A 95750-nucleotide genomic window follows, 5' to 3' on the forward strand; every position below is an offset into this window, starting at 1 on the left:
TTACTCGTTCGTTTAATCAAAATCAATTCGATGCGATGGTAAGTCTTGCCTATAATTGTGGTACTGGAATTTTTACAGTAGATAATTGGGATAGAAATGCTTCCGATAGTTACATTACGGAATCCTTCCCTAATTATATCAACGCAGGATCAGAATTTGAAGAAGGTTTACGGCGCCGTCGTCAAGAAGAAATTAGTCTATTTAACACACCCGTAAGTGGTAGTGAAATTACAAGAAAAGGAGAAACGACTATGCAATGTATTTATTGGAAACCACGTGCAGGAGTACCTGGACAAGAGGATGCTTATTATTTTGATGGAAGTGTATCGAAGCACTTGGGACATTTGGATCAAATTAAAATTTTAAAATCCATTTATATGGATAATAATGGAAAAGCGATGCCAGAGTATCACTTTAGTTCATCTGTACCTTGGCATATACGACTTGAACAAATTTCAGGAATCAAGCCTGTTTCATGAATGATGGGCTAAAATAACAATTGAAAAACTATTATAAAAATTGTGATAGCAGGACTGCAGATATTCTTCTGTTTTAGAAATAGCCTATAGTCTTAATATAAGGAAGTGGGACAATAGTCAGAAGAAAATCTGATTATTGTCTCACTTTTTTAATTTTAGGGTACACAAAAAGCACACAGCCTTGTATGATTAAAGTGACCAAACCCAATCAAAAGGAGCGTGCTTTTATGTTTAAAAATTATACCATCAATCAAACGATTTTACCATTAGAGTTGGAACAGTTTATTCCCGAAACAGATGTCGCTTTTGCGGTTAATGCCTTAGTCGAAGCCATGCCGCAAACACTCTTTAATAAATTAGAAGAACAATTAGGCCGACCGGCCTACCACCCGAAGATGCTATTAAAAATTATTCTGTATGCGTATACTCAGCGTGTCTTTTCTGGTCGGAAAATGGAATTTCTGTTGGATGACAGCTATCGTATGCGCTGGTTAGCGAACCACGAACAAGTCAGCTATCGCACCATTAATCGATTCAGAAGTCAGGAGACATTGGACATCTAAAGGCTCATTTGGCGTTCCATCGTTTCCATTTACGTGGAAAACAAGGAGCGAAGATTGATGTTGGTTTAGCTCTCATGGCACTAAATCTAAGAAAATTAGGAAAATATATGGAGAGAAAGAGAAGGGAAGAAGAAAAAACAAGCCCGATTTTGACATTCATCATCAAAATCGAGCTTGTTTTCTTTTTGAGAGTGGATTATGTCCCACTCCCTTTATCTTTAGTCGGTGATTTCTACCGTATCAATTACAACATCAAATGTCGGACGGTCCTGCGCATCACGTTGGACACCAGCAATCTCATCCACTATATCCAAGCCTTCAGTTACATGACCAAATACAGTATGGCGGAAATCAAGCCATGGTGTTCCACCGTTTTTATAGGCTTCGATGATTTCTTTTGGAAAACCAGCGCCTTCCAGCTGCTCCAACATATTTGCCGGCATTTCAACCTTGTTTACAATAAAGAACTGACTACCGTTAGTATTTGGTCCAGCATTAGCCATGGATAAAGCACCACGTAAATTAAAGACTTCTTTTGAAAATTCATCTTCAAATTTTTCGCCGTAAATACTTTCACCGCCCATTCCTGTTCCAGTTGGGTCGCCGCCTTGGATCATGAAGTCTGGAATTACTCGATGAAAAATCACACCATCATAATAGCCTTTTTTTGCTAACTCGACAAAGTTTTTTACTGTTTTAGGTGCTTGTTCCGGGAAAAGCTGAATAGTAATATCTCCTCTATTCGTCTTTACTACCGCTTTTGGTCCTGATACATTTTCTAAATTCAACTGTGGAAATTCACTCACAAGTAGTTCCTCCTTAAAAATGATTATTGTTTTATCATACCTAATCTCAGCAAAAATTACCATTTTCTTTTCTTAGAATCTTTAAAACTTTTTCTTATTCACAAACTATTACTTGCTTTTTTCCTGTACAAATGCTATTTTGTGAAAAATGATTGAAACGTAACTTGTTTATTTTATCCGATAATTTGTTCGATGAATTTGGAGGAAATGTAATGACCCATACAACTGAGATTTATGACTTAACAATTATAGGCGGCGGTCCTGTCGGACTTTTTGCTGCTTTTTATGCCGGTATGAGACAAGCTAAAACAAAACTGATTGACAGTTTACCTCAATTAGGAGGACAATTAACAACTTTGTATCCTGAAAAATACATTTATGATGTACCCGGATACCCAGCAGTAAAAGCAGCCGATTTGGTCGCTAACCTGGAAAAACAGTTGGAAACATTTGACCATGATATTTTTTTAGAGGAAGAGGTCACAAACCTCACTCAAAAAGAAGGACACCTTGAAATTGAAACCAATAAAGGCACCCACTACTCCAAAGCGGTTATCTTAGCTATCGGAAATGGTTCCTTCCAGCCCCGGCGTCTGACTATTGATGGGGCAGATACTTTTGAAGATCAAAGCATCCATTATTTCGTAAAGGATTTAAGTACTTTTTCCGGTAAAAAAGTTGCAATTGCCGGCGGTGGTGATTCTGCAATTGACTGGGCTTTAATGCTGGAGCCTGTTGCTGAAGAAGTTTCAATTATTCATCGCAGGCCAGAATTCCGCGGGCATGAACATAGTGTGGAGAAACTAAAAAGCTCTAGCGTTCAAATTCTCACCCCTTATATCATTGACGAGCTGCTGCTTGAGGCTGGTTCATTTTACGGTATTCAGCTAAAACATGCGAAGGAGAAGCAGGTGCGTAGGCTTTCAGTGGATTCTTTAATTGTCAATTATGGATTTACTTCTTCTTTAGATCACTTAAAAGACTGGGGATTGGATATATCCCGTCATTCAATTAATGTTGAGTCTGATATGTCCACAAACATTCCCGGAGTTTACGCGGTTGGGGATATTTCTACTTATAAGGGAAAAGTAAAATTGATTGCCACTGGTTTTGGCGAAGCACCGACTGCGGTTAACAACGCACTGCATTTCATCCAGCCGGACGCACGGACTCAACCGATGCATAGTACCAGTCTATTTGAGAAAATTAATCCTGAAGTTTTTTCAGGCTAATCCTACAAAAATAAACAGATGAAGATCCTTTTAGCAGGTATCTTTATCTGTTTATTTTTATTTAGCTTTATTACATCATCTCATTCTGCCATTGATAAATAGCCTCTTTCACTTTCTCTAACAGCTCTTCCGGTGTTTGTCCGCTAATTCTTTCTCCCTCAAATAATACATAAAAGCTTTGCGCGCATAGTACACACTCATTTATGCAGGAATAAGTGATGAGGTCGCTATTTTCATTTATAAAAGGATTCTCCAGCAGCAGTGATCCGCCTTTTGCCAAGTTTTGTTCACAGCACTCAATTAATGGATTCATTGTTCTTCCCTTGCTTTTTAGGATATATTTAGTATACCATTGTTGTATTATAGTAAAAAAATCACGTTGGAGGAAATAATATGGTTATTCAGGGGAAAACATTAGAAGAAACAGCTCGTGCATTATTAAAGCAGAGAGGTGTGGAAATAGAAGATATTGCTGATTTAGTTATGTTTTTGCAAAAAGACTATGTAGACAAGCTGGATATAGAAACCTGTATTGAACATGTCGAAGCAGTTTTATCGAAACGAGAAGTGCACAACACCATTATCACCGGGATTCAGTTGGATATACTTGCAGAAGAGAAAAAACTACTCCAGCCCCTTCAGCAGATTTTGTCTGATGATGAAGGACTTTATGGAATTGACGAAATTTTGGCTTTATCTATTGTAAATGTTTATGGTTCAATCGGCTTTACCAACTACGGTTATATCGATAAAGTGAAGCCTGGTATTCTGGCTAAGTTGAATTCTCATGACGGCGTTTCTGTTCATACATTTCTTGATGATATTGTAGGCGCTATAGCCGCTTCAGCTGCCAGTCGTCTAGCTCATTCTCAGCCAGATAAAAGCAGAATTACGCAATAGTAAGTAAAAGAAGTATAGCGAAGCCCCCCTATTTGACTGGCAAGCTGGATAGGGGGGCTTTTAAGACCCTGTTTATTTGCTTTTCAAGAACTGGAAAATAGCCAGTTTGACTAGTCTTCCATTCCTTTTTTCATCAACGAGCTGAAACCGCCATTTGTATAGCGCGTAATGCGTTAAAGTGATATATTTTATAGACAACGTTTTGCTTTTGCCAAATGACACTGTTGGTCTGATAGTCGCCGTTTTCACCAACCTCTAAACTGATTTTCCCATCAGTATCTGGTGCTGGCAAAGCATTCTTTTCCAAATAGTTAACAACTTCTTTCGCTAAAGAAACAGGATCTTCCCCTTCAATATTTGAAGCTTTTACAGTAAGATTCCAATTCCCCTCTGCCCATGTCAAGTAGCTGGATCCAGCTGCTCCCTGCATATATCCCGTCAAACCAAAGCCAAGATCGACTGGATTTCCACCTGAATCACTAAGCTTATCAACCGCGGCTTTTGCTTCTTCGTTCGTACCAAACGTTATTTTTTCAAAAGAAGCAATCGGCTTAAGCTCGTTTAATTCCTTGCTGTTCAGTCCAATCGGATGATTTTCAGCATAGTATAAAATTCGGTAGTTTGCTTGGTCTTCCGATGGCGTTGTGGCTGCACTGACATAGTTTGGTGTACTCGCTGTTAAAATCTCTGAAGGCAGTGCATCAGCTGGAAACAGCTTAGTCAGACTATTTAATATACTGTTCGCCTGGTCCTCCGGAGTAGCTTCATTTGCCTGTGCGGATGTTTCACTCGTTTGAGAACTCCCCTCTATAGTACTCCCTGATTTTGCTGTTGATTGCTTTGTTTCTGATTCAGACGACTCTTTACTACTTGTTAAACTAGTCTCACTACTGCTTTTGTCGGTTGAATCCTTTGATTTATCATTGGAATTGCTGCATCCAACAATTAGCGCAGTCAAAAACACTAAACTGCCTATTAGTAAATAATTCTTTTTCATGACTTTTCCTCCTAAACTAAAACGTATTAACTCAAGAATGCCGCTGTAAAGATGAGCATATCATATAAATAATGAACAAAATAAGAAATCCAAATATTCTTCGTTTGGATATAAGGCAATGTCAACACCATACGGCTGCCGCCTATGAGAAACACACATTGAATAATATTCCAATCATACGTGGGCAGATGAAGCAATCCAAAGACTACGGATGAAACAATCCAAGCGATAATTACTGCTGTTTTCCTCCTTAACTGCCAACGAGCAACCATTAAATGAAGGACTGCTAAAAAAGGGATGATTGCTAGAAATTCTTCACCGAACAACTGAAAAATTTCCTGGAATCTTAGAAGTAAATATTCCATTAGAGCTGCTTTACCTTCTGAATTTGTGGCTGCTGGATTATCGGCCAAAGTGCCACTCAGCAGTTCAATAATACCTCCAAGTAAAGAAGCAAAAAGAATCGCCCCCAGCACATAACCTATGACCAGCAGGATTTCTTTTGGATAAATTCTCCTAAATAGCTTTTTCCAGTCTTTACCAACTGCTAAAAATAACCCCAAGAAACCAGATAGAACTAAAACGATTCCACTAAAAAGCTCATTTTCATAGATAGAAAGGCTTGGTATATAAACCACTGTTAAAGACAAAAATCCTAAAAAAGGAAATAGCAGCATAACTAACCATTGCCAACCTGCAACGCTATACGGAAGATTCCTGTAAAAAGGGAAGTCATCATCTTTTTTTTCAAACCAAAAATACTCTTTCATGGTGTTCCCTCCATTGTTTTTTCTATAATAAATTCTATAAAAATTTTTTTATCCTGCAAAATGACATTTTATAGAAAAAATAGTCCTTTCGCTCACTTTTTAATAGAGTTTATCTTTAATTGAAGGATAGCACACATCTTTTTTTTAGAAAAAAGAAAGGCATTTGTTTGGACACAGCTACAAAAAGTTCTGACATGCAATAGCTGCTCCCGCATATCAGAACTTCATCAGTAATTTTTAAATAATTGATTAATCAAAATCTGTCGTTAAATTATCAATCCCTAAAGCCTCCATCTGTGGAAATTTATCCCGCGGTACGCCCCAAAGGTTAACAGATAGACCTTTTTGCTGTGCTTTTGCGATTAAATCTGCTGTTGAAACTGCAGGATTATATTTGATATCTAGTCCAGCATTCACACCTAGAGCAGCTGCTTCTTCAATCATTTTTACATTCAGATTTTCACTTAACAGTTGAACCTGTAGTTGTGGAAGTCTGCTCTTCATTTCTTTTAGATTTTCATAATTGAAAGAAATGACAACACCTCTTTCAGAGAAGCCGTATTGATCAATTAATTGCGTAAGGTGATCATAGTCTGCTGCTGCTACTTTCTCTGTCTTAATTTCTATAAATGGAATGCCTTGCTTGCTGCCCATGATGCTGAGAAACTCTTCCAAAGTGGGAACCACTAGCTGTTCCTGACTATAAGTAGAAACATTCGAGCCGGATATTATTCTGTAGCTTCGGATTTGTTCCAAGGTTAAATCACTGATATTTCCTTTACCATTAGTCATTCGATCAATTGTACCATCGTGCATTACAACCCACTTCTTATCCTTGGTCAAACGTATGTCTGTTTCCACGCCCCACGTATCTGCTTGCTCAAAAGATGGAATTGAATTTTCCGGGGCTGCTTGATGATTTCCCCGATGAGCTACATAACGAATATCTTCCATCATCTCATTTACCTGAAGTCCATCAGCTGGGATATAGCCGGAATCCGTTCTATAAATTTTCTGTTCAGAATTGTAAACAATTCCTTTGATATACGCCATACTATTCGAAGAAACTTTTTTTATTTCATTTGTCAACTGTCTGTCCTTGAACAATGCAGTATCCCCCTGAACACGGATTCTGACAGGATAATTCATATTAATCTCGGCAGTTCCAGCTGCTGCATGAGCCTGTAAACCATTTGCGCTTGTCAGATAGGCTTCTGCTGTATACACGCCATTGCTAAAGTCAAAATCTTCGTAGTCCATCCGAACCTGATAGGTTTCATCATCCTGCCGTTTTCCCTCATACCATCTCAGGTCACTTTGGTCTTCCTTTGACCAGACAGAAACCTTGATTTCTGCCACAGGAGCTTTACTATCAACTGTGACTCTTACATCGAATTGACCTTTGTCTGTACGTGTTGGATCAAGTTCCGCCGTGATGCTGGGTTTATCCACCTTAAACTTCCCTAACTCTGTTTGCTCAATGCGTCCGCTCTTTTTGTTCACAATAATATCTGCATAGTAGCTTCCAGCTTCTTGATGATTCTCAACTAAAATATCACTTTGCCATTTTTTTGTCTCAGCATCATAAACTGCATCATAGAGCTGCAAATCATTCTGACCATTCTGTTCACCCCAGACAGGGAATTGCACCGAATCAATTTGACGCAAACTGGAAAGCTCTGCCGTTATCCGATAGACCGTTTGACCATTACCTATATCTACTAACTGGAAAACAGGCTTTGAGTTAGGATAGCTTATTCCTATTCCATTTGTTTTCTCTTTCAATAAAGTTTCCAGATACTCCTCTTGATAATTAGGATTTACACTAATTCCTTCATCATCGCCCGCAGATTCAGAGATAAGCATCGGAATCTGGATAATCTCTTCTTTCGAAAGCCGATATCCTTCATGACTAGGCCAAGCTGCCTCCTCTTGATAATCCAAATTATTAAACAACAAATACCCAAAAAGTATTCCACCCAACAAGAACAATCCGCAGCTAATTAAAAGCTCGTACCATTCACTATGTCTTTTTTCTTTCTTGTGCTTCATAAAAAACCTCTCATAAGTATGTCAAATTCTATCATTAAAACCTATTTGATTTATATTCTTCACCAGATACTTTCTACCAGCTAATCTCAATTAATTTAGTTTCTCTTACTCATATCTTTTCTATTATACATGAGAACTTTATAGAACCCAACTTACTAAGGATAACTTTTACACTTTCATTTTCCTTACAATTATTCAAGCGAACATACATTGTTACAGACCTAAAGCTTTAAATCGTTTATATTCCTCAATACACTGAGGCAACTCTTCCGATAAAAAAACAGACTTAAAAACTCAAGCCTGCTTTCTTTCTATTTTGATAACATACGTATTACTTCTTCTATTGCGGCAGCAATATGATCCAGGTGCTTTTCTTCTCTTATCTTTTTAATCTCTTCAATGTGGTCTATTCGTTTTATCCTTTCAAACAAAAGCAAACGGGGGTTGAGACAGAAACGATTAGCTTCAAGCACCAATTAGATACTTTTCAGCATCTGTTCTACTTACGCAGTGAGCAGTCACAGTGATTTAAAGCAATAAGTCGGAAATTATGAAAATGACAGGAAACACGAAGGTAAACCATTCGATGTTGACCGATTCCTATCTGGTGCGCCAAAAACGTTTACTAAATTTCGGCTTATTGTCGAAAAAGCTGCTTCTGCGGTTACTCGTTGCAATTCAGTGCCCATATGTGTTACTGTCTCACCATTTATGCGGATTTAAGCGTACGAAAAGTCTGGGAATTTAGTTATGTTCCATCCGTCTGTCATTTTCTACGTAATGCCTTCCTAGCCAAACATTATTTTAATTATCAATGTTAGGTTGACTGTTGCATAATCTTATTTCCACAAGTTGCAGCTAGGAAAAAGCTTATTAGACGATTAATAACTATTTCAGCGAGTTCCTTAAGCTGCTCATCTGAAAACTCAACTACTTTTTTACTGTCAAATTTATACCCCCTTTCGATGACTCTTCATCTTACTTTCCTTCTATGTTTTTTAATTCCAGATTGGAAACCTCTTTTTTTACAAAATCCAAATATTCTCTAATAACCTCTATTGTCTCCAGTGGGCTAAGATATGACGAATAGTAAATGCTGCTAATACTATCTAGCACTTCTTTATAATCATGTTCTTCAATTGCGAAGCATAAAGCCATTTGTTGTTTCTTAGAAAGTTCCATTCTCCAATCCCCCTACATACCATTGTCAAATATCTTGATGAATTTTTATCGTTCACCTTATTCTGGCTAGACCTAGATATTTTCTTTCGCTTTCCTCGTCTGTCTCTAACAGTCTTCTCTGTTATACCTGTGTGGAGAATAATATCTCCTTCAGCATATCCACCACACCTTATTATTTTTTCTCTAATGAATAACAGCTTTCCCTATCTCCCTCACCAATTACTTCTGTTACATCAGAATGTTAATGCAGTATACGAGGGTGATAAATGTTGATACTACAGCGTTTCATTCGTTGTGACCAGCCTCTGGGAGTGTTATAATCTAAGTACGAATTCAGATTAGCAACTCTCGCTGGGTTGCTACGAAAACCTTGTTTTCGGACAAGTTTTTTTGTTTGATTGCATTTCTCATTCCTTTCAAACAACCTTCTCTAGATTCTGCTACTTCCTTCTCTAGATACTCGATTCTTTTCCAAATCCAATGATGTCCTTTCCTGTGTTCAAACCACAAAGGTGATTCTCATCGATTTTGAATGTAGGATTTCCATAATCAAATTTCACAAGAAAACGAAGAGTAACTAACGGCTTTAAAATTGTGCCCTGTTTTTCTTCAAAATATTTACGTGAGGTTGCAACAAAAATGTTTAGCTCTGAAAACCAAGTAGGTATTGTTTAACATCAGCTCGTCCCTCACTTGTTTCACAACAATAAGAAGGATCAGCGGATTGTTAATAATGCAACATCACTTTTTCCTCCTATGCTGCTTATTTATTGAACATTTCTTTTATCAAAGCATCTTTTCCTTTATATTTTTGCTTCTAGCCCGTCCAACTATATAGCCCATAATGAACTGCTAAACTTCCACATCCATAGAAGTAAACTTTTTGTGCTGTTTGTTTCATTTGCTCAATTGTTGCTTTTGTCATGTTCTTCACCTCCAGACTCATATCGCCTTTGACAACATATTAATCGACTTAGAAAACTTTGTCAATACAAAAGTTGACTAAGTTTACTTTTTCTGTTTAAATATTTACTAAGGAGATGATGAAATGCTAAATAGACTAATTGAGTTACGTAAATCTTTGCGATTGAACCAAGAAGATTTTGGTACAAGGCTAGGAGTAACTAAGTCAACTGTTTCAAACTGGGAGAAAGGGAAGCGGATTATCCCAGAATCCACACGTCGTTTGATGATAAAGGAGTTCAATGTAGACCCCCTATGGCTGGATACTGGAAAAGGAAATATGTTTTCTGAATCAGAAGATGCAATAATGAGGCTGTTTGATGAGGTTAACTTTGGGGATAATGAATTCCATAGAAATCTATTCCGAGCTTTTTCAAAATTTGATAAATCCGAATGGGATGCGCTTGAAAGTATGATTGACAAGATAAATGCAGAAACAAAAAAACAGACTGATTAATCAGCCTGTTTATAGTAATAACTAGTAATAGTATAGATTTTTTTTATTAAATGTATATCTTTTATCTGATAAAGCATTTTTATAATATATTCAACATATTCTTTCTCAGACATTGAGTTACTTTCATTACTCAGTTTCATGATAACAACCCCTTATAATTTATGATTAAGGGCTTAGTTAAATAACAGGATTTTTTATTTAAATTAATATTCAGTGTTTTGCTCCATAGATATCTGACATACTTTAAACGTAGGTTTCTACAAAGCGGGAGCAGCACTAGCTATGTGCTTTTACATGATGGTCAATCTGTGAATGTGCTCCTGTTTTTTCGTGTCTACGGACTTACTCCGATGATGCATGGTACCCTGCTGATTAAAACCATAATTGCATCCATCTAAAAACCTCCTTTTTATATTGCTATATTCGGATTGTAGCAAATCATTAAAGGAAAATAAATAGAGGATGAGTGTTTATAACAAATTAGAATAAAATAACATACATATTATTAACAATACTCCCATTTTTATGATTATTCGCCATTTTCCTGATAAATTTATTCTTGTAAGTTATATTTTTATAAAAAAGGGGGATTTTTTTGAAAGTTGGAGAAGCCTTAAGTTTCTTTAGAAAGAACATGAACTTGACACAAAAAAGTGTCCGACCTGATTATATGAAACAACCCACTCTTTCAAAAATAGAAAACGGCAAGCAAACAGTGCCTTTTGAAGAGATAAGAGATATTTTAAAGAAGGCAGGAATTGGCCAAGAAGAATTTTTTTCTGTTGTTGAGCTTGACGAAGAACAGAATAAATTTCGGTTGCTATTTTATAATTGTTCAGTTAATTCAAGTGATTTGCAGTCAAAAGAAAAGTTACTTTCCATATATTATGATTTAAATAATCGGAGCAATCTTAACATACAGGAATACTCAAATCTTGTATCAATAAAGATTCATTTGGGCCATCGCTTTAAAGAAGTTACTCCTCTATCAAAAAAAGATATGCACAAAATATACCATTACCTATCAAATAAAAGTTTTTTTACTCATTTTGACTATGTTTTACTAAGCGATACCATTTTCATTTTTGACGATACACAGATTGACCTCCTTTCAAAAGCGGCATATCCAATTAAATATTGTCATTTAAGAAATCAGAAAACTAGATTGTTTGTTCTTAATGGAGTAACTAATATAATCACAAAGTATTTATTTGAGAGAAATTATTTGTTGGCTGAGAGGTATATTGACCTAGCGAAATCTATGGATTCTGGTGTAAAGGATTACCACTATCATCTAAACATTGGATATTTACATAATATGTATTTGTACTTAACCACAAAAGAGTATCACTACCAAAAAGTCGCTAGAACATTTGTTGAAACTCTGCAAAATATGGGAGAAACATTATGGGCTGAACAGATGGAAAGTGAAATAAATCGTTTACTAAATCCCGAAATCAATGAATATCAGACTAACATGATAGATACAACAGATTTTTAAACAAAAAATACGCATTCCCGACCAGCCAAAACTATTGAAGAGCAAAAAGAACAGTCTCTAGAAGATCTTTATTTTACAAAAAACGAGTTATTGAAATTTCTAAAGCATGTTGAATTTCATACAGGTATACTACTTGACTACTCCAAAAACAAAAAAGTCTAACAGAGTTATTTTAGTGGATAAGGTTGTTTTAGAACAATTAAGTGTTATGCAATTTGAGCAAGAAGAGATTAAAAAAATCTTTCCTGCTTATCATGATAAAAATTTTGTTTTTACCAAGCTAGAAGGGAACTTCTGCGGTTATCCGGAATCAAGAAGAGCAATAGGTTTCTGTCTAAAAAGATACCTGTAAAAATTAGTTAATAGTAACCCCCTTACGCTTCACAAGTTTAGCCACACCGCGTAAGCTTACTCCTAGATGCTGGTATTGATTTACAAGCGATACAAGAACGAATCGGACACGAAGATTCTAAAACAATGAGAAAGGTGTATCTTCATATTACAAAAGAAGTAAATAAACAAGCGGTACAACGATTTGCACAATTAATGAACACGGAATCAAAATAGCATAAAAAGAACAATGATACCCAGCATGATATCATTGTTCTTTTTTCATGCCTTTTTCCGATTCTTCAACTCTTCAATCTGTCCTTCAGTCCTTTGTATCGAATTGCCAAACTCAAAATGGAACGCATGAAATAATTGAGAGCACGCATGATATTCTTTTACTATCTTCTTTTTATTGACTGGATTACTTTTCTCACTAAAAAATCATCTAAAATTTTAAGAGGTTAATCCCAAGAACTCAATCGCTCTAACAAATCACTAATTTCATGAATACCTTGATAACTAATTTCTTTTATCGGTTGTTTATTTCTAGTGATACCCGTTTTTATACTATCCATCAGCATTCTACTTATTTTTACTAATGGTGACCACCTGTATTCTCATTTCACTATCCGATGTCTCTATAGACAACAATAAAAAAGAAAGATGGGATACTTATGGATAGAAAAGTAAAAATATGTTTGAAAGAACTTTTTAAGGAAAGAGGAATATCTCTTAGAGAATTAGCTCGTTTATCAGATATTGAACCATCAATCATTAACAAGTTAGCAAATGGAAAAAGAGAGAAAATCTATCTACCTCATATCGAAAGAATTGCAGATGCTTTGGATATTGATGACATTTCTAAAATTATCAAACTCGTTAAAGACGAATAAATAGATTGAGGTCAAAATGTGGTCAAAACAAAAAAAGAGAATGCGTACTCCATCTTCTAAACGTCCGAAGACGCCGACAGAATACCATTCTCGTGGGTTTGGCACCCAATGGGCCGTGAGGGGCTCGAACCCGCGACCCGCTGATTAAGAGTCAGCTGCTCTACCAACTGAGCTAACGGCCCAAACAATACTTAACTATTGTAGCACCACAGTCTCACTTATTCAAGTGAAATCTCTATTAAAATTTGAAAGATTCTACTCACTATTTTTCTCTGTTTAAAATTGCGTGAAACAATCAACCCCTTCTCTGTCAGCAGCCAGTTTTACACTGACAGAGAATCCTTCTATCTCATTCCTGTTCTTTCTTCACTGGACAAGTTGTATGACAGTCTGTACAGTCCTGTCCCTTTTTCATTCGACTATAGACGATATAGCCGGCGCTGCCGAAAATGATAACAGCTAAAACAATCGTTGCCATATTCCTACCCCTTTTCCGTGATTGGAAGAACGCCTACTGGTGTCTTTCCTAAATTCTTTGGCTTTCTAATTAATAAATAAATACCTGTGAAAATCAAGATAATAGCGAGCAATGTGCCAAATCCCAAAGTACCGTTTTCAAAAATCACATGACCAATTTGGTAAATGATAAAGCTAACGACGTAAGCCAATCCGCATTGATAGCCGATTGCCCCTGCCAGCCATTTCAAATCTGGCAATTCCCGGCGAATAGCTCCAATCGCAGCAAAGCAGGGCGCACATAACAAATTGAATGTAAGGAAAGAATACGCAGCTACTGGTGTAAAAGCACTTTGCAGCGCCTGCCAATACTCCTGACCGTTCTCAGATACTTCTTCTACATGTCCAAATAAAATCCCAAAAGTTCCAATCACATTTTCCTTCGCTACTAATCCAGTGATTGTCGCAACCGCCCCTTGCCAGTTACCCCAGCCTAATGGCGCAAAAATTGGTGCAATTAGACGACCGGCTGCTGCTAGAATACTTTGGTCGCCTTCGGCTTCCTGAAGAGTGAAGGTATAGGTGGAGGTAAACCAAATAATGATACTAGAGACAAAAATAATGGTTCCCGCTTTCTTAGCAAATGCTTTACTTCTATCATATGAATAGCGGATAACATTTTTCAGCTGGGGTAAATGGTAGGCCGGCAGCTCCATAATAAAGGGAGCTGGATCACCAGCAAAGATTTTGGTTTTCTTTAAGCCAATCCCCGAAAGAATAATTGCTCCAATACCTAAAAAGTAAGCTGACGGAGATACCCAGCTGCTGTTTGGAAAAAATGCGCCGGCAATCAGTGCAATGATTGGCAGCTTAGCTGAGCAGGGCATAAAGGTTGTGACCATGATGGTCATATGACGGTCTTTTTCATTTTCAATGGTCCGGCTAGCCATCACACCCGGGACGCCGCAGCCAGTAGCAATCAGCATGGGAATAAACGATTTTCCTGATAAGCCAAATTTTCTGAACATTCGATCCATCACAAAAGCAATTCTTGCCATATAACCACAATCCTCAAGAAAGCCCAGGCATAAGAACAGCACAGCTAATTGAGGTAAAAACCCTAAGACTGCTCCCACACCAGCAAGGATTCCATCCAATATCAGACTCTGCATCCAGCCAGCAACCTGCCAGTTATCCAGCCACGACTGAACAGTATTAGGAATAATCGAACCGAAAAGCTCTTCATTGACCCAGTCAGTACCTAGAGTACCTATGGTCTGAATTGCCAGATAGTAGACAAGCCACATAACTAGTGCAAATATTGGCAGGGCTAACCAGCGGTTAGTCACAATTTGATCAATTTTATCGCTTAATTTTAGTTTCAGTTCATCTTCCTCAATTGCACACAAAGCAGTAAGACGAGCAATGAAATCATACCGTTCATTAATCACAATCGTCTCACTATCATCATTAAAGATTTTTTCTGTTATTTTAATAATTTCTTCAATTTCTTTCTGCTGCTCACTATTTAGCCGCAGTGTTTTTTGTATCTGAGGATCTCTTTCAAAAAGTTTCACACTATAAAAGCGCGCCTGTTTTTTCGAAACCGTCGTACCTAAAACACCAGTGATTTCATTTAATGCAGCCTCTAGGCGTTTATCATATTGAGGATAATTTATTTCCTCAGCTGATTCAACTTGCTGCAGTGTTTTTTCCACAGCCTCATCCAAATTTCTTTTTTTGACCGCACTGATTCCAACGACTTTGGTTCCTAAACTGTACGCCAGCTTCTGAAAATTGATTTGTTTTCCACTTTTTTCAACAATATCCATCATATTTAGACAGACAACCACAGGAATACCTGTTTCGATTAGTTGTGTCGTCAGATATAGATTTCGTTCGAGATTCGTTGCATCTACTATATTAAGGATGGCTTCCGGTTGTTGTTCCAGCAGAAAATCTCTGGCAATTACTTCCTCCGGTGTATAAGGTGAGAGCGAGTAAATACCCGGCAAATCCTGAATCAGCACATTCTTCTTCTGTTTCCATTTTCCTTCTTTGCGCTCTACAGTCACTCCCGGCCAGTTTCCAACATATTGATTGGCACCCGTTAGTCCGTTGAAGGCTGTCGTTTTTCCACTATTCGGATTCCCTGTTAATGCAATTTGGCACTCGTTCATTTCTTACCCCACTCTCTTTATTAAAACCAGCTCTGCTTCATTTTTTCTAAGCGTCAGTTCATACCCTCTAAGATTGATTTCAATCGGATCTCCTAAAGGAGCTCTCTTTCTAACCAGTAATTCGACATTTCTAGTTATCCCCATGTCCATCAACCGCCTGCGAACTGCCCCCTGACCATGAACACTAATAACGGTTGCCGTCTCTCCAACCTCTAGCTGATCCAAAGACAACCAGCTCTCTTCTTCCAGAATTTCTTCATCTATTATAATTTGTTCTAATACTGATTTACTCAAGGCAATCCGACTGTTATGAAGGAGGATAATGCCATTTCCATTAGAATAGCTAACCAGTGCAATCTTACCGCCTACAATCAATCCCAGGTTATTTAAGTGTTTTTTTGTTTCGTCAGAGACAGTGAGTTCTTTTACTATATATACCGTATTGATTTCAGCATCTACTAAAGTCAGCATCTAAGTTCCTCCTTTTTTTGTGAAAAAGTTTCAATTCCAGCTTCATTGGGATTGATAATCATTATCAATAAGAATACTCCTTCTATATATAGTTGTCAATATTACACCACTTAAAACCCTCAGAATATTAACGATAACCTGCCAATTTTATATCTTTAAAAAATGAATTTTAGTAGATTAACGTGCGTTTCCTTTTGCCTGCCTATTTACTATAGGAGCTCATTTAACGAAGCTGAAATAACAGACTTATAAGATTAGAGGTTCGTGCATTGAATATTTTTATAAAGTTTATACACAAAAAGTAACTTTTTAGCTAATCCTATTTTTCGTCTAAAAAATAGTGTCTCTAAAAAAACTGACCACTATATCTTGTATTTTAGACAGCAAATTTTTTTCAAAAATTTTTTATTTTCGTCAATTTATAAAGATAAAAAACCTCTTTTTCTCGGGAAAACTCTCATAGCGACTGGTTTTCATAAATCTTAAAAAAACACAAAACATAGTATCTAACAAAAAAACGACCACAATATGTAGTGCCTAAGTGTTGACTTTTTCCTAAAGAGATTTATACTAGTGAATGTAGATTAATCAAGGGGGCAAAAAAAATGAACGTAAAAATCTTTTCTAAAAATAATTGTATCCAATGCAACATGGCAAAACGCTTTTTAAATGAAAATAACATTACTTTTGAGGAAGTAAATATCGATAATCAGCCTGAGATGATTGACTGGTTAAAGGAACAAGGATATCAAAGCGTTCCAGTGATTACTTCTGATGCCACTACAGTTGTCGGGTTCCGTCCTGATCAATTGAAGCAATTGGCAAATTAATTATGAAAATAGTCTATTTTAGTGTGACCGGACAGACCAGACGCTTTATAAAAAAATTGGATTTGCCAGCTTATGAAATTGAGCCTGCGAATCCTTTTTTTGAGATAAACGAGCCGTTTGTTTTGATTGTCCCTACTTATGATATAGAAATTACTGAAGTTGTTAATGATTTTCTGGATTACAAATCCAATAAAGACTTTTTACAAGGCGTAGCCGGAGGCGGCAACCGTAACTTCGCTGAGCTTTTTATTTATACGGCAAAAGACATTGCCAGAGATTATCATGTACCGCTAGTTTTCTCCTTTGAATTCAGCGGAACAACCGAAGATGTCGAATCCTTTAAGAAAGTAGTGAGTGAGATTGAGTTTAAAAGAAATTAAAGATGTTAGCTATTTCAAGTTAAATAACGAAATCAATCGTCCTGTCAACGGACAAATTCCTTTAAATAAGGATGGCGAAGCCCTGAAGGCTTTTTTTAATGAAAATGTTTTACCTAATACTAAAAAATTTGCTAATGTATCAGAAAAAATCAGCTATTTAACTGAGAATGATTATATTGAAAAAGGATTCATCAAGAAATATTCTTTAGCATTTATTGAATGTTTGTATCAGTTTCTAGCAGAACAAAACTTCCAGTTTAAATCTTTTATGGCTGCTTACAAATTCTATTCTCAATATGCATTGAAGAATAATGCCGGGACAGAGTATCTGGAATCGTATGAAGACCGTGTTGCTTTTAATGCGTTGTATTTTGCTGATGGAAATGAAGAGCTGGCCATAAGTCTTGCAGATGAAATGATTCATCAGCGCTACCAGCCTGCCACACCGTCATTCCTAAATGCCGGCAGACAACGTCGTGGCGAGCTGGTCTCTTGTTTCTTAATTCAAGTCACAGATGATATGAACAGCATCGGCCGTTCAATCAACTCTGCACTACAGTTATCAAGAATTGGCGGCGGTGTTGGAATCACTCTTTCTAATTTAAGAGAGGGCGGTGCTCCAATCAAGGGCTACGAAGGCGCAGCGAGCGGTGTAGTACCTGTTATGAAGCTTTTCGAAGATAGCTTCAGTTATTCTAATCAGCTTGGTCAGCGGCAAGGTGCCGGCGTGGTTTACCTGAATGTTTTCCATCCTGACATTGAAATGTTCTTATCAACAAAAAAAGAAAATGCAGATGAAAAAGTTCGTGTAAAAACTCTTTCTCTAGGTGTATTAGTACCTGACAAATTCTATGAGCTAGCTCGTAAGAATGAAGAAATGTATCTTTTCAGCCCTTACAGTGTGGAGCGGGAATATGGTGTTCCTTTCTCTTATGTAGATATTACTGAGGAATATGATAATTTGGTAGCCAATCCGAATATCCGTAAAACAAAAATCAAAGCACGAGATTTGGAAAATGAAATTTCCAAGCTGCAGCAGGAATCAGGCTATCCTTATATTGTTAATATTGACACAGCAAATAAACAGAACCCGATTGATGGAAAAATCATTATGAGCAATCTTTGTTCTGAAATCCTACAGGTACAAACACCTTCTGTTATTAACGGCAAGCAGGAGTACGAGGTTATGGGAACTGATATCAGCTGTAACCTAGGCTCTACAAACATTGTTAATTTAATGGAAAGTCCCGATTTTGGAAAATCAGTACGTGCGATGACTCGTGCATTGACCTTTGTAACAGATTCATCTGATATTGATGTTGTTCCGACTATTCAAAACGGCAACAAGCTCAGCCACACAATCGGTTTAGGTGCAATGGGGCTCCATACCTTCTTTGCCAAAAACCACATGGAGTATGGTTCGGAAGAATCATTGGACTTTACAAATATCTATTTTATGCTCCTAAATTATTGGACGTTGGCTGAAAGCAATACAATCGCTAAAGAATATAATCAGTCCTTCCATAACTTTGAAAAATCAGCTTATGCTGACGGCACATATTTTGATAAATATATCAATGGTGATTTTACCCCTCAATTTGATAAAGTAAAAGAAATTTTTAAAGGAATTTTTATTCCATCAGCGGAAGATTGGGAACAACTGAAAAATGCTGTTATGCAGGATGGTTTGTATCACCAAAACCGATTGGCAGTCGCTCCAAACGGATCAATTTCTTATATCAATGATACAAGTGCCAGTATTCACCCGATTACTCGTATGATTGAGGAACGTCAGGAAAAGAAAATCGGAAAAATTTACTATCCTGCACCTCATCTTGCTAATGATACGATTCCTTATTACACCTCAGCGTATGACATGGATATGCGTAAAGTAATTGATGTTTATGCTACTGCTCAGCAGCATGTGGATCAAGGAATGAGTTTAACGCTCTTTATGCGTTCAGAAATTCCAGAAGGTCTGTATGAATGGAAAGAAACAACGAAACAGACAACCAGAGATTTAAATATTTTACGCCATTATGCTTTCCATAAAGGCATCAAATCAATTTATTACGTACGGACTTTCACTGAAGATTCTGAAGAAATTGGTAGTAATCAATGTGAAAGCTGTGTCATCTAGGACAACCTAATGATCTACAACCGGCTGCAAACTGGACAACCTTGGACTGCGAATCATCGGCATGCTTCCAGTAAGCACCATGGTCTAATAGAAAGTTATTAGAGAGAACGTGCTGATTAACGCTCCTCTTATCTTGCTTCAGCCGGTTTACTTTGATTATTTAGGCAGAAAGGAAGAAAACTATGGCAACTTATTATGAAGCGATTAATTGGAACGCAATTGAAGATATCATTGACAAATCAACCTGGGAGAAGCTGACTGAGCAATTTTGGCTGGATACCCGTATTCCTTTATCTAACGATTTAGATGACTGGCGTACACTTTCTGAGCTAGAAAAACAAACAGTAGGCTATGTCTTTGGCGGACTGACATTACTGGATACCGTTCAATCTGAAAGCGGTATGGACCAGCTTCGCAAAGATGTTCGGACTCCTCATGAGGAAGCTGTACTAAATAATATTCAGTTTATGGAATCTGTCCATGCAAAAAGTTATTCCTCTATCTTTAGTACTTTAAATACAAAAAAAGAAATTGACGATATCTTTGAATGGACAAATACTAATGTCTATTTGCAGAAAAAAGCAGAGCGCATCAATGAAATCTACAAAAATGGAACACCTTTAGAGAAAAAAATTGCCAGTGTTTTTCTAGAAACATTTTTATTCTACTCTGGTTTTTATACACCGCTATATTATCTTGGCAACAACAAACTGGCCAATGTTGCAGAAATTATCAAGTTGATTATCCGCGACGAGTCCGTTCATGGAACCTACATCGGTTATAAATTTCAGCTTGGCTTCAATGAATTAGCCGAAGATGAACAAGAAGCGATGAAAGCTTGGATGTACGACTTACTTTATGAATTATATGAAAATGAAGAACGTTATACAGAAGAATTGTATGATGATCTCGGCTGGACTGAAGAAGTAAAAACCTTCCTGCGTTATAATGCCAATAAGGCCTTAATGAACTTGGGGATGGACCCAATGTTTGGCGATACTGCCAACGATGTGAATCCAATTGTTATGAATGGTTTATCTACTGGAACTAGTAATCATGACTTCTTCTCCCAAGTAGGAAACGGCTACCTGCTGGGGCAAGTAGAAGCAATGAAAGACGATGACTATCTGATTGGCTTAGACTAATTAAAAAGCGTTTGGACATTTAATTATGTCTCAAACGCTTTTTTTGGTGATGCGTTGATTATTGTTCAGAAAACCACCTCTTTAAGTCCGACATTCTGAGGTTTGAAAAACTGGAAATAACCTGATCCGCCTGACTAAGGTCCTGTGCCGGGTACTCAGGATTCTTAAACCCTACGCAAAACATACCCGCCCGTTTTACTGCCAGACTGCCGTTTTTTGTATCTTCAAAGGCGAGGCAGTTTTCCGGCAAAACATCTATCTGTTTAGCCGCTTCCAAAAATACATCTGGCGCTGGTTTAGAGTTTTCCACCTCTTCTCCGCTGACTAAGGCATCAAAGCAAGGAAGTAAACCAAGCTCTTTCATATTATAGAGGATCTCCTTTTTAGGCGAGGAAGAGGCCACGGCTATTTTTATATCCTGCTTTGCTAAATGACGAACCAATGGTACTGCATCTCTAATTCCACGAATTCCATCTCTTTTTATCATCGTCGCTCGGCGACTATTCATTTCTTTGATGTAGGATTCAACTGAATCCGGCAGTCCAAGCTCCTCTTTCATTTTCTGCCACATAAATTCAAAAGTAGTTCCCATAAATTGATACTGATAGCTGATATCTTTCAAAAAGCCAGCATCTTTCAGCATTTCAGTTTTGGACTCTAAAAAAGTGTACTCAGAATCAACCAATACACCATCCATATCAAATATTATCCCTTTAATCATCCTGGTTCTCCCGTCATTCGTATTCTTTTTTATTTTCTATCGTATTATCTCATGACTTTTGATTGAATTAAACACTCGTTTACTTTGAAGAATCCGGAATGAAAGCAAAAATATCTCTATATCAATTTATGTTAGCATAATAAAAACTAAATGAAAACTTGGAATTTGGAATAAAAAGCAGAAATCACTGTTTCTATTTCTTCTTTTATTTCGAAGAAGAGCTGTCTATTTGTATGTCTATGAATACTCTAGCATTTTTACCAACAGACAAGCCTTTTTTTAATGGACTATGGTTTGAGATGATTTCCTTCACTTGGTATTCCTTCTTTACGTTTGGTTAATTAAAAAGTGCTGGTTGGATTTTCCTTAAGAGGTTTCCACCAGCACAGCGTATTACAAAGCTATAGAGCTTCGATGTATCGGTTAGAACAAGCTGATACATTCGAAAGATTGAAGAGCTTTATTTTTTATTATTAATAAAGGATCGATTTAAATCTTTTAGTTCGACCTCTGAAAAACTTGAAATTAGTTGATCAGCCTGGCTTAAATCTTGTGGAGGATAATTATCATTTTCTACTCCAACACAGAACATTCCGGCTTTTTTTACAGCGATACTTCCATTATGAGAATCTTCAAATGCCAAAGATTCTGCGGGAGCAATCTCGATTTGCTTAGCTGCTTCTAGAAAAACATCTGGGGCCGGTTTAGAACGATTAACCTCTTCACCGCTGACTAATGCATCAAAACAATCCCGAATACCTAATTCCTTCAGATTATGAATAATATCCTTCTTTGGAGAAGAAGAGGCAACTGCCAACCGTACATTTTCTTCTGCTAGACGATGAATAAATTCTACTACGCCTTCAATGGGCTTCAATCCATCTCTTTTAATAATTTCTTTTCTACGTGCAGTCATCTCTTTGATGTAATCTTCTACAGACCCGGGAAGCGATAAGTCTTCTTTAATCTTTTTCCACATAAATTCAGACGTAGTTCCCATAAATTGATAATGATAGCTGATACCAAGAGGGAAGCCTACATCCTTCAGCAACTCTGCTTTTGATTCTAAAAAGGTGTATTCTGAATCAACAATCACGCCATCCATATCAAATATTATTCCTTTAATCATAACAGTCTTCCTTCTTTCCATTTTTTGATGTCAGATAAATCCTACTTAATTGTTTATCCAATAAGCTTGCTTTAATAGAGATACTTAGCTTTCAGAGTAGCTATTATCGCCTTTCCCAGCGTTTCAGTATAGCTTCTCATTTATTTAGTAGGATTTATTTAACTGGAAAGTATTATCTCATCCTATTTTAATAATTCAAACAATATTGCTCATTTCCTGAAATTTTCTTAAATTATTTCAGAAAATGAGCAAATGTTTTGATTTTTAGTGAGTATAATAAAAAATACTTCCCGCATCACTTAAAACGGATGCAGAAAGTATCTCACTTAATTATTCAAATCAGTCTCTATTTTAGTTTCTTTTTTTAGAAGATAAATTTTGCGGATATTCAGCACTAATGTTTTAATTACTGCATAAACAGGTATACAAATCAGCATCCCGATAATTCCGCCAATACTTCCTGCAGCAATCAAAATTAAAATAATAGTCAATGGATGAATACTCAGCGATTTCCCCATAAGAAGAGGCTTAATCAAATTACCATCAAGCTGCTGAATAATTAAAATAGCTAAAGCAACATATAAAGCCTGCCATGGTGAAACGAATACACCGACTAAAACTGCCGGAACAGCTCCGATAAAGGGTCCGACATAGGGAATGATATTCGTCACGCCGCAAAATACAGCTAGCAGCAATGTGTAAGGCTGATTCAATATCGTCATAGCTACAAAGCTCAGCACACCAATAATCAGCGCATCTAGAATCGTGCTGCTGATATATGCAGACAACGTTTGATTCATTTCCTGAACAGTTTCTCTTAGTTCTTTACGAATACTTTTAGGAAAGAAATGAGAGGCAGCATCCAAAAATTTATGGCCATCTTTAAACATAAAGAACAGGATAAATGGAACTGTGAATAAAAGAATGAAAAACTGCATCAGCACACTGACAATTTTCGATAAACTATTTGTCACGCCAACAATAGCAATATTAAGGATATTACTGACAGTAATGTTTGCTTGAGACAATTCTTCCTGAAGATTAAATCCCTTCAAAGCCTCCTGTTGACTTAATTCCACCAGCCATTTATTGATTTCCTCTGCATAAGCCGGAATAGACTGACTTAATTCTAAAAATTGATTAACAAGCTGTGGTACTACATTCATCACAATGAGAGCAATCAATATCATCAATACGATCAATGTTATAAAGAAACCTACCAGCCTTGGAATCTTCTTTTTCTCCATAAAAACAACAATCGGCTCAAACATATAATAGAAAAATCCCGCAATCAGCAGTGGTAAAAATAAAGCTGAAATCATCCCCAAAACTGGTGTAAAAATGTTTGGCATCCTCATTAAAAAGAAAATACCGATAATCGTTAAAACTATTTCTACTGTCCAAAATAATAATTTGGACTGCTTAAACAAAGAACCCATTCAACCAAAACCCTTTCCCAAAAAACAATAATTACCCATATTTTAACATTATCAACTTCTACAAAATATTCTTTTTCAGTATTTTCTACATACTTTATAAAAAATTATGCTTTCATTCGCAAAAAATACTTTATAAAAAAGAGATTGAAGCATAACTAAATCCCCAACCTCCTCTTTCTCTAAAATTCAAATTAACGGTGGCTCAGAATCAACTTACTACACTTCGTTCCGATAGCACCAACTTCTAAGTGCTAAAAGCACTAAGAGTTGAAGTTTTCGGAAATAAGCCAAATTTTCTTTAAACTTTGTATAGTTACCCTAAGAAAGTCCTTCTTATTACTGAGAAAACAAAGTGAGGTATGAGCGAATCTTTCTCAGTATCTGCTTAGTTCGCAAAGCTTAACGCTTCTGCCTCAACCGATTTCCCTATTCAGCATACATCTGCTTCAACAGCTGAACATCACTACTGCTTAGCTTTAAGATATCCTTTGCATACTCAGAAACATTTCCAAAATTCTGATCAATCAGCTGATAGGCATAATCCAAATATTCTTTTTTGACTTCCATTGCCACTTTGATTCCTGCCAGCTGCTCTTTTGTCAGCCCTCGTGAAGCTGCCTCTGCTAAAAATAAAGCGTTAGGCTTTTGACGTTGAATGTTTGTATCTAAATAATCTTTATAGATTGTCTCTTTTGATACCTCCAACAACTCCAATGTCAGGGCAGCTGCAACACCAGTCCGATCTTTCCCTGCAAAACAGTGGAACAGTACACTTCCCTGCTCCGTCGAAAGCAGCTGCTGAAAATATTCCCGGTATCCCTGCTGAGCACCTGTATTTAAAATGAGATTCTCGTAAATATCCATCATATGCTGATCCACAGCGCCAATATCGGAAACATCAAACAAGTCCTCCATGCTAGCATTATGGTGAACTTCCTTCATGATATCAATCCACTGATAGGAAACATTCGCCAGCTGATCATCCGGACGTTCATTAATTTCCTTTTCTCCTCGTAAATCAATAATTTTAGTCAGTTCATGAGCCTCCAGCACCTTTAAGCTCTTTTCATCCAGCTGATACACTTCCCCAGAGCGAAGTAGCCGCTTGTGTTTGACTTGTTTTCCATCTTTTGTTTTGATGCCGCCTAATTCTCTAAAATTTGCAAGTTTCATTGTTACCTCCCTAAAGACTTACTAAACGTAGTTTAGTGATATTTTCATAGATAGAAAGATCTTCTATTACTTCCGCGTAGGTCATTCCCTTCGCCAGCTCAATGGTATAAATATTCGTATAGATTCTTGCTGGACCACTTAAGTCTACATCGAAATTGACATCACTGACTTCAATACCATGCTCTGTAAAATATTGAGTAATAAATTCCTTTGTCTCCTGTTTATGGATATATCGAACCTCAAGTTTTTTTATGCTGGGCACATGAATTACTTTTTTGACTAATGTCAACGCCATAAAGATTCCAACAAAACTAGTCAAAGCAATTGAGTAATAGCCCATGCCAATTGCTATTCCCAAACCAGCGACTGCCCAAAGCGATGCTGCTGTTGTTAGTCCTGTAACTGAACGCTTTGTTACAATGATTGTTCCAGCTCCTAGAAAGCCAATACCGCTGACAACCTGTGCAATCAGTCTGGCCTGATCCGATCGTATCACACCACTCAACTCAGGATATGTCATTGCATCCTTCAATGCAGAGATTGCAATCTGATCCTGTATCAATGCGATAATCGTTGCGCCCATACAAACTAATATATGGGTGCGCATTCCAGCCGGTCGATTCTTGTACTGCCGTTCAAATCCGATGATACCGCCGATTGCCAAAGAAATAGACAGACGCAGAATTATCTCCGGCACTGTTAATTCCAATGTACTCAATTCTCTCACCTTTTTCTATAAACCTTGTATTTCTTAATTATAGCACTAATATCAAAAAAATATGAACGCCTGTGGATAATATTTTTTTGCAGATGTTTCTTTGGAATGGAAAAAAGAGCCGAGTAAAAACTCAGCTCTTCTAATTATTCCTATCTTTTACAGCTTGCTTGCTGCTGCTTCATCGATGATTACAACAACATCTTCGTGGTCTTGTAAAGCACTTGCCGGCATATCAATTGTTACAGGTCCATCTACCATTCCTTTAATCGCATCAGCCTTTGCTTCGCCGTATGCCATTAAAATCATTTTCTTACCTTTCATAATTGAGCCAATCCCCATTGAAACAGCTGTTGTCGGTACATCTTCAACTTTATCAAAGTAACGTTTGTTTGCATTGATTGTAGATTCTGTTAGTTGTACAACGTGTGTCAGGCTATCTAAAGGAGTGCCAGGTTCATTGAAACCGATATGACCATTTTGACCAATTCCTAGAATTTGAATATCAACTGTATGGCTATCAATAATCTCTTCGTAGCGCGCACATTCTGCATCTAAATCTTCTGCTTTACCGTTTGGTACATAGGTGTCTTTAAACGGTTTCTTACTAAATAGCTTTTGATTCATAAAATAGCGGTAGCTCTGTTCATCTTCTCCGCCTAAGCCAACGTATTCATCTAAATTGATAGAAACCATATTAGAAAAATCAAGGTCGCTCCCTACCATTTCATGGTAAAGTGTTTCCGGTGTACTTCCAGTTGCCAAGCCTAAAACCTTTGCTCCCTTTTCCATGCCTTCTTTAATCAATTCAAACGCTTTTTTTCCGCCTTCTTCTGCATTTGCTACACGAATGATTTTCATTTATGACAATCTCCTTTACTTCTTTCGTATTTGGTATAGTCCAATTATACCACTTTTATTTTCAAATTTCTACCTAAAAGATTAGATAAAAGAAAAAAACAGAAACACTCTGACAGTGCTTCTGCTTTCAATCTCTTACTTTTTTTTTCAGATTATTCAGGTATCCTCTGCATTTTGTACATCTGCAGGAGCCTCTGGCTGAACTCCAGCACCAGTGTCTGTACTGCCGGTTCCATCAACGCCCGTATTGGGATCTACAGGAGCTTCATATTGAGGCGTTGTTTCAGCAGGAGTCACTGGTTCATTATAAACAGGTGCCTGATAACCCTGATTATAACTAGCACCAGTTTGATCATTTCCATAATATGTTTGGTTAGCAGCATTAGGGTCCACATACGTATTTTGATCATAATAATCCTGATCTTCATAATAGGTGCTATCCGCTGTCCCAGCATTTGATGAGTAAATAGATAACTTATTTGTCAGTTCCGCCAGCATTTCTTCATTTTTAGGCAAACCCAGCTGCTCCCGAAGTTTTGTCTGTACTTCAAACAGGTTATCAGGATTCATGATTTGATAAGATACACCATTAATCATTTCGCCAGTTGTTTCTATCTGCAATGAATCAATCGTCTGGAATGCCGACATATATTTCTTCTGAATATCAATCATATCATCCCAGGTTAAATCAGTTTTAACATTATCCTTCACAGCATTTAAAATACTTTTATACTGAGTTACACCATTTAAACTCATTACTTTTCGGACAATCTTTTCAACAACTTCCCGCTGCCGTTTCTGACGGCCAGTATCTCCTTCTGGATCATCATAACGGTATCTAGCATAAGCTAAACCTGTCTCTCCATTCAATGTCATTGGTCCTTTAGGCAGTTCAATACCATCCAACTCTGTTGCATATGGATTATCCACATCGATGCCCCCGACTGCTTCAATTAAGTCTTTTAGACCTCTCATATTGATGGAAACATAGCTGTCAATTGGGATATCCAGCAGATTTTCCACTGTTTCAATCGCCATCTTAGCTCCGCCATAAGCATAGGCATGATTCAATTTATCATTTGTATCATTTCCTACAATTTCAGTTAACGTATCTCGACTTAAACTAATCATTGTTGATTTATTTTCTTTCGGATTTACGGTTACAACCATTAAGGTATCAGAACGACCGCCATCTTCTTCAGCTCGCCCAAGGTCTCCGTTATCGATTCCCATCAATAAAACTGAAAAAGGCTCTTGAGCATCAATATTCACTGCTGTTTCCCGCTTTGTAGATACTCTTTCGATCGATTCATAAACATCTGTTACTGTATCAGTGGCATCTGAATACATTTTTAGACCGTAGGCACAAACACCAGCAATCAGTATCAATACCAGTCCTAAAAATGACAGTACCAGTTTTTTCCATAGATTCATAAGACACTTCCTCATTTACACAAGAATCGTTACACCCAATCATTTTCTCATAAATTCCCCGGGCTAGCAATATTTTTGAAAAATTGGCATGATATCTTAACACAATTGTAAAATACTGAACATAAGAAATCCAAATTTTCTCGACTCAGTGGTTCTCTACATAGTTTAAGAAACAATAACATCGAAAAAACGGGATAACGCTTAATCCCGTTTAAATAAATCTCTTGTATAAATTTTTTCTTCAACATCAGCCAAGTCGTCTTCAAATCGATTTGAGACAATCACATCAGATAGTTCTTTAAACTCCTGAAGATCTTTGATTACTTTGGAGTGATAAAATTCCTCTTCATCCAATGCGGGTTCATAAACAACTACTTCAATGCCCTTGGCCTTTAGACGTTTCATTACACCCTGAATAGACGAATAACGGAAATTATCCGAATTTGCCTTCATCGTCAAACGATATATCCCTACAGTATTTGGCTTTCTGCTAAGAATTTGCTCTGCTATAAAATCTTTTCTTGTCCGATTAGCATCCACGATAGCACCAATGATATTATTGGGAACATCTTCATAATTGGCACGCAGCTGCTTGGTGTCTTTCGGCAAGCAATAACCGCCATACCCAAAGGATGGATTATTATAATGGGAACCGATTCTTGGATCAAGCCCCACACCTTCAATAATCTGTTTTGCATCCAATCCTCTTGATTCAGCATACGTATCCAGTTCATTGAAGTAGGCAACTCTTAAAGCCAGATAGGTATTCGAAAACAATTTAATTGCTTCGGCTTCTGTAGAATGCGTCAATAAAACCTGACTATTCTTTTCCACTGTATTTCGCAAAAACATATCTGCAAGCTCCTGAGCTCGTTCAGAGCATTCGCCTACGATAATTCTTGAAGGATAAAGATTATCATACAGTGCTCTGCCTTCTCGTAAAAACTCTGGTGAAAATATGATATTTTCGGTATCATATTTTTCTTTCAATGCTTGTGTATAGCCAACAGGCACGGTTGACTTAATAATAAATACAGCATCTGGTCTTATTGCTCGTGCTTGTTCAATCACATTTTCAACTGTTGATGTATTGAAATAATTTTTCTGTTCATCATAGTCCGTTGGTGTCGCAATAATTAGATAATCGCCAAAACGGACAGCAGCTTCAAAGTCTTTCGTAAATTCCACGTTCAAGTCATCTCTATCTAAAAACTCATGGATTTCTTTATCTTCCAATGGCGATTCTCTTTTATTCAGTATATCAATTTTCTCACCAACAATATCATATGCCTGAACCTGCTCATTCTGTGATAATAGTAATGCATTTGCCAGACCAACGTAGCCTAGACCGAAAACTGAAATATTCATGATTGGCTTTCTCCTCTAATATAAAACTTTTCATTCTAAGGTTCAAAACTTTCAAATTATCCACAAAATTCATAACAAATACTATTTCTATTATAAGTATCAGCGTCTCCTATTGTATATCTAATTAAGACATTCGTCTACTGATAATCATCTCATCACTTCGCTCACATCATGCATACTTTAAGATGACAATAACTATAAGTTTTTCTTATTTAAATCCTCTTTGATTTGAGAAGTTGAGATTTCTGGTGTTCTCTCTAAATAAATTACCTCAGCATCCGTCTCATCTGCTATAAAATCAAACTCACCTTTCCAGTCATCCCCCATAACAAATCGATTAACTCTAAACTCTTTAATATCACTAACCTTTTGATCCCAGCTTTCTTCAGGTATAACTAAATCAACATATCTTATAGCCTCTAAGAGCTGCTTCCTCTTTTCAAAAGAAAAATAGCATTTTTTTTGTTTTTCGTTCCAATTAAATTCATCAGTTGATAAAGCTACAATTAAGTAGTCCCCTTGTTCTTTTGCTCTTCTTAAAAGATTTATATGTCCGTAGTGCAATAAGTCAAACGTGCCATACGTAATTATTTTTTTCACTAACTTCCCTCTTTCTTTTGTGATTTATTCTTTTTTTTCAACGAAAAAATTTTTGCTAAATCCGTTTTTACTCTATTTGTTATTATTAATAACAGGAACACGAAAAATAATGATTGTAAAATAGCATTTATAATTAACGTTGGCAAAGCATTGGATAGATTAATTCTAAAATGGGAGAATAGACCACACGTTAGTAGAAAACAAATAACTATTTGAAGTTGTCCCTTGAAAAAAATTTTGAACTCCATTTGTTTTCGTATCAAAAAGATACGTAAGAAACAAACCATACATTCAGTAATAATGAGTGCCATTGTAGCACCAAACGAACCCATTAAAGATGTCAATAAAAGATTTAATGTTATATTTGTTAAGGCTCCTATTATAAAAGGAATAGAGTAGCTTTTATATAAACCTTTTGCCAAAGTGAACTGATTAGCAAAAACACCGCCATAAGCAACTGGAATAATAATAAAGCTTACCCATTTCATATGTTGAATCATTGGTATAAATTCTTTTCCTAAAAACCAAGGTACAAATATATCTGCATTTAAAGTAATTAAAGCTGTAAACAATAATGCGCCTATAAGAGTGTAATCTAGAGAATATTTAAGTAAATTTTGAACTTTTTCTGTATTACCTTTCTCTTTATCCAATTTTGCAACCATGGGCATTAAAACCACGCTAATGGATGTAATAATTGCTAAAACAATTCTCGCAATTTTTTGCGATTGATCATAATAGGAAAGCTCTGCTGAAGTAACCATAAACCCAACTAGAACTTTATCGAAACTCGTATATATTTGTACTGCCAACTGTGGAAGTAACAAAATTAATGCACTCCCAATATAAATCTTCGATGCTTTTATTGCAATTTTATTTTTCTGTGTATGTTTTGGAAAATTATGATTTACATCTATCCAGAACAACAAATTTGCAAAGGCAACACTAAGACTGTTTATTAAAAGATACAGCCATAGATCATTTTCTTGCCTGACTAGAATAAATATCAGCACGAGTGAAAGCAATTTAACACTCGTATTTCTAATAACAACTTTTTTCACTTGCTCAAGACCGATAAACAGCCAGGAAATATCTAAGATTACAGATGCCAAATACGGAATTTGAGTCCACCAAAGAATTCTATCTTCTGAGAAAAAAGTGATACATGTAAACAAACTCGTAACAAGGATACCCATCATTAACTGGATATGCCATAATTTCTTAAACACCTCGTATCTCTTCTCTTCTTCAGCTTGAGAAATTTCTTTGGGTCCCAACTGAGCTAACCCCATTAATACTATATATCCTAAAAAAAGCGACATTGATGTAATTGACGTATTTTTTCCTAATGTACTAGCGCCAAGAACTCTTGCTACATAAGGAATAGTTATTATTGGTATAAGTATAATCAATGCTTGATACAATGCATTCATTACAATATTAGTAAGCATTTTTTTCATCTGTCAATTTCTCCATTTATTTGGTTCATCCATTGTTAGCATAAAAGAATATTTTTACTCAAAAATGTTTAATTATTTTTTCTATCTTCTAATTCCAAATCATGGATAATTTGATTATAAGCTGCTTTCTTAGAATCAAAAACAAGCTCTTTTACACTTTGTAATTTCATTTCTTCATCATCACTATTTTTTCTATTGAAATAATCATATAGGATACTTTCAGATAATTTCTCAATAGACTTAGCCATAAAACCAGCTGTATTCTCATCGAAACCAGAAGAAAGTCCCCGTTCATTAGAAATATAATTATCAAAATCTGGAATATAGTAAATGACTTTCTTATTATAATAAATAGCATCAAAAGACACTGATGAATAATCTGTAATAATCAAATCTACTTTGGGAACAATTGTATTAATATCAAATTCACTTTCCAAAAGTAATGTGCACTTTGATAAATTATTCGATCTTTTTCCAAAATTGTTATCTGCACTATGAGGTTTTTCTATCCATAAAATAGAATGTTTGTCTATCAATTTATTAATTTCTTCTGTATCTAAAGGATATGCAAACTTTATATTTCCTTCTCTAAAAGTTGGCAGATATAAAACGGTAAATTCTGCTGAACTTATTCTATCAAGAACTTCCTGTTCCTTTTGCAAATACTCTAGACATTCACAGTTTCTAGGATAAGATGAATCAATGATTTTATTGGGACTGATATCAAAAATTCTTTCAAATCTTTTACTGACATCTTTACTAGTCGATAACAAACGAAAATCATCCCAGCCCCCTGATACATGAATTAAGTGCTTGAATAAATAAAATTTCTTTAAAGATTTTGAAAGTTTTCTTATTGGATTGCTGGTTGCTTGAATCGCTGAGTTTGTTGAAATAGTATTACCCACACCTTTTAATGGGATACCATGCCAAAGCTGAATTCTTTTAGCCCCCAATGAGAGTTCTCCTAAAATATCTCCTTTGTATTTCTTTGTACTATGTGGAACATTACAAACTATATGCACTCCTGATTTCAAGTGAAAATAGAGGCTTTTCAAGCTATTCATTTTATAACATTCATAATTTTTACTTTGCAGTTCCGCTAATAATGCTTTGTTTCTAGTTACCCAAATAACACGGTTTAATTTTAATGACTGCTTATTGTAGTGTAAGTACTGATAGAGGTATCTCGAATTATCTGTAAACTTTTCTCCCATCCAAGCGCCAATTAAAACAATATCTTTATCTCTTCTTATAAAAATATTCAAAAAAGCTACTACACTATTTATTAATAGGTTGCTAATATATTTTATTGGATAATAAATCATTTTCCTGTCCTCTTCTCATCTCATAATAAACTAAAACATACAAAAGAAATCCCGTTGATGTGAATAAGAACGGATCAAATACACATTTTATCAAATAAAAACTGTAGCCTATCAGCAGCCAAGAATTTTTCTTAACCACAAAAGTAGCAAGTGGTCTAAGTAAAAATAGCCCAAATGGTATGATTCCCAGTAACCCAGTCTGTCTAAATAGTTCCAGATATGAAAGCTCTGATGTCATCAAGTATTCTCCACGACCCAATCCATAATAAGCAGACATAGCCCCATTACCTATAAAATAAGATAAAGGATTTGATTTCATACTTAGCAAGATAGATTGAGCATTCAATTCTCTAATACTATCTCCGGTTGATTTTGCCCAATTTATTGTTTCAACTTTATCTATAAAATTCCCACCAAAAAGAATTACTATCAAAATTAAAACAATTAGAAATATTGGTTTTAACCATCTACTTCTATTATTTATAAAAGCTAAAACAACGATAGCCATCAATGCCATATATATATTAGCTCTAGTTCCAGACAAGATTAATCCAAGAAATGACACCGTTGCCCATCCAAGTCTATAATGCCATGTATAATAACATAAAGATATAATCAAGAGCGGTGATCCCTTTAAAAAAAGAACATATTTAAAAATAGCATACATAGATAGGCTTATCTGCGCCTCCCCATTTGTACTCAAAAATTGTAACAATGGATTCACATAAATACTCAATATTCCTAACAGGTCTAACAAGGAGCTAAGTACTATAGTAAGAGAAATAATATTCAAGCAGTTCATAAATATTTTAATATAATCAATTTTGTACCTCTCTACTATAGGAATAAGCAATAGATAGGTAAAAACATAAAAGTATTTCAATGTGTCAGAAAAATTACCCGTCAATATCAAAGATACTATAAATAGAATAGCTGGGAAAATCAATGTATAAAACAACAGGTATAAATTCTCTTTTTTTCTATAAAAATCAAGAAACAACGATATATTAATTAACAATATTATGGAAAAAAAGAATAATTTTAAGTTTAAGGAATCTGCTGGCGTAAAGACAGCAAAAAATAGAAATAAGCTAATTAACAACTTCTGAATACTTCGTTTACCAAAGCGAATGTTTTCTAACTTTTCTTCCATAATATCTCCTTTATAAGTTTTCAATTAAACTAATATTTTCCTAAAAGAATAAGCATACTAAGATTTAATTTTTCTAGAATAGACCGAGTGTCGAACTTTTTGCTTATACAAAGTTTTATTTTATTAGTCAGCTTTTTATCATAAGAAAGTATTTCCTCTAAAAACTCTCTATTTTCGCTAGTAAGAACTTCCCCATAGTTAACATATAGTTCTTCACACCAATGGTATCTAATCTTTCTAGAATCAAAAAAACCATTATCAGTAATTTTTTCCAACAAGGTACTTCGATCACCAACAACATTTTTTTCATGTTGTCTGTAAAAAATGTGAGGAGTCGAGTCATATATCACTGTCCCTCCAACCCCCAAACAAATCATATAGATCAGATGGTCATGGAGAAAATTCGAATTGTTACTCTTGATACTTATACTATTTACAGTATCCCTTAGAGCTTTATTCATAACCATCGTACAGCCCACACCATTATTTTTGATAACTATGCGACCAAATGAAAAGGCTCCCTCTTCAAAATTATCTAAACCAGTTTTTTTTAAATTTAAATCTGTTAGTTGAGTCTTGGATATATATAATGCTGGTTCTTCATATTTTTTAAGTTTCTCAACAGCTACTGCCAGCTTATCAGATTCCCAATAATCATCTTGATCTGAAAAAGCAAAATAACTACAGCTACTATCTGATTTTTTTAATAATTCCAAAAAGCTCAGCTTCGGACCAATATTCGTTCCTGCTATAACTTCTTGATTTCCCTCTTTCAAAAACTTTGGAAATGGTTCTGGCGAGCCATCATCACGAATAAGCAGTTTAACTTTGAATGGTCCCTCTTGACGATGAATACTTTCAACTTGCTCCTTAATATACTTTTCGCCATTATAATAAGAAAGCAGCACTTGTACTTCAATTTTCAAATTATTAATTATCTCCTTCTCAGTTAAAAAATCCCTAAAATTACAGAAAATTTAAATAACCATGTATTTAAGTGGGTATCTGTTACAAAATTTTTACTTTTAACCAAACGAAACCTATTTTTTAAACTGTCCCGATAAAAGACCACTTTTTTTAGTTCCGCCAGCTTTTCAGACTCAATTCGTTCTTTATAACACTCATATACTGAAATTGCTTGCTGCTGTCGTTCATTTTTTTGCTTAACTGCACTTTTCACTAATCGACGTATTCGTTTAAAGACATTTTTATTTGTATATCCTACATTATTGTATTCATGTTGTCGATAAAGCATCGTGGAATTCTCATCAAAATAAATGTTTCCGTTCAATGCTTCTGTAGTCAGCAATGTCCAATAATCATGCATTCGGATACTTTTAGGATTAGAAGTACAAAGAATATCTCTTAGAGTTTTATTGAAAAGCATTGTACAGCCTGAAGGAGAGCGGTCGATAATCGTTGCTTCTAATGTCAATGGTATATGTGCATGCATTTCTCTTTTAAAAAGAACATTAAGATTATTATCCACAACATCATAAGTTGAACAATATAAATTTGGCTGATCTACAGGATACGTTGAAAGCTTCTCACAAGCATTTTTCATTTTTTCAGGAAACCAAATATCATCTTGATCAGCATATGCATAAAAATCATAGTCATTTCCTGAATCTTTCAACGCTTTCAGAAAACTTCGAGCAGGACCTAAATTACTCCCATCTTTATAAAATCGTAGGGAATTTTTTTTACTACTTTCTTCGAGTATCTCCATAGTTCTATCTTGTGAACCATCGTCTCTAACCCAAACAGAAACATCCACCCCAGATTGGTTAAAAATACTATTAAGCTGCTCAGACAAATAATTTTCACCATTATAAGTAGACATTATAACTAAAACCTTGTAACCCATCATATTTCCTTTCCCATAGCCCCGTAGATATCTCTCATGAGTATATTTACTTTACTTTTGTCATATTCTTTAGCAATATTTTTATTATTTTCTGCTATTTTTTTTAGCTCCTCACTATTCTTATCAAATAGTTTGTGAATAGCGCCTGCAATTTCCTCACAATTTGTTGGATCAACAATAGTATATCCTGTCTTACCATCTTCTGTATAATCTTTAATGCCACCTAAAGCTGAACTTACCAAAGGAAGTCCAGCAGCCATAGCTTCTAATCCCGCTAAGCCAAGACCTTCTCGTCTAGATAAAAATAAGGAAATATCAGAAATAGCGTAGTAATTTTCAATAGCTGATTGATATCCTAAGAAAATCACTTGAGATGCAACATCTAGTCTTTCGGCTTCAGCTTTTAAATTTTCAAGCTCAGCACCGCTGCCACAAATCAAATAGATTATGTTTTCGTTATTTAATATCGATAAAGCATGAATACCTGCGATATGGTTTTTTCTTATAGTAAGTTCTCCAACAGAAATCATCACTTTTGACTTCTCTGATATGCGCAGTTCTTCTTTAATACTTTGAATTACTTCACTAGAAACTGGGTTGTAGTATTTTTCATAATCAATTCCTACTCCTGAAACTTTAAATAATTTCCCACATTTAAATTTCTTAGCCAAATTATAATCCTCATTATTAATAGTAATGAGAATATCCGTATATTTAGAAAGATATTTTTCTACTGGATAGAATAGCAGCCAGTCTTTTCGAGAGCCACCTTGAAAAAATTGAAATCCATGAGCCGTATAAATCACGGGAATTTTTACTTTTTTTGCCGCTAACCTTCCCAATACTCCACCAATTGGAGAATGACAATGCATAAAATCAATTTTATTTTCTTGTAAGATAGTCACTAGTTGTTTATAGCAGGAAATATTAGTTTTAATATCTCCAATACCACGTTTAAAATCAACCTGATGTGCAATAACTTCTAAATTTTCCAGTTTTCTTCTTAACTGGTTTAAGCTTTCTTCATCCATTATTCCTTTAATATTAAAATTACAGGCTACATGAACCGTATATCCCATACTTTGAAGAATTAAGATGTTTTCTATATTAAATTGACCAATCATTGATGGCGCCGAAGCAACTATCAGTACATTTTTCAAAACTTTCACCTCAACTAACTCAATTAATCATACCCACTGTTTTACTTGAAATAATATGTAATAATAATCAAAAAATTGGCCATCTATATAACCGATTAACAACCCTTTTTTGTTCCTTTAAATTTCTCAATGGTTACATGATCTGATGCATTAATATCTTCTTTTTTTATAACCTTTTTTATCGTTAAAAGGATAATCTTTATATCCTCAGAAAATGTTACATGACGGACATAATGAACATCTAACTTAAACTTTTCTTCCCAGCTAATTGCATTTCTACCATTTACTTGAGCCAATCCTGTTAGTCCAGGCCGAACATCATGCCGTTTGCACTGTTCCTCGTTGTACAGTGGTAAATACTCAACTAATAAAGGTCGTGGTCCGACAATTGCCATATCTCCTTTGAAAATATTCCAAAGCTCAGGCAATTCATCTAAACTGGTTGAGCGCAGAAATTTGCCAAACTTAGTTAGTCGAATATCATCCGGCAACAGCTCACCCTTTTCATCTCGCTCATCTGTCATCGTTCTAAACTTATACATAGAAAAAACTTTCTCATTTAGTCCTGGTCTTTGCTGTTTAAAAATTATAGGACCACCCAATTTTACTTTTACCAATAAAGCAACAATTAAATATATAGGACTCAACACTACTAGTGCTATAGCAGATAATAAACAATCTAACAAACGCTTAACCCATTTTCCATATGCTCCCTGTTTAGTCACCAGCCAACACCTTCTTGATAATCTTCACTACCCGTTCAAGATCTTCATCTGTCATTTTAGTATCTGAAGGGAGACAAACGCCGGTTTCAAACAGCGTCTGCGAAACCTTGTCACCAAAATAATCATACTCTTCAAAATAAGGCTGCATATGCATTGGCTTCCAAATTGGTCGTGATTCAATATCATCTTCAGCAAGTGCATCCATTATTTCTTCCGGAGCAACTCCTTTAAGCGTGATACAGCTCAGCCAAAAGTTTGGCTGATTCCATTCATTTTCTGGCATGAATGACACTTGTTCAAACGCTTCAAGTTCTTTTTTATAAAACTGGTAAATCTCATTTTTCTTTTTTACTCGATCAGCTAAAATTTTTAACTGTCCCCGGCCAATGCCAGCAACAATATTACTCATGCGATAATTGTATCCCAATTCACTATGCTGATAATGTCTTGCCTGATCCCTTGATTGAGTGGCCCAGAATCGTGCTTTATCAATCGCTTCCTTGTCATTTGAAACTAACATACCACCACCAGATGTGGTAATAATTTTGTTCCCATTAAATGAATAAATACCATATTTTCCAAATGTTCCAGTTGCCTTATCTTTATATGTAGTTCCCAGTGACTCTGCAGCATCTTCAATCAATGTCACACCATATTCATCACAAATTGCTTGAATTTCATCAATGGCAGCCGACAAACCATATAAGTGTACCACAATCACTGCTTTGGTCTGAGGATATTTTTCTAATGCCTTTCTCAGATAAACAGGATCCATATTCCATGTCGCAAAGTCACTATCAATAAAAACGGGTATCGCGCCCTGATAAATAATAGGATTAGCAGTAGCTGAGAAAGTTAACGACTGACATAAAACAATATCTCCTTTATCTACTCCAGTGTCCTTTAGCGCCAAGTGAATAGCAGCTGTCCCTGAAGATAACGCTGCAGCATGATCGATATTTACCAAATCAGCCAGCTCTTCTTCAAACTTATTTACATTCTCTCCTAATGGAGCAATCCAATTTGTGTCAAAAGCTTCTTGTACAAAAGCTTGCTCATAACCTTCATCACTCATATGAGGTGAAGCTAAAAGAATTTTTTTAGTCACTTTTTCTTCATCTCCCTTATTGCTTTAGCTGGAACTCCTACAACTTTATTTCCATCAGCAATTTCATTTATTACTACACTTCCTGCACCAATAATAACTGATTCGCCAATGTTTATATTTTGTATTATTTGACTTCCTACTCCTAATTGTATTTTGTTATCAAGATTAACATTTCCAGATATATTTACAGAAGGGTAAATGGAATTAAAATCACCGACACTTACATCATGCCCAATTGTACAACCAATATTTACTGCATTGAAGTCTCCGATAACGATGTCTTCTGTTAATGTTGTATACGCCATGATTACATTACCCTTTCCTAATTTCACAGACTTACCCATCAAGACACTTGGATCAATAAGATTTGGAAATACTAATTCTCCATTTTTCTCTCGAAAATATCGGTTATATATATCTTCTTTAAATTGTGGACTTGATATTCCAAAGACTACATGGGTTCCTACAGGCAATTGGCCAGCTTCAGCAATGCCCCCAAGTACGGGTTTACCGCACACTACTTCCCCAACTTTATTATCGTCTAAAAACCCCAACAGTTCATATTCAGAAAGTCGCTCAACAAGAAAACATACTTCTTTCCCATGCCCACCAGCACCTATTATTATAAGCTTTTTCATTATAGTCCTCACTTACTCGATTCATTGGCAAATTTTACCAACTCTTTACTCAATTTCTCAGAATTTTTTGGTAAATGTTCAACAAACTCCATTACTTCTTCAATTGAAAAGCCATTTACATTCCCTATAAAGATTTTCTCATAGACTTGTTTTGAATTTTTCTCTTTACTTACTAACAATTCTTCATACAATTTCTCTCCTGGACGAATACCAGTTTCTATAATTTCAATTTCGCCTTCCTGATAACCACTCAGCTGAATGATATTCTTGGCTAAATCATAAATCCTAACTGGCTCTCCCATATCCAGAATAAAAATTTCTCCGCCGTTTGCCAAAGCCCCAGCTTGAATAACCAAACGGCTAGCTTCCGGAATCGTCATAAAATATCTAGTCATCCGAAAATCGGTAACTGTTACTGGTCCCCCACGACTTATTTGTTCTTCAAAAACAGGAATCACACTACCGCGGCTGCCCAATACATTTCCAAAGCGAACAGCACAAAACTTGGTACAGCCTTCTTCATTCATACCTGTAACAATCATCTCAGCAATTCGTTTCGTTGCACCCATAACATTCGGCGGATTTACTGCTTTATCTGTTGAAATCATAACAAAGTTTTCAACTCCACACTCTTTGGCGGCCTCAGCAACATTCTTTGTACCGTACACATTGTTTTTCACTGCTTCAATCGGGTTGTATTCCATTAACGGAACATGTTTATGAGCGGCTGCGTGATAGACAGTGTCCGGTTTGTATATACTCATCACGTCTACTAACCGTTGTTTGTCCTGAATATCAGCAATAATTGGAATAATCTCTGTCAGTTTATTAGGATATTTATTGGTAAGCTCCTTATGAATCAAATAAATTGAATTCTCTCCATGCCCCAATAAAATAAGCTTCTTAGGGTTAAAACGCATCAGCTGCCGACAAATCTCCGAACCAATTGATCCCCCAGCACCTGTCACCAAAATTATCTTGTTTGTAATTTTCCCCTTTAGCTGATTCATATCCAGCTTAACTTCTTCTCTCCCCAACAAATCTACTACATTTATTTGTTTTAATCGAGAGATGGTGATATTGCCCGAAGCTACCTCTTCTAATGCCGGCATAGCATTAACAGGCAAACCAAGAGGCGTTACAATATCCAAAATCCTTTGTAACTCCTCTTTCTTTAAAGAAGGAATCGCTATTGTCAGCATCTCAACATTGTACTCCTCAACAATTTGAGGAATATCGGTTGTTTTTCCTAAGACCTTTACGCCAGATAAGTACATTCTATATTTATCAGATGCGTCATCAATAAACCCAACGACTTGTATGTCTCTGCTAGTTGTTGAAGTGCTCAGACTTGAAAGCAATATTCGACCGCCTTCTCCAGCACCAATGATTAACGTTTTCTTAGCTTTAGGATTGACACCACGCTTCCCGTTACGCCACTCGATAAATAAACGCCATACTAACCGACTTGATATAATAATAAAAGTGGTGATTAGATAAGTTAGCAACAAAAAACGACGGCTTTCTCTAAAAAGAATGATTCCTTCCAAAAGAAGACTGATACTTGTAGCAAAAAAAATCGCAATCATTTCTCTTAAATTAGTGAAACGATTGATTCGAGTAAAAATTTTAAAAACAAAACCAAATATTATGTAAAAAAACAATTGTAACAATGTACTAACAAATACAAAATCTGTTGAAATATGAATGTAAGGCATCATATAAAAATACGTAAATATATTTGCCCCAATAATGATGATAGAATCTATTGATACTAGCATCAATAATTTCTGGATTCTCGACATACCACTAGCCACTCTTTCTAAAACAATCGGAATTTCTTCCGTTTAATCTCCTTAAATGCAGGTCTTGCTATTTCGTCTCCATTCAATACATCCCGTGCGCAAAACTCCATTGCAGTTACTTTTCTCTTGCCAAAATCTTGTTCAATTGCTTTAAATGCCCGTTGCATAAAAAAACTGCGTCTTTTTGTATTATGAGCATCAGAGGCCATCATCTGCACCAGATTATGTTCCACCATCAGCTTAGCAGCTTGTTCAATCTCTCTACCAAAGACACCTAGATAACTTGGTGCTGTTAATTGAGCCAATGCCCCCATTTGAATAAATGGGATAAGTCGGTTAGGATCTTCAATAAAAGTACTGTTACGTTCTGGATGAACAATGATTGGACGATGTCCTCTTTGGGTTAACTCAAAAAAAATTGGTTCAGTGTACTCTGGGATTCCCTCAAAAGGAAACTCTATTAGTATATATTTATCATTCAAATCCGCAAAAAGTATATCCCCATCTTGAATCTGTTGAAGTAACTTTTCAGTAATATGTACTTCCTGTCCTTCATATAAAGTTAAAGGAATTCCACGTAAATCTAAAACCCCCTGAAGCTCCCTAACTTTTAAAATAACTTGGGCAGCTGGATTATTGTAGCTGCCGTTGTTATGATGTGGAGTACAAAGGATATGCTCAATTCCTTGTGCTACGGCTGTTTCAGCCATAGCAATAGAATCTTCCAACGTTTGAGCGCCATCATCTATCCCTGGCAAAATATGGCAATGCAAATCAATCATTCTACTCGCCTACCTTTGTTCTTGTTTCTCTTACCCGTAATAATAGCCTTGTTCAGTCATATTTCTGGCACCATTATATACAACACCCAAAATATTGGCATCAACATAATTCAGTAAACTTTTCGCTTTTCTCAACGCCTCACGATTGGACACATCTTCTCTAGCTACTACAATCGTTCCATCTGCTTTAGATGACAAAATCTGAGCATCTGTAACTGTTACAACTGGAGGCATATCAAAAATAATTAAATCGTAGCTATGCTTTAGTTCCTCAATCAAGCGGCTCATTCGAGCAGATCCAAGCAATTCTGAAGGATTTGGCGGTTTAGGTCCACTAGGTAAAATATGAAGATTATCTACTCCTGACCTCTGAATAATTTCTTGAATATTCACCTGCCGCTTTCCTAAGATACTGCTTAAACCATTTACATTAGATAAATTAAATGTTTTGGCTACTGTTGGTTTTCGCAAATCTGCATCCACCAGCAGAACTTTCTTTCCGGAATCAGCAAAGACAACAGCCAGATTAGCTGAAGTAGTCGATTTCCCTTCACCCGGACCAGATGAAGTGATTACTAAGGTGTGTAAATCATGATCTATCATGGAATACTGAATATTTGTACGAATTGTCCGATACTGTTCTGAAACGGGAGACGCTTTGTCTGCTAGAGTAATCAGACTAACGCCTTTTTCTGTATCTTGTTTTTTCATATTATTTTTCATTCGCTTTTCTCCTATAATCTTGTTCGAGTTCTACGTAATGGCTGCTGCCCATTTTCTTTTGGTGCATTTTCCTGAAGCTCATCATTCTGTTCAGAAGTAATTCTCGATATTTTTACATTCAACTCTTTGGCCGACATATTTGGCACAACTCCTAGTATTGGTAACTCCAAATCCTCAGAAATAAAGTGTTCATCTTTTAGCGAACGATCAAATAATTCAATTAGAAACGCACATAGAATCCCCGCTAATAAGCCGCCTAGCAATCCAATCGCCAAATTCAACTTATTATTGGGTGAAACAGGAATGACATTAGCTGAGGCGTTAGAAATAATCGTAATTTTGTCAACATTTAATGTGTTCAACGCAGTGTCTTTAAAAACCGTAGACGTCTGATTGGCTATTTGCTCCGATAGAATTGGATCATCCGTGGTTGAACTAATCGAAAACATTTGAGAGTTTTGAGACTGCTTTACTTGTAAACTTGCTTTCAAACTTTCAATAGTTATTTCCTGATTGTATTCTTCTTTCATTTTCTGTTGAACAGCACTTAAGACTGTGTCACTAGTGATTAAATCCATATATGTATTAATCATCTGTAGATTAGCATTAATATCATTTACATTATTTATTTCTCCCTGAGGCAACCGAACAATTAACTGCGCCTGAGAACTGTATTTGGGTGCAATTACTAAAAAAGTAAGCACTCCCGCAGCAGTAACTCCTACGATGATTCCAAAGATTATCAAAAACAGCCGCTTTCTTAAAATTCTAAATATATCTTTCAAACTTATTGTCTCTTCCATTTTTTCCTCCTGGTTACTGCTAATATTTCTAATTAGCGGAAAATAATTTATTCTAACCTCAAATTATACACTTATTCATACTTTTTACCATACTATATTATACTTTTTATAAATTCAAGATACGCCGTTTGCTCATCCGTTTCTTCAATTATAAGCTTATTAAAGGTTTCATCAAGCAATGCTGGTAAGGTTCCGTTAATCCGATGGGTAATTGTTGCATTTCCTATTAGCTCCATCCAGTAACCTCCGTCTCCGGTTTCATGGACAACGGTCTGAACCATTCCTCCCGTATTTTTCACGGTAATCTTTTCACAAAAGCGTCTGGAATACAGCAGCGCATACATTAAGCTGCTTGCACACATAGCTGTTCCACAGGCGCTGGTTAAGCCGACACCTCGCTCATACGTCCGCACAAACAATTTGTTTTCGGCAACTACTTCAACAAAACTAACATTAATGCCATCGAGAAAAATTGGATTTTCGCCATTGACATAAGCTGCAATCCGCTCTAATTCTCCATCATACAGTCCCTTATGATCAACAAACGCAATTAAATGGGGATTGGGTACAGAAACTACTGAAAAGTGCAAAGTATTAGAAAGCTCTGGAATCATCTTGTCAATTATGGTTTGTTGGGAATAAATCATAGGGACAGCATCCTTGTCAAAGCTGACCGGTGATATTTCTACCTGATAAGCAGGCACGCCTTCTGCAAAGCTGTCTGTTTTTCCAACCTTTAAATCAGCAAACATTGTTTCTATTGAAAAGAATTCCTTTTGGTAGCTATCAGAGAGGTATCTAGCTACTGTGCGCAATCCATTGCCGCACATACTTGCTTCGCTTCCATCTCTGTTTATAACACGCATTTTAGCCAGACTTGTTCCTTTACTCACATTTTCTATAAGCAGAATTCCATCCGCTCCGCCTAAAAGCCCTGTTTCACGGTCGCACAGATTGATTCTTAGCTGCTCAATCTCTGAGCTTGTCAGCGGTTTTGAAAGCTTTCTTTCATCTAAAATAAAAAAATCATTACCCGATCCATGTACTTTATACAAAGACACATTCAATTTAAGAAACCTCCCTTTTCCTGAGAACACTCCAACTACTAGTATGCCATAAAAAAAAAGAGGAGAACAGTAATTTTTTTACTTCTCCTCTTTTTTATTAATTTTTATTTTGCATTCTTTAGATTTTCATTTACTTTATCCCAATTTACAACATTCCAAAATGCAGCAATATAATCAGGACGTACATTTTTATACTTCAAATAATATGCGTGTTCCCAAACATCTAAACCTAAAACAGGTTTCTTGCCTTCCATTAAAGGAGAGTCCTGATTTGGTGTTGATGTGATTTCAAGCTTACCGTTATTAACAATTAACCAAGCCCAGCCTGAACCGAAACGTCCAGTCGCTGCAGTTTTGAATTCTTCTTTAAACGCCTCAAAGCTTCCAAATGCTTCATCAATGGCTGTTTTGATATCCCCAGTCGGTTCTCCACCGCCATTAGGTCCCATAATTTCCCAGAAAAATGTATGATTTGCATGGCCGCCGCCATTGTTTCTCACAACACCGCGGATATCTTCTGGAATACTATCTAAATCAGCAATTAATGCTTCAACCGATTTCTCGCCCAATTCAGGATGCTTCTCAATTGCACCATTCAAGTTGGTTACATAGGTATTATGATGCTTGTCATGGTGCAAATGCATCGTTTCTGTGTCAATGTTTGGTTCCAAAGCATCGTAAGCATAAGGTAAATCTGGTAGTTTATAAGTCATCTTAAATCTCCTCCAAAATCAATGTTTTAAACTCTATACAATATCAGCATAACAAACTTGAAGCCAACCTTCAAAATAATTGCTTACAAACACTCTTTTTTCCACGTTTTTTTTGCTTTCCTGCACTATACAGGGAAAAATACTAAAAAATAACTTCAACTCCTCTCAAAAAAACTCAATTTTTCCAGTTAAATATAAGCCATCACTTCAATTTCTTCTTTTTCTTAGCACAATTTTAAACATTTTTATAGTTCTTCTTTTGCCGGAATATGTTACTATTGTTTATTGATAAACGGAAAATACTATATTTTAGAATACATTGTCTGTTTCATAAGCATTTGATTCAGCTGCTTCACCCCATTCCATTAGACAAGGTAAAGGAGAGAGATTCATGAAGAAGATGGTTCATCGAAAGAATACTCGCCCGGTAAAGGTTGGCGACTTAACAATTGGCGGAAGTAATGAATTGTTCATTCAAAGTATGTGCACAACAAAAACGCACGATGTAGAAGGAACTGTTGCTCAGATTTTGGAATTAGAAGAAGCTGGCTGTCAGATTGTGCGGGTGGCTGTTCCTGATGAAGCAGCAGCAAATGCATTAGGTGCGATAAAAAAACAAATCCATATTCCTTTAGTTGCTGATATCCATTTTGATTATCGGTTAGCCTTGAAAGCAATTGAGCAGGGCGTCGACAAAATCAGGATTAACCCCGGAAATATCGGCCGGAAAGACCGGGTTGAAAAAGTTGTTGCTGCCTGCAAAGAAAAAGGGATTCCAATCAGAATCGGTGTCAACGCCGGCTCGTTAGAAAAGAAATTTCTTCAACAATATGGCTATCCTACTGCTGAAGCAATGGTGGCCAGTGCTATAGAACATATTAAAATCTTAGAAGATTTGGATTTTTATGATATCATCGTATCTTTAAAAGCCAGTGATGTGAACCTTGCCATTGATGCTTATTCTCTGGCGGCAGAAAGCTTTGACTACCCGCTTCATTTAGGTATTACTGAGGCTGGCACACAGTTTTCCGGCGGGATTAAGTCGGCTGCCGGGCTGGGCGCTCTTCTTTCTCGAGGAATCGGAAATACTTGTCGTGTGTCTCTTTCTGCTGATCCTGTAGAAGAAATAAAGGTGGCTAGAGAAGTTCTAAAAGCCTTTGGCTTAGCAAGTAATGCTGCAACTCTAATCTCCTGTCCAACCTGCGGACGGATTGAAATCGATTTGATTCCGATTGCTAATGAAATCGAAGCTTATATCGAAAAAATCAAGGCACCCATCAAAGTAGCCGTTCTAGGCTGTGCAGTGAACGGTCCGGGAGAAGCCAGAGAAGCAGATATCGGTATTGCAGGCGGTCAAGGAAAAGGGATGCTTTTCAAAAAAGGAAAGATTATCCGAACTGTTCCAGAGGAAATCATGGTAGAGGAACTAAAAAAAGAGGTAGACCTATTAGCTGAAGCCTATGCCCGTGGTGAAGAAATATAAAATAGAGATGCATTCTTCTTTCCAAGAAGAGTGCATTTTTTGTTTGTTTTCGCTATTCTTTGTTACAATGATACTAGCGAAGGGGAGGATATTATCATGGGAAAACCAATTATTTTTCTTCAGGAAAAGCTTAAGCCTGAACAAATTAAACGAATCACAGAAACTGCTGAAAACTATCTTGTGCTTGATTCGTCAACTGACTCTCAAACGTTTAACGAAGAGGATATAGCTATTATGCTCGGCTGGAACAAGGAAATAGGCCCTCGTCTATTAGCGAATCCGCATAGTCAGCTCCAATGGGTACAGTCTATTTCGGCAGGAGTTGATTCTTTTGATTTGGCTGCTTTTCAGAACAAAAATATCTTATTATCTAACGGCAGCGGTATTCACAGTGTTTCCATAACTGAGCATGTATTAGGTGTTTTATTATCCGAATATCGAGGATTGCGCAGTGCAGTCATTGATCAAAAGAAAAACGCATGGAGCCGGTCTACCAGTAAAATACGGCAGCTTTCAGGTCAAAAAATGTTAATTGTGGGCACTGGAAAAATCGGACAACAGCTGGCTGCATTTGCTCAAGGATTAAAAATACAGACATACGGCATCAATTCAACGGGGCATCCATCATCTGGCTTTTTGGAATGTTACTCACAAAAAAATATGAGTCGAATTATTCAGGACATGGATATTGTTGTTAATATTTTACCGTTAACAGAGGAAACGTATTATTTATACGATGAAGCTATGTTTAATGCAATGAAAAAAGGAGTTGTTTTTATCAATGTGGGAAGAGGACCTTCGGTCAAAACAACAGATTTGCTCTCCGCTCTCAATAATGAACAAATTAGTTTTGCCGCACTGGATGTTTTTGAAGAAGAACCATTACCCAAAGACTCTCCATTATGGACACTAGATAATGTTCTGATTACCCCGCATATTTCAGGTATGACTGCCGGCTTTAAAGAAAAGTTAACCAGAATATTTTTGAGCAATTTAAAAAGTTTTATTGAAGCTGGAAAACTTGAAAAAAATCAAGTCGACCTTACAAAAGGTTATTAAACTATCCCACAACTATGATTGCTAATCCCTTTACTCGACAACTTATATAATAAAAGCCATCCGCAGTTTCCTGTTGGATGGCTTTGCTTCTTTTACAATTATAATAGATTGTTTTCCTCAGTTTCCTTTACGATATACGCAGGTCTATTTTTTGTCTCCATAAATATCTTTCCGATATATTTCCCTATAATTCCTAAGCACAACAGCTGTAGTCCGCCGACAAATAGGAAAATACAAACCATTGAGGGCCAGCCGCTCGTCGGGTCACCATACATCAATGTGCGGAACAAGATAACCAGCATCGCAATTACCGAGCCAAAACATGACAACGCACCCACATATGAAGCAATGTTCAATGGAACTTCAGAAAAATTGATGATACCGTCTATCGAATAGCTCAATAGACTCCAAAAAGACCACGATGTCTCGCCTGCTACGCGTTCCCTGTTTTCATAAGAAAGATACTTTGTGTTAAACCCCACCCAGCTAAAAATCCCTTTTGAAAAACGGTTATATTCAGTCAGTTCAAGAATGCTGTCCACCATTTGGCGTGTCATCAGGCGAAAATCACGTGCACCGTCTACCATCTCAGTTTCGCCAATCTTATTAATCAATTTGTAAAACATGCGGGCAAAAAAACTACGGATAGCCGGTTCTCCATCCCTCGTTGCTCTTCGCGTACCCACGCAGTCTATATCTTCTGTTTCAATCAGCCGAATCATCTCCGGCAGTAATTCAGGCGGATCTTGTAAATCTGCATCCATGACTGTTACCAGTTCGCCTTTTGCAGATTGTAAACCAGCATACAAACCAGCTTCTTTGCCAAAATTTCTAGAAAACGATATGTACCTAACCTTTTGGGGATAAGAACGATGCAATTCTCTTAAACAAGACAAGGTACTATCTTTTGACCCATCATTCACAAATATATATTCAATTTCATGGTCGATTTGCTGACTAACTTTTTCTACTTCCTTAAAGAAAGCTGGAATGGACTCCTCTTCATTATAACAAGGAATAACTATCGATAACATTTTCTCTTTCCTCCTACAACGGTCTTCTATTTATTATAACATACCATAAACGTAGATAAATACAACATATTAAATAACTAGCGTATTATTAAATAAAATGAAAAAATAGCGATATAACTTCCCTATAAATAGGCTTGTTATTTATTTATTTTTATATAAAAAACAAATTTTTCTGAAATAAGTGTTGTATTTATCCGTTTTCATGGGTATTATATATATGTAGTGAATAATAAAAAATAATTTACTTGATAACTATTTATAAAGGAGATAAATATGCTTGAAACAATTGCATTAGATGATTTTGCTGTAAAAAAGCTGGAAATGTTTCATCAACTATTTGATTTTGATGATGGTGTTTATTCCCCCCGCTTCTTTAAGCAGTATTCAGAGTTTTCCTATGCCAGATTAATCTCTTTATTTTCAGAAATGAATGAAGACTTTCAGCAGCAGGCTGATTTCTCCCTTCTTTCCGAAGATGGTAAAGTCGTAATTGATAAAGAGGAGCTAATAAAAATTCCCTATCAACAATTCCTTTTCCAGGAAAGCATTGCTTATAAATTTTTATTAGCCGCAATCCTTGAGAAAAATTATCGGCTTGAAGACTTTTGTGAAGAAAATTACATAAGTAGAGCTTCTGTTCTGCGTAGACTAAATCCTCTCATTAACTATCTTAAAAAATTTGATATCCAAATCAACTGCTCCAAAATGAAAATCACCGGAAATGAAGCGATTATTCGAATCGTATATTTCAACTTTTTCTGGCTGACTTCCTTTGGAGAAGATTTTTTTGTTGCACTTGATGAAAAAAAACGTGGACCAGAATTATTCGACTTCAGCGATAAACAGCTGATGAAATATGTAGAACCACGCCAATGGTTTCTGTTAACCTCTATTAACCGGCTGCGTCTTGAAAAGGCTCATTATTTGGATGAAACACCATTTGATCAGTTGGTTTACCCCGAAACCAACCTTTCCTATTTTGATGAGCTGAAGCAGTTAGGCGTTTCCGCTGAATTCCGCTCACGAGAATGTGATTTTCTGTCTTATATGCTCTTTTACTGGATTCCCTATTTCCACTTTGATGATCCTCGCATCCCGTATGTACGCTCTTATATGCTCAGCGATAACCACCCACTGGATGACTTGATTGACCGTTTCCAATTTTTCTATAGCCATTCACTTGGCGATCTCTCTCTCACTAATGAGGAGAAAGAGCTACTACATATTAACATTTTTACTACTGTGCTTAATCATGCAATTAGAGAAAATACACTACCCCTTGCTGTTGATTTTTCTTTTGATTTGTTCAAAGGTCATCATCCATTATTTGAACCTTTATTCAAGAATATTCAAAGTTTTCTAAGGTCAACTGCCCAAATGGAACAGTATCAGTGGCTTATCAACTGCATTGACCATTTATCTTACACATGTGCAGTATTTTTACTTCCATATGTTGAAAGAAGCAGGAAAAATCATTTACTTCGCGTAGGTATTATTCTGTTTCAAAATGCTATCGTCTCTCAATCACTGTTCGAGTATTTATCAAAAATCCCCTTTGTTGATGTCGATTTGATTACCTCATCTGCAAAAAAGGATTATGATTTCTACATAGCCACCTCTCCTCTCCTGCTGCCAAAAAGCGTAAGAAGGAAGGGAAACTTTAAATTAATTACATTGACTGAGATGGAAAATTACCAAAAAATTCTTTTTTCTACCCTACAGGAAAAGTATACAGAAAAAACCAATAAATTTATTGCCGGCTGAGTAAATTATAGGGAAACTTAAACAAACCGTTTCTTGTTCTTTCATTATCCCAAAATCACCAGCAACAATACTTTAAAAGTAAAGATAGGACTGGAGCTTAGTCATATGACTAAGCTCCAGTCCTAAAAAAATATTAAATAGCGTTTCATTGTTCTTATATTCCTGAAACGTACTGTCGTAAGAAGCATAGACAGCAAAGCAAGCTCCGTGGGATTAAGCAGGAATCAATCAAAAATAGCAGCAGCTATTTTCGGATAATTCCAGTTTAATCTCGGAGCTTTATATTTTTTGCATTCTCATTTTCTGTATCTGAAATGAAGTGAATTAACATCTATTCAAAATAGAAAATCAATCGTCCGCAAGAATAGATACCTACTTACCCTTCAAAATCATCATTTTTTTCAAAATGGTAGCTCGGTTCGTCCATTTTGGCATTATAGTCTACAAGCAAGTCATAGCCTTTAAAGAACCAATCATCGGTTTCTTCAACAAAGTATAGTCTGCCTGCTTCATTAACCTCTATTAGCGGCGTCTCTGGGGTATCAACAGACATCCCAACTGAAAAACCTTCATGGACATCGGTTTTCCCGTAGACCTTCCCATAAAAGCGAATCCCCATCCCTGAGGCAACATCGATTTCCCCTTCAAACCATTTCTGAGCACGAGGTGTTATCGTCAGTTTCATCATCATTCCTCCCTACCAAACCATTGTAGCATACGGCACAGTAGTTTCATGGAAAAATGCTTATTGACTCATTTTCTCGTCCAATAAGTCAACATCGTCCGTATCACCAATTACTAACAGGTTATCATTCTCCCGAACGATTTCTTCTGCAGCAGGAGAAGCAATAACTTCTGTTTTAGATCGACGAATAGCAACTACGGTCAAGCCGAACCGCTGACGGAAATTTAAATCAGCAAGTGTTTTGTTATAAAACTTTGGATTAGATACACGAACCTCTGCTAAGGAAAACTCATTTGACAGCTCAATATAATCTAAAATATTTTTTGATACAAGCTTGTGTGCCAGTCTGACCCCCATATCCCGTTCCGGGTGAACCACTGTATCTGCTCCTATTTTCTCTAATACTCTAGCATGATAAGAGTTCACAGCCTTCGCTAGAACGTTAGGTACACCCATTTCCTTCACCATCAATGTGACCAAGATGCTTGCCTGAATGTCCTCGCCAATCGCTACAACTACATGATCAAAATTGCGGATACCTAAAGAACGCAGGGTCATCTCATCCTGCGCATTAGCAACTACTGCATGAGTAGCAATATTCATGTACTCATTTACCCGATCTTCACTGCTGTCAATTGCAAGGACTTCTTGTCCTGCCTCAGCCAGCGTTTGACAAATACTGCCTCCAAATCTTCCCAATCCAATAACCGCAAAGTTCTGCTTCATAATATTCAATGCTCCTATAAATGAATTTAGCAAAAGCACAATAGGGGGTTATTATTCCTCCATGCACTTCTGCTTTTAAATGCTATACAATTTTATCACTACTCTGTTAGCTGATGCTGAAAAGCATAAATCGTCGCCTGTGTCCGATCATCTACGTCAAGCTTTGCTAAAATATTGGAAACATGGGTTTTTACTGTTTTTAATGTAATAAACAGCTCATCAGCGATTTCCTGATTACTTTTCCCTTTCGCAATCAGCAAAAGAATTTCAAATTCTCTATTTGTTAAATCATCATGAAGAACCGGCTCCTGTTTCTTTGTCAGCCGCTCCATCATTTTTGTTGTAACCTCTGGTTCAAGTACACGTTCCCCACGATAAGTTGCCCGAATAGCATCGGCAATTTCATGAGCTGTAGATGTTTTCAATAAATAGCCGGCAGCGCCAGCTTCAATAGCAGGATATACCTTTTCGTCATCAATAAAACTTGTTACGATAATAATCTTGGCTTCTGGCCAGTCTTTCAATATCGCTTGTGTAGATTCTATCCCATCCATTTCGTCCATAACCAAATCCATCAGAATAACATCCGGTCTTAACTCTAATGCTTTTTCGTAGCCAATTTTTCCATTCTCAGCTTCGCCAATTACTTCAATATCTTCTTGAATAGACAGGTAGGAAGAAACACCTAAGCGCACCATTTCATGGTCATCCACCAGCATTACTTTGATCATCTACAAGCTCCTCCTTTATCACAGGTACTTTTATTTCTACACTCGTTCCTTGGTCTTTAAAGCTAATAATCTTGATTGTACCGCCCATACCGGCTACTCGTTCCCGAATGTTCTTCAAGCCGTAGCTGCCGGCTTTGTTCTCGTTTTCATTTGTATCAAAGCCCACACCGTCATCAACCAGTCGCAAAAGGACGCTATCATTAACTTGATGCATGTATACTTCTAGCTCATGGGCTTTCGCATGACGCAGCGTATTCGATAGGAGCTCCTGAACAATCCGAAACAGATGATCTTCAATACTGTTGTTCAGACAAACATCTTCTACATCCCACGTCAGTTCAATCTTAATTTTTGTCTGCAGTTCTTTTAGAAGCTGTTCAATCCCCTTTTTCAAACTCTTTCCTTCCAGACTTACTGGACGTAAATGCAGCAGCAGGGCTCTCATTTCAGATTGAGAAGCATTGATAATATCACCGACAATCGCCAGTTGTTTCTTGAACATTGCCATTTCAGGCGCCTCTGATTTTTGAGCCTGCTCATTTAGTGCAGAAATCAACATCATCGCGCCAAAGAGCTGCTGACTCACTGAATCATGCAGTTCTCTGGCCAGACGATGACGTTCTGCTTCTAAAATCTCTTCTCTCGTTTCGCCATCTACAATCTGCGGACGACTGTTTAACAACTGAAGTTCTTTCGACATCTCCAGCAATTTAGCCCGAATCTTTCCCATATCCGTGTCAATTTCGCCAACATATGCATCGCTTTCCGGATGGGGGATTCGCTTAGCCAGCAGAGGACTGTCATAGTTCCCAGCTGCCAACAAGCGCAGCTTTTCTTCAATTTTACCATATTGCGCTTTTTGCACAATAGAAATCAATAGAAAAGTAATCAAACCCACCAACAAAGAAATCAGTAAAATATGAAAAAAGAAAGGGATGTAGAAAACTTTTCTACGGAAAAGCTCCAACAGCCAATCTTTTTGTCTTGTTGAATAGAAGTAGGAAAACAGCGTAAATACTACAACTAAAAATGTACTGAGCGAAGCATAAATTGCCAGCATCTGTCGGGAAATCTTCTCACCTATCATACACGGATCACCTCAACATCTCCTAACAAAGTATTTGTAATGATTTTCAGCCTTCTCGGATTATCATCATAGCTGTCGCTGTAAATTTTGAAGGATTCATTTTTCAAATGATACTTCTCGTCTTCAAATGTCACACTGCCGAAAAATGTGGAGTGCTCCAACAGAACTGCTACGCCCAAAGGAACAAGTATCCTTGTGCGGCCAAAACCTTTTCTTACAATAATAACATTGTCATCCTTCGGCAACAAGGTATTTCCTAAATCAACAATTGTGTCGCCTGAAAGAACGTTGATGTTGATATCATCCCACTCATACACATTGCTGCCAATCCGCTCATTGGCAAACCAGGGACGTTTGAAGCGGCGGCCATTTTTACTTTCAACATTCGTTGTCTCAATAATCATCATTTGCTTTTTCTTCCAAGGAGCCCGCTGTGTAATATCAATGCCGGCAACTTCCACACCTTTTAAACCAATAAATAAAATAGCAAAGACAACCATCAGCCAAACAGCCGGACTGTTAATTACCCCAATTAGAATCAGGATAACCCCCATTATAAGTAAAAAACTGTTAAAGTTATTTCTACGCGGTCTTCTTGTAGAAAAGACCACACTTAAAACGCCTAGTATCAACAGGATGAGAAGAGGTGTGTTATGTATAACCTGCCATAAAGCACAAACAAATAATAATGCCTCTACAATAATAAAAAATCTCCATGGATTATTCATTCTTACTCCCCCTTTCTTTCTGTCATTAGTATACCTTGTCTCTCACAATAATATTAGTTGCTTTAGTACGATTTTGCTATAGGTCTTAAGCCTGAGTTTTCAACAAAACGAGGATGGGAGAGTTATTTCTCCTATCCTCGGTTATCATCTTCATCTATTCTTTAGCCTACACGGGTAATTTTTACCTGCATATCGCCGCCCGGTGTTGCAATCGCAACCTCATCACCTAAGTATTTGCCAATCAAAGCCTGTGCAATTGGTGAATCATTGGAAATTTTCCCTGAAAACGGATCCGCTTCAGCACTTCCTACGATTGTATACTCTTCTTCGTCTCCATCTGGCAGTTCCATAAACGCAACCGTTTTTCCAATAGAAACTTCATCTGAATCAACTCCGCCGTTATCGATAATTTCAGCAAAACGAATCATATTTTCCAATGTAGTGATCCGTCCTTCAACGAAAGCCTGTTCGTCTTTAGCAGATTCATACTCAGAGTTTTCAGACAAGTCTCCAAAACTACGGGCAATCTTAATACGCTCTACAATTTCTTTTCGTTTAACTGTTTTTAATTCTTCTAATTCCTGCTCTAACTTTTCTTTTCCTTCAAGTGTCATAGGAAATACTTTTTCCACCATAATGATTCTCCCTTACTAAATTACTACAATTTGTTATGTATTTGTTTCTAACAATATACAGCATTTGTAATCCACAAAAGATTACCACGGTTTCCAAAAATTGTAAATAAGAATTGTGTATTTTTATTTTTTTTCGTTTCTAAAAAATCTACCGCTTTCATAAATTTATCAAAGCGAAACGAGCCTCACCGTAAATAGTTTGGCTCGTAACAAATTACTCTAAAATTATACTTAATCACTATTTTCTTCTGTATTATTCACATATTTGTCTACTAAAACCTGATGCTCTTCATATGTTTCAGCAAAGTAAACTTTTCCAGTAGTGATATCCGCTACAAAGTACAGATAATTGTTCTCTTCAGGATTCAGCACTGCGGAAATCGCCTGTTCACTCGGACTGTCTAGAGGTCCAGGTCCATATCCGGCATTTTTATAGAGATTGTATGGAGAATCAACTTCCAGATCCTCATAGGTTACCAGTTCCTTATGTTCTCCTAATGCGTAAAGTATTGAAATATCGGACTGCAGTGGCATATTAGCAGCCAATCGGTTGAAGAAGACCTGCGCAATGTTTCTTCGGTCGCTTTCTTCGACTCCTTCTTTTTCCACGAGGGAAGCTAGTGTCAACACCTGCTGATTAGACATTCCTTTTGCATGAATTGTTGGCTTGAATTGCTCCATTACACTGTTTGACTTAGCTACCATTTGTTCTACAAAATCTTCCAGTGTAATATCTTTGTAGTAATCATAGGTTGCCGGGAATAGATAGCCTTCCAAACGATAACGAACCCCTTCTGCAGTTGCCGCAGTTTCCAACAAGTCAGGGTATTTCGCTTGAAGCGAGTTAAAATAATCTTGATTTTTCATCAATGCAATAAAATCGTCTTTTTTAAACGAAGTATTTTCTTTGATTGCATCTCCGATTTTATCAATATCATACCCTTCAGGAATCGTTACTTTTCCATCCGCAATTTGAGTTGGCTCAGCTGTTCCTCCAGCTTTGAGCATCTCGCCCACATCGTCCAAGGTCATATCAGGAGACATCTGATAATAGCCTGCCTGAAAATCCGTCAGATTTTTAAATTTAATATAGTAGTTGAACACCATACCGCTTTTAATAACTTTTGATTCCTCTAGTATGGCCCCAATCTCCTTATTAGAAGATCCCTCAGGAATATGAACCTGAACTAGATTAGAATCACTTTTATCCAATGGTTTCAATCCATCATCAACATACTTGTATAAGGTAAAACCGAAAATAGCAATCACCAGAATCAAAACAGAAATAACTAATAATGCTATTTTATTAACAATTCTGTCTTCTTTCTTTCGAGTTCGTCTAAACTCTTCTTTAGAACCTGCTCTATTTTCTGAAGTGCGGTGTACTTCATCCCCACTCTCATTTGTATTTTCTGATTGATAGCCGCCACTGCGGGTATCGTGAGCCGCTGATCGAGAATAGCTTTCGGGAGCTTCCTGCCGAGACTCCCACTCTGATGAGTTATCAGTATAATCAGTATGCGTATTAGTTTCTTCACTATGATAGTTGTTTCCAGAAGAAGATGTATTGTCATTCTCAACATTGTCACCTCTCAAAGAACGCAGTACCTGATCTTTAAAGGAAGAATCAGAATGATCTTGATTATTTTGGTTATCGTTTGCCAAAATTAATCCTCCTTGCTTTTTAAATAACTTCTATAACTCCAACCATTATACATGAAAGTTTTTGAAATTTAAACTTTTTTAGGTAAAAGAGCTCTAAATTAAGATTCTTTTAGTGAAACTATGAGGAGAGCGGGCGCAGTTTCTTCCATCGCTTAAGTAATATTTCTCATTTTTCAAACCTGTAAAATTACAAAAAACGGCAGCTAATAAGTGCTTACTCCTATTTACGCAAAGCCTTTCAACCGAGGTCGAGACAAAAGTGTTTAGCTCCGAGAACCAAGTAGGTACTGTTCAACATCAGCTCATCCCTCGCTGTGTTTCACAGCAATAAGACGGATTATCCGAAAATTGTCAAGAAACACTACAAGGGAACCCAGTAGCTGTTGATTGATACCTACCTGGAGCTTTTCATATTTTTGAGATCGTTCGGCTTATTTCCGAGAACTTCAACTCTTAGTGCTTTTAGCACTTAGAAGTTGATGCTATCGGAACAAAGTGTAGTGAGCTTGCTGTCTCTACGAGTCTAGCGATTCTCGAGACAATGCATTAGGTTCCTACAAGCTTGTCTACGGTTCTCACTCTGTTGCGATCCTCGAAGCATACAAAGACTGGAACGCCGTTTATTCCGATTTTAGAGAAAGAAGAGTTCAGGCATTTACTTATGTCCCAAACTCGAAATAAAAAGCTTCTGAATATCCTACTGTCTACTCTCACCATATAAAGAAAAAACGGTTTTAACATTCTTTTTTACAGGGCAGATAAAAAAGCGGGATAATCTCCCGCTTTTTATCTGTTCCTATTCTGCACTTAATGCTGCCATTGTTATATAGTTATACGGCTGGTTGAAGTGAGGCAGGAAGAAAATATCCAGCAATTTCAGCTTATCAATTGTTACACTTTCCTCAATTGCCAGTGAGAACATGTGAATTCCCATTGAAATATCTTCATAGGATGCCAGCTGAGCACCAATCACTCGACGTGACTCTTCTTCATAAACAATCCGAATTTTCACTTTATTGTTTTCTTTCATAAAGCCAGGCTTTTGTGTATCTTCAAATTCTGTATATTTCACTTTAAAGCCAGCTTTTTCAGCTTCTTGCACAGTTAACCCTGTTGAAACCATATTATAACCAAAAATTGAAATACCATTTGATCCCTGAACACCAATTGCTTCCAACGGTGTACCGCCGACATTGTGAGCACCGACAATCCCTGAACGAACCGCATTTGTTGCTAAAGCGATATAAGTTGTTGCTTGTACAGCATTAGAATAAATGGTTGCACAATCTCCTACTGCGTAAACATCTGGATCACTTGTTTGTTGATGATTGTCTACTAAATAGGCACCATTAGTAAATAATTTCAAATGATCCTTGCCAAGTTCATTATTTGGACGGAAGCCAATAGCGTTAATTACTAAATCTACTGGATATTCCCCTTTATCCGTCACAATAGCTTCTACTTTCTCTGAGCCTTTATATTCTTTGGCCAGTTCATTGTAATGAAGCTCCACACCGTTATCTGATAATACCCTATCCATATCATCAGTAAACCATTTATCATAATAGTTCGGCAGGCAGCGGTCTGCTGCATCAAAAAGCAGAACGTTTTTGCCACGGCGTTTCGCTGCTTCAGCAATTTCCACACCAATGTAGCCTGCACCGATAACTGCTACTGTTTCCACACCTGGCTGAGCCATTGCTGCATCCACGGCCTGACCATCTTGGAAAAGTTTCAGGAACTCAACATTTTTCAACTCTTTTCCTGGAATATCAGGAGAGATAGGAGCCGACCCAGTTGCTAAAATCAGCTTGTCATAAGTCTCAGAAAATTCTGCTCCGTCTTGCTTTTTACAATGAACAATCTTTTGTTCAAAGTCAATGTGATCAACTACTGTTTCCATGTGAATAGTTGCACCTTTAGCTTCAAAATCTTCTTTCTTTGTGTAGAAAAGATTTTCGTAAGAATCAATCTGACGTCCTACCCAAAGAGCAGTTCCACATCCTAAATAGCTCAAGTTCGTATTTTTATCAATCATTACGACCTCTTGATCTTTGTACGTGTCTAATAACGTGTTTGCTGCTGCAATACCTGCGTGATTGGTACCGACAATAACTGTTTTTGTCATTAAAAAAATTCCTCCATTTCATGTTAAAGGTTGTTATTCTATTATAACTCAATGTAAGGGATTACTTTTATCAAAATATCGAGATTTTATCGAAAAAATTGAGAATTAGTGAGCAAACTATTGGTTACGCTTACGTAAGCAAGGCTCCACTACTGTCAAAAAAATTCTATTTTTTCTATTAAGTATTCAAAAATTAACACTTCCAAAAAAATAACGAATGTGATTTTATTGAACATAAAAAAATCCTGAGATTATCTTTCAGGATTTTTGTCTATAATACTCAGATAAGCAAATCAGCTAGTTCAACAGGCTTAGAGAGTATTTTATATGCCCCAGCTACTGTCAATTCTTCTTTGCTGCCATAGCCATACAATACGCCGACTGCTGGAAGATTATTTTCCGCTGCACCTAATATGTCATGCTCTCTATCCCCTATCATTACTGCCTCTGCCGGATTAATATTCCCGTTATTCAGCGCATAGCGAATCACATCTCCTTTTTTCGAACGTATACCGTCCATACTTGCTCCATAGATTCCTTCAAAAAAATCGGTGAGCTGAAAGTAATCTGCTATCTGGCGTGCAAAATGCTCAGGCTTGGACGTTGCTATATAGAGTTGGCAGCCTGCTTGTTTCAATTGCTTTAAAACCTCTGGAATTCCTTCATAAACAGTATTCTCGTAGATTCCTGTTTCCCTGTAATACTCCCTATAATAGGCTACAGCTTTCTCAGCAGCAGTTTCGTCCAAATCATAGTTCGTCATAAAAGAATCTTTTAAAGGCGGCCCTATAAAAGAACGCAGATTATCCTGCGGTGAAACTGCTACCTCCATTTTCTTCAATGCGTAGGTAACAGAATTGATAATCCCCTTACCAGAATCAGTAATCGTACCATCCAAATCAAACAAGAGTGCGCTATATCTCATCTTTATCCCTCCAATTGTTATCCTTATCGTAGCACACTTATTTCTTGTTAACGAGAAATAAAATAGCCAAGACCTATCTATTGCTTTTATTTTCATTTGCCATTATACTTACTTTTAGTAAGTTAAAAAAATCGAACCAGTTGGAGGTACTATTTATGGATACACAAATTAGAGGAATTCACCATGTAACAGCAATGACATCTAGTGCTGAAAAAATTTATCGCTTCTTTACTGATATTCTCGGTTTGCGCTTGATAAAGAAGACAGTAAATCAGGATGATATTGAAACCTATCATTTATATTTCACAGACGACTTGGGGAGTGCAGGAACAGATATGACTTTCTTTGATTTCCCTGGAATCCCTAAAGGAACTAAAGGAACAGACTCCATTTCCAGAACCTCATTCCGTGTAAAAAATGATGCTTCCTTGACTTATTGGATTGATCGGCTTAATCAACATGAAATTGATCATGGAGAAATTCAGGAGCGTTTTGGAAAAAGCTATGTAGAGTTTGAAGATTTTGACGGTCAGCGTTACCAGCTGATTTCAGATGAAAAGAATACCGGTGTAGCTGCTGGTGTTCCTTGGAAAAACAGTAATGTTCCAGCTGAACACGCAATTGTTGGTTTAGGACCCGTCTTTGTCACTGTTGAAAATTTTGAGCATATGCAGCTGGTTCTGACTGAGGTTTTAGGCTTTCATTTAATCGATGCTGAGGGCAGTTTTCATCTATTCGAAATTGGTGAAGGCGGCAATGGTGCCAGCATTATCGTAGAGCACCGTGATGATTTGCCTAAAGCTTCTGAAGGCTTTGGAAACGTGCATCACTTGGCACTGCGTGTTGCTGATGAAGAAGCTCTGCGTTTTTGGATTGACCAAATTAATAAACTAGAATTTCCAAACTCTGGCTTTGTTGAGCGTTTTTATTTTGAATCTGAATACTTTATGGCCGCACCACATGTTCTATTTGAGCTTGCTACTGACGGCCCCGGATTTTTACAGGATGAAACGTATGAAAATGCCGGTGAAAAGCTTTCCCTTCCACCATTTCTAGAACCAAAAAGAAAAGAGATTGAAGCTTTCGTCCGTCCTTTTGATACTACAGATGCCAACGAACAAAGATAAAGCCGAAAGGGTGAAACGCATGCTGCATTATTCTAGTAATCAGCTTTCAAAAAAGCAACAATATAAGTTTTTATCCGGCAGTATTATTCCCAGACCAATTGCCTGGGTAACAACGCTGAATCAGGACAATAATGTAGTTAATGCAGCTCCTTTCAGTTTTTTTAATGCCGCCGCTTCGGATATCCCGCTCATTAGTCTGGCTATTCTAAGAAAAAACGGACTGATGAAGGACACAGCGAGAAATATTCTTGAAAACCATGAGTTAGTTATTCATCTTGTTGATGAGGAAATTGTTGAAGTGATGAATCAAACTGCTGCTTCGTTGCCTGTTGATCAAAGTGAAGTGGTCGTAAATGCGCTTGACACAATCCCTAGTCAGTCGGTCTCCGTGCCAGCAATCAAAAAAGCCAAGTTAAGGATGGAGGCCCGGCTGCATCAGCATATTCCTTTGCAAAATCATACAGGCACTATCGTGACTGATATGATTATTGCTGAGGTTACGGACTTTTACTTTGATCAGACAATTTTTGATAAAGAATCCGAGTATATCCTGCCGGAGACATTTCGACCAGTTGCCCGCTTGGCTGGCAATTCCTATACACAAATGGGCACTATTTTTGACTTAACTAGACCTGAATAATAAATGTACTAGCCCGTTATTGGACAACAGCTTATTATAAAACTAAAAAAGATGCGCCATTATCCGTTCGATAAATGGCACATCTTTTTTCAATAGGCGGATGGGACAGAAGTGTTTAGTCCCGAGAAAATAAGAAGAAATTCACGAAAATGACAGGAAACACGAATGTGAGCTAGTCGATGTCGACTGATTCCTATCTGGTGTTCTCCAAATTTTTGTGAGTTTCGGCTTATTTCCGAAGGTCTTGCTCCTGCGGTTACTCGTCGCAGATGGTAATAAGGCATGTGCTCCTGCGGTTACTCGTCGCAGATGGTAATAAGGCATGTGCTCCTGCGGTTACTCGTCGCAGACGGGTAGTAAGGCATGTGCTCCTGCGGTTACTCGTCGCAGTTTAATGCTGGTATGTGCTACTGCTCCCACTGTTTATCCGGATTCCATGTGAGTAGGATATAACTCATTGAGGTCATGTCCCACTCGCTTCACATGGTACTACTACCGCAAGATAAGCTAAAAAATACGGAGATAAATACTCTAATGATAGACACCATGCACTTTGTCCTGTTAGCCTGTTGTTCGTTCTGGCCGTAAGTCAACAATCTGCACACTACTGTCCAATGTTCCGCTAGGCGTTTTAAGATTCAGCGTATGCAGCCGCTGATCGAAATCCAGTGTCATTTCCTCGTCAAGATAGCGCTTAGAATAATCTTTTATATAGATATCCCCAATACTGCTTTCCACCAACGCATCATAGTCCTTCTTAGACTGTGAAGAATTTAAAATCAGAATGCGAAAGCTCATGTCTAAAGAACAAAAACCAACTTTGGAATATTCACCGGCCCCATCATCCATGTCTAGAATGACTATTGTATTTTCGTTTACATAGCTGGAAAGTTTTTTCTGTGCCTGGTCTGTAATTTTTAGATACATCGCTACCCTCTCCTTCTGCTTCCATTTTAACACCTATTCCTAAATTCTCCGATTAGTCTGCTTCTGTTTGCATCAATCCTATCTTTTTAGTTCCTGACTGCTTGAAACTCCCCATTTTGATGCTTCTTTCCCAATTCAATATAGTGATCCGCATTCCTTTTGTTTTTAGCAATCTCCTCTTTCGTCAACGGACGAATGACTGTTGCAGGACGTCCCAAAGCTAGAACATTTGGCGGAATCACAGTCCCTTCTGTTACTAGTGACCCGGCCCCAATCAAACTGTTTTCACCGATGACAGAGTGATTTAATAAAATACTACCCATACCTATAAGTGCTCCGCTTTTTATCTCACAGCCATGAATAATACACTGATGTCCGATTGTTACATAGCTTCCAATGGTCACCGCTGCCTGCGGATCTACATGAATGATTGTGCCATCCTGAATGTTGCTGCCTTTTCCTATCTCAATTGTCTGATTATCTCCCCGCAATACTGTTTGATACCAAATACTCACATCTTCTGCCAGCCGAACATCACCGTAAACATCTGCACTTTCTGCAATGAAACCTTGTTCTTTCGTCATCATTTTCCCTTCTTTCTTTCACTCTAGTATAGCAAATTCCAGACTTGCTTTCTAAATAAAAAAGGACTGAAGTCTAGTCAAAATGACTAGACTTCAGTCCTTAGCACCGCATAAATGGGATTTTGAATCTTCTCCATTCTTCGAAGGTTTGTGGTAACCACCTTAGCTTTACCAGATAGTGCGATTACCTTAGCGACCTTTTTTTCTATTCTTTAATCATAATCACCGTCTTCTGCAAACTGACTGTTATACAGTTTTTCATAAAAACCACCTTGTGTTAGCAATTCTTCATGGGTACCTTTTTCTATAATTTCTCCTTGATTCATTACGAGAATCAAATCTGCTCCTCTAATTGTGGATAAGCGGTGAGCTATTACAAAACTAGTACGTCCTTGCATAACCTTATCCATAGCTTTTTGAATCAACGCTTCTAATCGCGTATCCACGGAACTGGTCGCTTCATCCAAGATTAAGATTTTCGGATCAGAAATTACTGCGCGGGCAATCGTAAGCAGCTGCTTCTGCCCTAGTGAGACATTATCTCCCTCTGCATTGATTTCCATATCGTAGCCGTCAGGCATTGTACGAATAAAATGATCTACATTGGCCGTCTCTGCTGCATCAACAACTTCATAATCAGTTGCATCCAGCTTTCCAAAACGAATGTTGTCCGCGATTGTTCCCTGATAAAGCCAGGCATCTTGGAGAACCATGCCAAAAACAGAGCGGACATCGCTGCGATTCATCTGTTTCGTATCCACACCATCAATTTTTATAGCCCCTTCATTCACATCATAGAAGCGCATCAACAGATTAATTAGGGTAGTTTTCCCGGCACCTGTTGGTCCAACGATAGCAACTGTCTGTCCAGCCTTCACTTCAAAATTTAAGTCACGAATTAATGGTTTTTTCGGATCATAGCTAAAGCTAACATTTTCAAACAACACATCGCCTTCTACTGAAGCTGGCAGAGGAACATCCTGAGAATTTACGATTTCCTCTGGTTCATCAAGAATCTCGAACACACGCTTGGTCGCCGCTGAGGCACTTTGCAGCGCAGCCGATAATTGTGTGATATTTCCCATAGGCTGGCTGATTTGCCAGATGTATTGAATCATTGCCTGTAGTTGACCAACAGCAATAATCTCCAAAATAACATCCCGACTTCCCAGAACAGCAATCACAATATACGTTGCATAAGCTGTCAGTTGAACCAGCGGCATCATCAGCCCAGAAATAAACGTTGCTTTAAACCCATAATTCTGTAAAGTTGCATTTACTTCCTTGAATCCTTCAAGGGTTTGCTTTTCCCGGCCATAAAGCTTTAAGATACTAAAGCCAGTCATATTTTCCTGTACATAACCATTCATATCACCCAAAGCATTCTGCATGTTTTGGAAGTATTTCTGTGAAATTTTAACGATTGTCTGTGATATGAAGATAGATAATGGAATCATAATCATAGAAATCAACGCTAGACGAATATTGATATAAAACATCATTGATGCCGCCATAACAATTCCTAGTACAGCAGAAATAATATTGATGAAGCTTTGTTGGAAGGCATTGCTTACTGCATCCACATCATTCGTTACACGTGAAAGAATATTCCCCTGCTGATTTTTATCAAAATATGAAACCGGCAGACGATTAATTTTTTCATCGATATCCCGCCGTAAATCCCTCATCGAATGCTGTACAACATTAGTCATCAGGTAGCCTGATAAAAACTGTGTTATACAATAGCCAAGTCCCACAATCAAAATCCAAACCAGACACTGCTTGATATACTCGAAGTTAATCGATTCGCCATTGGAAATATTTTTAGCTATTTCCGTTGTCGGAAGCCCTGAAACATATGGCATTGCCGCGTTTAATGCGACTGTTAAGACTGTAAAAATAATGACCAAAATAAAATGCGTTTTATAAGGTCCTATATATTTCCCTAAACGTTTAACGGAAGAAAGCCCATTTTTCATGCCAATTCCTCCTCTGACAATTGAGAAGCTGCAATATCATAATAAATAGGACAGTTCTCAAGTAATTCCTTGTGGGTTCCCATTCCCACGATGTTTCCTTCATCTAATACGATGATCTTATCGGCATGCATAATTGTTCCCACACGTTGGGCAACAATCAGAACCGTAGATTCTTTTGTTTCTTTTTTCAAACGGGCACGCAATTTAGCGTCAGTCTGATAGTCCAGCGCAGAAAAACTATCATCAAATATATAGATTTCAGGATTTCTGATAACGGCACGAGCAATTGATAACCGCTGCTTCTGTCCGCCAGAGAAATTTGCGCCGCCTTCTGACAGCAGCTCGTCAAAGCCTAGTTGTTTTTGCGAAATAAAATCAGAAGCCTGGGCAATATCCGCTGCACGCTCCATCTCTTCCATCGTCGCATCTTCCTTACCATAACGAAGGTTTTCAGCAATTGTTCCAGTGAAAAGAAGTGCTTTTTGCGGAATATAACCAATTTTTTCTCTCAATGCAGCTAAATTATACTCCCGCACATCTACACCATCAATCAGCACTTGACCTTCAGAAATATCATAAAACCTTGGAATCAATTGAATCAAGGTTGATTTCCCACTCCCTGTACTTCCAATGAAGGCAACGGTTTCGCCAGGGGACGCTGTAAAGCTCACATCCCGAATAACCGGACTTTGCGCATGGCCTGGATAAGCAAAGGTTACGTTTTTAAATTCTACGTAGCCTTTTTGCTGTGTTTCAGTAACTCCTTTAGGATTTTCCTTGATATCAGGATCCATATCAAATGCTTCTTGTATTCTTCGAGCAGATACCGCAGCCCGAGGATACATCATGAACATGCTGGCAAACAACATAAAAGAAAACAGTGCATGAAAGATATATTCAATAAAGGCTATCAAATCACCCACCGCTAAGCTGCCGGCATCAATTTGAAGTGTCCCATTCCAAATAATTAATACCATTACGATATTAAATAGAAAGAAAAAGCCCGGCTGAGCAGCAGCCATTAACCGGAAGAGACTCTTCGAACTGCTGGTGTAGTTTTCATTGACTTTTTTAAAGCGGGACTCTTCGAACTTTTCATTCACAAAGGCTCGAACCACACGCAGCCCAGACAAGTTTTCCCGAAGGATACTATTAATTCCATCTAGATTTTTCTGCTGCTTGTTAGATAAAGGTTCAGAGACCTTAGCAATCATAACTACGGCCAAAAGCAGAATCGGTAATGCTCCTAAAACAAAAATACCAAGCGATGGACTTGTACGGACCACCATAACTAGGCTGACAACAAACATCATCGGTGTCATAAAACCGATTCGCAGAACATTGCCCATAAAAAGCATAATCTGGTATGCATCATTGGTTGTTCGGGTAATTAATGAAGAAACACCCAACGTTTCATATTCCCTATGTGAGAATGACTGAATTTTTTCAAAAAGATCATTTCGAATATCCTGAATGATATTGGTTGTAATCCTCGCCCCAAAATAACCCAGCATGATATTCATAATCACACCGACAACAGTAATAATAATCATTAGTAGTCCCTGCTGCTTTACATAATCAAAATCGTTCTTTTGTATTCCGTTATCAATCATGCGTGCTAAGATTGTCGGCAGCCCCAATTCAATCAATATAAACCCAAATACACAAATGAAATCTGCAAGCAAAAGCTTCTTATATCTCATCGTGTAGCGCCACATCAATTTCAAATAATCATCTCCTTATTCAAATTTTAGGTCAGTGCTTTCACTATAGCACAAAAATAACCCAATGGTAAATCTTCATATTTAAAACAAATGATTTAATCTTTTATCATTTGTTTTTTAATTTTTCTGATACAGCTTTTCACGTTTCAGTGAGATTAGGAAAATATCTACAGTCATAGTTCTTAGACATCGCTTGCTGCCTTTTTTAAATTCTCTATAAAATAATCGTCCTTTCTATACTTCTTAATTGTTCTATGATAAAATATCAATAATTGTTGTACCCACAACACACAGGACGGTTGAATTTCTTCTACATATAATGGAGTAAGGCTAGACTCCATTCATCATCAACTCAATGTTTTTGATGGCAAATACTGAATAGGGTGGAGGACCACCTCGTTTTGTTGTGTCGAAATTTTATAGATACTAAAAATAATAAATTAAGCATGCATAAGCATGTATGGAGGAGAATATAATTATGATTTTTAAAGTTTATTACCAGGAAACTAAAACAAGAAACCCAAAAAGAGAAGATACATTGTCTATTTACGTTGAAGGCGAAAGTGAAGTGGCAGTGCGTCAGCTAGTCGAAGATAATACCCTGTACAACATTGAATTTATTCAGCTTCTTGAAGGAAATCATTTAACTTATGAGCAAGAGCATGCTGAGTTTAAATTAACGGAGTTTTAACCTATGAGAGTGAATATAAAAAACAATGAGACGGGTGTATTCGGTATCGGCGGTCTTGGCGAAATTGGCAAAAACACTTACGGTGTACAGTTTCAGGATGAGATTATCCTGATTGATGCAGGAATCAAATTTCCTGAGGATGATTTGTTGGGAATTGATTATGTTATCCCTGATTACAGCTATATCATCCAAAATCTGACAAAAGTAAAGGCATTGGTTATCACCCACGGACACGAAGATCATATTGGCGGTGTTCCTTTCCTGTTAAAACAGGCGAATATTCCTATTTATGCTGGACCTCTTGCTCTAGCATTGATTACCAATAAGCTGGATGAACACGGATTACTCCGTGATGCAGAGCTTCATGAAATTAACGAAGACAGCGTGATTCGTTTCAGAAAAACATCAGTTAGCTTCTTTAGAACAACTCATAGTATTCCGGATGCTTTGGGAATTGTTGTCAAAACACCTCCGGGAAATATCGTTGCCACAGGAGATTTCAAGTTTGACTTCACGCCTGTAGGAGAACCAGCCAATCTCCATCGTATGGCAAAAATCGGTGAAGAAGGTGTTCTATGTCTGCTTTCCGATAGTACAAATGCTGAAATCCCAACATTTACAAAATCCGAGAAAACAATCGGTACTTCAATCATGAGAATTTTTGAAAAGATTGAAGGTAGAATTATCTTTGCCAGCTTTGCTTCAAATATTTTTCGTTTACAACAGGCTGCTGAAGCTGCTGTCCGAACTGGGAGAAAAATCGCTGTATTTGGGCGTAGTATGGAAAATGCCATTGTGAATGGCGAACGTCTGGGATATATCAATGTGCCCAACGGTACATTTGTGGAAGCCTCTAAGATTAATCAGCTTCCAGCAAATGAAACAATGATTCTATGTACTGGGTCTCAAGGAGAGCCTATGGCTGCTCTGAGCCGTATTGCCAACGGAACTCATCGGCAGATTTCTGTACAGCCAGGAGATACGGTTGTCTTCTCCAGCTCGCCTATTCCCGGAAATACAACTAGTGTTAACCGGCTGATTAACCTACTTTCAGAAGCTGGTGCAAAAGTGATTCACGGTAAAATCAATAATATCCATACTTCTGGTCACGGCGGTCAGGAAGAGCAAAAGCTCATGCTTCGCCTTATGAAGCCTAAATTTTTTGTTCCTGTTCATGGTGAATTTAGAATGTTGAAAATCCATGCTTCCTTAGCAATGGATGTGGGAGTTCCCGAAGAAAACTGTTTTATTATGGAAAACGGGGATGTTCTTGCCTTAACTGCAGAGAGTGCTCATTCAGCTGGTCACTTTAATGCCAGCGATGTTTATGTAGATGGAAATGGTGTTGGCGACATCGGAAATATCGTCTTGAGAGACAGACGTATTCTTTCTGAAGAAGGTCTTGTCCTAGCCGTTGCCACAGTTGATATCAAAAATAAAATCATTCAGGCTGGTCCTGATATTCTGTCCCGCGGCTTTGTCTATATGCGTGAATCCGGAGACATGATTAATGAAGGACAGCGGCTCTTGTTCCATGCACTTCGTGAAGCGCTGAAAGACAGTAACTGTACAGAAGCTAAGCTATGCGAAGCCATTACCGCTACGTTACAGCCTTATCTCTTTGAAAAAACAGAACGTCACCCAATGATTTTACCAATGATTATGACAGTTAATGATTAGAAATTTTAAATACCACGAACTCAACTGAAAGGTCGAGTCCGCGGTATTTTTTTTGGTTCTATAATGATTATTTTCCCGCAATTTAGCATGTACCCTTTTTCTTCTACAAAAAAACACCTGAATGAACATCAGGTGTTTCGAATGGACATATTATTGTTTTTCAACGTTTACCGCTTGAGGTCCGCGATCTGAATCTTCAACATCAAAAGTTACTGCTTGACCTTCTTCTAAAGTTTTGAAGCCGTCACCTTGAATTGCTGAAAAATGAACAAATACATCGCTTCCATCTTCACGAGAGATAAAGCCAAACCCTTTTTCTGCGTTAAACCATTTTACTGTTCCTTGTTCCATTACCTGTTCCTCCTCGTGCTTAAGCACTGAAATAATTGTAACTTTGCCCGTTTACGATAGAGGATTTTAATCAATAAAAACTTCTATACTGTCCCAAACAAGATTACAAGTTTATTCTACACGCGCTTTTTTATTTTTGCAAGAAATGTAATTAGTTACCCCTCAAAAAATTTTCTTCCCGCATACTAATGTATCCGCTGTGACCGACAATAATATGATCCAGCAGCTCAATTCCCATCATTTCTCCGCACTCCTGCATTCTCCGTGTAAACAGGATATCACTTTGAGAAGGTGTAGGATTTCCACTCGGATGATTATGGGCTAAAACAATTCGGGCTGCTGAATACTTTACTGCTCCTTTAAATATCTCTCTAGGATGAGCGATACTCTGATTTAGCGAGCCTTTGAACACAGTATCCTGTCGAATCACTTCATTTTTTGTGTTCAGGTAGAGACAGACCAGATGCTCCTGTTGAAAATCTCTCATCTCATAAATCAGCTCCTGGGCAATTTGATAGCTGGATGAAATCTTACCCATTTTCACCGGACTGCTCTGCTGTAGTCGATAACCGAACTCAACAGCAGCTCTTAGCTCGATTGCCTTAACCTTGCCAATTCCTTTGATAGACATCATCTCGTGAAGTGACGCATTTTTTAGTTCATACAGATGTTTAAAATGCTTCAAAATAATAGATGCCAGTTCCATCACATTTTTCTCTCTTGAACCGGTTCTCAACAGAATCGCCAAGAGCTCTTGATTGGATAATGCTTTTTCACCGACAGCTTCCAACCGCTCTCTCGGCAGACAATCCTCTGGCATTTCGTGAATAAATAGTTTCTTTTCCATAAAACAGCTCCTTTTCGTACTCTAATAAAAGATACGCAAAGGAGCTGTTTTTTCTATCAGATGCTTAGATAGGTTGGTACATCATTCAGACTGTTCAATACTTTTAGTGTTTTCACTTTTAACTCCTCATCAGGCTGCAGCAAATCAGGAATCATAATTACCGGTATACCTGCGGCGTAAGCGGCGTTCACACCATGGGATGAATCCTCAAGAACCAGTGTTTTTTCCGGTTTAGTACCGAGTAATCCGGCTGCCTTTTGAAAAATCTCAGGGTCTGGCTTCGCCCGGCTAACATCTTCAGCGGATACAATCTGTTGAAATCGGTCACTGATACCGGCATTTCCAAGCAAAAGCTCAATGGCAGGCCGAACGTTGCTTGAAGCAACAATCTTCGGAATATTGTTTTCTTCAAGGTAATCCAACAATTCGATTACACCAGGCTTCATTGGTACCTGACCGGCTTTGAATGCAGCTAACGTATCTGCATACGAACGCTGAATAAATTCTTCTACTTTTTCTTTACCGTGTGCTTCAAAAATACGATGGTAGTTCTCCTGAACCTCTTCGTCGGAAACACCCAAAAACTCAAGGTATAGCTCCTTTGTATAAGTGAACCCCATAATGTCGGCAATCTTTTGTGAGGATTGATAATAAATCATTTCAGTATCAAACAAAAGACCATCCATATCAAAAATAACACCGTCAAATTTTTTCATTCTTTCCTCCTATTGTCATTAATAAATCCCGTACCTGTGATACGAAATAAAGTGACCCAGTGACCAGCAGCATGTCTTCATTTGTCATCTTTTCGAGAATTTCTCCTAGCCCAAATTGCCAAAGAGAGACAATCTCGGTTTTTTCATCAGTAAAGTGCTCAAGTGCTGAAAGATTGACAGCTTTGGGATATTCAAATGTAGTTAAATAAATATGGATATTCGGTACTTGCTGCAGCAGTCGAATCATCTGATCTACATTTTTGGTTGATAAGGATGAGAACAGCACATGAATTGACCGATCTTTAAACTCCTTCTCCAGATTCTCTACCAGCCGGCGAATGGCATGATCATTATGTGCCCCATCCAATACAATCATCGGCTCTTCACTAACTCGCTCCATACGGGCAGGCCAAATGGCCTTCATCAGCCCTTGGCGAATAGTTCGCGTTTGAAAGGGCTGCTTAGTCAGCTGGCAAAAGATTGCAAACAGTTCAATTGCCATGCCGGCGTTTTCTGTCTGATGACGGCCTAATAAAGGCGTTTTTAAATCTTTAATTTTCCCATTTTGATCTTGAAAGGTAAAAACCTCGCCCCATTCTTTATCTAGATGCTGATACATAACGTCATAAGCAGCCCCAAAACGATAGATAGCTGCATCTTGTTGCTCAGCCTGCTCTTCAATAACCGCTAAAGCGGGTGCTTCAATTTTTCCAGTGACAACAGGGATGCCTTTTTTTATGATGCCCGCCTTTTGAAAGGCAATTTTCTCCAATGTATCTCCTAAGATATCCGTGTGATCCATACCAATGGTTGTAATCCCTGTGAGCAAAGGCTCAACAACGTTCGTACTATCCATTAATCCGCCTAGGCCAACTTCAATAATAGCAACATCCACCTGCTCATTTAAAAAATAGTCAAAGGCCATTGCCGTTAGTGTTTCAAATTCTGTAATACCGCTGATTTCAGGTATTTCATCCATCGCTACAACAATCGGCTGATATTTTTCTACATAAGTAATGAGCTGATTATCAGGTATTCCTATTCCATCAATAGCAATTCGTTCATTGAATGTTTCTATATAAGGAGAAGTAAACGTACCGACCTTCAAGCCAGCTTCCTCCAGCAAACACCTTAAATAGGTTACTGTAGAGCCTTTACCATTCGTTCCTGCAATATGAATCGTAGAGACTTTTTTCTGCGGATTTCCAACACGCTCCAACAGCCCATTTACACGTTCCAAACCTGGACGTGAGCCAAAGGGCAGCCGACTATGAATCCATGCTATAGCTTCTTCTATTTTTATTGACATATTTTCGCCACCTCGCACCTCTTATTATAGCGAAAGCCTCCAATGATTTCACTAATAAAGAAAATTTACTGAAAAATTTTCTCAACGACATTTATTATCCGCGAAACAATAATAAGCAAAAAATTATCAGAATTTTTAAAGAATTACTTAAGTTCTCTAAAAAAAAGCAAATCTGTCTAAATATCCTCATGGATAAAACAGAGCTGTGATAAAATAACAACTGTTAAGTCTAGTAATAAGTATCCTTCTTAATGCAAAAATGATTTATTTCATATTTATTCTCAACTGTTTCATAATTTTTGCAGAAATTTTTGTTCCCATGCTACACTAGATGTCAGTATGAACAAATAAACTAGGTAATTGATGACTTAACTAACTGTTTGATTGAGGTGAAAAATAGATGAAGTTAAAGGAAAAAGGGTTGATTCTTGGTAGTTTTTTACTTCCGTTTACTATTGTTATTATACTTTGGATTATTTTAGGAGTTGCACCATTTGGAAACAATAACTTACTGGCAAGCGATCTTGGCAGTCAGTATTTACCATTTTTAAGTAATTTCAAACGATTTGTTGAAGAAGGCAACATGACCTTCTATTCTTTCTCTAATGGTCTTGGTGATACAATTTTCCCACTAAGCTCGTATTATTTGCTAAGTCCGTTCAATTTCTTAGCACTTTTGTTTCCCTATGAGCAGCTGCCGATAGCAGTTGTTTGGATTATTACTTTAAAAATTTCCTGTATTGGCAGCGCTATGTTCTACTATTTGAAAAGAACATATACAGATATTTCATCCTATACCTGGATTTTTTCTACTGCTTATAGTCTCTGCGGCTTTACAGCTGCTTACAGCATTAACTTTATGTGGCTGGATGCATTGATTCTGTTTCCTTTGCTCGCTTTAGGTTTACAGAAGCTCTGGTACGATAAACGCGTTACAATGTATGTTATTATACTTTTTCTAACTATTTTTACAAATTACTATCTAGGTTACATGGTTTGTATTTTTGCCGTTGGCTACAGTATTTATTTGTATTTAAAACAAAATGCTGCAACTTCATTTTTAGGTTTTGTCCGTGAAGGAAAAGTATTTTTTATTGCCTCCATTCTTTCAGGTCTGTCTACCAGCTTTATTCTACTACCTGCACTGGAAGGTATGCTTCAGACAAAGAAAACTGCTTTCAGTCTGCTGACGTTTCTGCCTTACCCTAAATTTGGTCTTTCTTTCTTTTCACAGTTTGGTATCGGCAATGTAGACTTCAATTTACGACTGGATCATTTGCCGACTGTTTTTTCTGGTCTATTAATTGTTCTTTTGTTTTTGACTTACTTTTTATTGCCGTCAATCTCAAAAAAAGAAAAACGACTTGCTCTCTACCTAACAGTCCTTTTATTTTTAAGTTTTTGGATTGAGCTTTTTAATACTTTTTGGCATATGTTTCAGAGTCCAGCAGGATTCCCATACCGCAATACGTTTATTTTTAGTTTTATCATGGTCAAATTTGCTTATGAAGCCTTCCTAAGAATACGATCGAAAGAAAAAATACCTGTAAAAGCACCCGTTATTTTTTCGACGGGTTTGATTGTAGGTTATGCGGCTCTTTACTTATTCAACCGAGAGTTTTTGCTGTCTTATAGTTACCCAGCAATTAGTTTAGTCCTTGTTTGGTGTTATTATTTCTTGTTTAACTATATTCAGCTAACAGCGAAATCACGCTGGCTGAAAACTACAGCAGCAGCCTTTATGGTCTTTACGATTTTTGCAGAGCTGGGTGGTAACTATTGGATTTCCTTGAAGGAAATTCCTTTTGGTAATCAGCAGGCCTTTGAACAAAATTACAAAGAACAGGCTAAGGTGCTTAGCACGATTGAAGGTGAGAACCTTTTTAGAATCAAGCATACTGTTGATTCTAAAAAGGCAGGCTATCTAGAAAAGAATAATGGCTATAACGATTCAATTCTTTACGGCTATTCCGGCATTTCCAGCTATACTTCCACACTGCATTCAGACACTCAGGATACATTAGCCGCTCTTGGTCTTTTCCAAAAAAATGACCGCCGGATTGGTTATGTGGATGATTCCCAGGTAGTGAACTTCCTGTTTAATGTCACTCATCAGATAACCCCAATAAAAACTGATGAAAGAGAATTGCTGTCAGAAAATAACCAAACCTTTGTTTACCAAAATCAGGAAGCTGTTGGCTTAGGTTTTTTAGTGCCTGAAAGCTTCGAAAAGGTCCACCTAGCTGCCAACAAGCCATTAGTGAATCAGGAAAACCTGCTTCAGGCAATTCAAAAAAATGAGGAACCTTATTTTAAAACAACAAAAAAAGCGGCTGAAATTATTTCTAAAGATAAGAAAAGCTATCACTTGGAGATTAATCCTGTTTCAGACGGCGAACTGTATTTTTATTTACCAAATATCAACTGGTCAAAAATAGAAAGCCTGACTGTTAATGGTAAAAAAATCAGTCCATCGATGTTCATTCATACAAATCAACTGTTTAACTTAGGTTATTTTTCAAAAAATGAACTGGTTGTTTTAGAGCTAAGCAGCAGCAAACAACTAACCCTCAAGGGGCTAGAGCTGGCGACACTGGATCAGCAGCTGTTCACCACCCTGACTGCTGCTAAGAAAAAACAAGCAATAGATTTACGGTGGACAAAAAAAGGCGAGCTTTTCGGCAATATTTCGGTAAAAAAAGAAAATCAACTACTATATCTATCTGTTCCTTACGACGATAACTGGCTGATTAAAGCCAACGGAAAAAAAGTAAAACAGGTAGCTGTGGCGGGCAATATGATGGCGATTCCTTTAGATGAGGGAACCTATTCCATCGCTATGGTATACCGTTCCATGAGCTTCTATGCCGGCGGACTGATTACTTTAACCACTATTATTGGTTTTCTGATTTTTCGTTATTGGATTCATATCAAGAAAAAGCGGGAGCTGCAAAGCTGCTAAATAAAAAACAAGCGGGGCACTAGAAGCTCCGCTTGTTTTTTATTTATTCAATTGTTTTCAACTGTTCTATTCTGTCGCGAACGGTTTTTTGTTTTTCCAGATAGTCTTTTTCTTTTTCTTTTTCCGCCTGCACAACATCCTCCGGTGCATTTGAAACAAAACGCTCATTTGATAGCTTACCTTGTACCCGTTTCACTTCCTGATCCCATTTTCCTAGTTCTTTTTCCAAACGGGCAATCTCTTCTTCAATATTGATTAAACCTGCCAGCGGCAAGTAAATTTCTACTCCAGATAAAATTGCAGACATTGCCAGCTCTGGAGGAGTGATATTTCCACTAATCGTCAATTCTTCTGGATTACAGAAGCGTTCAATATAGCTCTTATTTGCAATCAGAAACTGATCTGTCGCTTCATCTGTTGTCTTAATCAATAATGTAATGGGTTTAGACAGAGGTGTATTTACTTCCGCACGGATGTTTCTTACAGCACGGATCACTTCCTTCAGTACTTCCATTCCTGTTGCTGCTTGAGCATCTGATAACTCCTGGCGAACAAGCGGATATTCTGCGACTACCAGCGAAGTTCCTACATGAGGAATTTTTTCCCAGATTTCTTCCGTTACGAACGGCATAATTGGATGCAGCAGACGAAGAATACTATCTAGTGTATAGACAAGAATACTCTTTGTGGTCTGTTTTGCTCCCTCATTCTCTCCATAAAGAATTTCCTTGCTCATTTCAATGTACCAGTCACAGAAGTCATCCCAGATGAAATTGTACAGCTGGCGACCGGCCTCCCCAAATTCAAAACGGTCAAACAACTCAGTAACCCGTTCAATCGTCTCATTCAAACGAGTCAGTATCCAGCGGTCAGCTACAGTTTTTTCACCACTAAAATCAATATCTTCTACAGTCATACCTTCAATATTCATGATAACAAAACGACTGGCATTCCAGATTTTATTGATAAAGTTCCAGGCTGCATCCATTTTTTCATAACTGAAGCGGACATCCTGACCTGGAGCGGAACCGTTAGATAAGAACCAGCGAAGAGCATCTGCACCATATTTTTCGATGACATCCATTGGATCAATACCATTTCCAAGCGACTTACTCATTTTGCGTCCTTCTTCATCCCGAATCAAGCCGTGAATCAAGGCATGCTGGAACGGCCGCTCGCCAGTGAATTCCAAACTTTGGAAAATCATTCTGCTAACCCAGAAGAAAATAATGTCATAGGCGGTTACCAACGTGCTGGTAGGGAAATAACGCTGATAGTCACTACTTGCTTCATTCGGCCAGCCCATCGTTGAAAACGGCCATAGGGCTGAGCTAAACCAGGTATCTAATACATCGTTATCCTGTGTCCAGTTCTCTGTATCTGACGGTGCTTCCATTCCAACATACATTTCCCCAGTTTCATTATGATACCAAGCTGGTATTTGATGACCCCACCATAACTGACGGGAAATAACCCAGTCATGAACATTCTCCATCCAGCGAATAAAGGTTTGGTTAAAACGATCGGGGAAAAATTCAACCGCATTATCTGACTGCTGATTTTTAATGGCTTCTTCTGCCAGAGGCTGCATTTTTACAAACCACTGTGTAGACAACCGAGGTTCAACAACAACGCCTGTCCGCTCTGAATGTCCTACACTATGATTCATTTTTTCGATTTTTATTAAGTGGCCCAGCTCTTTTAAATCAGAGACGATCAGCTTGCGAGCTGCAAAACGATCCATTCCCTGATATTTTCCAGCTAGCTCATTCATTGAACCGTCTTCATTCATTACATTAACTCTTGGCAGTTTATGGCGATTACCAACCTCAAAATCATTTGGGTCATGAGCTGGTGTAATTTTCACCACGCCAGTACCAAATTCCATATCTACATAGTCATCTGCAATAATCGGAATCTCTTTGTCCATCAGCGGCAGTACAACCATTTTGCCGATTAACGACTGATAGCGCGCATCATCCGGATGAACAGCAACCGCTGTATCTCCCAGCATAGTTTCTGGTCGAGTTGTCGCAATTTCCACTGATCCAGAACCATCAGCCAGCGGATAACTCATATGATAGAAAGCTCCCTCAATATCCTTGTGAATAACTTCAATGTCGGATAGAGCCGTTCTTGCTTTCGGATCCCAATTAATAATATATTCACCGCGATAAATCAGATCTTTCTCATACAGCTTTACAAAAACAGTCCGCACAGCTTTAGACAAGCCATCATCTAATGTGAAGCGTTCACGGCTATAATCCAGAGACAAGCCCAGCTTTGCCCACTGTTCTCTAATGTGAGAGGCGTACTCTTCTTTCCAGTCCCATACCTGTTCTACAAATTTTTCCCGGCCCAAATCATAGCGTGAAATTCCTTGTTCAGCTAGCTTTTCCTCTACTTTTGCTTGTGTAGCAATACCAGCATGATCCATTCCCGGCAGCCATAAAGTATCATAGCCCTGCATTCTTTTCTGGCGAATGATAATATCTTGAAGTGCAGTATCCCAGGCATGACCTAAATGCAGCTTTCCTGTAACATTTGGCGGTGGAATAACAATAGAGTATGGCTTGGCCTCTTTGTTCCCGTTTGGCTTGAACAGCTCCTGATCCAGCCATTTCTGGTAACGACCTGCTTCTACTTCTGTCGGTTGATATTTTGTGGGTAAGTTATTTTCTTCCGTCATATGTATCTCCTTCTTTCATGTTCATTCGACCACAGCTTTATCTGTGTGCTTTTACTACCAAAAAATAAAAAAAGCCCTAAAGCAGTTAAACTGCTTTAGGACGTAAATTTACGCGGTACCACCTAATTTGTGCTGGAATTACGAACTCCAACACCTCTCTGTCATTAGTGAACTAACGGTCACTACTCGGATAATTCTACCATAAAATTCAAATTATCGACTCACAAGCTACCTTCCTGTTAATGCAGTAAAAATCTTTCACCAAATGATTTTCTCTCTAAAACGGCGGTTAACAGTACTCCTCTTGCTCTTTGTCTTTCTTCTGTTGTATTGTTGTATTGTTCTATCGTTAGACCTCTAACCTGTAGCTAGAGCTCTTTAAAGCATTCTGATTTATTGTCTTCCTGTAGGGACATTCTACAACGAACACTTTTGAATGTCAATTTGAAATCGATTATCGTAGTGCTTTCGCTTTATCCAGCGCTTCCTGATAATTTGGTTCTTCAGATATTTCCTGACTAATCTTTTCATAAGCCAGCACACCAGTTGAATCGATAACGAAAATAGCACGAGCCAAACGGCCCATCTCTGGAATAAATAGACCATATGCCTCACCAAATGAGTTGTCTACATCACGAAGCATTTCCATATCGACACCTTCAGCTGCACACCAGTTTTTCTGCTCGTCTTTTGTGTTGTTGGAAATAGTCAAAAAGGCCACACCCTCAACCGCACCTGCCTCCTGATTAAAGCGTTTTGTCTGAAGAGAACAAATTCTGGTATCGATATCCGGCACCACACTAATCAACACAGGCTGTCCTTTTAAATCGCTGAGATTAATCTTCTTGTCTGACAAATTTTCCAATGAAAAATCAGGTGCTTTAGCGCCTACTACAGGCTGCACACCAGCCAACTCGACCTCAGTACCTTTTCTTGTTACAATCATTAAACTTCCTCCTTTACTTATTCTATTCAAGTATAGAGGAACTGTTTTCAGAACTCAAAGGAAGTGCCTACTTTGAAAAGGCAGTATCAAAGTAAATCAATGTCTGGAGTTCGGTCGTCAGGTCGATATACTGTACATTAACATGACTGGGAACCGTTACTCTATCCGGTGCAAAGTTCAGAATCGCTGTTACTCCAGCCGCAACGATTTCATCGATTGCTTTTTGCGCATATTTACTGGGAACGGTAGAAATAGCAACCGTTACATCTTGTGCTTCAACCATTTCAGTCAGCTGATTCATCGGCTGTACACAAACATCATTGATTTGCTCACCAATGATTTCCTCGTTCACATCAAATGCGCAGACAATATTCAGATTTTCATTTCTTCTAAAATTATTTTTTATCAGTGCTTTACCAAGGTTTCCGCAGCCAATCAAAGCAATTTTCTTTTCTTCCTGAGTATTTAAAATGTTATTAAACACTTCGATCAGGTAGGGAACATCATAGCCGTACCCGCTTCTGCCTAATTCACCTAAGTGAGAAAAATCCCGGCGAATCGTTGCTGGAGGAATTTGAACAATTTCACTAAATTCTCTAGACTTAATCCGGATCATTCCCGAGTCATCCAGCATTTTCAAATAGCGCAAATATAAAGGCAGGCGTTTAGCTGTAGCTTTTGGTATTTTCTTCTCATTTGCTAAAATTTCCATTCTAGTTCTCCTTTGTTACTCTTTTCACATTCTAGTTTAACACCCTCTATAAAATACAGCAATAACTTTGTGAAAATAAGTGAACTTCTTTACAAAAATGCAGAATTTATTAAGCATTCTCTCATAAAGCCATAATCGGAAGACAAAAAAGAACATGGACCACGCAACGGACCATGTTCTGTATTTAGTTTAAGTTTTAACAATCAGCTTTTAGAAACGTTTAATTCCCTTTATCAAGCTGAAGTAGATAAAGCAGGTTTCACTTACCGCTGTAATCACAATTTATTGCATTTTTCTGACTTCTACGATTTACTTTGAACTCCTAGCTGCTACAATAAATCAGAAAAGTCCTCTACTTTTTCATCGGATTCAGCCGCTGTTATTTCACTAACTTTGATACCTGCTAAAGCCCGTTCCATCAAGCCTTCCAAATCTAGTCTAGCTTCATATTGTCGGGTTTTATCAAGCTTCGGTCTGGTCTTGGGCTGAGGCGGCGCAAAGATTGTACAGCAATCCTCAAAAGGTTGAATAGCTAATTCAAAGGTATCAATTTTTTCAGCAATTTCTATAATCTCATTCTTATCCATGGAAACAACAGGTCGAATAATCGGGGTATTAGTCACATCATTGATGGCAACCATGCTTTGTAACGTTTGAGAAGCAACCTGTCCTAATGATTCCCCATTGATAATAACCAGACCATTTCTCTGTTCACGAAGGATATCTGTCAGACGCAGCATTAGGCGTCTGGTAACTGTCATTAGATAGCCTTGAGGTACAACCCGTTTAATCTCTTCCTGTATTTCAGTAAAAGGCACTTCAATAAACTGAACACTCCCGGAATAAGGAGCCAACTTTCCAGCTAAATCTTTTGCTTTCTGCAATGCCTGCTCACTTGTATAAGGTGGACTGGCAAAATGGACTGCCTCAACTTCTACACCGCGTTTCATCGATAGATAGCCGGCAACTGGAGAATCGATACCTCCAGATAGCATCAGCATGCCTCGACCTCCGGTACCAACTGGCAAACCTCCGGCTCCCAGCAAGGTTTCATATGATAAATAGGCCCCTTCTCTGCGAATTTCAACTCGAATATTAATATCCGGCTTCTTCATCTGTACCTGAATGTCTGGATAAATCTCAAAAACGGCTCCTCCTAATTCTCTGTTCAACTCATTAGAGTCCATTTCAAAATCATGATCTGAGCGCTTTGAGGTAATCTTAAATGTCATTCCCGCTTGATAAATATCACGCATTATTTCTTGAACGGCTGTCCGAAGTGCGGGAAAGTTTTTCTCAATCCGAACACTTGGCGAGAAGCTCTGAATTCCAAATACCTTTTCCAAACGGGGAAGAATTTGACTACTATCCTCTCCGTTAAGCAACAGGTGCATCCGATCTCTATCTGCATGAATCTTCACCGCGGGAAACTCATCCAGCACACGCTTAACATTGGCTGCAAGCTGCATAATAAACGCTTTACGGTTTTTTCCTTTGGTGGATAACTCACCATATCTAATCATTATTTCTGTATAGTTCAAAATATCCAAAATCCTTTCTTAGCTGCTACTATCTAATATTCTTACTTAACGGACTGTATGTACGCTTTGTCTACTCCCATTGCTTCAACAAAATACGTCTTACTATACCATAATTTATCTACAGTTTAAATAAGCAATCGCCGAGATATTGCTCAGAGATTACTCAAACGTTTATTATGGCCTGTAGTCACAATAGTTCTTCAGTGATACCTGCTGCATATGAAATAAAAAACTGAGCTGAAGCGGGGAACTTCGAAAGCACTAGGACAAATACCTAATTTTTTTGAAGTTCTCCAAAGCTACTTCTCAGTCTAACTTACAAATCACTTACTTTCAGAAACTTTTTATACAATTGATTAAAGACTACCATAAATTGTTCAGCTTCCGCCATCGTGTTGTTCTCATCAAGACTGATGCGTACAGCAGAAGTAGCTAGATGTTCCGGCACATTCATAGCCCCTAATGTACTGCTGCCAATTTTTTTTCGGCTAGAACAGGCACTCGTTGTGGAAATAAAGATTTGCTTCTCTTCCATCGCATGAACAAGCACTTCTCCACGAATCCCTTTTAATCCAAAGCACAGGATATGGGGAGCAAAATCTGTTGTTTTTTCTGAAAAAACAACAACCTGCCCATAGTTTGCGAGACTATCAATCAAAGAATTTCGCAAAGTCTGAACATAGTTTTCTCTTGCCAGATTCCTCTCTGTAGATAATCGTAGCGCTTTAGCCCCTGCAACGATTCCGGCAATATTTTCTGTACTGCTCCGTTGATTCTTTTCCTGACCACCGCCAGTTAAAAGCGGAGCTAACTTACGGCCTTTTTTCCAATAGATAAACCCTACACCTTTAGGTCCGTGAAATTTATGTGCTGAAAAAACAGCAAAATCCACTCTAGGAGTCAGCCATCTTTCTTTTGGTACTTTAGCAATTGCTTGAACTGCATCTACATGAAAATGAATTTTAGGATACTCTGTTAAAATCTTACTAATTGCCTGAATTGGCTGAATGCTTCCAATTTCATTGTTAACTGCCATAACCGATACGAGGATAGTATCTTGGCGAATCAAGCTTTCAAATTTATCAACTTGTAAAATCCCCCGCTTATCTACAGGAGCAATAGACAGTTCAAAACCCAGCTTTTCTAATTGCCTTGCTGTTTCTGCAACAGCTGGATGTTCGATTCCTGAAATGATGATATGCTTTCCAAAAGCAGCTTTTTCAATTGCTGTTCCTTTCAGCACCCAGTTATCGCCTTCTGTTCCGCTGCCGGTAAAATAAATTTCCTCTGATTCTACCCCTAATATATCGCCAACTTGCTTTCTTGCTTGCTCAAGTAACCGATAGGCTTGATTTCCCAAGTCATGCAGACTAGAAGGATTCCCTATAATCCGCTGACTGGTCTTCACATAAGCATCTAACGCCTGCGGGTCAATTACGGTTGTCGCACTATTATCAAAATAAATCATTTCATTACCCTTCTTCCAAAAAATTCTTTCTCATTATAGCTTGTTTCCTTCTATTCTTCAATGTTTTACAGTCTGCCGTGAATTTCAGTAACCAAAATCCTGGACCTCCCACTTGCCGCTGTTTTTAGCTTTCACAACAAACCACAACCAGTTTGTATAAGTGGAATTAGGATTCAATGTATTCTCTGCACCATCTCCATCCACTTCAAACGTTGAAGTAAAAACGATAATATCTTTAGATGACAAACCGCTCCCTGATCCGCCTCCGGATTTCAAGTAAGTCTTTATTTCAGCGACGGCTTTCTCTTCTTCGTAGACAAGCTCTGTTAACGTACAGCCTCTAAAATCACTAAATTTTTTCTTTACAGATTCTGCAGCTGCATGTAGATCGGTTTCTGCGTGGCTAGTATGTCCTATTGTTAAGGTTGTCATCTTTGTATTTCCAGTTTTAGAACCAGAAAAAAATAACCCGATAAAACAAAGAAATACCAACATTACTTTTCTTTTCATTCTCTCCACCTAACTTTGTTGTATAAAAAAACAGGACAACATACTTGTCCTGTTTTCATATTGCTTAGACTAAACGGCATCCAAATTCTTAAAGTAAATATCTTCAATACGTCTGAACGCACCTGGCTCTACCCGTTCAAGAGCAGTTCCGATAACGTCCAATGCATCCTGATAGCGATAATCTTTAGAAAATAACTCTAAAGTTCGCTCCATCGCCTCATTGATTGCTTCATTTGTATGACGGTAGCGGTTCGCATACTGCATCATTTGCTCAGTCAATGCAGCAGAGTTTACCAAATCATTGGTTTTCTTATCTAATAAATCCAAATCTTCTTTACAAAGATCTGATAGCTTATTGATCTCTTCGATATTAATACGAATTCGGTTCAATGATTTACTTAGCTCTTCAATTCGGTCAGTCGCCATAAAGAAGAACTCAAGATAATCAGCAGGTAAACCCGGCAGACGTTTCTTCTCAACAAACCGTTTTAGATTGCGCAGGCGGAATTCATATTGATCCACTTTTTCCTGTGCAATTTTTTCTTCTTTACGAAGCTCTTTCAGAGATAAATCAATTTCCATCTGCTGATTCTCAATATCAGCAAGTACACGGTAACAGTCTTTGAAGAATGCTTGTACTTCAGAATACGGTACAGTATGCTCTTCCATCTTTGGTTCATAATCTTCATATCGGCGAATCAACTCTTCAATCTCTGACTGGAAGCCTCTTGAACGCCCCAATTCATTGTGATTCAAGGTATAGCTTTGGGATGTATGATCCAGCTCAATCATCAGCTGACGGTTATTCCGAAGGACATGGGCGATGTAATCACCGATTGTCTTACGGTTATTAACAACATATTTTCTGGAATTGATTTCTCTTTCCATGATTTCATACAATCCATCGATTGCTGCTGCGGTATCTCTGTTAGCCACCTCTACAGCTGCCACCTCGGCTTTTTCTAAATCAACAGTAGAATTTTTTACACGTTTCTTCACGCGGTTCAATTCGTCTGAAAAGTTCTGTTCAGGAAATACGAAGTGATCATCCAACAGACGTTTGTAGCCTTCTTCGATTTCTTTAATCTGATCTGGGAATACGCGAGTTAATTCATCATGCAGCGGCGGAATCCGTTTCATAACATCATCCAGTTCGTAGGTATGACGTTCCGCACTTTCCAGCACTTCTCTTGCTTCCACAGGATCGCCGGATGTATTTAATGTGACGAACTGAGTAAATTCAATTTCAATATTTTTCACTTGCTTCTGTAGTTCTGAATAGGCACTGCCAAATCCTTCTTTTTCTTCCTGAAGAAGGTTGCTGATTTCCTCATAGATATCCAATGCTTTTTGAACTTCCAGCGAGTTGCGTTCTTCACTTTCACGAAGTTCTTTCAACCCTTTGCGGATTTCTTCCACTTCAGATTCCATGTCATCCATGGTTTGTTCGGCTTCACTCACCGCACGTTTTGCTTTCATATAACGGAAGGAATCATTTAGTTCCTCGACTTCAAAAATCTGGCTTTCCAGTTCAGCAAATGAACGTGTTGAGATATCCGCCCAGCGCTGGTTCCATTCACGGAAGGTGTTCTGGCTTTGACCAACCATGTGCATCTTCTTAATCTCATCGACTTCTTCAATAACAGGCAAGTCAAACAGCTCTTCTTTTCTTTTTTCAAGACTTTTCAGCTTGCTTTGATTCTGCCTTCGCATGAAGTGTCCAATCAGATATAAGATAGCCGCAACGATGATTATCACTAGAACCACGATAATAATCAAATTGTTCTTCATTATTATTTCCTCCGTTTATTCAGCATTTATAAATAGAAATTACGCAGCTCTCAATGAATAATAACTGGATTACTACTTGAAAGACTGAAACAAATTCTTTATCATTTTCGTAAAAAAAACAACTGTAGAAAATTATATCACAAAGCAGCCCCGCAAGCACTAATTTAAATGAGGATTTACAAGAAAATTATTTCTGCCTCTAACTTGCTGTAGATTACTCTGTCGATTTTCTACATGACTCGTACCTACTAAATTTCACTATTCCCAGTTTATCAAAATTTACGGGAAAAATGAAGTGATTTATCAAATCCTTGAAGAAAGAATAGGCAAATTATTTTTGCTGTTGCTTTTCATCAGGATTTTAGGTATTCTTTTACTACTAATATTATAAAACAATGAGAAATGAACACTTTGTTCTTCCTTGTTTTTTAATACATGCTAAAATAATCGTGGAAATAATATTGGACTGACAACAAAGGAGTGGGAATAGTGAAAGTGATTAAATTTGGCGGAAGCTCGTTAGCTTCAGCAGTGCAGCTGCAAAAGGTACTTAATATAGTGAAAGATGACGCAAGCCGAAAGTTTGTCGTTGTTTCCGCTCCCGGCAAGCGCTCCGGTGAAGACATCAAAGTAACCGATCTGCTGATTAATTATTATGAAAAATACCTGAATAACGAGGCAACACAAAAAATTGTAGACAAAATTGTTGCCCGCTACGAGGACATCATGAATGAATTAGAGATGAACAAAGCAGTATTGAGTGATATTCGTCATGCCATCACTGCATTATCACAGCTTCCAAAGGAGAACAACCCTCATTTGTTTGATGCTTTTTTAGCTAGCGGTGAAAACAACAATGCTAAGCTGGTTGCAGCTTATTTCAAGGATCAGGGCTTGGCAGCCGTTTATAAAAACCCTCAGGATTTGGGTATCATTGTCTCAGATGAACCGGGGAATGCTAGAATTCTGCCCTCTTCTTACGATAAAATAGCAGAATTTAAAAACACAGAAGAAATATTTGTAATCCCTGGTTTTTTTGGTTATACCGAAGCAGGGGATATCTGTACATTCTCTCGAGGCGGCTCGGATATTACTGGTTCAATCGTAGCAGCCGGTGTTCAAGCAGACCTCTATGAAAACTTTACAGATGTGGATGGCATCTTTGTTGCCCATCCGGGAATTGTTCGTCAACCTAAAACGATTAAGGCGCTGACGTATCGGGAAATGCGTGAGCTGGCTTATGCAGGCTTTGCTGTACTCCATGATGAAGCATTGATGCCCGCCTACAAAGCACATATCCCTGTTGTTATTAAGAATACTAACAATCCTTCTCATCCAGGTACGTTGATTACCACCAAACGCGATACTTCTAGTGAACCGGTTGTGGGGATTGCCAGCGATCAGAACTTTGCCAATATTTATATTAGTAAATATTTGATGAACCGGGAACTTGGCTTTGGACGAAAGGTTCTTCAGATACTGGAAGAGATGGGTCTCAGCTATGAACACATGCCTTCTGGAATTGATGATATTTCAATTATTCTGAGAGAACGACAATTATCCCCGGAGATTGAGGAAGCATTGATTCAAAAGCTGGATCAGGTCTTAAAACCTGACGAGTTGAGAATTACCCGCGGGTTATCCATGATTATGATTGTCGGCGAAGGAATGCGTCAGCGAATCGGGGTTACAGCAGATAGTACGATGGCATTAGCTGAAAACGAAATCAATCTGGAAATGATTAACCAAGGCTCCTCTGAGGTCAGCATCATGTTTGGTATTCGGAAAGATCAAGAGAAACAGGCTATTCGAGCGCTTTATAATACATTTTTCAACAAATAGATAGGAAAACGAGACGGCTCACTAGACTTAACTAGTCTGCTCCGTCTCGTTTTTTTAGCTTATAAGCTATCTGGCGCTCCAATTCTGCCTTTATCTTAGGCTCTGGCGCGTAGTTTGCCTCCCAGTCTTCTGGTTTCAGAACTTTATGTGTCACTTCATGATAATGGGGCTTTCCATCAGCAAACAGCTTACCCATATTTGCTTCATGAACGATTGAAAACAGCTTCGTCGGATCCACGCCCAGCAAAGAAAATGAACCATAGGTAAAATACAGTAAATCAATCAAGGCATCTACCTGATCAACTAAAGGATCTTCAACCTTCTTTTTCTTCTGCTCCATCTTTTTTTCCGCTGCATCCACATCCTGCTTCAGCTGTTCCACCAACTGATGAAATGCTTCTTTATCGTTGCCTGCTGATGCATATAAAAACTCGACCAGCTCTTCTGCTTTAAAGCCGGCGCGTGCTGAAGCATCTTTGCTGCTAAAAGCCGTCGGCTTTTGCGGTCGGCGGTTATCAAATGTTTGATGAAACTCTTCCGTTTTATCAAATGGATTATCAATTTTCATCAGCTGTCTCCTTAATCACATTATAATGGCGTAAAGCTTCATAGATGCCATGAGCTTCATTTGTATTTGTCACAAAATCAGCGGATGATTTTACTCCCTCCGGAGCATTTCCCATAGCAACACCAATACCTGCACCTTCAAGCATTTCCACATCGTTCCAATTATCTCCAAACACCATTACCTCGTCCAGCGAAAAGCCGAAATGTTCGATACATTTCTTAATCCCTTTGAGCTTCGAACCGCCTTTAGGAATAATATCAACAACATATGGATTGGAACGGGTAATTGTACAATTGGAAAGCTGCTGCTTCAAGTCCCCTAGCTCCTCTTCTGGACTAAGTAGCACGCATTGATAAATCTTCTCTTTCAGAATATCCATTTCATGATAGCGGCATTGGTCCTTTTTCGGTTTTAACCCAACCATTAAATTTTTAAAGGACTCTACCGGAAACCAGCTTGGAATAAAACGGGCCAGCTTTTTCGCCAGCCGATTCTGGCCAAACTTCATCAATGAACTACCTTCCATTCGTGTACGTCCGCCAAACATCATCTGCCGCCGGCCCTCATCGGCAAAATCAACTAGCTCCTCAACTATTTCTTTAGAAAAAGCCCGTTCGTAAATCGTCTGTTCATTTGTATAAACCAACTGCCCATTATAAGTTAAAAAAACATCTAAGTTTAAAGAATCAATTTGTTCGCTCAAATGGACAGGTCCTCTTCCCGTAGCTACGCCGCACAAAATCCCCTGACTCTGGGCCAGTGCAATCGCCCGCTTGGTAGAATCAAGTGCTCGTGCATGTTTTGTTACTAGTGTACCGTCAATATCAAAGAAAATTATCTTAATCATAAATCTCCTTAAAACAAATCTATCTGTGTTGGATTTAGTTCCTCATACTCTATACCAAGTGCTGCTTTCATTGCTAAGGCATTGTCAGCTGCATCCCCGCCGGAGTTATTATTGAAAATAACAGCCGTTTCCTTTACTTGGGATGCTATTTCTTCTACAGCTTTACTTAATTCCGCAATTTCCGTTTGGTTATATCGGTAAAGAGTTCGCTTTTTCCGCCACTCCTTATCATTCGCCAGCCAGCCGGCAGCATTTCTGCCATGAAAACGGAAAAGTACAAACTGATCATTTGTAATAAATGGATAAAAAGGAATTGGATTCGTAGGAATTTGGGGTTCGTCAACAATCACTAAAGAAAATTGTCGGGCCTTCATGAATGCCAGTGTCTGCTTCACATAGTCCGCCTGATACCAGCTGCCGTTTCTCAACTCTATTGCTACTGGATAATCTGCAAACCATGACCGAATTTTCTCAAGGTACTGCACATTTTCCTTTGTACAGCCGAAGCTGGCAGAAAATTGAATTAGAAAAGCAAACAGCTTGCCGCTCTCAACCATTGGTCTCATACTATTAAGAAAGGCTTCTACCATCTCTTCTTCACTTTGATAATAGGTCTTCCAGTCTCCCTGGCAGCTAATCCCGCTGTATGCTTTAATAACAAATCGGAAACTCGCTGGAACTGATTCCGTCCAGTTGCGGACTGATTCCTGTTTTGGAATACCATAATAAGCTGTATCCATTTCCACTAAAGGTAAATGACCAGCGTACTCAAAAAGGGAAGCTCGCTTTTTCCCAGTTAATGTTTCATGCTCGCTAAATGAAGTCAAGCCTAAACGAATCATTATTGTCTCCTTTATCGTTTGTTTAAACCTTATCCTTTTATACTATTCAGAAATAATAAAAAGTAAACAAAAAAGAATTCTGTTATCTTTTTCTGGCTGAATTAATCTTTTTCCCAGTGAATATTTGCTTCACAATATAACTGATCACCGATTCGAATTTCATGCCGGGACAACGGACCTTTCTCTGTTTCGATTACCTCGTAGTGGCTTTCTACTTCATGTCCGTATTCGACTTCTTTATCAAATTTAACGTTAACCCGAACAGGTTGGTTCTGGGAAAGAAAATCATATCCCAAAACATCCAGCAGCCAATTAAAATAGATCGCATTATTCACATGTTGGTTACCGTCTATATCAAAATAGCGGACACGGTAAACGGCGGATTGTCCATTTTCAACTTTTTCAATTTTTTCACTTCGATGAATTTTTTTGATTTTTTCGCTTTCATAAGGAGCGATAATCTCTTCAAGCACACTGCTCATCTTACGATTTTCAGTATTCATCAACACAAAGGTTGATTGGATAAAGACGCACTCTTCACCTGATTCATCATGTATCCAGAAATTCCGGTAACAAAAATATTTATTATAAGAAATTGCCTGCGTAGTAACTGTCAGCTTTTCTCCTACTTTAGGCAACCGCGTGATTGTCAGCTCATAATTGGTAATTACCCAGCCTAAGCCAAAGCCAGCCACAAAATCAGCACTTCTATTTAATAAAGCACTTTGTTCTTCCGATGTCTTTATAACGACCGCCAACAACGAAGGCAAAGTCATTCTCTTTGTAATATCGCAGTCATAATAAGCAACCTCATAAGGCATTGCATATTTTTTTCCCATAGCTCTCTCTCCTTCACGCCATTTTCAGTTCAAAACTCATTTTTCTATTATAACATATGTATGAAATATATAAATATTAAGAGGCTTGGAAATAACTTAGGTTTTATAAAAAAAATTACACTCTCCAAGCAAAACTCTAAACCTCAGCTGTACCATCTATCAGTCTTCCCACATAATAGAGTAAAGTCATGATAACCGTATCATTAATCCTTTAGCTAATTTATATAACAGAAAATCAATTAAAGTCCTTATTATGCTAAAATTAGCCATCCGAAACATTATAAAAGCATATCTTTTGAACTTAAGAAATATTCATGTTAAGTTGTCATTGTAAGCGCTACAAAAAAACTACTAGGAGGCAACACAATGAAGAAAGTATTGTTGAAAGCAGTCTTGGCACTTGGGTTATTCACAGTAGGTACAGTAACAGCAGCAACCGTTTCAGAAGCACATGGATATGTTTCCAGTCCTGGAAGCAGAGCCTATTTCGGCAGCGCAGCCGGTGGAAAAGTTAATACAAATGTCGGTCGTGCAGAATGGGAACCACAAAGCATTGAAGCAGCGAAAGGTACCTTTATTCCTGGAAAACTGGCAAGCGCTGGTGTTGGCGGCTTCGACCCGTTAGACGAACAGTCTCCAACCAGATGGCATAAAACAACAATTCCTACAGGTCCTCTAGCACTTACCTGGACATTGACCGCCCGTCATCGTACATCTACCTGGGATTACTACATGACAAAACAAGGCTGGGACTCCAGCATGCCGTTAAATATCAATGATTTTGAATTGATTGGTCAAGTGAACGATAATGGTACAATCCCAGGTTCAGCAGTTAACCATACCGTTACTGTTCCTTCCAATAGAACTGGCTACCATGTCATCTACGCTGTCTGGAATGTCTATGACACAACCAACGCATTCTATCAAGCCATTGATGTGAACGTTCAATAATCTATCGATGTGAACGAAACCGGGTTCAGACTATTTTCCTCCAATGTCTGAACCCGGCTTTATTACTAGCGCACTATTCCTTACTCACCATAGTAAACAGCCTCTATATTATATCCGTCAGGATCAATGATAAAGGCAGCATAATACTTTTCATGGTATTCCGGTCTTAAGCCTGGTCCCCCATTGTCTGTTCCACCAGCCTCTAAACCAGCTGTATAAAATGCAGCAACCTCTTCTTTAGAATCCGCACGAAATGCGAAATGATTTGGTTTTGGCTCTCCTTGTGCTAGCCAGAACTGTCCTCCCGCTACATCTATTTTTCCGAAGTTTGCTGCACCGTCAAAAGCCAGTTTTAGTTCTCCATGTAAAGGCGCTAAAACTTTTTTATAGAAGTCTTTACTCCTTTCAATATCCTTAACAGTAATTGAGAAATGATCAATCATCGTACCACATCCTTTCTTTTGTTATCACTTTCAATTATAAGAACATGTGTTCTTTTAGTCAAGATTTATTTCCACCCATTTTCTTAGTAAGGAAATGAGTCTACTTAAATACCCATGACTCATAACGCAAGATTGTATTAAGCCCCGCTTCTATTTTAAAAAACAGAGGATAATGCATAGTAAAATGCACTTTCCTCTGCTTTTAAAACATCTGCTCTTATGCCAATGCCCCCATCGGATCCCAGGGTGCCAGCATTTTAGGTTCTTCTTCCCATGCCTTTAGCAATTTGTCACTTAAATATTCTTTACGTACAACGATTTGGTAAGTGTACTCATCCATCCAGGCATCACTCATAACAAAGAAACCTTTCTCGCCGACCTTTTCTCCCCAGCTGTTTTCCACTTTCCATTTCACTGTTTTGCCATCAATGACATCCACACCTGTCAAGACCATAGCATGAGTCATCAGACTCTCACCATAATCTAAACGTTCTGCTTTAGTCATTGTAAAATCAATATCAAATAATTCATCGATTTCATAAGCATTCAACGCCATAATCCCGCTCTCCCGTGTTGAAGATTGACCTACATCACAGCCAAACCAGACCGATTCTCCCTGTTCCAGCTGCTTAGCTGCCAACTCTTTAAAGGTACTCATATCAACATTTAAATATTTTACAGGTTTGCCGCCTACTACATTTCCCAGCATTTCTACGGTATAGGTTTTTTCGTAAGGCTTATCCTGTGTGGGTGCATTAATAATGCTGACGTACTCATCTAAATCCACACCTACGTATTTAGCATAAAAGCTCTGTGGTGTCAGGTCTTTGTCTAAATGATAGTTTTTTTCTTCATCACGGTATTCAAAATCAAAGCTTTCCGGTGGCGTGCCTAAAGAGATAGCTAAAAAGTTGTAAATTTCCTCTAGCATCTTTGTTTTTGCCTTTTGTACCTCAGCTGTTGTTTTCCCAGCTTCAATCAGTTTTCTAAGTATGACAGCATCTTTGCGCAGTTTTTTATTCAGATAATTATTCAAATCTCTGGAATTTGAACTGTTTTTACTTTCCGGCATAGCTGTTTTTGGCACTACACCATATTTTTTGAATAAAGAGACAATCATATCCCATTGACCGCCATCCTGTTGAGGGGTTGCCAGCAGGAATGCAACCTTCCGGGAATCCAGCTCCTGAGCAGCAGTAGCAATGATATTTTCATAAAAATAATTTGATTTTTCATATTTATCCCAGAAAAATGTATAGTTTTGGGACAATTCAAAATCCTTCAATTGAAAGCTGTTAATCATTTTATGACGAAATGTATTCAAAGCAGCAAACATCCAGCAGCGTCCGCTTTGCTTCTGATTAGCTACTCTTCCGGTAGACAAATCGACAGAAAACACCTGTACATTTTCTACTTTAGCAGCTTGTGTTTCTGCCGACTGCGTGATGCCGTTTTTGACTACACTATTTTGTACTGCACGCTGTTTTCTATTTTCAGCAAAAGCTGTTCGAAATTCTTTAGTTGTTTCATTTTTGATTTCTGACATTTTTTTCATCCTTCCCTCTAGCACTTCTTTTTTATTATATGCTTCGATTCAAAATCCCACAACTAAAGATTATTGCCAACTGCCGATTTTTGTATTATACTAACTAATACAAATGATATAAAAAGAGGTGTCTTTTATGCTAATGGAAATCGATATGAAAAGTGATATACCTATTTATCAGCAAATTCGTAATCAAGTAATTTTAGGAATAGCTGCCGGAAAGCTATTGCCGAATGAACCGTTGCCGTCTGTCAGACAAATGGCAGATGAGATAAGAATTAACATGATGACTGTATCTAAAGCCTACAATGCTCTAAAAACGGAGGGCTATATTGTCACCGACCGGCGCAACGGTACCAAAGTGGCTGAGCTGCCTCAGGCTACTCCAGAGTTTATGAAGCAGCTGTACACTTCATTAGAACTGGTTTTAGCAGAGGCAGTGATTCATCAGCTGGATGATTTGGACATCCATGCTATTGTCACCCAAATTTCCACAAATTTTAAAAACTAAAGGATGTGTTACTCGTGAGTATGAATTTAATTTTTCTATTAATTCTTTTAAGTATGAATCTTCTAATGGCTGTGATTGGACGTATTGTTGCCAATCCCCATAAAAATATTATTTTAGAAACAACTTTACCTAAAGAACATTTACAGGATTCCCAGGTGACCCAAGTACGTCAAACCTATAAGCTGCGCCTGATTCAGACCGCATTGCTTTTTTCTCTTGCTGATCTTTTGATTTTATTTCTCCCATATGATTCTCTGGCTATGTTGTTTTTTCTGCTCTCCATATTCGGTTTAATCGGCGTGATGTATTTTATGCAGGTTCTTTACGTTAGAAGAATGACAGACGTCAAAATTAAAAATAACTGGATACTGCCAACCAAGCCTCTTTTAATTGATACCAAACTGATTCAAAATAAAAACCGTCGGCTGATTAAGCCCTATTGGTTTATTCCTGGAATAGTTATTTCATTTGCTGGCTGCCTATATACTTTTTTTATATTGAATAGTGCCATTGAAGTCATTATCTTTGGTGGAATTTCACTGATTACTTTAGGTATATTTATTTATTCCTATTATTTAATCAGACGTTTGCCAGTAAAGCCAATGACGGATGATGAGCAAATTAACCAGCAAGTTAACGATGCCATGCGCTACTATTGGTCCCTGCTCTTGATTTCATCAGTGCTTGTTTTTAGCCCGCTGTCCTTTCTCCCTGCCCTGTCAACTCAAGCAGCTTACGAGAAAACCTTATATCTTGTGATTGCCTACTTTGTTTTATTGTTTGCGTATATCGGCTTCATTTTCTTTATACTGTTCCGGCTGCGTAAAACCCAAGATAATTTGATTATGCAGGCTTCTGATTACCGCTATGGCGATGAAGATCAGTACTGGCGATACGGAATTTACATTAATCCAGATGATCCCCGGATTATCATTCCTGATCGATTAGGAATGAACATGTCCGTAAATCTGGGCAGACCAGCTGGAAAAGCTGCGATGATTTTAACAAGTATTATTATTGTGGGTGCTTTGATTATTTCCTGTGTCCCTTTATTAATCAACGATTTTTCTAATGATCCGTTTCAATTAGCAATTTCAAAAACAGAAGTAACCATGACTGCCCCTTTTACACGGACTCGTGAGATTCCTGTAACAGATATCCGCTCAGTCCAATTAGTAGATAAGCTGCCGGAAAATAGTATCCGTATTTATGGCTCAGCAACTGAACATTATCTGACTGGTGAATTTCGTATTGCTGATAGACCGGCATACTTACTAGTGTACAAAAATCAGCAGCCTCTTTTAAAAATAGAAACCCTAGATTACACGTATTACTACACAAATAAAGAGTCCGAAAAAACCACCCAGCTCTTTAAACGCCTTCAAAATGAGCTCAATCCCTGATTTTCAATTCTACTTCTGCCTGTTTTGAGAAGACAAACAATTGAATAAAATCGTAAGACTTGGACTAAGTGAGTTTGGGACATAAGTAAATGCCCGAACTCTTCTTTCTCTAAAATCCGAATAAACGGCGTTCCAGTCTTTGTATGCTTCGAGGATCGCAACAGAGTGAGAACCGTAGACAAGCTTGTAGGAACCTAATGCTTTGTCTCGAGAATCGCTAGACTCGTAGAGACAGCAAGCTCACTACACTTCGTTCCGATAGCATCAACTTCTAAGTGCTAAAAGCACTAAGAGTTGAAGTTCTCGGAAATAAGCCGAACGATCTCAAAAATATGAAAAGCTCCAGGTAGGTATCAATCAACATCTACTCGGTTCCCTCGTAGTGTTTCTTGATAATTTCCGGATAATCCGTCTTATTGCTGTGAAACACAGCGAGGGATGAGCTGATGTTGAACAGTACCTACTTGGTTCTCGAAGCTAAACACTTTGGCACTGACCCCCAAGAATGAGAATATAAAAAAGAGGCACCTCCGTTGAATTTATTTTATATAATAAATTTAGCGGAGGTGCTTTTGATGAAGAAAAAAATGGCGTATTCTCTTGAAGTCAAAGAGA

88 protein-coding genes, 1 tRNA gene, 1 pseudogene and 1 other annotated feature are annotated in these 95750 nt (G+C 37.7%); of the genes and pseudogenes, 25 read left to right on the forward strand and 65 right to left on the reverse strand.

What is annotated here, in order from left to right; translation table 11 throughout:
• Together ACPWSO_RS13190 and ACPWSO_RS13195 are read left to right on the forward strand one after the other, a co-directional pair.
• Positions 1 to 479, forward strand: a 479-nt coding sequence (locus ACPWSO_RS13190) for a glycoside hydrolase family protein (protein WP_426084042.1), incomplete at its 5' end; no start/stop codon positions are given.
• Positions 480 to 706: 227 nt separating this feature from the next.
• Positions 707 to 1030: pseudogene (locus ACPWSO_RS13195) on the forward strand (transposase); the annotation flags it as partial.
• A 230-nt stretch (positions 1031 to 1260) separates the two neighbouring features.
• Here ACPWSO_RS13195 and ACPWSO_RS13200 read toward each other — a convergent pair.
• On the reverse strand, positions 1261 to 1848 hold the full coding sequence (locus tag ACPWSO_RS13200; RefSeq protein ID WP_426084043.1) for a peptidylprolyl isomerase: 588 nt from the start codon (positions 1846 to 1848) through the stop codon (positions 1261 to 1263).
• Positions 1849 to 2060: 212 nt separating this feature from the next.
• Between ACPWSO_RS13200 and ACPWSO_RS13205 the strand changes: the two genes are divergently transcribed.
• Positions 2061 to 3080 carry an NAD(P)/FAD-dependent oxidoreductase gene (locus ACPWSO_RS13205; RefSeq protein WP_426084044.1) on the forward strand — a complete coding sequence of 340 codons (1020 nt, stop codon included), beginning with the start codon at positions 2061 to 2063 and terminating at the stop codon, positions 3078 to 3080.
• A gap of 70 nt (positions 3081 to 3150) precedes the next feature.
• Here the strand turns inward: ACPWSO_RS13205 and ACPWSO_RS13210 are convergent, their stop codons facing one another.
• Positions 3151 to 3393 (reverse strand): DUF1450 domain-containing protein, encoded by a 243-nt coding sequence (locus ACPWSO_RS13210; RefSeq protein WP_426084045.1) that lies wholly within the window; start codon positions 3391 to 3393, stop codon positions 3151 to 3153.
• 80 nt (positions 3394 to 3473) lie between these two features.
• Between ACPWSO_RS13210 and ACPWSO_RS13215 the strand changes: the two genes are divergently transcribed.
• Positions 3474 to 3980: a phosphatidylglycerophosphatase A family protein gene (locus ACPWSO_RS13215; protein WP_426084046.1), complete on the forward strand. Its 507-nt coding sequence runs from the start codon at positions 3474 to 3476 to the stop codon at positions 3978 to 3980.
• Between the two features lie 133 nt (positions 3981 to 4113).
• Here the strand turns inward: ACPWSO_RS13215 and ACPWSO_RS13220 are convergent, their stop codons facing one another.
• From ACPWSO_RS13220 to ACPWSO_RS13230, 3 genes are all read right to left on the reverse strand, one after another.
• On the reverse strand, positions 4114 to 4977 hold the full coding sequence (locus tag ACPWSO_RS13220; protein WP_426084047.1) for a hypothetical protein: 864 nt from the start codon (positions 4975 to 4977) through the stop codon (positions 4114 to 4116).
• A 26-nt stretch (positions 4978 to 5003) separates the two neighbouring features.
• The gene (locus ACPWSO_RS13225; protein ID WP_426084048.1) at positions 5004 to 5747 is read right to left on the reverse strand and encodes a CPBP family glutamic-type intramembrane protease; all 744 of its coding nucleotides are present in this window, start codon (positions 5745 to 5747) and stop codon (positions 5004 to 5006) included.
• A gap of 249 nt (positions 5748 to 5996) precedes the next feature.
• Positions 5997 to 7799, reverse strand: a complete 1803-nt coding sequence (locus tag ACPWSO_RS13230; RefSeq protein ID WP_426084049.1) for a glycerophosphodiester phosphodiesterase family protein — start codon at positions 7797 to 7799, stop codon at positions 5997 to 5999.
• Positions 7800 to 8355: 556 nt separating this feature from the next.
• Between ACPWSO_RS13230 and ACPWSO_RS13235 the strand changes: the two genes are divergently transcribed.
• The gene (locus ACPWSO_RS13235) at positions 8356 to 8547 is read left to right on the forward strand and encodes a hypothetical protein (protein ID WP_426084050.1); all 192 of its coding nucleotides are present in this window, start codon (positions 8356 to 8358) and stop codon (positions 8545 to 8547) included.
• A 230-nt stretch (positions 8548 to 8777) separates the two neighbouring features.
• Here the strand turns inward: ACPWSO_RS13235 and ACPWSO_RS13240 are convergent, their stop codons facing one another.
• Positions 8778 to 8981 (reverse strand): hypothetical protein, encoded by a 204-nt coding sequence (locus tag ACPWSO_RS13240; RefSeq protein WP_426084051.1) that lies wholly within the window; start codon positions 8979 to 8981, stop codon positions 8778 to 8780.
• A gap of 1048 nt (positions 8982 to 10029) precedes the next feature.
• Here ACPWSO_RS13240 and ACPWSO_RS13245 point away from each other — a divergent pair.
• The 4 genes from ACPWSO_RS13245 (at position 10030) to ACPWSO_RS13260 (ending at position 13125) form a co-directional block, all read left to right on the forward strand.
• Positions 10030 to 10401, forward strand: a complete 372-nt coding sequence (locus tag ACPWSO_RS13245; RefSeq protein WP_426084052.1) for a helix-turn-helix domain-containing protein — start codon at positions 10030 to 10032, stop codon at positions 10399 to 10401.
• A 595-nt stretch (positions 10402 to 10996) separates the two neighbouring features.
• Positions 10997 to 11902 (forward strand): helix-turn-helix domain-containing protein, encoded by a 906-nt coding sequence (locus ACPWSO_RS13250; RefSeq protein ID WP_426084053.1) that lies wholly within the window; start codon positions 10997 to 10999, stop codon positions 11900 to 11902.
• 175 nt (positions 11903 to 12077) lie between these two features.
• Positions 12078 to 12254, forward strand: coding sequence for a hypothetical protein (locus tag ACPWSO_RS13255; protein WP_426084054.1), 177 nt, complete (start codon positions 12078 to 12080; stop codon positions 12252 to 12254).
• A gap of 652 nt (positions 12255 to 12906) precedes the next feature.
• A complete protein-coding gene (locus ACPWSO_RS13260) occupies positions 12907 to 13125 on the forward strand; it encodes a helix-turn-helix domain-containing protein (RefSeq protein WP_426084055.1) in 219 nt (72 codons plus the stop codon).
• A 109-nt stretch (positions 13126 to 13234) separates the two neighbouring features.
• Here ACPWSO_RS13260 and ACPWSO_RS13265 read toward each other — a convergent pair.
• From ACPWSO_RS13265 to ACPWSO_RS13280, 4 genes are all read right to left on the reverse strand, one after another.
• Positions 13235 to 13307, reverse strand: a tRNA-Lys gene (locus tag ACPWSO_RS13265).
• A 167-nt stretch (positions 13308 to 13474) separates the two neighbouring features.
• A complete protein-coding gene (locus ACPWSO_RS13270) occupies positions 13475 to 13603 on the reverse strand; it encodes a FeoB-associated Cys-rich membrane protein (RefSeq protein WP_426084056.1) in 129 nt (42 codons plus the stop codon).
• 4 nt (positions 13604 to 13607) lie between these two features.
• A complete protein-coding gene (feoB, locus tag ACPWSO_RS13275) occupies positions 13608 to 15761 on the reverse strand; it encodes a ferrous iron transport protein B (RefSeq protein ID WP_426084057.1) in 2154 nt (717 codons plus the stop codon).
• Between the two features lie 3 nt (positions 15762 to 15764).
• The gene (locus ACPWSO_RS13280; RefSeq protein ID WP_426084058.1) at positions 15765 to 16232 is read right to left on the reverse strand and encodes a FeoA family protein; all 468 of its coding nucleotides are present in this window, start codon (positions 16230 to 16232) and stop codon (positions 15765 to 15767) included.
• A gap of 605 nt (positions 16233 to 16837) precedes the next feature.
• On the opposite strand from ACPWSO_RS13280, the gene nrdH reads away from it, so the two are divergent.
• The 4 genes from nrdH (at position 16838) to nrdF (ending at position 20727) form a co-directional block, all read left to right on the forward strand.
• Positions 16838 to 17062: a glutaredoxin-like protein NrdH gene (gene nrdH / locus ACPWSO_RS13285; protein ID WP_426084059.1), complete on the forward strand. Its 225-nt coding sequence runs from the start codon at positions 16838 to 16840 to the stop codon at positions 17060 to 17062.
• 2 nt (positions 17063 to 17064) lie between these two features.
• Positions 17065 to 17442, forward strand: a complete 378-nt coding sequence (gene nrdI / locus ACPWSO_RS13290; protein WP_426084060.1) for a class Ib ribonucleoside-diphosphate reductase assembly flavoprotein NrdI — start codon at positions 17065 to 17067, stop codon at positions 17440 to 17442.
• Positions 17423 to 19582: a class 1b ribonucleoside-diphosphate reductase subunit alpha gene (gene nrdE, locus ACPWSO_RS13295; RefSeq protein ID WP_426084061.1), complete on the forward strand. Its 2160-nt coding sequence runs from the start codon at positions 17423 to 17425 to the stop codon at positions 19580 to 19582. The genes nrdI and nrdE overlap by 20 nt, the downstream gene beginning before the upstream one ends.
• Positions 19583 to 19764: 182 nt before the next feature.
• Complete coding sequence (nrdF, locus tag ACPWSO_RS13300) at positions 19765 to 20727, forward strand: class 1b ribonucleoside-diphosphate reductase subunit beta (RefSeq protein ID WP_426084062.1); 963 nt, start codon at positions 19765 to 19767, stop codon at positions 20725 to 20727.
• 58 nt (positions 20728 to 20785) lie between these two features.
• Here the strand turns inward: nrdF and ACPWSO_RS13305 are convergent, their stop codons facing one another.
• The 24 genes from ACPWSO_RS13305 to ACPWSO_RS13420 form a co-directional block, all read right to left on the reverse strand.
• Complete coding sequence (locus tag ACPWSO_RS13305) at positions 20786 to 21448, reverse strand: HAD family hydrolase (protein ID WP_426084063.1); 663 nt, start codon at positions 21446 to 21448, stop codon at positions 20786 to 20788.
• 460 nt (positions 21449 to 21908) lie between these two features.
• Positions 21909 to 22577, reverse strand: a complete 669-nt coding sequence (locus ACPWSO_RS13310; protein WP_426084064.1) for an HAD family hydrolase — start codon at positions 22575 to 22577, stop codon at positions 21909 to 21911.
• A gap of 326 nt (positions 22578 to 22903) precedes the next feature.
• Positions 22904 to 24016: an AI-2E family transporter gene (locus ACPWSO_RS13315; protein ID WP_426084065.1), complete on the reverse strand. Its 1113-nt coding sequence runs from the start codon at positions 24014 to 24016 to the stop codon at positions 22904 to 22906.
• Between the two features lie 426 nt (positions 24017 to 24442).
• On the reverse strand, positions 24443 to 25189 hold the full coding sequence (locus tag ACPWSO_RS13320; RefSeq protein WP_426084066.1) for a tyrosine-protein phosphatase: 747 nt from the start codon (positions 25187 to 25189) through the stop codon (positions 24443 to 24445).
• Positions 25190 to 25199: 10 nt separating this feature from the next.
• Positions 25200 to 25907: an MgtC/SapB family protein gene (locus ACPWSO_RS13325; RefSeq protein WP_426084067.1), complete on the reverse strand. Its 708-nt coding sequence runs from the start codon at positions 25905 to 25907 to the stop codon at positions 25200 to 25202.
• 156 nt (positions 25908 to 26063) lie between these two features.
• Positions 26064 to 26765 (reverse strand): glucosamine-6-phosphate deaminase, encoded by a 702-nt coding sequence (gene nagB, locus ACPWSO_RS13330; protein ID WP_426084068.1) that lies wholly within the window; start codon positions 26763 to 26765, stop codon positions 26064 to 26066.
• 156 nt (positions 26766 to 26921) lie between these two features.
• Positions 26922 to 28199, reverse strand: coding sequence for an LCP family protein (locus ACPWSO_RS13335; protein WP_426084069.1), 1278 nt, complete (start codon positions 28197 to 28199; stop codon positions 26922 to 26924).
• 201 nt (positions 28200 to 28400) lie between these two features.
• Entirely contained in the window at positions 28401 to 29567 is a 1167-nt protein-coding gene (locus ACPWSO_RS13340) for a nucleotide sugar dehydrogenase (RefSeq protein ID WP_426084070.1), read from the reverse strand.
• Between the two features lie 195 nt (positions 29568 to 29762).
• Positions 29763 to 30167, reverse strand: a complete 405-nt coding sequence (gene tagD / locus ACPWSO_RS13345) for a glycerol-3-phosphate cytidylyltransferase (protein ID WP_426084071.1) — start codon at positions 30165 to 30167, stop codon at positions 29763 to 29765.
• A complete protein-coding gene (locus ACPWSO_RS13350) occupies positions 30167 to 31627 on the reverse strand; it encodes an oligosaccharide flippase family protein (protein WP_426084072.1) in 1461 nt (486 codons plus the stop codon). The genes tagD and ACPWSO_RS13350 overlap by 1 nt, the downstream gene beginning before the upstream one ends.
• A 68-nt stretch (positions 31628 to 31695) precedes the next feature.
• Complete coding sequence (locus ACPWSO_RS13355) at positions 31696 to 32955, reverse strand: CDP-glycerol glycerophosphotransferase family protein (RefSeq protein ID WP_426084073.1); 1260 nt, start codon at positions 32953 to 32955, stop codon at positions 31696 to 31698.
• Positions 32927 to 34108, reverse strand: coding sequence for an O-antigen ligase family protein (locus ACPWSO_RS13360; RefSeq protein ID WP_426084074.1), 1182 nt, complete (start codon positions 34106 to 34108; stop codon positions 32927 to 32929). The genes ACPWSO_RS13355 and ACPWSO_RS13360 overlap by 29 nt, the downstream gene beginning before the upstream one ends.
• A gap of 29 nt (positions 34109 to 34137) precedes the next feature.
• Positions 34138 to 35034 (reverse strand): glycosyltransferase, encoded by an 897-nt coding sequence (locus ACPWSO_RS13365; protein WP_426084075.1) that lies wholly within the window; start codon positions 35032 to 35034, stop codon positions 34138 to 34140.
• Positions 35035 to 35057: 23 nt separating this feature from the next.
• Positions 35058 to 35978, reverse strand: a complete 921-nt coding sequence (locus tag ACPWSO_RS13370; protein ID WP_426084076.1) for a glycosyltransferase — start codon at positions 35976 to 35978, stop codon at positions 35058 to 35060.
• Entirely contained in the window at positions 35975 to 37135 is a 1161-nt protein-coding gene (locus ACPWSO_RS13375; RefSeq protein WP_426084077.1) for a glycosyltransferase, read from the reverse strand. The genes ACPWSO_RS13370 and ACPWSO_RS13375 overlap by 4 nt, the downstream gene beginning before the upstream one ends.
• A 95-nt stretch (positions 37136 to 37230) precedes the next feature.
• Positions 37231 to 37860, reverse strand: coding sequence for a sugar transferase (locus ACPWSO_RS13380; protein WP_426084078.1), 630 nt, complete (start codon positions 37858 to 37860; stop codon positions 37231 to 37233).
• On the reverse strand, positions 37853 to 38935 hold the full coding sequence (locus tag ACPWSO_RS13385) for a DegT/DnrJ/EryC1/StrS family aminotransferase (protein ID WP_426084126.1): 1083 nt from the start codon (positions 38933 to 38935) through the stop codon (positions 37853 to 37855). Before ACPWSO_RS13385 ends, ACPWSO_RS13380 begins: the two co-directional genes overlap by 8 nt.
• Before the next feature lie 29 nt (positions 38936 to 38964).
• On the reverse strand, positions 38965 to 39606 hold the full coding sequence (locus ACPWSO_RS13390; protein WP_426084079.1) for an acetyltransferase: 642 nt from the start codon (positions 39604 to 39606) through the stop codon (positions 38965 to 38967).
• An 8-nt stretch (positions 39607 to 39614) separates the two neighbouring features.
• Positions 39615 to 41411, reverse strand: a complete 1797-nt coding sequence (locus ACPWSO_RS13395) for a polysaccharide biosynthesis protein (RefSeq protein ID WP_426084080.1) — start codon at positions 41409 to 41411, stop codon at positions 39615 to 39617.
• A gap of 17 nt (positions 41412 to 41428) precedes the next feature.
• Positions 41429 to 42193 (reverse strand): tyrosine-protein phosphatase, encoded by a 765-nt coding sequence (locus ACPWSO_RS13400; RefSeq protein WP_426084081.1) that lies wholly within the window; start codon positions 42191 to 42193, stop codon positions 41429 to 41431.
• A gap of 30 nt (positions 42194 to 42223) precedes the next feature.
• The gene (locus ACPWSO_RS13405) at positions 42224 to 42916 is read right to left on the reverse strand and encodes a CpsD/CapB family tyrosine-protein kinase (RefSeq protein ID WP_426084082.1); all 693 of its coding nucleotides are present in this window, start codon (positions 42914 to 42916) and stop codon (positions 42224 to 42226) included.
• Between the two features lie 11 nt (positions 42917 to 42927).
• Entirely contained in the window at positions 42928 to 43719 is a 792-nt protein-coding gene (locus ACPWSO_RS13410; RefSeq protein WP_426084083.1) for a YveK family protein, read from the reverse strand.
• A gap of 92 nt (positions 43720 to 43811) precedes the next feature.
• Positions 43812 to 44780, reverse strand: a complete 969-nt coding sequence (gene dapF, locus ACPWSO_RS13415; protein ID WP_426084127.1) for a diaminopimelate epimerase — start codon at positions 44778 to 44780, stop codon at positions 43812 to 43814.
• Positions 44781 to 44890: 110 nt separating this feature from the next.
• On the reverse strand, positions 44891 to 45499 hold the full coding sequence (locus tag ACPWSO_RS13420) for a superoxide dismutase (protein WP_426084084.1): 609 nt from the start codon (positions 45497 to 45499) through the stop codon (positions 44891 to 44893).
• A 391-nt stretch (positions 45500 to 45890) separates the two neighbouring features.
• On the opposite strand from ACPWSO_RS13420, the gene ispG reads away from it, so the two are divergent.
• Both ispG and ACPWSO_RS13430 read left to right on the forward strand, forming a co-directional pair.
• Positions 45891 to 46982, forward strand: a complete 1092-nt coding sequence (gene ispG / locus ACPWSO_RS13425) for a flavodoxin-dependent (E)-4-hydroxy-3-methylbut-2-enyl-diphosphate synthase (protein WP_426084085.1) — start codon at positions 45891 to 45893, stop codon at positions 46980 to 46982.
• 96 nt (positions 46983 to 47078) lie between these two features.
• Entirely contained in the window at positions 47079 to 48041 is a 963-nt protein-coding gene (locus ACPWSO_RS13430) for a phosphoglycerate dehydrogenase (protein WP_426084086.1), read from the forward strand.
• A 98-nt stretch (positions 48042 to 48139) separates the two neighbouring features.
• Here ACPWSO_RS13430 and ACPWSO_RS13435 read toward each other — a convergent pair whose 3' ends face one another.
• Entirely contained in the window at positions 48140 to 49075 is a 936-nt protein-coding gene (locus ACPWSO_RS13435; RefSeq protein WP_426084087.1) for a glycosyltransferase family 2 protein, read from the reverse strand.
• Positions 49076 to 49348: 273 nt separating this feature from the next.
• Between ACPWSO_RS13435 and ACPWSO_RS13440 the strand changes: the two genes are divergently transcribed.
• The gene (locus ACPWSO_RS13440; RefSeq protein ID WP_426084088.1) at positions 49349 to 50839 is read left to right on the forward strand and encodes a helix-turn-helix domain-containing protein; all 1491 of its coding nucleotides are present in this window, start codon (positions 49349 to 49351) and stop codon (positions 50837 to 50839) included.
• Between the two features lie 376 nt (positions 50840 to 51215).
• Here the strand turns inward: ACPWSO_RS13440 and ACPWSO_RS13445 are convergent, their stop codons facing one another.
• From ACPWSO_RS13445 to ACPWSO_RS13485, 9 genes are all read right to left on the reverse strand, one after another.
• On the reverse strand, positions 51216 to 51524 hold the full coding sequence (locus ACPWSO_RS13445; protein ID WP_426084089.1) for a HesB/YadR/YfhF family protein: 309 nt from the start codon (positions 51522 to 51524) through the stop codon (positions 51216 to 51218).
• 60 nt (positions 51525 to 51584) lie between these two features.
• Complete coding sequence (locus ACPWSO_RS13450; RefSeq protein ID WP_426084090.1) at positions 51585 to 52250, reverse strand: potassium channel family protein; 666 nt, start codon at positions 52248 to 52250, stop codon at positions 51585 to 51587.
• A 98-nt stretch (positions 52251 to 52348) separates the two neighbouring features.
• Positions 52349 to 52981: a response regulator gene (locus ACPWSO_RS13455; RefSeq protein WP_426084091.1), complete on the reverse strand. Its 633-nt coding sequence runs from the start codon at positions 52979 to 52981 to the stop codon at positions 52349 to 52351.
• The gene (locus tag ACPWSO_RS13460) at positions 52956 to 54068 is read right to left on the reverse strand and encodes a sensor histidine kinase (RefSeq protein ID WP_426084092.1); all 1113 of its coding nucleotides are present in this window, start codon (positions 54066 to 54068) and stop codon (positions 52956 to 52958) included. Before ACPWSO_RS13460 ends, ACPWSO_RS13455 begins: the two co-directional genes overlap by 26 nt.
• Entirely contained in the window at positions 54065 to 54796 is a 732-nt protein-coding gene (gene liaF, locus ACPWSO_RS13465; protein ID WP_426084093.1) for a cell wall-active antibiotics response protein LiaF, read from the reverse strand. Before liaF ends, ACPWSO_RS13460 begins: the two co-directional genes overlap by 4 nt.
• A 161-nt stretch (positions 54797 to 54957) precedes the next feature.
• Positions 54958 to 55431 (reverse strand): transcription elongation factor GreA, encoded by a 474-nt coding sequence (gene greA, locus ACPWSO_RS13470; RefSeq protein WP_426084094.1) that lies wholly within the window; start codon positions 55429 to 55431, stop codon positions 54958 to 54960.
• 231 nt (positions 55432 to 55662) lie between these two features.
• Positions 55663 to 57096 carry an endolytic transglycosylase MltG gene (gene mltG, locus ACPWSO_RS13475; protein WP_426084095.1) on the reverse strand — a complete coding sequence of 478 codons (1434 nt, stop codon included), beginning with the start codon at positions 57094 to 57096 and terminating at the stop codon, positions 55663 to 55665.
• A gap of 796 nt (positions 57097 to 57892) precedes the next feature.
• The gene (gene nox, locus ACPWSO_RS13480) at positions 57893 to 59224 is read right to left on the reverse strand and encodes a H2O-forming NADH oxidase (protein ID WP_426084096.1); all 1332 of its coding nucleotides are present in this window, start codon (positions 59222 to 59224) and stop codon (positions 57893 to 57895) included.
• A gap of 280 nt (positions 59225 to 59504) precedes the next feature.
• Complete coding sequence (locus ACPWSO_RS13485; RefSeq protein ID WP_426084097.1) at positions 59505 to 60149, reverse strand: HAD family hydrolase; 645 nt, start codon at positions 60147 to 60149, stop codon at positions 59505 to 59507.
• A gap of 155 nt (positions 60150 to 60304) precedes the next feature.
• Between ACPWSO_RS13485 and ACPWSO_RS13490 the strand changes: the two genes are divergently transcribed.
• Entirely contained in the window at positions 60305 to 61276 is a 972-nt protein-coding gene (locus tag ACPWSO_RS13490) for a ring-cleaving dioxygenase (RefSeq protein ID WP_426084098.1), read from the forward strand.
• Positions 61277 to 61295: 19 nt separating this feature from the next.
• Positions 61296 to 61916: a flavin reductase family protein gene (locus tag ACPWSO_RS13495; RefSeq protein ID WP_426084099.1), complete on the forward strand. Its 621-nt coding sequence runs from the start codon at positions 61296 to 61298 to the stop codon at positions 61914 to 61916.
• Positions 61917 to 62477: 561 nt separating this feature from the next.
• Here ACPWSO_RS13495 and ACPWSO_RS13500 read toward each other — a convergent pair.
• From ACPWSO_RS13500 to ACPWSO_RS13515, 4 genes are all read right to left on the reverse strand, one after another.
• Positions 62478 to 62843, reverse strand: coding sequence for an iron-sulfur cluster biosynthesis family protein (locus tag ACPWSO_RS13500; RefSeq protein ID WP_426084100.1), 366 nt, complete (start codon positions 62841 to 62843; stop codon positions 62478 to 62480).
• An 86-nt stretch (positions 62844 to 62929) separates the two neighbouring features.
• Entirely contained in the window at positions 62930 to 63427 is a 498-nt protein-coding gene (locus ACPWSO_RS13505) for a gamma carbonic anhydrase family protein (RefSeq protein ID WP_426084101.1), read from the reverse strand.
• Between the two features lie 212 nt (positions 63428 to 63639).
• A complete protein-coding gene (locus tag ACPWSO_RS13510; RefSeq protein ID WP_426084102.1) occupies positions 63640 to 65406 on the reverse strand; it encodes an ABC transporter ATP-binding protein in 1767 nt (588 codons plus the stop codon).
• Positions 65403 to 67133 (reverse strand): ABC transporter ATP-binding protein, encoded by a 1731-nt coding sequence (locus ACPWSO_RS13515; RefSeq protein ID WP_426084103.1) that lies wholly within the window; start codon positions 67131 to 67133, stop codon positions 65403 to 65405. The genes ACPWSO_RS13510 and ACPWSO_RS13515 overlap by 4 nt, the downstream gene beginning before the upstream one ends.
• Positions 67134 to 67608: 475 nt before the next feature.
• Here ACPWSO_RS13515 and ACPWSO_RS13520 point away from each other — a divergent pair, with 475 nt between their 5' ends.
• Together ACPWSO_RS13520 and rnjA are read left to right on the forward strand one after the other, a co-directional pair.
• Positions 67609 to 67821: a DNA-directed RNA polymerase subunit epsilon gene (locus ACPWSO_RS13520; RefSeq protein ID WP_426084104.1), complete on the forward strand. Its 213-nt coding sequence runs from the start codon at positions 67609 to 67611 to the stop codon at positions 67819 to 67821.
• Between the two features lie 3 nt (positions 67822 to 67824).
• Positions 67825 to 69501 (forward strand): ribonuclease J1, encoded by a 1677-nt coding sequence (gene rnjA / locus ACPWSO_RS13525; RefSeq protein WP_426084105.1) that lies wholly within the window; start codon positions 67825 to 67827, stop codon positions 69499 to 69501.
• Between the two features lie 150 nt (positions 69502 to 69651).
• Here the strand turns inward: rnjA and ACPWSO_RS13530 are convergent, their stop codons facing one another.
• From ACPWSO_RS13530 to ACPWSO_RS13545, 4 genes are all read right to left on the reverse strand, one after another.
• Complete coding sequence (locus tag ACPWSO_RS13530; RefSeq protein WP_202066772.1) at positions 69652 to 69852, reverse strand: cold-shock protein; 201 nt, start codon at positions 69850 to 69852, stop codon at positions 69652 to 69654.
• A gap of 151 nt (positions 69853 to 70003) precedes the next feature.
• On the reverse strand, positions 70004 to 70699 hold the full coding sequence (radC, locus tag ACPWSO_RS13535) for a RadC family protein (RefSeq protein WP_426084106.1): 696 nt from the start codon (positions 70697 to 70699) through the stop codon (positions 70004 to 70006).
• A gap of 56 nt (positions 70700 to 70755) precedes the next feature.
• Positions 70756 to 71415 (reverse strand): HAD family hydrolase, encoded by a 660-nt coding sequence (locus ACPWSO_RS13540; protein ID WP_426084107.1) that lies wholly within the window; start codon positions 71413 to 71415, stop codon positions 70756 to 70758.
• Positions 71402 to 72724: a bifunctional folylpolyglutamate synthase/dihydrofolate synthase gene (locus ACPWSO_RS13545; protein WP_426084108.1), complete on the reverse strand. Its 1323-nt coding sequence runs from the start codon at positions 72722 to 72724 to the stop codon at positions 71402 to 71404. The genes ACPWSO_RS13540 and ACPWSO_RS13545 overlap by 14 nt, the downstream gene beginning before the upstream one ends.
• A 400-nt stretch (positions 72725 to 73124) precedes the next feature.
• On the opposite strand from ACPWSO_RS13545, the gene ACPWSO_RS13550 reads away from it, so the two are divergent.
• The gene (locus tag ACPWSO_RS13550; RefSeq protein WP_426084109.1) at positions 73125 to 75686 is read left to right on the forward strand and encodes a YfhO family protein; all 2562 of its coding nucleotides are present in this window, start codon (positions 73125 to 73127) and stop codon (positions 75684 to 75686) included.
• A 43-nt stretch (positions 75687 to 75729) separates the two neighbouring features.
• On the opposite strand, the gene ACPWSO_RS13555 is transcribed toward ACPWSO_RS13550, so the two are convergent.
• The 7 genes from ACPWSO_RS13555 to ezrA all read right to left on the reverse strand — a co-directional run bounded on the left by ACPWSO_RS13555 (position 75730) and on the right by ezrA (position 85343).
• Positions 75730 to 78375 carry a valine--tRNA ligase gene (locus tag ACPWSO_RS13555; protein WP_426084110.1) on the reverse strand — a complete coding sequence of 882 codons (2646 nt, stop codon included), beginning with the start codon at positions 78373 to 78375 and terminating at the stop codon, positions 75730 to 75732.
• Between the two features lie 93 nt (positions 78376 to 78468).
• Positions 78469 to 78696: a binding site (T-box leader), on the reverse strand.
• Positions 78697 to 78829: 133 nt separating this feature from the next.
• The gene (gene tpx / locus ACPWSO_RS13560; RefSeq protein WP_426084111.1) at positions 78830 to 79321 is read right to left on the reverse strand and encodes a thiol peroxidase; all 492 of its coding nucleotides are present in this window, start codon (positions 79319 to 79321) and stop codon (positions 78830 to 78832) included.
• A gap of 67 nt (positions 79322 to 79388) precedes the next feature.
• Entirely contained in the window at positions 79389 to 80033 is a 645-nt protein-coding gene (locus ACPWSO_RS13565) for a redox-sensing transcriptional repressor Rex (protein WP_426084112.1), read from the reverse strand.
• Positions 80034 to 80362: 329 nt separating this feature from the next.
• Entirely contained in the window at positions 80363 to 81574 is a 1212-nt protein-coding gene (gene thiI, locus ACPWSO_RS13570) for a tRNA uracil 4-sulfurtransferase ThiI (protein WP_426084113.1), read from the reverse strand.
• Positions 81575 to 81890: 316 nt separating this feature from the next.
• Positions 81891 to 83042, reverse strand: coding sequence for a cysteine desulfurase family protein (locus ACPWSO_RS13575; RefSeq protein ID WP_426084114.1), 1152 nt, complete (start codon positions 83040 to 83042; stop codon positions 81891 to 81893).
• Positions 83043 to 83126: 84 nt separating this feature from the next.
• Positions 83127 to 83552, reverse strand: a complete 426-nt coding sequence (locus tag ACPWSO_RS13580) for a DUF4829 domain-containing protein (RefSeq protein WP_426084115.1) — start codon at positions 83550 to 83552, stop codon at positions 83127 to 83129.
• 69 nt (positions 83553 to 83621) lie between these two features.
• Positions 83622 to 85343: a septation ring formation regulator EzrA gene (ezrA, locus tag ACPWSO_RS13585; protein ID WP_426084116.1), complete on the reverse strand. Its 1722-nt coding sequence runs from the start codon at positions 85341 to 85343 to the stop codon at positions 83622 to 83624.
• A 489-nt stretch (positions 85344 to 85832) separates the two neighbouring features.
• Here ezrA and ACPWSO_RS13590 point away from each other — a divergent pair, with 489 nt between their 5' ends.
• Positions 85833 to 87185 carry an aspartate kinase gene (locus tag ACPWSO_RS13590; RefSeq protein WP_426084117.1) on the forward strand — a complete coding sequence of 451 codons (1353 nt, stop codon included), beginning with the start codon at positions 85833 to 85835 and terminating at the stop codon, positions 87183 to 87185.
• 31 nt (positions 87186 to 87216) lie between these two features.
• Here ACPWSO_RS13590 and ACPWSO_RS13595 read toward each other — a convergent pair whose 3' ends face one another.
• From ACPWSO_RS13595 to ACPWSO_RS13610, 4 genes are all read right to left on the reverse strand, one after another.
• Complete coding sequence (locus tag ACPWSO_RS13595) at positions 87217 to 87753, reverse strand: HAD family hydrolase (protein ID WP_426084118.1); 537 nt, start codon at positions 87751 to 87753, stop codon at positions 87217 to 87219.
• Positions 87743 to 88600, reverse strand: coding sequence for a Cof-type HAD-IIB family hydrolase (locus tag ACPWSO_RS13600; RefSeq protein WP_426084119.1), 858 nt, complete (start codon positions 88598 to 88600; stop codon positions 87743 to 87745). Before ACPWSO_RS13600 ends, ACPWSO_RS13595 begins: the two co-directional genes overlap by 11 nt.
• Before the next feature lie 8 nt (positions 88601 to 88608).
• The gene (locus ACPWSO_RS13605) at positions 88609 to 89442 is read right to left on the reverse strand and encodes a DUF72 domain-containing protein (protein ID WP_426084120.1); all 834 of its coding nucleotides are present in this window, start codon (positions 89440 to 89442) and stop codon (positions 88609 to 88611) included.
• A 101-nt stretch (positions 89443 to 89543) separates the two neighbouring features.
• Positions 89544 to 90281: an acyl-ACP thioesterase domain-containing protein gene (locus ACPWSO_RS13610; RefSeq protein WP_426084121.1), complete on the reverse strand. Its 738-nt coding sequence runs from the start codon at positions 90279 to 90281 to the stop codon at positions 89544 to 89546.
• 366 nt (positions 90282 to 90647) lie between these two features.
• Between ACPWSO_RS13610 and ACPWSO_RS13615 the strand changes: the two genes are divergently transcribed.
• Positions 90648 to 91232: a lytic polysaccharide monooxygenase gene (locus ACPWSO_RS13615; RefSeq protein WP_426084122.1), complete on the forward strand. Its 585-nt coding sequence runs from the start codon at positions 90648 to 90650 to the stop codon at positions 91230 to 91232.
• An 80-nt stretch (positions 91233 to 91312) separates the two neighbouring features.
• On the opposite strand, the gene ACPWSO_RS13620 is transcribed toward ACPWSO_RS13615, so the two are convergent.
• Both ACPWSO_RS13620 and ACPWSO_RS13625 read right to left on the reverse strand, forming a co-directional pair.
• Positions 91313 to 91675: a VOC family protein gene (locus tag ACPWSO_RS13620; protein ID WP_426084123.1), complete on the reverse strand. Its 363-nt coding sequence runs from the start codon at positions 91673 to 91675 to the stop codon at positions 91313 to 91315.
• Positions 91676 to 91892: 217 nt separating this feature from the next.
• Positions 91893 to 93221 carry a C1 family peptidase gene (locus ACPWSO_RS13625; RefSeq protein ID WP_426084124.1) on the reverse strand — a complete coding sequence of 443 codons (1329 nt, stop codon included), beginning with the start codon at positions 93219 to 93221 and terminating at the stop codon, positions 91893 to 91895.
• A 136-nt stretch (positions 93222 to 93357) separates the two neighbouring features.
• Here ACPWSO_RS13625 and ACPWSO_RS13630 point away from each other — a divergent pair, with 136 nt between their 5' ends.
• Positions 93358 to 93732: a GntR family transcriptional regulator gene (locus ACPWSO_RS13630; RefSeq protein ID WP_426084125.1), complete on the forward strand. Its 375-nt coding sequence runs from the start codon at positions 93358 to 93360 to the stop codon at positions 93730 to 93732.
• Between the two features lie 20 nt (positions 93733 to 93752).
• A complete protein-coding gene (locus ACPWSO_RS13635; RefSeq protein WP_426084128.1) occupies positions 93753 to 95135 on the forward strand; it encodes a DUF5808 domain-containing protein in 1383 nt (460 codons plus the stop codon).
• The last annotated feature ends 615 nt before the right edge of the window (positions 95136 to 95750 follow it).

Source organism: Enterococcus sp. LJL51 (assembly GCF_049894025.1).
Lineage (GTDB): Bacteria > Bacillota > Bacilli > Lactobacillales > Enterococcaceae > Enterococcus_L.

Coding starts and splice junctions, on each gene's coding strand:
- ACPWSO_RS13205 (WP_426084044.1), top strand. CDS start 2,061: ATGACCCATACAACTGAGATTTATGACTTAACAATTATAGGCGGCGGT.
- ACPWSO_RS13210 (WP_426084045.1), bottom strand. CDS start 3,393: ATGAATCCATTAATTGAGTGCTGTGAACAAAACTTGGCAAAAGGCGGA.
- ACPWSO_RS13215 (WP_426084046.1), top strand. CDS start 3,474: ATGGTTATTCAGGGGAAAACATTAGAAGAAACAGCTCGTGCATTATTA.
- ACPWSO_RS13220 (WP_426084047.1), bottom strand. CDS start 4,977: ATGAAAAAGAATTATTTACTAATAGGCAGTTTAGTGTTTTTGACTGCG.
- ACPWSO_RS13225 (WP_426084048.1), bottom strand. CDS start 5,747: ATGAAAGAGTATTTTTGGTTTGAAAAAAAAGATGATGACTTCCCTTTT.
- ACPWSO_RS13230 (WP_426084049.1), bottom strand. CDS start 7,799: ATGAAGCACAAGAAAGAAAAAAGACATAGTGAATGGTACGAGCTTTTA.
- ACPWSO_RS13235 (WP_426084050.1), top strand. CDS start 8,356: ATGACAGGAAACACGAAGGTAAACCATTCGATGTTGACCGATTCCTAT.
- ACPWSO_RS13240 (WP_426084051.1), bottom strand. CDS start 8,981: ATGGAACTTTCTAAGAAACAACAAATGGCTTTATGCTTCGCAATTGAA.
- ACPWSO_RS13245 (WP_426084052.1), top strand. CDS start 10,030: ATGCTAAATAGACTAATTGAGTTACGTAAATCTTTGCGATTGAACCAA.
- ACPWSO_RS13260 (WP_426084055.1), top strand. CDS start 12,907: ATGGATAGAAAAGTAAAAATATGTTTGAAAGAACTTTTTAAGGAAAGA.
- ACPWSO_RS13270 (WP_426084056.1), bottom strand. CDS start 13,603: ATGGCAACGATTGTTTTAGCTGTTATCATTTTCGGCAGCGCCGGCTAT.
- feoB (WP_426084057.1), bottom strand. CDS start 15,761: ATGAACGAGTGCCAAATTGCATTAACAGGGAATCCGAATAGTGGAAAA.
- ACPWSO_RS13280 (WP_426084058.1), bottom strand. CDS start 16,232: ATGCTGACTTTAGTAGATGCTGAAATCAATACGGTATATATAGTAAAA.
- nrdH (WP_426084059.1), top strand. CDS start 16,838: ATGAACGTAAAAATCTTTTCTAAAAATAATTGTATCCAATGCAACATG.
- nrdI (WP_426084060.1), top strand. CDS start 17,065: ATGAAAATAGTCTATTTTAGTGTGACCGGACAGACCAGACGCTTTATA.
- nrdF (WP_426084062.1), top strand. CDS start 19,765: ATGGCAACTTATTATGAAGCGATTAATTGGAACGCAATTGAAGATATC.
- ACPWSO_RS13305 (WP_426084063.1), bottom strand. CDS start 21,448: ATGATTAAAGGGATAATATTTGATATGGATGGTGTATTGGTTGATTCT.
- ACPWSO_RS13310 (WP_426084064.1), bottom strand. CDS start 22,577: ATGATTAAAGGAATAATATTTGATATGGATGGCGTGATTGTTGATTCA.
- ACPWSO_RS13315 (WP_426084065.1), bottom strand. CDS start 24,016: ATGGGTTCTTTGTTTAAGCAGTCCAAATTATTATTTTGGACAGTAGAA.
- ACPWSO_RS13320 (WP_426084066.1), bottom strand. CDS start 25,189: ATGAAACTTGCAAATTTTAGAGAATTAGGCGGCATCAAAACAAAAGAT.
- nagB (WP_426084068.1), bottom strand. CDS start 26,765: ATGAAAATCATTCGTGTAGCAAATGCAGAAGAAGGCGGAAAAAAAGCG.
- ACPWSO_RS13335 (WP_426084069.1), bottom strand. CDS start 28,199: ATGAATCTATGGAAAAAACTGGTACTGTCATTTTTAGGACTGGTATTG.
- ACPWSO_RS13340 (WP_426084070.1), bottom strand. CDS start 29,567: ATGAATATTTCAGTTTTCGGTCTAGGCTACGTTGGTCTGGCAAATGCA.
- ACPWSO_RS13350 (WP_426084072.1), bottom strand. CDS start 31,627: ATGAAAAAAATGCTTACTAATATTGTAATGAATGCATTGTATCAAGCA.
- ACPWSO_RS13355 (WP_426084073.1), bottom strand. CDS start 32,955: ATGATTTATTATCCAATAAAATATATTAGCAACCTATTAATAAATAGT.
- ACPWSO_RS13360 (WP_426084074.1), bottom strand. CDS start 34,108: ATGGAAGAAAAGTTAGAAAACATTCGCTTTGGTAAACGAAGTATTCAG.
- ACPWSO_RS13370 (WP_426084076.1), bottom strand. CDS start 35,978: ATGATGGGTTACAAGGTTTTAGTTATAATGTCTACTTATAATGGTGAA.
- ACPWSO_RS13385 (WP_426084126.1), bottom strand. CDS start 38,935: ATGAGTGATGAAGGTTATGAGCAAGCTTTTGTACAAGAAGCTTTTGAC.
- ACPWSO_RS13390 (WP_426084079.1), bottom strand. CDS start 39,606: ATGAAAAAGCTTATAATAATAGGTGCTGGTGGGCATGGGAAAGAAGTA.
- ACPWSO_RS13395 (WP_426084080.1), bottom strand. CDS start 41,411: ATGTCGAGAATCCAGAAATTATTGATGCTAGTATCAATAGATTCTATC.
- ACPWSO_RS13400 (WP_426084081.1), bottom strand. CDS start 42,193: ATGATTGATTTGCATTGCCATATTTTGCCAGGGATAGATGATGGCGCT.
- ACPWSO_RS13405 (WP_426084082.1), bottom strand. CDS start 42,916: ATGAAAAATAATATGAAAAAACAAGATACAGAAAAAGGCGTTAGTCTG.
- ACPWSO_RS13410 (WP_426084083.1), bottom strand. CDS start 43,719: ATGGAAGAGACAATAAGTTTGAAAGATATATTTAGAATTTTAAGAAAG.
- ACPWSO_RS13420 (WP_426084084.1), bottom strand. CDS start 45,499: ATGACTTATAAACTACCAGATTTACCTTATGCTTACGATGCTTTGGAA.
- ispG (WP_426084085.1), top strand. CDS start 45,891: ATGAAGAAGATGGTTCATCGAAAGAATACTCGCCCGGTAAAGGTTGGC.
- ACPWSO_RS13430 (WP_426084086.1), top strand. CDS start 47,079: ATGGGAAAACCAATTATTTTTCTTCAGGAAAAGCTTAAGCCTGAACAA.
- ACPWSO_RS13435 (WP_426084087.1), bottom strand. CDS start 49,075: ATGTTATCGATAGTTATTCCTTGTTATAATGAAGAGGAGTCCATTCCA.
- ACPWSO_RS13440 (WP_426084088.1), top strand. CDS start 49,349: ATGCTTGAAACAATTGCATTAGATGATTTTGCTGTAAAAAAGCTGGAA.
- ACPWSO_RS13445 (WP_426084089.1), bottom strand. CDS start 51,524: ATGAAACTGACGATAACACCTCGTGCTCAGAAATGGTTTGAAGGGGAA.
- ACPWSO_RS13450 (WP_426084090.1), bottom strand. CDS start 52,250: ATGAAGCAGAACTTTGCGGTTATTGGATTGGGAAGATTTGGAGGCAGT.
- ACPWSO_RS13455 (WP_426084091.1), bottom strand. CDS start 52,981: ATGATCAAAGTAATGCTGGTGGATGACCATGAAATGGTGCGCTTAGGT.
- ACPWSO_RS13460 (WP_426084092.1), bottom strand. CDS start 54,068: ATGATAGGTGAGAAGATTTCCCGACAGATGCTGGCAATTTATGCTTCG.
- liaF (WP_426084093.1), bottom strand. CDS start 54,796: ATGAATAATCCATGGAGATTTTTTATTATTGTAGAGGCATTATTATTT.
- greA (WP_426084094.1), bottom strand. CDS start 55,431: ATGGTGGAAAAAGTATTTCCTATGACACTTGAAGGAAAAGAAAAGTTA.
- nox (WP_426084096.1), bottom strand. CDS start 59,224: ATGACAAAAACAGTTATTGTCGGTACCAATCACGCAGGTATTGCAGCA.
- ACPWSO_RS13485 (WP_426084097.1), bottom strand. CDS start 60,149: ATGAGATATAGCGCACTCTTGTTTGATTTGGATGGTACGATTACTGAT.
- ACPWSO_RS13490 (WP_426084098.1), top strand. CDS start 60,305: ATGGATACACAAATTAGAGGAATTCACCATGTAACAGCAATGACATCT.
- ACPWSO_RS13495 (WP_426084099.1), top strand. CDS start 61,296: ATGCTGCATTATTCTAGTAATCAGCTTTCAAAAAAGCAACAATATAAG.
- ACPWSO_RS13500 (WP_426084100.1), bottom strand. CDS start 62,843: ATGTATCTAAAAATTACAGACCAGGCACAGAAAAAACTTTCCAGCTAT.
- ACPWSO_RS13505 (WP_426084101.1), bottom strand. CDS start 63,427: ATGACGAAAGAACAAGGTTTCATTGCAGAAAGTGCAGATGTTTACGGT.
- ACPWSO_RS13510 (WP_426084102.1), bottom strand. CDS start 65,406: ATGAAAAATGGGCTTTCTTCCGTTAAACGTTTAGGGAAATATATAGGA.
- ACPWSO_RS13520 (WP_426084104.1), top strand. CDS start 67,609: ATGATTTTTAAAGTTTATTACCAGGAAACTAAAACAAGAAACCCAAAA.
- rnjA (WP_426084105.1), top strand. CDS start 67,825: ATGAGAGTGAATATAAAAAACAATGAGACGGGTGTATTCGGTATCGGC.
- ACPWSO_RS13530 (WP_202066772.1), bottom strand. CDS start 69,852: ATGGAACAAGGAACAGTAAAATGGTTTAACGCAGAAAAAGGGTTTGGC.
- radC (WP_426084106.1), bottom strand. CDS start 70,699: ATGGAAAAGAAACTATTTATTCACGAAATGCCAGAGGATTGTCTGCCG.
- ACPWSO_RS13540 (WP_426084107.1), bottom strand. CDS start 71,415: ATGAAAAAATTTGACGGTGTTATTTTTGATATGGATGGTCTTTTGTTT.
- ACPWSO_RS13545 (WP_426084108.1), bottom strand. CDS start 72,724: ATGTCAATAAAAATAGAAGAAGCTATAGCATGGATTCATAGTCGGCTG.
- ACPWSO_RS13550 (WP_426084109.1), top strand. CDS start 73,125: ATGAAGTTAAAGGAAAAAGGGTTGATTCTTGGTAGTTTTTTACTTCCG.
- ACPWSO_RS13555 (WP_426084110.1), bottom strand. CDS start 78,375: ATGACGGAAGAAAATAACTTACCCACAAAATATCAACCGACAGAAGTA.
- tpx (WP_426084111.1), bottom strand. CDS start 79,321: ATGATTGTAACAAGAAAAGGTACTGAGGTCGAGTTGGCTGGTGTGCAG.
- ACPWSO_RS13565 (WP_426084112.1), bottom strand. CDS start 80,033: ATGGAAATTTTAGCAAATGAGAAGAAAATACCAAAAGCTACAGCTAAA.
- ACPWSO_RS13575 (WP_426084114.1), bottom strand. CDS start 83,042: ATGATTTATTTTGATAATAGTGCGACAACCGTAATTGACCCGCAGGCG.
- ACPWSO_RS13580 (WP_426084115.1), bottom strand. CDS start 83,552: ATGAAAAGAAAAGTAATGTTGGTATTTCTTTGTTTTATCGGGTTATTT.
- ezrA (WP_426084116.1), bottom strand. CDS start 85,343: ATGAAGAACAATTTGATTATTATCGTGGTTCTAGTGATAATCATCGTT.
- ACPWSO_RS13595 (WP_426084118.1), bottom strand. CDS start 87,753: ATGAAAATTGATAATCCATTTGATAAAACGGAAGAGTTTCATCAAACA.
- ACPWSO_RS13600 (WP_426084119.1), bottom strand. CDS start 88,600: ATGATTAAGATAATTTTCTTTGATATTGACGGTACACTAGTAACAAAA.
- ACPWSO_RS13605 (WP_426084120.1), bottom strand. CDS start 89,442: ATGATTCGTTTAGGCTTGACTTCATTTAGCGAGCATGAAACATTAACT.
- ACPWSO_RS13610 (WP_426084121.1), bottom strand. CDS start 90,281: ATGGGAAAAAAATATGCAATGCCTTATGAGGTTGCTTATTATGACTGC.
- ACPWSO_RS13615 (WP_426084122.1), top strand. CDS start 90,648: ATGAAGAAAGTATTGTTGAAAGCAGTCTTGGCACTTGGGTTATTCACA.
- ACPWSO_RS13620 (WP_426084123.1), bottom strand. CDS start 91,675: ATGATTGATCATTTCTCAATTACTGTTAAGGATATTGAAAGGAGTAAA.
- ACPWSO_RS13625 (WP_426084124.1), bottom strand. CDS start 93,221: ATGTCAGAAATCAAAAATGAAACAACTAAAGAATTTCGAACAGCTTTT.
- ACPWSO_RS13630 (WP_426084125.1), top strand. CDS start 93,358: ATGCTAATGGAAATCGATATGAAAAGTGATATACCTATTTATCAGCAA.
- ACPWSO_RS13635 (WP_426084128.1), top strand. CDS start 93,753: ATGAATTTAATTTTTCTATTAATTCTTTTAAGTATGAATCTTCTAATG.